Here is a 96,967-nt window from a genome sequence, read left to right as displayed (position 1 = left end):
CTTTATTCAGTTTTCACGGTGCAAATGTATATGTGAAACGGGTTCATGGTGGAATCCGTAACAACCAATTCATCAGGTACTCAATCCGCTAGTTTTCGGACAGTCTGCCCTAGTACATACAATACGTTATCATTTCTACTCACACGCCCCTCGCGGGGCGCGACAACGCTGTGGAGGTGGTAAGTCATGGCATGAATTATTTCTACTCACACGCCCCTCGCGGGGCGCGACGTCCAGGTCTATGAAAGATCCGGACGCCTACGAAATTTCTACTCACACGCCCCTCGCGGGGCGCGACGAGGACAGCAGCGAAAATTATGACAGGATGTTAGATTTCTACTCACACGCCCCTCGCGGGGCGCGACCGAAGAGGTTGATGCTTGAACCAACTGGATGATATTTCTACTCACACGCCCCTCGCGGGGCGCGACCAAGAGCTGCCCGCTGAACAAACTGTGAAGGAGATTTCTACTCACACGCCCCTCGCGGGGCGCGACCGGCTATATATTTCTTCTCCGGTGCCGCCATTCCATTTCTACTCACACGCCCCTCGCGGGGCGCGACCTCTCCGAGACGGTTCTTGCAGATTGCCTGAATCATTTCTACTCACACGCCCCTCGCGGGGCGCGACACTTGGAATCGAAACGCTGACACCGCGAGAATTGATTTCTACTCACACGCCCCTCGCGGGGCGCGACCTTCTCCGCTGCCGTCTTGTCCTTCATATCATCGATTTCTACTCACACGCCCCTCGCGGGGCGCGACTAGATACTCCTGCTTCACGGAACTTTTCTCGGAAATTTCTACTCACACGCCCCTCGCGGGGCGCGACGTCGATGGTTTCGCAGGTAAGCAGCATTAGCAGCATTTCTACTCACACGCCCCTCGCGGGGCGCGACCGTTTCCGTCCGGCTGCGTGATGTATGCCCGTACATTTCTACTCACACGCCCCTCGCGGGGCGCGACTTCCCCGTTTCCGTCTTTCCGATCGGCAATCTCGATTTCTACTCACACGCCCCTCGCGGGGCGCGACAATGCGTGTAGGTCCGGATCTTCATAAATTTGCTATTTCTACTCACACGCCCCTCGCGGGGCGCGACAAATCAACCTTGTAATTGACCTTTGGCTTGTCATTTCTACTCACACGCCCCTCGCGGGGCGCGACGACGGCAAAACAACCGTGTTCATCTGCCTGAACGATTTCTACTCACACGCCCCTCGCGGGGCGCGACCTGAACACACTGAATCCCGGATCCGACCTGACGGATTTCTACTCACACGCCCCTCGCGGGGCGCGACACTGACGGAAGAGCAGAGAAGGGCAGCGACAGAATTTCTACTCACACGCCCCTCGCGGGGCGCGACCCGACGCGATTCGCATGGATTGGTTGGACACAATTTCTACTCACACGCCCCTCGCGGGGCGCGACGAAATCAAACGGAGATCACATCTGGGTAACGGATTTCTACTCACACGCCCCTCGCGGGGCGCGACGCTACACATTGGCGGTCGACCGCAGATTCCACAAAATTTCTACTCACACGCCCCTCGCGGGGCGCGACGATCTCGTTCACAGTTCTGATACCGCCGTGAGAATTTCTACTCACACGCCCCTCGCGGGGCGCGACTACATCTGGCGCGATCGATCATGGCGCAACGGGATTTCTACTCACACGCCCCTCGCGGGGCGCGACGGGGTCAAGGTAGCCCAGTTCCAACTTGGATATATTTCTACTCACACGCCCCTCGCGGGGCGCGACGAAATCCGCGGACGCATCGGCAAGCAGCGCGGCAATTTCTACTCACACGCCCCTCGCGGGGCGCGACATACCGAGATTTTGTCGATATCCTGAATCAGCTGATTTCTACTCACACGCCCCTCGCGGGGCGCGACAATTAGAGAAATTTCATCGCCCCGGCCAATTTCATTTCTACTCACACGCCCCTCGCGGGGCGCGACAGAAGGCAAAAAGAAAGGTGAGTGAGTATGACAAATTTCTACTCACACGCCCCTCGCGGGGCGCGACGGCAGACACATAAATTCCATCCTTATAGATGTGATTTCTACTCACACGCCCCTCGCGGGGCGCGACGATGCAATAAAAAGGATAAAAAGGATTTTGGAAATTTCTACTCACACGCCCCTCGCGGGGCGCGACCATATACCGTTCCACATACACCACATTTGTACTATTTCTACTCACACGCCCCTCGCGGGGCGCGACAAAATCGTTCTTTGCTCTCTGAACAAATGTAACAGATTTCTACTCACACGCCCCTCGCGGGGCGCGACCCCAGCCTGCGGCTGATCGTTTCCAATGGGACACATTTCTACTCACACGCCCCTCGCGGGGCGCGACCGCAACATATTGGATTTTCATTGCAGTCATGCCCATATCTAGTGCAAGGAAGCGGAAAAAATTAAATTAAAAAACAAAAAGTCCTTATTTTGCGCTTTTTTTCTGGCGAACCTGTCTGCGTAGATCAAATCACACGAGGTTCGCCAGACATTTTAAGGACTATACAATAATTGGCCCCTCCGGATCATAACCTTTCTTTGCTCCATAATGCTCTACCTTTCTTTTCCAATGATTTCCCAGGTAATAAAATCGCATACTGTCAACGTTTTTATCTACAATTTTCAGCAAACTTTCTTTCAGCTTTAGGAAGGTTGAATAATCAAGATCTGCCTCAAATACGGAATTTTGTACACGCTGGGCATGCGATTCACATGCCTTTGCCACTTTACGAAGACGCTTTTTCCCCTCCGGTGTATCCGTTGAAACATCATAACTTATCACTACCATCATAGCCGAAATGAACTCTCCTATTTCGCAGTTTTCTTCAAAAGAAGTGGAATGTACTCCTCTGTCTCTCCTCGAATATACTTTGCCAGCAGATTGCTCTGAACATAAGGCAGCAGACCATACGGTATATTTTGTTTCAAAACAGGATGATAAATCGCTGTTCTTTTTTTCTCCTGCCACTTTGTAATGAACTTCTTTTTTCCTTCGCTATTGAGCAAAACAGCGCCGGTTAGTTGTCTGTCAAAGTCCTGGTTATCAATAATCTTCAAATTCAGAAGCGACAAAATAAATCTTTCTCCTATGCTCCGAAATTCTTCAACAAGATCGCATGCCAGTGATGCACGTCCGCTTCTCAATGTATGATAAAACCCGATGTAACTATCCAACCCCACAGTTTCCAATGCCGATGAGCAATCTACAGTCTCCAATGTGTACACAAACGATAATAAAGCATTCACCGGATCCAGTGGGGGCCTTTTGTTTCGATACTGAAAAGTTGCCGACAAATCACTTCCTGTGATCAATTTCGAAAAAACAGAAAAATATTTGCTCGCACAATTTCCCTCGATTCCAAGGAGAGTCTCAGCAGAATCACTTAATTCTGCATTTTTTATTCCTGTCTTGAGAGTATCAAGCGTCGTAACGATATCCTCGTCTTCTTTGTATTCCGGATGATCATGCAACGTCCGTCTGACAGTATAAACACAATTACTGAATTTTGCTGCCATTTCATTTCGAGAAAGCTCAAGCCCGTGTTCACGGAAACAGTCTATCTGCTTTATCCGGAGAAAAACATTTCCCTTCGTTTCACCGTATATCTTTGCAAGAAATCTACCTTCCGGCGTCATGAAATTAATGGGGATTCTCTTTTTCACACATTCTCCCATTAGGCCCGGTGAGCATCCCAAATAACTGAAACAGACAATGTTCTCCACATTATCAAGCGGAACCTTCAGTTTAACTTCTTTTTCAACAGTGCAGACAAGATTGTTGCTCTCAAGAGAAAGATATGCTTTTTCATTCGTCACGTAGATTGTATTCAGTAATTTTCTCATCACCGGCCTCTTATCTATAACTCAAACTCAATCCTCCTGTTCCACCATTTTCAGAAAGTTATCTCTTTTTTTATGCCCAACAACTTTAGGAATACATAAATCCTGAAATGAACATCCGCTGCATTTCTGATTGCGCCGGATTGGCGGTATCTCACCTCTTGCAGTATAATCCCGGATTTCTTCCAGCACCTTTTTCAGTTCTTGCAAATATGCTTCATATTCTTCATGAAAAGGTAACTTAATGCGTTTTTTCTCATCAGAATAATAAAGGACTCCTTCTGAATCGCAATGAAAGATTGAATCCACACACATTTTCTGCGCAAAAACCTGAAGAGCATCGTCATGATTGAAAAGCCTGTTCTCTGGCTTATGCGGCTTATACTCTACAATCGTCAACTTATAACATTCCGGAAGGTTTTGGATTTTTACACCGCTTCTGAATTTCGACAACTCTATACAATCTGTAATTCCATATATTCCGAGTGCGTCATTGTATACAGGCACAGATGTGATGACCTTCTTATTTCTTGACACATACGAATTGTCTGGATTGTGAACTCTTTCATGAATAATGTTTCCCTTTGTAACAAAATAATTTTCGGCCCAGGAACATTCGATGTTAATCAGTCCCCATCGATGAGGACAGTACAGATAATGCTGAATATTACGAATACTTACACTTATATCTTCCATTTCGCCACTGTCCCTACAGAGAACCTTCTGCTTGTAATTACGGAGTATAATACGACATTCTTTTGATCCGCGTAATCTCTGCCCCACATCTGGATCTCAGTGGATAATTGCAGAGGCTACGCTGATCCTTTATTCTTTAATACTGAAGCATTGTCACACCTTCCGGCATATCTGTATCAACCTTGACATCATAATCATCAAATTTTCTGGGAACAATAACTCCCTCTTTAAGAGTCACTGATATTTTTTTGTCAAGTTCCGGAAAACGTGCATTCCCAAGTACATTATCATGCTTGAAAACATATAATCCTCGCACTTCCATATCGCCTCTGGCAGCACTTCTATCCTCATCAAACATATTCACCAGAGCTTTCCAAAGCAACTCGACATCTTCCTCAGACAGCCCTGTCTGTTTATTGGCAAGAGCTGCTGATACATGACCGCTCATCCGATACAGACCATATGGTACCAGGCTCTTGTTTCCCATTTCCGTATCACCTTTCTCAGCTCGCTTCGAATCGGTTTTTGCCTGACGAGTAATGGTCACTGTATTTATGCTAATAGGCGAAATACTGTCTGCGAAGCTAAACTGTACAGGTCCCCGGACAATTCCGCATGAATTCTCTCCTGTCGACATTACAGCCCCAAATGTTCGCACATCGTAATAATTTCGGCACATAAACTGCTGAGCCTTCCACTCATTTGCAGGGTTTGTTCCTTTCTTTGTCTTGTCAGGTTCCAGTCCTTCAGCTTCATACGCAGCCCTGAATTTTTCATTCAGTGGCTTATCATTCTTGATCAGGATATTATATCCGGGTTCTCCATTTTTCACTAGATCAATATAATTCCTTACCTTTCTCTTAAGGCAGACATCCGTGACATACCCTATACCTGTCTCAGCATCCATTCTCGGCTCATTTCCGGCATCAGGATCTCCGTTCGGATTTCCATTAGTCACATCAAACAGATAAATAAAATCGTACTTGTTCTGAAGCATCACTCTTCCTCCTCTTTTTCAATATTGCTGCTATATTCGTTCTTTTCATTCTTTTTGAAAAAAGATTGATATCTCTGATAATAGCCGAGGATAAAACGCCCTTGGTCGTACAGATTAAGTGTCCCCGGAAACTGAGATCCAAGTTTGTTCATCGCATCCGCAAGAGCGATTTCATCGCTATTCGCCCATGCCGGATGATCCCTATGAAGTTTTTTCATATGGTAAGACGAAAGTTTTATCAATTTCGGCATTACGAATGCCGGGTTGCCGATTGCCGCGCTGAAATATGCATCTTTGATCGTCCGGTTAAGTTTAACCGGTGAAACAGAATCCTCCTGAATCTTTTGCAAGACCGCAAATAGAGCGCCGCATACATATGCGGGATTATCGTTTCCACTGTCATATGACATACTGATTTCCTCCTTATCATGTCTGATCAGGCACGCTTTGATAAAACCTGCTCGAATCGGATTCAGACGAATATATTGGTTATCGTCATCATCTGAATCCTTCTTTACTCTTGTAATCATCCTCTTCAGTCCCCAGACGGGATAGTCTGTCCCGTTGATAACTGCCTGAAAGATTGAATCAAATGGCGCATCATCCAACTCCGGATGCGTAGAAGCCGGAGCTGAAAACTCTCGTTTCAGTTTCCATAGCGGAACCGGCCTTTGCTCTTTCCTCATCTGCATCTCTCTCTGAAATCTGGCTACATTACCAAGCAGTTTTCCAAATCGCTGTCGGTACAGGAATTTCACCTGAATTCTGGAAGCATTTGGTGCAAATCCCACGATATAATAGTCTGCGTCCGGGGTTATCCTATGTTCAATATCATGCATTTTGAATGTCGTTACTGTTCCCTGCAGAGCATCCTTCATAAGATTTGTGAGTGCTGCATCCAGTTCGTCTCCTTTATATTGATCTGACTGCTGACTGAAAATCGCATGGAACAGAGAATCATTGTCTTCATTCCCGTCTTCAGACCAGCACACAATTGTCTGTCCATCCAGATAGGTATGATTTCTTGGTTCCTTCAGAAGATAATTCAATGCCTTCGTATAGCGCTTCATCGCCTCTACAGATATACACGCGTTCTCTCCCTGCTTGTGGTTATAGGAAAGAAAGGATTCCGGTTTGAAATTCACGAGACTGGGATTAATACCCGCATTGCGAATTCCTACTCCTCCTCCGCTTACAAGTGCATCGTGCACTTCCGCTACTGGCAGGTTCTGTCCGGTGACAGAACACTGACATATTTTCTTCCCGGTTATTTCACAATCTGCAGCACTCCGAAGCATCTTCCACTTATCTCCGACTTCTCTTTCATCCTGCAGATATGTTTCCGGATGGCCTTGTATACAGAAGACAAACTTGCATTTATTCAGATCTGCCTTTATGCCCAGAAGGAAAGGATTATGAATCTCGCTTTCCGGATTCCAGGTTCTTGCAAACGCCGTATATGCTTTTGCTATCGCTGAATTCATCATACAAAAATCACGTTCCACTTCCTCGCAGAAACTCTGATGCTGCAATTTCAGTTTTTCTTTCTGCTTATCTGTTCTGGAATTTAATACAACAGGAGACAAAATCCCTTCGCCGCTTCCTTTATCCACTCCATACTCAAGTCCGAATATATAACCAGGGCGGACCTCCACATAATTCGCGCTGACAGTTGTCGATCTCGGTCTTTCCGGAATACTGACCGTCCTTGGAGTCATAACGGTTTTCTTCTTCCCTTTTGCTTCTATTTCCTTCTCTTCTCTGCAATCCTGCAATCCCACAAGTTTTCCGTCCGGAGACAGCACCACAACGTAACTGACATCGCAGTTCTCATAACCGGGTGTCTGAAATTTATTTTTTGAAGAAAGAATATCGTAATACTGGTTCAATGCCGTGATCAGCACATGACCACCTCCCTGTAACTGGCCACATCAATAACGCCGTCCCGCATAACCGGACAATAAAACCGGCTCTCAGCTTCATCAGAGTAAATATTTATCTTCCAATCATCGTGAATCGGATGCCCTCCGTCCTTGAAGCACACCTTATATAGCATATAGCCGAGATCATGGATTCCCATATTCTCGTCACAGACCTTTTCCTGTGTGAAATCATCTGTGAGAACAATTTCCGCAGGAAATTCAGCGCATCCAAGGCACGGCTGTCTGAAATATTGCCCTTTTCTGCATCTTCTGACAAATTCCGCCTCATGTTTCTTCAACGGGTTGCATTCTTTATTTTCCCTCTCGCAGCGCAATCCTGTGAGCTCAACATGAAAAGCAACACCATACCGAACGTTCTTCAAGATCATGGACGCTCTCTGTGTATGCTCATTCCCGAAATTTGTGTATATACGCGGATCAGTTTTTATAGTTTTATCCGGATTTTCCCGAGCCTCCTCAGCTTCTTTCATCTGTGCTTTCATTTTGCTTCCCTTTACCTTGGACTTTACTTCGTTGCGCCGTACACTGGTGAACTCAATAGGATTAAACACAACAATCTGATCAATGACATACCGCATAGCCGGTTTCCAGTACACACTTTTCAGTAATCCTTCCAGCGCTCCCGGCGTCGGAACATCGTAACTGACCCGTTCTGCTTTCATCTCAGGTCTTGTAAAGCAGGCTCTCTGACCGCTCACAATCACTTTAATCGACATAGTAGTCTCCTCCTTCCGTCATGATTCCCATACATTTACTATAATAATCCATGGTTTTCAGTGCAAAAACACCGCCATGCGAAGAATCCCTGTGATTTCCTGATCCAACGATATTCTCTACTACTCCTTGTCTCAGCAGTTCTTCCATTGTTTTCTGTGGAACACTGCATGTATATTTCTGTAATGCACGAAGTACTTTTCCGGAACTTCCCCCATACTTTATCCGATTGATCAGATTCTCTGCCTCTTCACATTCCGGTACAATCAGCGTTTCATCTCTACTCAGAATCATCTGTCCATCGTAAGACGCAAATGGAATCGAACAGACAGAATCATTATTCAATGCATATCCCATTTTTTCCATCTGACTATGCATAGACTTTCCCTCAATTACAAACGAATCAGCAAGATACACCCGTCTGTAATATTCCCGAATACACTCTGCCGACGAGATATCGTGATATTCATCAAACAACCCCCTGGTAACGATTACTTTCGGATCGCGATCCACTCGCCTGCACTGGTTTTCCTCGGAAATTTCAAAAATACAGACCTCACCGTCAGCTCTCGCTCCTTCACGATTACATCTGCCTCCTGTCTGAAGGATGCTATCCAATCCTGTCATCTCCCGGAATGCCGTTTCAAAATCCAAATCCACTCCAGCTTCAATCAAAGACGTCGAAATAACGATTACAGGATTCTCATTTGCATCTTTATTCTTCTTCAGTTTCTGTTGAATCTCATTAATCGCATCCTGAAGATCCTTCTTGGTCATAAGAGTGGACAGATGATACAGATTTGTTCTTTTTTCTCCACCCATATGCTCAAATAACTGTCGTGCGTTTTTGCGGGAGTTAACTACCACAAGTGCTGATTTTCCACAATCAATCTTTTCGATCAGCGTCTCTTCCGAAATCACTCCAAGATTGCTGAAGGTACATTTTCGAAAAGCGTCAAACTCGGAACGATCCGGCACAAGATCTTTCACATGCAATCCAACAGGTACATAGGTGTCCAGCAATTCTCTGTAATCCGGCATAGTTGCTGTAAGAAATATTGCCTTGCTTCCAAGCTGCTTCGTTAATACAGCAACTGCTTCCAGACAGGGCTGCAGAAATCCGACCGGCATCAGATGCGCTTCATCAAAAATCAGCACACTGTTTGCCATATTATGCAGTTTACGCAATTTGCTTCTCCTGGATGAAAACAAGGATTCAAAGAACTGAACCTCAGTCGTGATAATAAAGTCAGCATCCCAATTTTCCGTTGCCTGAATGACTTGTAATTTATATACCTCATCCGCATCTTCATCATCTTCAATAGAGTAAGTTGACTGATGTCGCAGAATATGTACTTCGGGCATTCCATCATCGCTATTTTCGTTAAAAATTTTCTGAAATTCCTGTGCAGTCTGCGTGATGATACTGTTATAGGGAATCACATAGATGATCTGTTGTTTGTGCGTTTCTAATGCCTTCATCAGGGCGCATTTGGCACTGCAAAGTGTTTTTCCGCTTCCTGTCGGCATATTCATCAGGTATATATCCGCATCTTCATGTATATTTTGAAATGCCTGCTCCTGAATTCTGGACCTTGTTTTCTGAAGCCGGGTCTGATTCTTCACTTTCGCAAACTGTTCATATCGGCTATTCAGACGGCGAAGACACGTCTGATAATCTGCATGCAGCCTCTGCCGCAAAATACCACTGCAAAAATGTTCTGTATCAAGAGAATCGGCATCAACCAGACACGAATAACAATACCGGATCATATAGGACATCTCATCAATAAATAAATTTAGAGCCTTGCCCTTGTCGATCCTTTCAAGCGATCTAAGATCTTTAATCAGATATAATCCAAGTTCTTTATAATTAATCGTCTTCAGATCGATTTCTTTTTTATAGTCTTCATAAGGGTCGAATTCCGTGAGTTTCAGTCTGGAATACAACGAATAATGTCCTGCATAAACCTCCCCCGGCTGATCCTCCTTCCTTCCTCCATCCGGAAGTCCCGCGTGATGTCCTGCGATACAGTACTCCATAATAAGTGATGCCGGTGGCTGAATCTCTCTCTTTGCCTCTATTGCACCGCATGTCGAGTGATCTACACGGATGGATGCTCCTCTTATCCTTTTCTGAAATGAGCTTTGATATTTGCCCACGTCATGAAGAAGCCCGGAATTATAGGCTACTTCCTTCCATGGTGTAACTGCAAAGGATTCCGCAATTCTGGCAGTACCTTCCAGGTGCGAACGCAGCGACTGGGTTTCGTAATGCTGCTCCTGTTCCGTAGTTCCTGGAACATCCGGGATTTTTTTGTTGTTGACTTCCTTTATGTGTGCAATATATTCCATTTTTATCTGCGCCATACTTTTTGTATATTCAAAATTCAAATTCTAATCATTATTGAAAATGAAAAAACAATACATGATTACAGTTTACCACTTTCGCCAGGATGGAAAAAGAATATATTGTTATATTTTACAGCATTTTATCATGATAAGAAGATAAAATGGGCATATTGTACAATTTTTTCCTCATTGAAAAACTTAATTGCTTTCTTTGTCTTCAATATTTATTTCGTCACATAGCTGAAATTCTCATGCGCCTTCAAAATAATTCAAAAAATTCCTAACCATCATCTCCGATCATTTAACGCCGCATTAATTGTATTTGGTCTCCATCCTGTCTATAATATAGGCATTGCATATCAACTCTTCGAAAACGCAGACAGGGCTCGGCGCGCCCGAAACGCGCATCAGAGACTGGATGCGATTTCGAAGACAACCGGTATGATCATCGAAGTGCCGCGGCGAGTTATAAATATTCTGACACCCGTCCGCGGAACATTGTGCTTTAAAATTTCGGGATGGCTTATGTTCAGAAAAATTGACCTCAAAAAATCGTTATCCTTATGTCTGGAGGGAAAAGACAGAGCACTTGAGAGGTGTATTGTCATTAACTCCCTTGTCGCAATTCTGTCCTTCCTCTGGCTGATTCTGATGAATAAAGGAGTATTTACACTGTGCGGAGATTACAATGCGCAGGCAATTCCTTTCAGCGTCGGCATGCACAAGGCCATTCTGAACGGTCAGTCGTGGTCATGGGGAATCGACCTCGGAACGCAGACCGTCGGTGCGTACAGTTTTTACGGTCTCGGCAGCATTTCTTTCTGGATCACGATGCTGTTCCCGGTAAGCGCCACGCCGTGTGTGATGGGGTGGCTCTATATTCTGAAATATATTGCCGCGGGAACAACATCGTTCCTTTATATCCGCCAGTTCACCCGCGATGACAATTACGCCGTGATCGGATCGACGCTTTACGCGTTTTCCGGCTATCAGGCCGTAAATCTCGAATTTTACACCTTCCACGATGTCACAATCCTCTTTCCTCTGCTCCTTCTGGAATTTGACCGGATGATGAAATCGGGAAAATGCCGTCTTCGTGACGGAAAGCCTTTCATCCTTGTGACGGCACTTTCCTGCCTCAACAGCTATTTTTTCTTTGTCGGACAGGTCGTTTTTCTGCTTCTCTACTTCTTTCTGCGATACGGAGAAAGGAATCTGAGGCTTACCCTCAGGAATCTCCTCCTCTGCAGTATTGCCGGCCTCTGGGGCGTGATGATCGCCGGAATCCTGTTTTTCCCGAACATCCTGTTCATTTCCGGAAACAAGCGAAGCAGTATTCAGCTCCTGCTGTCACAGCTCTTCCCCGAGCCGAAAATGCTCCTGTATCTGCTCAAGGGCTTTCTGTTCCCGGGCGAGGCAATGTATGACAGCAGTGCCGTGTACAACCAGAGGTGGACATCCACCTCCGCTTACCTGCCTCTGATCGGCATGAGCGGCGTCCTTGCATACCTGCACCAAAAACGCAGAGACTGGCTCTCCAGAATGCTGCTCGTTCTCATAGCGGCTGCCTTTTCTCCCCTTCTGACCTCCGCGTTTCTTCTGTTCACAGAGGCCAACCAGCGCTGGTGGTATATGCTGATCCTGCTGATGGCGTCAGCATCTGCAGTTGTGCTGGAACAGCAAGCCAGAGGAAAAAACAACGACGCGCTGAAAAAGGCTGTTTTCGTCAATATAGCCATTCTTGTCGTCTATTATCTCGCGTTAAATCTCATGAAGTGGAGCGACTCCGAAAAGAGCCTGGTCTGCCACAGAGGATTCTTTTTTCTGATTTTTGCCGTGTCTCTGGCCGGCCTGCTCATTATTCGCAGTCTTTCGTCTGGCGCACGCCATTACTGCCTGTCCGTCACCGCCTGGACTGCTGTTTTTGCTCTTCTCACCACTGCGTATGTCCTTGGCTATTACCGGTTCGCAGACGGAATCCGCGAGACCTGCACGCAGAAGATACGTCTCTACAGTCAGCTTGAGCCGATCGATGACCAGTACCGCTACATCGACGAGAACATGATGCTTTATTCAGAGGGAGCATCCGGTCTGCGCATTTTCAGTTCTACGGTTTCGGATTCCATCGTGCATTTTGACAATCTGTTTGGCTTTTACAAGCAGGCGCGCAGACTGGACAAGACCTCCTATGCGGGCCTGGCCGAGCTGTTCGGCGGCAAATACGATGTAACAACGGACCCGGAGGGGAGAACGCCGCTCCGGACGTATCAGGTAAATGGAAAAAATTATTATGTTGTGGAGAGGAATGCCTGCCCGATCGGTTTTGCGGTCGATCAGGTGATCACAGAGCGTGATCTGAAGAAAATTGATGTGAGTGAAAGAGGCCTTGTTCTCCTGCGGGCAGCTGTGATTCAGCCCGATGACCGCAAGAGTGTAAGCGATCTGGCCCCCTGTGTTTCCTATCGTAATGCGCTGGACGCCATTCAGACAGATTTGGAGACAGCCCGGACCGCCTCCGCCGGAAACAGTCATTTAGATCCTTCCGATAATGCGGGGCTTGTCTTTGACAGCGATCAGGAGGGCTACAGTCCTTCCGGACGTGAGGCGGATAATCTCTCAAAGAGCAGTCCGGGAAAGAAGGTTGATCTGAACGACGACGAGCTTCAGGAAGTCGCTGCGGAACGTGTCGCCAGTGATTCCAGCCGCGCCGTGAAAAATTTCCGCAGAACCTCTGACGGATTTGTCTGTGACAGTGATTATTCCAGTGACAGTCTCGTCTATTTCTCTGTCCCGAACGACAGAGGATGGAAATCATTCATAGATGGACAGCAGACAGAGATCATCAATTCCGGCGGCATGATGCTGATCCGCGTCCCTGCCGGCGCACACAGGATCTCCTTCCGTTACACGACCCCGGGGCTTTCCGCCGGAACGGCCGTCAGTCTTATATCCCTGTGTGCACTGATTCTGTATGCCCTATCTGACTGGGAAAAGCGGAGAAGAGCAGCACTGCGCCGGTCTCATCATCTGAATTTTGCCTCCTGTAACCGGTAGAGTCTTTCGGCTGTGCTTCTTACAGCCGGCAGAATCTTCTGGCCTGGCCTTCAGCCGGAGATCCTCTTCCTGCAGCCGTCCTTCTTCCTGCTTCATATTACAGGATATACTCCAGCTGCCTTTCCTTGGTCTTCATTCCCATTTTTTCATAGAACTTCTCCGCGGAAGTATTGCCTGCCCATACATTCAGGGTCACCTCGTAGCAGCCCATTTTTTTGGCTTCCTGCTTCACATGCTCAAAAAGCGCCTCGCCCACGTGTCTGCCCCGCGCGCTCTGATCCACGCACAGATCATCGATGAACAGGGATGTAAAGGGAACCATATTGTTCGAGAACGGCTGCTCTCTCTTCTGACAGAATGCATAACCAACGCAGCGGTCCTGTCCGTCCGCCGCCACGTAAACCGGCTTTCTGTCATCCCTCAACATCTCTCTCAGCTCATCCACCGTGTACTTCGTCGTTCCCGGAATAAAAATATCCGGCCGGATACCGGCATGGATCTCCAGCACCTGGTTCAGCAGCCCCAGCAATGCCGGTATGTCCTTCTCCTCAGCTCTTCTGATCTTCACCATTGTGTAACTATTCATCTTCCCACTTTCTCCGGCCTCTGATGCTCCGGCTGCATACACTTCCGGACTTCTGAAAAAAATGACCACAGGCAGTACGACCGCCGCTGTCAAAACCGCATTGAACAAATTTATATTTCCGATCGGAGAATCATACAGAAAGTGGTCTGCCATAACGATGAGAATCCAGCCGATGCCCTTTCTTCTGTGGTTTCTTCCGCAGGCTCTGACAATCATATAAAGTCCGGCTGCGGTCACTGCGGCATAGCACCAGTGCGAGCCAAGCGCGCCGGAAATCCGGTCCAGTGCCGTCGGAAACGCGTCGTTTACATTTTTGAATCCGCTTTCTGTAATGTACGAGATATCTTCCTCGATCTGAAAGCCCATGCCCACGCACATTCCAATAAGAAGGTACTGTCTGAACGTTTTTCTGTTCCACACATACACCAGCAGTGCTGTTGTGCCCAGTTTCAGAAGTTCCTCTGCAATTCCCGCTTCGAGTGAACCCATCCACGCCTCAGAATAGGAATGGCCCATCATGGATTTCATCAGATTGTCAAAGCCGTCGTTCACTTCTCCGGCAAACGCGGCGGAAATAAATGCTCCACAGAAAACAGCAGCCAGCAGTTCCCGGCTGCTCATCTCTCCCTTTGCACCGATCTGTTTCACAAAAATCCCAAAGGGTACAATATAGATCAGAAGCGGAAGAAAAGCGCTGTATACCTCCAGATACTGAAGCACCTTCGTGTGACTGCTGCCCATGAAATCCGTTTCGTTGATGAGTATTCCCAACCCTGCCAGCAGAATCAGTACACCAGTCACAATCAGCTGCCGTCTCTGTTTCTTCTTATTCATTCAGTTCTCCTGTTCACCCGTCTCTGCAATCTCTGCCCGGAAGACCATGATGGTATCTGCGTCAGAGCAGCAGAATTCCGCGGTCCCCGCAGGCTGTCCGGGAATGCTTCCGCCGTAGCGGAGGATATCGATATAGGGGAAGGCACAGTGCATAGCCATCGGACAGATCCTCCCTCTGTCCTCATCAAAATCAAACACCTCACCCACATGATGTCCGCGATGACATCCCATCTTTCCCCGTCGGTCAATCACTGTGATCCTGATCTTCGGTCGTCTCTCTGCCATATCGTACCTCCCGGATAATTCATTCTGTGTCGGAGAATATCCTAACTCCTTTTAGACCAGAAATCCACCGGCTCGTAGTCCTGCAGCTTTGCCAGAAATCCGTGATCCGCGAGCTCCTTCTGGATAATATCCAGGGTCTCCTCGCTGTCCGCAGTCACGGTATGATAATGGTACCCGGATGTGATACCGGACAGCGGTGAACTTTTTCCTCCGGAAAGTTCCTCCTGATACTGTTTTACATCCAGACGCGAACGGATATGCATGGCGGCACGAATGATCCCGTACACCCTGTGATAAACGAAGACATCCTCGATTCTTCCACCACAGTCAACGATCAGATTCATCTCCTCGCACGCCTGCTCCGGCGTGTGACAAACCTTGAATACGCGGCTCAGCTTCGACTTTTCCTTCCGATCAAGGACATAGCCCCGCGCGGCAGAAAGAATCGGCTGTCCCTCTGCTCTGAGCAGAGCTATGTCCTGCACGATCACCTGCCTGCTCACAGAAAACTGTCTTGCAAGCGCACCTCCGGAAACCTGTCCTTCGTTTTTTTTCAAAATATCCAGAATAGCCTCACGGCGCTCTGTACCTGTCAACATGTTTCACCTGCCTTAACTGCCCATTGCATATGAGAGAATATATATCCTCTTCCATCGTATCTGAAAAAATATCCTGTTCCATTGCTTCTGAAAAAAAATTTTTTCGCTTCTCCACATATAAATTGCTTCTGATCCATTCTGAAATACAACTATCGGATCGCCGTTTCTGTACGTCAGAGCTTCAGACTGCATGCAGATGCCTTCAGCATGAAAAATTCCATCATCTTTGCATTTCTGTACGTCAGAACTTCAGACTGCATGCAGATGCTTCATGGAAATGTCCAGAATCGGAGCGGAGTGTGTCAGTGCGCCGCTCGATATGTAATTGACGCCGAGATCCGTCAGCGAAGCGATTTTCTCGCGGGTCACATTGCCTGAAACCTCAACCTCAGCTCTTCCGGCAATGATCTGCATTGCCTCAGCCATGAGATCGTGACTCATATTATCAAGCATAATAATATCAGCGCCGGCATCGACAGCCTCCCTGACCTGATCCAGATTCTCCACCTCAATCTCGATCTTCCGCACAAAAGGCGCATAGGCGCGGGCCATCTCAACAGCCTGTCTGACGCCGCCCGCTGCGCCGATATGATTATCCTTCAGAAGAACGCCATCCGACAGGTTATACCTGTGATTGTGACCTCCTCCCACGCGAACCGCGTATTTTTCGAAGATACGGTTGTTCGGCGTGGTTTTTCGTGTGTCGAGAAGCCAGATATCGGTGCCCTCAAGAAGTGCGGCAGTCTGACGGGTACAAGTCGCGATACCGCTCATTCTCTGAAGATAATTCAGGGCCGTCCGTTCGCCGGAAAGCAGCACACGGATATCTCCTCGCACCTTCGCCATCTGCATTCCGTCTTTTACCTCGTCCCCATCCTGAACGAAAAATTCCACCTCAGTCTTCGGGTCCAGAAGCGTGAACACCCGCTCAAAAACCGGGAGTCCGCAGATGATTCCCCTCTCCTTCGCAATCAGATCCACCTCTCCGATCTTTGCCTCCGGCATCACACAGTTGGTGCTGACATCCTCGCTTGTGATATCCTCTCTGAGCGCGCTCTCAATCAGCGGATCGACCTGCAGTTTCATTGTAATCGGATCCAACATTCCCTTTTCCTCCACTATTGACTGTCGCACAATAATGTCATATCCCCGTGTCGCACCGTTGTCGCTGTCGTATTATAGAATTTTACTCCATGCTCAATGCTTTTGCAATTTCATCCGCAGGATATGTATGTGCTTTTCACCTACGCATCTTTTCGTTGAATTGGCATCATCCGTATAAACGGTATACGACGCATCACCTGGTACGGCAATTATACGGCTTCCGCTCCAGGTTCCGCTGCGAACTTGTCACGATAAGCGATCCTGACGGAAGACGGGCCTCCCTCCGCCTCGATCTCCTTCCGGATCATGGCTGCGTAACGCCTCTCAACAGACAACGGATCCCTGTATTGCACAAGGGATACATCGGGCATGCTGTCACGGATTCCCTCGTAGTGATTCATCATGTCCCGCGCGGCCCGCTTTGCAAAGACAAGGGACTCCAGAAGAGAATTGGATGCCAGCCTGTTTTTTCCGTGAACTCCGTTGCAGGCACATTCTCCGACCGCATAGAGATGCGGCATACTCGTCCCGGATTCATGGTTCACCTTTACCCCGCCCATGAAATAATGCTGTGCCGGAACCACCGGTATGCATTCCTTCGTCACGTCATACCCGTTTTCCGCGCAATGCTGAACAATATTCGGAAAATGGCGGAGAAGCTCTTCATGAGGAATCGTCCTGAGATCCTCCCAGACAAACTTCGTCCCGTCTTTTTTCATCTGCTTCAGAATCTCCTGTGTAAGAAGATCCCGCGGAAGAAGCTCATTGGTAAACCGCTGCATATTCTTCCCATAGAGCTTCGCGCCCTCGCCGCGAACAGACTCAGAAATCAGGAAGCTCCGGTCCTCGTCGTGTCCCGAGTAGAAGGTTGTCGGATGTACCTGGATGTAGTTCACATGCTCTGTCTCAATGCCGTGCTTCAGTGCAATTGCAACCGCATCGCCGGTCAGCTGACGGAAATTCGTCGAATGACTGTAGAGTCCGCCGATGCCGCCCGTCGCAAGGATCGTGTAGTCTGCCTCAATGATTCCCAGTTTTCCGTCCGGATAGCGAACGACCGCGCCGCGGCATCTGCCCGCCGCGTCTTCCTTCTGATGCTTTGATGCTCCATGGGAATTCTCATCTGTCACAATATCCACCATGGTTGTATACTCCATCATCATTACATTGGGCAGGCGACGCACTGCCTCCATGAGATGGCTCGTGATTTCTTTTCCCGTGATATCCTCATGGAACAGGATACGCTTCCGGCTGTGAGCGCCCTCTCTCGTGAACGCCAGAGCTCCATTCTCGTCCCTGGCGAAACGGACGCCGTATCCGATCAGATCACGAATCACATCCTGAGATGAACGGATCATGATATCCACTGATACCGGATCGTTCTCGTTATGTCCCGCCCGCATCGTATCCTCAAAATACGACTGATAATCAGCCTCATCGCGCAGCATGCAGATTCCGCCCTGCGCCAGATAGGAATCGCTGCTTTCAAAATCCGCCTTTGTTATGAGCATTACCTTCCGGTTCTCCGGAACCTGCAGGGCAAAATACAGGGCTGCGCAGCCGCTGCCGACGATCAGTATGTCTGTCTTCTTCATAGTCTCTTCTTTCTGCGGCAGTCAGCCGCGATTCTCTGTCAAACCGTTCGCAGAGGAGTATAGCACTTGATATTACACGTGACAAGTCATATATTTACATATGTCTTGACACATTTTCAGATCGTGTTATACTTGCGGGCAGGAAACTTCCCTGACTTGTAACTTCAGAAAACTATAAAGCAAAGCTTAAAGCTTCAAGAAGGACTGTGGTGAGCAGGCTCCCCCGTGGGCCAAGAACATTGCGACTGGACTTATACAGAAAATGAGAAAGGATAGTTATCATGACAACGAGAGAAATGCAGGACAGGATTATAGAATTGAAGCGCGAAAAGGATGTCTGTATTCTGGCACACGCGTACCAGAGTCATGATATCTGGGAGGTAGCGGATTTCATCGGTGACTCCTATGGTCTGAGTGTGCAGGCAGCAAAAGCGCCGCAAAGCACTCTTCTGATGTGCGGAGTCCGTTTTATGGCAGAGACCTGTAAGATTCTTTCTCCAGACAAAAAAGTTCTACTGGCGAATCCGATGGCCGGCTGCCCCATGGCGATACAGATGAACCGGGACCAGGCTCTCCAGCTGAAAGCGGCGAATCCCGGGCTTCCTCTCGTAGCCTATATAAACACCACAGCCAGTCTGAAAACAGTCTGTGATGTCGTCGTCACCTCGTCTTCCGCCGTGAAGATCATCGGGCGCATGCCTGAAAAGGAAATGCTTTTCATTCCGGACTGCAACCTGGGCGGATGGATTGCCGAACAGCTCCCGGACAAAAAATTGCATATGATTCAGGGCGGCTGCCCGACTCACATGCGAATGACCAGACAGGATGTGCTGGCTGCCCGCGCCGCACACCCGAAGGCTCTGCTTCTGGTTCATCCCGAATGCCGGAAGGAGGTCGTGGATCTCGCCGACTACGTCGGCAGCACTACCGGCATCATGAAATATGCCGAATCTTCCGATGCCAATGAATTCATCATCGGTACAGAGAGCAGCATAGTCTCACACCTGCAGTTTTCCTGTCCCGAAAAGCGTTTCTATCTGCTCTCAAAGCAATGTGTCTGCCACAACATGAAGATGACCACTCTTCCGGATGTGCTCCATGCCGTCGAAGGAATCGGCGGTGACGAAATCACTCTCACTGATCAGACCATCCGCAACGCGCGGAAATGCATCGACCGCATGATCGAGCTGGGCGGCTGAAAAGGCGTGGAAACTTCATCATCGAGCCGGGCGGCTCAACAGGCGCGGAAACTTCATCCTCGATCCGGGCGGCTCAACAGGCGCGGAAATTTCATCCTCGATCCGGGCGGCTCAATCCGCCCGGACACATTATCTCCACACCAGCCCTCTGCAGCGACTGATTGCCTCCGCCAGTTCTTCCTTTCTGGGCTTCGCCATGTCTCCGGAAACCTGACCGTGTTCTCCATACATCCCGAAGCCTTCTTTCCGGAAGGTTTCTTCCCAGTCATTTACAAGCGAACGCACATTCACACGTCCGTTCATATCTCCTTTTGCCATCAGCAAAAATGTCCGGGCAAGGCACTCGCTCTGTTCCCGGTCCGCCAGCTGCTCCACCAGCCTCAGGTCCGTCTCCCCACGTCCGATCACAAAGCCTTCCATCCCGAGATTTTTATGTTTTACACGGCCTCTCTGCTCCTGGAAATCACTGCCCGGACGAGGAAAACGTCTGCTCTGATCCGGACGAAAAGCGGCGCCAGATCCACGATCCTTTTCTTCACGAGAAGAACCGGATGCTGTCTCCCTCTTACTCTCGGATGGAACAATTCTCCGCACCTTTTCTGTCACGTCCTTCGGCTCGTAGTGGTCCATCTGAATGATCGTGTCTGCACGACTGAAAAACGCGCCGGAGCTGCCCGCTACCAGAACCGTGCTGATGCCGGCATTCTCATACAGCGCACGCATCCTGTCAGAGAACGGTGTGATCGGCTCCTCGTCTGCCGAAACGATTCTCTGCATCAGTGCATCCCGCACCATAAAATTCGTCGCACAGGTATCCTCATCCATCAGCAGCGTTCTCGATCCGCACTCCATAGCCTCTACAACGGAAGCCGCCTGAGAAGTGCTTCCGCTGGCATTCTCGGTAAAAAATGCAGTCGTGTCCTTTTCATTCGGCAGCCGGTTAATAAACAGCGAGATGTCATCGCCGTTCACACAGCGCCCGTCCTCCGCCCGGATCTTAACCGCTGTTTCATCCGTCACAACATATTCCCGGCCGTCTCCCGCGATATGATTGTAAACGCCCCGCTCCAATGCCTTTAACAGCGTGGATTTTCCGTGGTAGCCCCCGCCAATGATAAGCGTGATCCCTCTCTTTACTGCCATGCCGCTGATTGTTCCATGATGGGGAAGATTCAGAGTGATCCTGTCCTCCTCCGGAGAACGAAAGGGAAGTGCATCCTTCAGCGGCTTCTGCGAGATTCCGCTCTCTCTGGGAAGAACGGCACCGTCTGCGACAAAGGCACACAGTGACAGTCTCTCAAGCTCGCTTCTGAGAAAAGCCTGATCTTCCGCAAGATTTATGACATCTCTGATTATCTTCTCCTGCCATGCGTCCGCAACGGCAGTATCCCGGACAATATCCGGAAGAAAGTGAAAAAGCATCTTCTCAAGCTCACCTGACAGCACTGTCCGCCCGGCGGCCGGAAATCCCGCATAAAAACGGAGCGTCACATCGCCATCTCCGCCAAGCTGGCATGCGCTTCTGTCCAGAATCTCCTGGCCAGGACGGCTGGCACTCATGTTTCCGCTTTTTCCCGATCCGCCTGCCTTTCCCGACACCTCGCGCAGCCTGGAACTGAAGCGCCGCAGAATCATATCCTGAAGAGCGACTCTCGTCTCATATCTGCTGCAGAATGCCGCCGGCCATTGCGCATCCCGCGCCTTCACCGTAACAGCCAGTTCAGACGGACTGGCAAAAGGATCTCCCTGCACATGGACGATATGCAGCACATAATTGCCGAAATCGTAGCTCCCTCTCAGTGACTTATACGCCGGATATCCCCGGTGATCAATGCTCCGCAATGCGCGAAGCAGTTCGTTTTTCGTTTGCATAATACAAATATTCCTTTCCTGTGCGTCCGTACAGACCGCGCTCATTATCCACGTTTCTCAGGATCCTGCTCTTACCACGCTCCGCCGCCTCCGCCTCCGGATCCTCCTCCGGAAAAGCCGCCTCCGCCGAAACCGCCGCCGGAGAAACCACCCGAACCGCCACCGCTCTCGGAAGGAGGGGCTGCGCTCAGCGCTGTCGATGATGCCTGCATCACATGACCGAAATCTTCCCGGAACGTTGTAAAAACGAAAGGATGATATCCGTAATACCACGTCGGCTCCGGAACCGGAATATTGTATTTTTCAAACTGCGAGATCCACTTATTCTCCAGGCCGAACACATATGCGTAAGCCAGCGTGAAATAAAAATACGAAGGATTTTCCTGGCTCAGCATCTTCAGCTGCGAAAGCTCCGCTTTCTCAATGAAATTCCGGTAGCCGAGCACATCGCCATAGTACTTCAGGTTTTCCTCTGTCCGGTACACCGCGCGGTCCGCCGCAAGAAAGTTCAGAAATCCTGCACACAGCATAATTAGTGCGGCAGGTACCGAATACAGCCGGCGGGTAAAGAGGAAAAGGCCGGCCAGAAACACTGTACTGCCAGCCATCACAGCCACACTCTTCTTGCGGTGCTCCTGGTATTTTCCCTTCTGGTACACAATAATCATGCCAAATACCATGACAGCCACAGCGATCATGCCGAACCATACGGCGCTGCCCATGTCATCCATATAGACCACATAGGCCGTGTAAACAGCCGGGCAGAGCGTCATCTCGACGAATGCGAGAAGATACATCAGTCCTCTCAAGTTCCTGCCGCGGATCTGCCTTGCAGCACTTTCTTTGTGCATTTCGCCGACCCTGTCCAGCGTCCTGTTGAACTTATATTCCAGATCATTGACAGAGGAGACCGTCCCGATTTCTCTCTTGCCTGGGAACATTCCCTCGAGAAACGCCCTCTCATCTTTTTTCAATGCCGTGAAATCATTATTCTGAAGCCTGAAGCGGACCTTACCTTTTTTCGGCTCCTCGATCGTGAAATAGCCCCGGTCAGCCAGATACGGAATCAGAGCCACCTTATGTTCCGTTGTGCCGTTCCATATTTCTTCGACATCCAGTGGATTCATACCCTTCGGCGGATAAAAATTCACAACCGGCACCGCGCGCCGTCCGCTGCGCTTCCAGTTCCACAGAACAGCAATCAGTGGAATCAGCAGCAGAATCACGATCGCGGTCCACGCCGCCGTTCTGTGCGAATGAAACACAAAATATCCCTCCGGGAGTTCACAGCGGATCGTAATTCCCTCGTAGGGATACAGTGCCGTATTATAGGAACCGCTGATCACAAGCCCGTTGACAGACGAGGTCAGCTGATCCGGATTATATCCTGCATTTCCGGAAGTTCCGACAGAATAGCCGATTTTTCCGGCATCAAAAGAAGACGGCATCGTGATCTTCCAGGAAACCGATTCGATCGGGCATGCCCATCCCGTACCGACAATATTATAGTACAGCTCATCGGCATCCTCCAGCGGGTCCGGACTCGTGATGCTGTAGGTATAGCTCATCACATAGGTGTGCTCTCCCGTGTAGGTCTCATCGGACGAACCGATATAATATGCGCCGTTCTCTTTGCTGACGTCGGTATTCGCGTCCGGACTTGTCACCTGAAAATCCGAAACGCGCGCAATCACATAACAGTTCGTTCCATCCGCATAATACCGGTAATGATTTTCCGGAATCTCCCTCACCGGGCCGTGATGCGGCTGTATAAAATCGTAGACACAAGTCTCTGTGACGTCAAAAACGTTGTCCTCCCGCACCGTGATATCCACAAACAGAGATTTGATATAATAGTCCGTCTCCTGCGCGATGATATCTTCCGACGCATCGGCAGACGCCGCGGATGTCTCCGCGGCATGATCCGATGATGCGGAGATATCTGCTGATGTTTCCTCCTCTGCATGAACCGGAACCGCCGGGACAAACAGCAAAGCAAAGACCGCCAGCATCACAGCCCAGGTATGTGCCCATTTTCTGATTGCAGGCAGAATACGCATAAATCTGACCCTCCTGTCATCTCATCTGACTGTCAAATATACATCGGACTGTCATGCAGCCGGACAAAACAGCCGAACCGCCATCCCGGCAAACCTGACATGCCACAGTAAGCAGGTTTCCGCACTGTCGTTCTGCCACAGTAAGCAGGCTGCCGCACTGTCGCGATGCCACAGTAAGCAGACTGCCTCACTGTCGCAATGCCACAGTAAGCAGACTGCCGCACTGTCGCGATGCCATATCAATCAGCGCCTCAGAAAGAAACCTTCACATTCTCACGCTCCGCGGTATCTCCTACCTCGTACATAGAAGCCTTCCGGAAACCGAACATTCCCGCTACAAGGTTGGACGGGAACATCATCGTCTTATCATTATAAAGCTTTACACATCCGTTATAATACTTGCGGGCGTTGGCGATATCCTCCTCCACCTGCCGGAGCTGCTGCTGAAGCTCCATAAAATTCGCATTGGCCTTAAGATCCGGATAATTCTCCGCGATAGCGAAAATACCGCGCAGACTCTGGCCCAGCGCTTCATTGCTTCGAATGACATCTGCCGCATCCTTCGCCCGTGCGGCTGTGTTTCTGGCCTGGATCACCTTTTCCAGCGTTGCCTTCTCATGCGCCGCATAGCCCTTGACCGTCTCAACGAGATTTGGAATCAGGTCATATCTCTTCTTCAGGTATACATCCATGGTGGAAAACGCTTCCTCCACCTGGTTTCTGCTCTTCACCAGCCCGTTATACGTGCCAATCAAAAAAAACACAATAATTAATACGATTAATACAATCACACCAGTGACAATCCAGGCAATCATGCAGTTTCCTCCCGTATTTTATTTTCACATCTGTCCTGTAGTTTTCTGCCGTCTTTAATTATATACGCCTACCTTCTGATTATAATGGAAAGCAGCAGAAAAAGACAACCTAAAATAACCCAATATCACTTTTTCCTGACACTCTGACCGATTCGGAGACGCAGGAAACTTCCGCAGACCGGAAAACCCTCCTATACTTCCACTGTCTTCCGGTTCACAAACCAGAAGCCGTTCTCCTCATAGTACAATTCAACTCTCTGTCCAAGAATCCGGCAGACATACCGGATCCCCGCGCCTCCCGCCTTGAGACTGGCACACCGGTCCACGCGGAGAATACTGTCAATATCGTATCTGTGACCGTCCTCCCATATGATGCGGAGCGGCTTCATTCTCCCGTCAGAGGAAAAATCCGCGATAACCTCAACGTATGCTTTGTATGGGCTGACGTCGGACGTTTCCTGCACATTTTCCGCAAGCGGCACGTCACAGCGCGCCTCCGGACGGTCCGAGCGCCCCGAATCATGATGATAATCATAAACACCCACTCTGATCACCTGCCTTCCGCAACAAGAACGGCCTCATATCCGGTCCGGTTCCCGTTCTCAAAATACGAATGCGGATGAATCATGTGGTCCTCTGCAGTCGCATCCAGTGAAGACAAATACCGGTCCTCGTGCATGATTCCCCGCTGCACCGCGGCATATCCATAGCGGCTGCGGATATCGGAGACCATGCGGTCCGCCCGCATCTGCCGCTCGCGGGATTTCTCGTTCACAAACAGAGAAAGCTGCCGCGGCCCGTTCTCCGGTTTCAGATCACCGACGCTGATTCCGATACTCCGGATCGGCTTCTCCCAGCGGTACAGGCGCTGGAAAACCAAAAAAGCCGCCTCCTCTATTTCGCCGGAGATATTGGTGGGCACCGCCAGCTTTTTCTGCTGATGGTATCCCCAGAGATCCTTATCCCGAACGTAAACGGAAACCACCTGTCCCTCAAAATGATTCTTCCGGAGCCGCTCCGATACGCTCTCCGATAACAGATACAGTACCAGCCGGACATCCTCATTATTCACGAGATCACGGGGCGTGGTTGTGCTGTTCCCGACGCTCTTGACCGGTGCCTCGATCCCGACATTGTTCACCGGCGTCTGATCCTGCCCCCGGGCAAATACGGAAAGCATTGCGCCGATCTTTCCAAACCAGTTCTGAAGATAATGCGGATCTGCTTCTGCAAGCTGTCCGATCGTGCGTATGCCATACTTTGCGAGCTTCTGACCGGTCCTTCTCCCGACATACAGGAGATCCGACACCGGGAGAGGATCGATCAGCTTCCTGTAATTATCACGGTTAAAAACCGTAATGGCATCCGGCTTCTTGTAGTCGCTGCCGAGCTTCGCGTAAATCTTGTTCCAGGAGACGCCGATGCTGACCGTAATGCCGAGTTCCCTGCGAATCCTTCTGCTTATCTCCTGAGCGATCCGGTATCCGTTTTCAATCGTCCTCGTGTGATCTCCCAGAATCGCACAGCTCTCTGTCAGATCGATCCAGCATTCATCCAGTCCAAAACTCTCCACCTTGTCGGAGTATTCCTGATAAATAGCTCTCGCCATCCGGGAAAAACGAAGATAGAGATACATTCTCGGCGGAACAAAGACAAGATTCGGGCAGCACTGCCTCGCCTGCCAGAGCGCCATGCCGGTCTTCACTCCCTGCCGCTTCGCAATGTAGTTTGCGGTAAGGACAATGCCGTGCCGCTCCTCCGGATCCCCTCCGACGGCCAGCGGCTTTCCGGCAAGCTCCGGATGATACAGCATCTCCACTGATGCGTAAAAACAATTGCAGTCCACATGCAGAATAATCCGATCTGACACCTTTTCTCACTCCCCCTGTCTTTTCCCGGTCCTATTACCGGGAAAGAAAACTACCGATCCGTATAATAGCATCGCTTTTTCTCTGTACATCCAATATAACGGCATACCTGTTGCCCTGCACAGCCAATATAGCACTATTTTGAGTGGAAATAAATGGTCGTTTCGGCCCGTTTTTCTTTTATGGATAGATTTTCGCTTGCTATTTGTGAGGAATGGTGATACTATGTAGACATAAGAAACAGACTGTCTGTCGGCAGTCTCCGCGATAAACTGAGAGATTTCAAAACCGGGAAAACAAAAGAAAGAGGTGTAACATGGAGAATATCGGCGCAATCATCACTTCCTACCGGAAGAAAGCGCACATGTCACAGATTGAACTTGCGGACAGACTTCAGGAAGACGGCATTGATGTCAGCTCCAAAAGTGTTTCCGCCTGGGAAACCGGAAGGAATGAGATCTCCGCGCGGATTTTCCTGCATGTGTGCCGGATCCTGAAGATTCCGGACTGTCTCGAGGAATACTTCGGCAGCAACCCGAATAACCCGCTGACCATGCTGAACGACGAGGGAAAGCAGAAGGCGCTCTCCTACATTGATCTTCTGACTCATCCGGTCAGCTACGCCAGGAAATCAAATGTAATACCGTACCCGCCGGCTCCTTCCGACAGCCCTTCCATGATCCGGCTGCGCCTCTACGACGCAAGGGTGTCCGCCGGTCGCGGAGATTTTCTCGATTCCGATTATTACACGACCATCGAGGTACCCGCCACGGAAGCGGGGGATGCCGACTTTGCCGTTACGATCCACGGGGATAGTATGGAACCGGTTTTCCATGATCACGACATGGTTTACGTGCACCGGCAGGAAACGTTGACGGATGGAGAAATCGGGATCTTCTCGCTGAACGACAATGCCTATATCAAGAAGCTGAAGAACGACGATGAAGGAACCTTCCTGATTTCCCTGAACCAGAAGTACGAGCCGATTCCGGTTCATCTTGACCGTGATTCCTTCCGCATCTTCGGAAGGGTCTGCCGTGCCATCCGGTAACTTGACACACCGAAAGGGGAAAAGCCGGGTCCGTTTCAGCATTCATCCGCATGCATGTGCCGCTTCACATGCTATGGACGCGGCACTCTGCCAAAAGGATAAATCCGTCAGAATTTCAAGTATGATGATAAATCCGTCAGAATTTCAAGAATGAGGTGTTGCATTATGCTCAAAAAACCGAACAACCTGTTGGAAGTCCGAAAATCCACCGGTCTTTCCCGAACCAGGGCCGCTGAGGATCTCCAGCTTGACCCGAAAACGCTCTACCGGTATGAAAACGGAACACAATGCCCGAATGTCTATGTGGCGATGCGTCTCTCGGACTATTATCAGCGGAGTGTAAAGGAGTTGTTTCCTATGGAATAGGGCCCGGACATGGAATAGAGCCCGGACAGCCTGCGCACCGCCGAAAATGGGAGCGCAGCAGCTGCCTTAAAATCCGCATATCTGTTTTCATGATCCTCGAATTCCGTCGGGCAGACAGATTTTTAAGTTGTCTCTTCTTTCTTAAAGACTCCCGAAATGATCCCCATGATTATGTATCCGGGAAGACTGAGACCAAACATCAGAAAGAACGGAAAGAGATATATCGGGAAAGATATCAGAAGCAGAACCAGACTGCTCACAAGAAACAAGATCAACAGACTCTGCGGCAAGTGATATACAGCCAGGACCATCCCATTCTTTAAGGTTGTTTTAAGGCTGCCTTCATATCTGGACAAACCGGCAAACGTATAGATAGAATGAAGGGAGATAAGACAAGCTGCAATCACGGCGGCAAGTCTGATTGTTCCCGTGCTGCCTGTCCGAAGACTCAGATAGAAGTTGAGTCCTAATATCAAAAAAAGAATCAGATAAAAAATCGTGAGCTGAATCCCCTGTTTGAGGTTGTTTTTAAATGATTTAATGAAATCCTGTAACAGATTGCCTTCTTCATTACGAACCAGTTTCAGGGAGCAGTAATCCATAGCTGACAGTGAAGAACCCGCTGTAAAAATCGGTAGAATACACAAAAGCGTCAGCAGATTCAAGCCTAAGAGATATGCAGCTTTCTCTGCTACCCTCAAAACGATATTTGGTTTTTTCTCATTTGGATTTTCCATGTGTTTTTACTCGTTTCTTAAAAAAGGCTGCCACATATAGAATTCCTATATATAGCAGCCCCTCAGTTATTGTTATTTCATCTTTGATCGGCAAGAAATTCTGCAAGTTCAGCATCGGTCATGGTAGTCATTCCCCGGATGAATTCTACAGGAAGGATGACATCATCTTCCGGCAGGATTTCACCGCGGATTTTGGCAAGAAGTGCCTCCACACCGCGTTTTGCCAGCTCATTGATAGGTTGTTTAATTGCTGTCAAAGTTGGAAAAGCCATGTCTCGGACCATACTTCCGTCATATGCAACGAACCGGATATCCTGCGGGATACGAATTCCATGCAGCATGACATAACGCATGTAATGCACGATGGATGGATCTGTGCCGAAGACGCCATCTACATCGGGATATTTCTCATAGCAGTCTCTCACGAGGTCCTGCAGATAACAATCCTCGAATTCATTCCATTTTACAATTACATTGATACATTCGATACCCGCTTCATTCATAACCCTTTCAAAAACTTCGTGGCGCTCAATAAACGGAAAATGTTCTATTGGCTTCCTGTCTCGAAACTGCAGAACTTTTCGACAGCCACAACGGATCAGTTCCCTGGCCGCAAGCTCACCGCCCTTCTTATGATCGACACGAATTCGGGTGATCTGACCGGGTACATGGATCGTGTCAAAGGAAACAATGGCTCCCTGAGCCTCCTGATATTTTGCGGTCTGAAGCGAATGGGTACAAGTCAGAATACCATCTACAAGATTCCTGCTCAGCATATCCAGATAGAGCTGCTCATTGGATTTATGGCCGTTCGTGGCACATATCAATGTCTTATAGCCCTGTGTTCTCAGTTCACGTTCACATGCAGCTATCAGCTGCGCAAAAAAGGGATTGGCTACTTCCGGAACCACCATGGCAACTGTCTGCGTCTTTTTATGCAGAAGATTACGAGCGACCTGATTAGGTCTGTAATTCAATTCTCTGACAGCTGCTTCCACTTTTTCCCGGGATTCCTCTGAAGCGTAACCGCTTTTATTGAGAACCCTGGAGACGGTTCCTATACTTACGCCAGCCCTTTTGGCGACATCCTGAATACCTGACATATCCCTTACCTCAGTGTCTAACCGGCAGATCATTCACTATTTGCCGGACCAGATGCACCGACGTTGAATTTACCCGGCGTCATCCCGCAAAAATCATCAGTCTCTGATGTTCAAAACGTTCTGCCCGTGATATTTCTCCTATCGCGACAGCTTTTATACAGTCGGAGATCAGATTATAGTTATCCTCTCTTCGTTGAGGGGCTAATCTCAAAACGTTGAACGATAACTATAATTTATCCTTTAATACCACTCGATGCAATACCCTCGACATAATACTTTTGCATGAAAATGTAGATGATCAGCATTGGAATAGAAGCGAGTGTCAGCGCTGCCATAATAGCACCGTAGTGAATCGGCTGTGTACCGAAGAACGTCTGCACAGCCAGCTGTACTGTTCTCTTTTCCGCTCCCGTTGTAATAAGGAATGGCCACATGAAATCGTTCCATCTCGCAACAAAATCCAGAATAAATACGGTTGCGAATACTGTCTTTGCAAGCGGAAGTACGGCCTGGAAGTAGGTTCTGATCGGGCCGCATCCATCTATGGCAGCCGCTTCGATCAGAGCATCCGGGATATCCAGGAAGTAGCTGTAGAACATGTAGATGGAAAAGCAGTTCATCATGAACGGAACTGCCAGTCCTTGAAGTGTATTCACCCATCCGATCTTAGCCATCTCAATGTAAAGCGGAAGAAGAATCGCCTCGATCGGCATGGACATCAACGCAATGACAATTGTCAGAAGCAACCCGCGGCCTTTAAATTTAAGCTTTGCCAATGCATAACCTGCCATGGAACCAAACAGCAGATCTCCGAAAAGGACAATTGCTATGTAACTAAAGGTATTGATAAGGATCTGAGGGATATTCAGCCGGTTAAATACTTCCAGATAATTGTTAACCGTAAAGTGCTGCGGAATAAAGGTTTTAATGGAGTTAATATTGGAGAAGATCTCCAGCTCCGGTTTAAAGGAAGCTGCGACCATCCACAGAAGTGGAGATACAAAGATCAGACCGATCAGAGTATTGCCAACATAAAAGAGGATATTTGTGATGGTCTTATTTTTTCTCATACTTTTACTCATCGTTTCCTCCTTAATTGGTCCTGGTAAGTTTCTTAACAATCATGGAAAGTGCTACAACAATAAAAAAGAAAATAGAAGCCACGGAACATGCGTATCCGAAGTTACCTTTCTGGAAACCCTGCTCATATATAAAGTAAACCAGTGTCTTTGTCTTATTCTGAGGGCCACCGTGAGTCATGATATATGGCTGAGTGAACAGCTTCATAGCCTGAATCATCGTGATCATCAGAACATATTTGATTGTGTTTTTCAGTCCCGGAAGTGTTACATAGAGAAACTGTTCCCACTTGTTTGCTCCATCGATAGATGCCGCTTCATATTGTTCACTGGGAATCTGATTGATTCCGGCAAGAAAAATCATCATCTGATAGCCGGCACCCTGCCAAGCTGACATGAAGATGATAGAATTCATAGCAGTTTTGGGATCATTCAGGAAATTGACCGGTCCAAGGCCAAACTTGCCAATAAACGCATTGATCAGTCCGGTGGAGGCGTTGGAGTTGTAAAGGATAACCCAGAGTATGGCGATAACTACCATAGAAGTAACCTGTGGACTGAAGTACATGGTGCGGAAAATCGAAACGCCTTTTTTCTTGGAGCTGACCAGCATAGCCAATGCCAGAGCAAGGATACACTGGAAAGGTACTACACAAACTGTAAAATAAAAGGTGTTCTTAAGTGCTGCCCAGAAATTCTCATCGGCAAAAAGTTTTGTATAGTTCTTGATGCCACTGAAAATGATTCTATCCGGTCGCATGACCTGATAGGTGAAAAAGGAATAGTAAATTGTCAGAAAAATCGGGACAATCAAGAACGCAGCCAAGAGAATAACTGCCGGTCCGGACAGGATATACCCGCCAAATAAATTGGAACGATTCTTTTTAGTCATACAATTCTCCTAAAGCAGTACGGGAACCGCAAAATGCGGCTCCCGATTTATGGTTTTCCTTCAGCTATTACTGTGCGTAATAGGTCTTATAATCTTCATCGAAATCAGAAGCTACCGTATCGAGCTCGGATTTTGCATCAGCACCTGCGAATACGTTAAGAGCTGCAGTTGCGAATCCCTGAGACAGAATAGAATATGACGGTGTTGTAGGACGAGCTGTTCCTGTGTTCTCAAGCTGCCACTTGAAGAGTTTTCTCGCGCCTTCATCCCAGCCGTCCATCTTATCATAAGCAGAAGTACGGGAAGCCGGTTTAGCGATTGCACTTGCATACGCAGCGATATTGTCTGTGTTCATGAGGTATTTCAGGACTTCCTGCGCGCCTTCAACATCATCGCAATCTTTTGTTATGGCTGCAGTCCAGTCACCTGTTGGGGACTTGGCAGTTCCATCGTTAGCTACAGGATAGAAGGAAACACCCCAGTTAAGATCGGATGCTTCAAGATCCGCGACGTTCCAGGAGCCACCAAGCATTGTAGCGCATTTGCCATTCAGGAACTCATCCTTAACAGGATCGATATTGGCAATGCCCTCCTGAATGAATTTGTTGAGATAGTTCAGGGTATCAACGGAAGCATCACTGTTTACATATCCTTCTGCTGAAGAGCCGTCTTCATTAACGAAGTTTGCTCCAGCCTCATAGAAGAATGGCTCCAGCGCGTAGATCAAACCTTCGCCCTTATCCATGATGATATTTGTTCCTACATAATCTGAGGTTGTTAATTTCTTTGCATTCTCATAGAACTGATCCCATGTCCACGCCTTGCTGATATCAGTATCTGACGGATACTCAATGCCTGCAGCATCCAGATAATCTTTGTTATAGTAGAGAGCTACGGAAGACTCTGTCGGACCGATCGCGTAGAGATGATTATCATAAGTATTCTGCTGAATGGAAGATGGCATGAAATCTTTCTTATCTTCTTCAGAATATACATCATCAATCGGAATGATTATGTCGTTTGCCGCGTAGTAGGAAACGGTCGGGCCATCAACATAGAGGATATCCGGCAGATCTCCGGAAGTAGTTGCTGTTGTGATCTTGTTCTCATATGCATAAGAGTCAGCACGGTCAATTGGCTGTCTTGCAATCTGAAGATCCGGATGATCCTTATTCCATGCTGTAATTCTGTCTACCCACCAGGATTCGATACCCGGTTCATCCGCAGGGCTCCAGATAACAATCTTAGCAGTAGATGCATCCCCCTGTCCCTTTGCGGCAGCTGTACTGTCATCCGCTTTAGAAGATGCAGATGTGGTACTTGCCTTCGAAGAAGAACTTGCTGCAGAAACAGAAGATCCAGAGCTCGTGGTTGCGGATGAACCACATCCGGCGATCATGGATGCTGCAGCTGTTACAGCTATAAGACTTGCTAATACCTTCTTTGTTTTCATACGTTTCCCTCCTCCTGTAAACCTTTTCACATTGTGTGAAAAAAATAACCTGTTTGCCGGGTATACAATGTTGTCCATTGTGTAAACCTTTACACATCCTGTGCAAAAAAAACGTACAGTAGGCGCCCGACGAAACTGTATGTTTTTTATAATTTTTATGATGTGTAAACCTTTACACTTGACGTTTTATACAATAGCATGTCCTGCGTATACTGTCAATGCAATGCAGTGCAAATAGTATCATTTCAGTAATTTTAGACAAGAAGGCAACATATGTTTTGGTTATAATGTAGAGACGTTCCCCGATTCATCTGATGCGCAGTATAGTTTCCTATGGAATAGAGCCCGGACAGCCTGTGCACCGCTGGAACCGGGGCACAGCAGCTGCCCGACAAAGCACTGTCAAAGAACGATTTCTACAGCTCATTCAGCAGCTGCGGAATGTTTTTCTTACCGAAGAGAATCTCCTCTCCAGCATTTATGACAAGGCAGGGGACGCTCATCACATTATATTTTTGCTTTAACTCTCCGAAGTGATTGAGATCATACACTTCGGCACTGACAAGCGGGTTAAGCGACGCGATCCTCTGCGCAGCAGTTACCAGCTCCGGGCACATGGTGCAGGAAAGAGACACCAGGATCTGCATGTGTATGTCGCGTTTTATCCCGGCGATCTTTTCCCGAAGCTCCGGATCGATCGCCTGTCCCGGCCCGGATGCGTTGTAGAGCCCGAGAACAAAAGAGGTGAACTCATGTCCGCCCGGCACGCCATGGAATGCAAGGCCGGTCGGGTAATGATCCTCCTGCAGAATCCGGACAAACGGGGGTGTCTTCTGATTTTTCATCCGATATGATCACCGACAGCTTATCCGTCTGACCTGCAAGCTCGTCCATATAGGATTTCAGCTCTTCAGAAACCGGACGATTGTCTGAATGGAGCTCCAGAACCTGTTGACTCCCAGGACAAGAACTCCGACACGGTGGGCAATACACCAGTGCACGATCGCTGTGCTGATCTTATGCAGAGAATCCCTGGTTTGACAGTCATGTTTTATGGACAGAAGATCCAGATGTTTAGACTGTGCGTGTTTCCAATATGTTCCTTTTGTGATGGAAGAAACAGCCGCGGCCCTCTTTTGGGCAAAAAGCTGGTTTCTGGATTTCACAACACCGCCCTTGAATACGACAGACGAGCCGTCTGTGCATGCTAAAGCCGCGATGTTGCCGGTCCCGAAATCGACGCCTGCCATTTCAGGTAGGTCGGGATAACAGGGAGGAGCCCCGTTTTCAAAAACATAAGTGAGGATGTATTTCCCGTAATAAGGCTTTACGGTGACCTGACGAAGATCTTCGTATGACGGGAGACCCGAGATCATCACCTTCTCCTGTTTGGAGATGCCCGGAAACTTGATGACAGCGGAAGAAGAGGTCGCTGAACTGCGATACAGAACGGCGTCCTGATTTGTTACTTCAAAGGATTTGCATGCGGATTTACAGTATTTTGGCATTCGCGGCTTTCCCAGATAGCGGGAAGGATTCTTCTTATAATCCTTTAAAGCCTTCAGCCAGCTGCGAAAGTCATCGCATGCTTTCCGGACAACAGCCTGTGCTGTTTGCATCGGAAGCCCTGAGAAGAAATCCGGATTGCCGGTAATCCGCATGATTTTTTCAAGGATTGTGTAAGACAAAACCCGTTTCACTTTCAATTTGGGATAAGCTTGTCTGACCGTCTCAATTTCCCTGAAGACTTCCTTTTCGTTGTCGGTACGGGAGGTTTTGTCCCATCCACAAAATACCTGACGGATCCGAAACAGCGCGGCGTTGTACAGATTTTTGGCAAGCGCAGTGTTTTTCTCCGCAAATTCATGAATTATTTTATGAGCACTACCATATGACACCAAAAGAATACAAAAAAGACCCCGGAAAGTAATTTTCTGCTTTCCGGGACCTCACCTGCTGTTATTCGATGCTTTCCATTTTCAGCACCCTCACATAGTTCGTCGCAATAAACAATCAATCTTCAATCATGCGAACCTTCACATGGTAGATTTTCTTCTCGCCCGGCTGCAGGAATTTCAGCATCCCGTTTTTTCTCATGACATCTCTGCCATCCGGATAACAATTTCCACATTCCAGTCCCAGCACGTAATCTCTGACGCCCATCATCTTCCACTCTACAAAGCCGTCAAGCTCCGATGCGTCAAAGCTGATGCGGAGTCCCGCATGCAATTTTGGCTGGTAGATTTCCGCGATTCCGTTCTCATCTGAAAATTTGTGATAATAACAGCGCTCCTGATACCCTGCTGTCGGCTTCTCCATATGCATCCAGTTTGCAATATCATCCGCTGCATGAGCGTCCCTCGGCTTCACTTCCACAGATGGAATCGTAATCACACTGTCCTCGTCCAGAAGCGGATAACCCATGTTCATATGATACAGAACTTCCATCGGCTCCACCCTGTCACCGGTATTTGTGATACTATCGCAGATCTCAAACTCATTCGTTTCCGTGGACACGCGGATCTCCCGTTCCAGTCTCAGTTTTCTGCCGAAAATCTGCTCATCCTTTGTCACCGTATGAACGATCAACTCTCCGCCCTTTTCAAAAAAATATGCCTGCTCACAGGGGGAATTCGCTATGGACCCGTGCAGAGGCAGTTCTTCTCCCTCGTCCGTACACGGGCTCCCTACTGCCTGCAGCCCGCAGGTGGTAAGAAATCCGGCGGTAAAAGAGGACAGCCAGTTACTGCCTGTACGGTCATAGTAGGCCGGTGCCACATAGCCGCACGGAGACATATAACTCATATTAATTCCTTTGAACCGGAGTCTTGTAATATCCCCATTTCGGTCAGGAGAAATGACAAGCTCCAGTCCCTTTCCGTTATTCACCTCAAACAGGCGCATTCCATCGCCCTTTCCGCCTGACAGACGGTGTTCTTCAATCCCATAGAGCTGGGAATCATGTCCGATATATGGATTCATTCTTATCCGCTCCTACATCAATGGTCTGACTGCATGATATACCTGTCGATATCTCTCATATATCTTCTGATATCTCTCATGCATCTCTTTTCTCGGTACATAAGTCACGGTTTCTTCTACCATGTGAGCAGCCGCATCCGCAAGATCAGAAAACAGGCCGATCGCCACTCCTGTCAGCATGGCGCTTCCAACCGTTCCCGCATCTGCAGTTTTCAATGCCGTCATCGGAAGGTTCAGCATATCCGCCTTCATCTGCATCCAGACAGCAGAGTGCGCGCCGCCGCCTGTCGCATGTAATTTCTGAAAATGAATTCCGGAATGCTTCAGTGCCTGCAGGTTCAGGTACATTTCATAAACCACGCCCTCCATACAGCCGCGGTAGATGTCTGCTGCGGTAGTGGCCGTTGTGAGCCCCAATACCGCGCCCTTTGAACCCGTGTCCATATATGGTGTCGCGGCTCCCGCAAAATGCGGCAGAACCAGCAATCCGCTCGGTTCCTCATGATGAAGGCCATCATACATTTTTTCCAGGTATTCATTTACAGAAATTCCCTGTTCCCCTGCCAGCTTCTTCTCCTCTTTCGCAATGGTCTCTACACACCACTGCATCAGCGCACCGCCGGTATACGAAAATGCATAAGCCACGTATTTTCCCGGTATGACATACGGTACAACGGAAAAATATCCCTCATACATCACATCAATGTCCGGCAGTTCATCGTAAATCGGAGTCAGACACTCCACCGTTCCGGCTCCGTCAACCGCAACCGTCCCGTCAAATGCTCCTGCTCCGACTGCCGCAGCCACCTGATCATGGCTGACGGATACGATTTTCGTATCCGTCGACAAGCCCGTCATCTGTGCGGATTTCTGTGTGATCACTCCTGCTATGGTGCCCGAAGGTACCGGTTCAGACATCAGATTGCTGTCAATGTCTGCCGCCTCAAATATATCCCTGCTCCAGCAAAGATTTTTTATATCGAAGGCCATCGTGCGGGTGGCAAGAGAATAGTCAATCTGCGCCTTTCCGGTCAGATGATAAACCACATAGTCTCCCATCAGGAGGATTCTCCTGGTTGAAGCATAAATCTCCGGACAGTGTTTTTTAATCCACATCATCTTCGAAATGCTATACATCTCATGGGGTCTCAGTCCTGTAATATGCGCAATATTATGCCCGCCGAGCTTCTCGATCAGTTCCTGACACTCTTCCTGCCCTCTTGGATCTGTATACAGCATTGCCGGATGAAGCGGATTTCCCGCCTCATCCACACAGACGAACGTCTCTCCAAAGCTTGTCACACCGATACCCGCAATATCCGGGTACTTTTCAGCCATCTCCCGAATGGATGCATACACGGCGTCCATAATGGCCGCAGCGTCAATCTCATGACCGGTGACCGCGCGCGTCACCGGGTAATCGCGACAGGCTTTCGCCAGATACTTTCCCTGATCATCGAATACCGTACACTTGCATCCGGTAGTTCCGATGTCTAATCCTGCTATCTTCATACTATTTCCTCAATCATACAAACCAATCCTGTATTCGTCCAATCGCAGCGTTTCCGGCACACGGGAAGACTGCCTGCCAGCGGGCGGGAAAATCACCGGCACGGCCGCTGCGAAACGGCTATCTTGATCTGCGGACTTATACATATTGTGGTGTCCCTCCAGCAAGGCATAGCTTTTACTGATCAATGTCAACCCACTCATAACCGAGATATGTAGTGAAAGCCTCTTTTAAAACCTCCTTCATATGGCCGACACCTACACAGGTATGGTGCTTGAAGCCGCCCTTCGCAAGCTTAATCATTTTATCCTGCATATTATCTATGGCACAGACGCCCGCACATCCGAAGTATGCATCCTCGATCGGATCATCGGTGAATTCTGCCTCTGTGGCGTAGATAACCACCTTTCCATCTACGGTTAAGCAGTTGGAAAGCGTTGTTTTCATCGGACGGATGCGTCCTTCATTTGTTCCCCATCCGGATCCCGGATCCCCTTTCGCAAACATCTTGTGCTCGGTAACCGTACCCTTCTTTACCATAAGGCTCTGGGCAGTCGAGCCGCAGTGGAACAGGATTACCTTGTTCTCATCATCTCCGTAGTTATTGTTCCAGTCAAGGACTGCCGCAGGCTGCTCACTTGCTAGAGCCATTGCCCGCATGGATATCGCGGAAGTCAGATCAATCTCACAGGAGGTCACAATGCCGCGGTCATTCAGCTCCGAAAGGAGTACACACGGACAAACACGAAGAATTGTCTCCATCTCATTCCAGCAGCGGATCGCCAGCGCATCCAGATGATACTCTTTGATGTATTCGTCAATGACAACCGATATCTTAGCCAGAGTATTCTTGTTTTTCTCCGGAACTTTGCTGAAGTCCGCATATTTCATCAGGCTTTCTTTCTTAGCCAGAACGGCAGCATCCGTATCGGATTTGTTATTTACTTTATATATCAGTTCTGAAAGATCAAAGCACTCTACGGTAATGCCGTTTTTCTGCAAACCGATCTCATCAAATCTGGTTGTCTTGAATGCAGTAGTTCTCGCCCCGATGCATCCGATCGTGAATCTTTTCATTCCATTCACCACACGGCAGATCGCGGCAAAGTCACGTAAATTCTCCTGAAATTTCTCAGAAAGCGGATGAACGACATGTGGCTTCAATACGGTAAACGGTACCTGATACTGTGTGAATACATCGGTAACTGAGAATTTTCCGCAGAACGCGTCTCTTCGGTGGGCAAAATCCATTTTCCCGATCTCATCCGGATATGCCTGCATTAAGATCGGCACTCCGGCATCCCGCAGCGCAGTGATTGCCCCGTTCTCATCCGCAAAGATCGGCATAGAGAAGATGACTCCATCGTATTCTCCCTCATGCTCCTTTAACCATTTTGCATAAAGCATTCCCTCGTCCCTTGTCTCGATTCCTCCGAACCGGGTAAGCCCCGCATCCATCGCGATATAGTCATAGCCTGCGTCTGTGACGGCCTTGATCATGTCCTCTCTTGCGCCGTAGATTAACTCTCCCGGCATGAAACCTCTGTTACAGAACGCCAGCGCAAATGTCATTTTTCTTCCCATCACTCTGTCCTCCATTAAATCCAAAAATTTTCAATACATGAATCCTTTAATCCATCAACGCAAACATTTTCATTGCTGCCTTTACGTTTTCTTTCATGGCATCCCGTCCTGCCATACTGATCGATGAGAAGAAAATCGGCTCATCGGATTTCAGTGTTTTCAGATAGGCCGCGGCCGCGCTTCCGCCTGATTTATCCATATATGTGAAATAATTCACTTTTCTTACGCCGGCTTTTACTGCCTTTCCGTAATCTTCCCTGCTCACCCCGGAGCCGCCGTGCATGACTACCGGAATGTTGTTCGTAAGAGCTCTGACATTTTTCACAACATCAAAGTCCAGCTTCGGCTCTGTCAGATAAATGCCGTGTGTGGTGCCGAAAGAGCATGCCAGCGCATCAATTCCGCTTTCCTCCACAAATATCTTCGCCTGTTCCGGGTCGGTATAAATCTTGGTTTCATCCGCTTCTCCTGTATCATCTCCTGCTCCGGACTCTCTTCTTCCCATGGAACCCAGCTCGGCTTCCACGGACGCGCCTGTCCTGGCTGCCATGGCTACTGCCTTTTTCGTATTTTTCAGATTTTCCTCATATGGAAGGGTTGAGCCGTCGTACATGATCGAAGAAAAGCCCAGATCAAGCGCCTGCTGCAGATATTCCAGAGTCTCACCATGATCCAGATGCACACACACCGGAACTTTGGATTTCTTCGCCACTTCTATCATAATCGGTCCGATCAGGTCTAATGGGATCCACGGTTCGTGGCACTGCGCGAACTGAATGATGACCGGGAGCTCCAGCTCCTCTGCTGCTTCTGTCACTGCCTGTAACGCCTCAAGATTCGGTGTATTAAAAGAGCCGACGGCAATTTCTTTTTCTTCTGCTATTTTCATTACGTCATTTAATGTTGCTAACATGAGAACCTCCTCCTGTAAACTTTTTCCTGTGGTTTATTATCCTCATCATAGCTTTTCCGGCTCCGGTTTTATATAGAAGTCTGTTCATTTTACTTTGAATTTGTTCGCTGATATAATAAAATAAGTTCGCCGATATCCAAAATATCCAATTGATAAATGATATCTGTTATTAAAAGCGAGGTTAAGGAAACCATGATTTCTACTTTCAATCGGACAAAGCTGAATTCCCTTCTCCAGGATTTTTACCGGCTCACGCCAATCCGTATTACTGTCTTCGATGATCAGTTTACAGAGCTGGCCTCCTACCCGGAGCACATTGCGCCGTTCTGCCAGATCGTCCGCACGGATAAAGAAGGATATGAGAACTGTAAAAAATGTGACAGACAAGCCTGCCTGCGCGCCGCGAAGCAACGATCCCCATACACCTACCGCTGCCATGCGGGCCTCACGGAGAGCATCACACCGCTATATCTCGGAAACATTATCATCGGCTACCTTCTGTTTGGTCATGTATTTGCTTATCCCTCCCATGAAACGGGATGGAAAATAATCGAAGAACAGTGCAGGAATTACAAGGTGGATAAAGAACTTCTGAAAAAAGAGTGCTTTTCCATGCCGCTTCACTCAGAGGCTTATATTACCTCTGCCTCCCACATTCTGGAGGCAGTTGCAAGTTACCTCTGTCTGGAGCGCATGGCGAGCCTGCGCAAGCAGGAGCTTCCCGTACAGATTGACGAATATATTCAGGCTCATTTTCTAGAAGACCTGACGGCTAAGGATATCGCTGAAAAATTTGGAATTGGCAGAACGCAATTATATGAGATCGCAAAACAGAATTATGGTACAGGGATTGCAGAACATATCCGGATCTTAAGAATAGAAAAGGCGAAACAGCTTCTGGAAGACAGAAGTCTTCCTCTGGCTGAAATCGCCTCTCAGTGTGGATACAAAGATTATAACTATTTCATTACTGTGTTCAAACGTACCGTGGGTGTATCACCCAGGAAATACCAGTCCGGCTTTACCAGTTAATGACACGAGGCAGGATTTAAAAACAGTGTTTATGTAACAGAATAAATCCCCAAGTGATAACCATACGCCCCGATTCGCTTTGAACCGGGGCGTATGGTTTGCTTAAGTATGTTTTGCTTAGATTTGCTTAGATTAGTTGATATCCAGATCCGCAGTGACCTGATAGTAATCGCTGGCGTGAGCGGTATAACCCGTCACATTGCTCTTGGAGATCATGTTCATTTGCAGAAAGGAGCAGAAGACAAATGCGTTGTCATCGAGAATCGCCTGCTGCAGGCGTACGGCCAGCTCACCCCGTTTGGCGGTGTCGAACTCGGTTGACAATTCTTCAATCATAGCACTGACTTCCTTGTTCTCATAGGCGCCAAAGTTGTAGCTCATACCGGGCATGCAGCTGGTGGTAAAGAAATACTGAGGATCACCGGACGGGGCGGTGACTAGAGCGGAGGCATAAATGTCCCAGCTGTTCATATCAGCAAGGAAATCCCGACGGTTGGCGGTACAGTTGATGTCCACATCCATGCCGATCTCCTTCAGGGTAGCCTGCACAGATTCGGCAAGCAGAGGCAGCTCCTGACGGCTGGGATAGGTCAGCCATCGAATGGACAGCTTCACGCCGTCCTTCTCCCGGATGCCGTCGCCGTCGGTGTCCACCCAGCCGGATTTTTCCAGAACTTCCTTTGCTCCTTCAGGATCGTAGTTTTCTGTAGTAACCTTCTCCCCGCCAAAATTTGAGAAGCCGTTGGGGAATGCGCCATTGGCGGGAACGCCGTGGCCATCCAGCATGGTCTTCACAAAGCCTTCCTTGTTGATGCCCATGGCAATGGCTTTCCGAACAGCCGCGTCCTGAATGATGGGGCTGGTCATGTTCATGGAGACGAAAAACGCCCGTGAGGTCTGAATGGAGGAGAACTGATAGTCGTCGTTTTCAAAATTGGGGTAAGCCTCGTATGCCATGCCGTAGGCGGCGTCAATGTCTCCAGCCTGTAAAGCGGCGGACAATGTATCGCCGTCGGACAGAGTGCGAATGGTCAGCTCGTCGATCTTGGGAGTGCCGTTCCAGTAGTTTTCGTTCTTGGTCAGTGTCAGGTGATCGTCCGTGACCATATCCTCCACCACATAGGGTCCGGTGCCGACAACGATCCCTTTATCAAAGTCGCTGGCATCCACATCGATGATGCAGCCGTAAGGATCGCCAAGATAGTTCATGAGCGCGGGGTTAGGCTCGCTGGTGGTAATGGTCAATACCTGACCGTCCGCCTTGATATCCGTGATCTTTGTGTCACTGGGGGCTCGGTCATGGTTCGCAAGCAAATGTTCAAGACACTGCTTCACCGCTTCACCGTCCATTTTCCGTCCGTTGGAGAAGGTAACGTTATCCTGCAAGGTTATGGTCCAGGTGCAGTTACCGTCATTTTCCCAGGACTTTGCCAGCCAGGGTTCCAGCTCCATGGTGTCGGTGTAATGCACCAGCGTCTCACCGATACCATAGCGGATGCAGGCCCAGCCGTTGTAGGTGCGATGAGGATCGACGGTTTCCTCCCAGTTTTCAGAGTTGAAGGTGGTGTCGCCGATGGTCATAACTTTCCTGTCTGCGGAGGCTTTCTGCCAGGAAGCATTGCTGCCACTGTCAGCATCAGGTGCCTGCGCCGGGGTGTTGCTGCCGCAGCCAGTCAGCAGAGAAACGACAAGACAGGCAGCCATAATCAGGGAAAACGGCTTTTTCATTTTATATTTCCTTTCTTCAAATGTAATATGTGGAAGCCAGTCACCTGGCCCGGCACCAATGAGTATTACAGAACGCTGTCGATCAAGCGCTGAGTGTACGCATTCCTGGGATGTTGAATGACTTCGCCGGGAGTACCCTCCTCCACAATGCCGCCGTGATACATCACCAGCACCCGGTCACAGAACTGCTGCACAAGAGAGATGTCGTGGCAGATGAACAGGATGGACAAGCTGTTTCCCTGTTGGGAACGAAGCTCATTCAGCAGTTCCAATATTTCCTTCTGAACAGTCACATCCAGCGCGGAGGTGGCTTCATCACAGATGAGAATCCCCGGCTTCACAGCAAGAGCCCGGGCGATGGCCGCTCTCTGGCATTGTCCTCCGCTGACCTGATGGGGATAGCGATCCGCAAAGTCAGCAGAAAGCCCGCACTTCCCCAGAAGCCGCTCCACTTCCTTGCGTGTTTCCTTACGGGACATTCCGATATTCCGCAGACTCTCCCCAATGCCGTCGCCCAGAGTCCGGCGAGGGTCAAAGGAATCTGTGGGAGTCTGGAACACCATCTGCATTTTCCGGTAGACCTTACGAAGTTCCTTGCCTTTCAGATGGGTAATCTCCGCACCCTCCAGCAGAATACTCCCTTCTGTGACATCCAGCAGCCTGGTGATCAAATTCACTGCAGTCGTCTTGCCGCTTCCGCTTTCACCGATAATACCTAAGCACTCACCAGGACGGAGGTCAAAGCAAATGCCGCTGACCGCGGTGAAATTCTCCTGCCCGCTGCGGGAAAAGATCTTTGTGAGATTTTCAACTTTTAAAATCGGTTCCATCTCCTTTCCTCCGTAGTCTCGGCACTGCGGAAAGAAGCTGTCGGGTATACTCTGCCTGTGGGCTCCCAAGTACCTGACGGGTGTCGCCATACTCTACGGCTTCCCCGTTCTTCATCACCAGTATCTTATCTGCCATGGCCCTGATAACCCCTATGTTGTGGGTCACCAAAATCATGGCCGTACCGTAAGTCTTTCTCACCAGCAGCATCTCGTCCAATACCTGTTTTTGCACCGTCACATCCAACGCGGAAGTCGGCTCGTCCGCGAACAATATGCCGGGATTTAAGAGCATTGCCGCCGCAATGCCCACCCGCTGCTGCATTCCGCCGGACAGCTCAAAGGGGAAGCTCTCCAGCACCCGTTCTCCGTCTCCGTCTTCAAAACCCAGCTTGCCCATCAGCTCTATGGCACGCCGGTGAAATTCTTGTTTTGAAATCTTTCCATGCTCGGTCATCGTCTCGTAGAGCTGTGCGCCGATGGTGCGAATGGGGCAGAAGGAGCTGCCCGCGCTCTGGAAGATCATGCCCAATTCCGGTCCGTTGAGTTTGCGAAGTTCTTTAGCGGGCAGATCAGGAAGATTTTTTCCCTTGTACCAGATGTCGCCCCGGGTCACCATTCCGGCATCGCCCAACAGACCCATGGCGGCTTTAATCAGGGTGGATTTTCCGCAGCCGCTTTCGCCTGCAATGCCAAGGATTTCACCGGGCTCCAGGGTGAAGCTCACATCCTTTACAGCCAGAAAGCCGTTATAGGAGATACCTACATGGTCATATCGCAACAATTCTGCCATACCGTTACCTCCCCTTGGGATCTGCGTAGTCCCGGATTGTGTCGCCCAGCAGGTTGAAGATCATAACAGAAAGGAAGATCGCGATGCCGGGAGAAAAGGTAATCCAGGGAGAGATGGTCATCAGGCTCCGGGTGTCGCTCATCATGCTTCCCCACTCCGCAATGGGCGGTTTCGCACCCAGCCCTAAGAAACTCAGTGCCGCCAGCTCCATCATCATGGTGCCAATATCCAGCACGGACGTCACCAGAATCGGACCGATGATGTTGGGTAGGATGTGCTTGAAAATGATCTTGCCCGTGCTGCTACCGGAGAGCTTTGCCGCCTTCATCCAGACTGTTTCCTTCCGGGCAAGGGTCTGACTCCGGGCGATCCGGGCATATTTGGGCCAGGAAATCACCGCCAGAGCGATAATGGCATTTTGTAATCCACCTCCCAGCACACCCGCTACCGCCAGTGCGAACACCAGTCCGGGGAAAGCAAGGAACAGATCGGAAATCCGCATAAGCACCGTATCCAATGCTTTGCCGTACCAGCCGCAGACCACGCCCACGGCGGTTCCGAAAGCGGTGATGATCGCAACCAGCAAAAGGGTGGAAAAAATACTGGTTCGGCTGCCCACTATAACCCGGGACAGCATATCCCGTCCGTAGCGGTCCGTGCCCAGAAGATGCTCCGCACAGGGTGGCTGTTTGGCGATGCTCAAATTCTGCAAATAAGGGTCATAGGGAGCGAGATACTCCGAGAAAAGGGAGCAGACAATTAACAGCGCAGCGAGTGTGCCGAAGACGATAAGACGTATTTTTACGCTGCCTTTTTTGATTTTCTGCTTCCGTATGGTAACTTCACGCATCCGCACGCATCCCCAGTCGAATTCTCGGATCAAGGGCATGGTAAAGCAGGTCTGTGATCAGATTGACCAATACGTAGATGATTGCCATCCAGACCACATAAGCCTGAATCATGGGATAGTCACGCATGGTGATGGCATCCACCGCCAGCTTCCCCACGCCATCCCACATAAAAATACTCTCAATAATCGCCGTACCGCCCAGAAGACTTCCGATGGACAGAGCCAGCAGCGTGATGATGGTGAGCATGGAGGATTTCAGCACGCTTTTCCAGAGGATAACGGAACTGCGGACACCTCTCGCCTTTGCGCCGATGACGTAATCCTTGTTCAGCTCCTCCAGCACCGCAGCCCGCACCTGCCGCATGTACTTGGCAGACATGGCAATGGCAAGAGTCAGGGTAGGCAGCATGGCGCCCTGGATACTCAATCCCTTGGAAATAACGGGAAGTATTCTCAGTTTGATGGAGAAAATCTGCATGAGAAGCAGCGCCACGAAGAAGTTGGGAAGGGAATTTCCCACGAAGCTGAAAAAACGCAGAACGTAGTCTGTTAGCTTATCATGGCGCACCGCCGTCAGAACCCCCAGCGGAATGGAAATGACCACCGTCATGGCTATAGACAGCGCGGTAAGGAGCAGCGTCGCCGGGAGCTTTGAAATAAACGTCTGAAATACATCCTTCCCGGATATATAGCTCACGCCCATATCGCCCCGCATCATACCGCCCACCCAGGCAAGGTACTGGACGAGAAAGGGCTTATCCAGACCTAGCTCCGCCCGCTTCGCGTCAATGATCTCCTGTGACACCGCACCCTTATCGCCATAAAGCTCGGTAATAGCATCGCTGCCCGCCGCGCGCATCATAGCAAAAGACAGAAAAGTGATGCCAATTAGGACAGGTATCAATTGTAAGAATCTGCGTAAAACGTATTTTTTCAAATTGCAGCCCCCACTTTACAGCCCTCCACCAGGAACATAGGTGTGGAGGCATTGTTGATCCGCTCTTCTCTCGTCCAGACCTGTTTCCAGATTTCCGTATCGGCATTTGCCTGCATTCCCATCCCCCGAAGCACATCCAGATCCCACGCAGGGCGATGAATCCTGGAAAGCGGGGTCTGACGGGCGATGGCTTCCATGGCATCCACATCCGTTCCGGCAGTTTCGTCCCGGACATCTGAATCCTGAAGGTTCTTCCTGTCCAGTGCGTGTGCTGCCTGGTCATTCTCGTCCCAGAGGTAGCGGTACCAGTTAGCGTCAAAATTCAGGAGCAGCCCGCCGGGTTTCAGCACCCGCATCCAATGGGCATAGGCTTTCTCCGGGTTTGGCAGATTCCATGTGACGTTCCGGGTCACCAGCACATCAAAGGAAGCCGCCCGGAAGGACAGTTCCTCGGCATTCATCTGCAGGAAATCGATCTTCTCCGCCAGCGCCCCTGCGTTGCGCTTCGATTCCTCCAGCATGGAGGCGGTATAGTCCACCGCTGTCACCTGATAGCCCAGCTCCGCCAGAATAATGGCGAAGAAACCCGGGCCGGTGCCTACATCCAACACGCGGATCCGCTTCGGGTTGGTATTGGGAAACCGGGCGGCAATGCGCCGGGAGATCAGCCCTCGCCATACCGTTTTCTGGCTGGTTGCCAGCTCCTCCTGATTGACCCCGGAGTAACCGGAAGCCCTGTTTGTCCAATAGTGGATATTTTCTTCTTCATAGGTTGCAAACTGTTTCATGGCAAAAGTGCCTCCGATTTCTTATTTCTGAGCTACAATCCCAAACATGGGGGCAGCAGTCAGATCCAGTTCTCCCAACAGACGCTGACCAACCTGTGTGTCCATCTGACATTTCACAAAGCCTGTTCTTGTCAAAAGCTGCGCATCCCACGCCGGTCGGGATTTCCCAATGTCCATCGAAAGCGTAATGTCGTCATTTTCCTTCTGTAAGACATCCGTCATGCCCACATGTCCGTACGGGCTGTCCGGGGCAACCTTTCGGTTCTGGATGCTGTGGCTGCGCACATGAGAAGCGTAGTCCGCATCAAAATTCAAAAGCACCCCGTCGGGTTTCAACACTCTAAACCACTCGGCATAGGCGCTGTCCGGATCAGGAAGCGTCCATGTAAGATTCCGGCTGATGACCACATCAAAAGAATCATTGGGATAATCCAAATTCTGAGCGTCCATTTCCCGGAAAGTGATATCGAGATTCCGCTGTTTTGCCAGAATCCGGGCTTCCTCCAGCATGGCAGGGGTAAGATCAATTCCCTCCACACGATGCCCCTGCTCCGCCAGAAGCACGGCGAAAAAACCAACGCCGGTGCCCACGTCCAGAATGTCCAGCTTTCTCCGCTCCGGCAGGAACCGTTCGATCTCATGGAGCCACCTTTGCCCCATTTCATTTCCCAGCTCGTTCTTACGCACGGTTCCAAAATCGTGGGAACGCTGTGTCCAGTATTTCTTCACACGTTCTTCCATTTTCACATCCATATTTCCATCCTTCCTCCGACAATTCACCATAAGCAATCATTGGCTTCCCCTTTTCATGCCTGATGAATTAACGGCCGGTATTATTGGTGTAACAAAAATTTTCCTTTTACAGAAGCCCCCTCGGGGGATGAAATTTTACGAGCCGACGGAACTGACCGATAAACTGAACCTCGTTGTGGGGCTGATACAGGACGGCACGGAAATCAGCCTTTACCATGCCTTCGGCCATATCCTTCCCGCTACCGGGTGGATTCCGGAATTTCACCGGTTAGAAACGTGCGCCGCCGGGCGCACCAAAATGGCGGGCTGTTTTCGAAAGATCTTTTGACCTCTTTCGAAAACAGCCCGCTTTTTCATTAAAGATTAAATGTCAGCAAAGTACAGGGTGACCGATTCTCCGCATCTTCACCGGATTTTTATTCTTCAAAAAATACTCTCTTTGAAATATCTTCCGGATCCTTGGGCCCCGGAAGTTCCGCAATACCACCGAAAGGCATCTGCGCAACCAGCTTATAGCTGTCCGGCAGATGGAACATCTCACGCACAGCATCATCAATAACCGGATTGTAATGCTGGAGTTTACATCTCTTCGATATATTTCTAGTGTTCCCTGTCAGCTGCATGGTTCTTAGCTGCTTTCTTTCCGGGAATTTCTGTGCGCACGAAAACAAATTCTGTATCCGACGAGCGGTCAGGATCAAAATGATAGCCGCTCCAGTTAAATGTTTTCATCTGCTCCGGGACTTCGGCATGGATGCCTGCCATAAATCGAACCATCTCGCCCCTGGCCATTTTAGCATATACGCCCTTCTGGACAATCTTGCCTCCCTCCGGCTCACCGAAAACACAGGTAATAAACCGGTCCTCAGGCTTCAGATATTTTTCCAGACACCTGGAATATTCCTTCGAAGCCAGATTAATGATGATCCCGCTCTCGTCCCGCACTTCCCGATAAAGACTGTCACCCCAGAAGTCATACAGATTCTTATATTGGTCAAATGATACCTTTGCCTGCATTTCCAAACGGTACGGTACCACACCGTCCAGAGGCTTTATGACACCATAAAAGCCGGACAGGATGCGCAGATGCTCCTGTACATACACATACTGACCATCTTCGAATACAGCAGGTGCCATATAAGTGTACTGAATCCCGTCATAAGCAAGAATCGCAGGCGTGAGATTCTGCCGCAGATCCATATGATGAAACCGCTCGGAGTTCTGAAGGGCGATCTTATCGTTACAGGCCCAGAGTATCTTCTGCTGCTCATAGGAAAGACCCCTGATCCAGACCATTAGTCTTTCTGTTTTCTCAAGAAACGGCGGAAGCTCTGTACACGTAAAGGAATCCGTGTCCACCCGCATCTGCTTCGCCGGAGAGATGATGATCCTCATGACAATTCATCCAGCATCTGTGCAGGATTGTCGGCAGCCTTCACCTTACCGAAGGCTTTCACAATGATGCCATTCTCATCGATCAGGTAGGTCGTCCGGACAACACCCATCGAGACCTTGCCGTAGTTCTTCTTCTCTTTCCAGACATCGTACGCCTGGATCACTTCTTTTTCGGGGTCCGAAAGCAGAGTGAACGGCAGGCCGTACTTCTCCTCAAATTTCTTATGCGAAGCAACACTGTCCTTGCTGACGCCGAGAACGACGGCGCCCTTCTCCCGAAACTGCGGATACAGCTCGCCAAACCCACAGGCCTGCCTGGTACAGCCTGCCGTCATGTCTTTCGGGTAAAAATACAGAATTACCTTCTCTCCACGATAGTCCGAAAGGCTGTGCATCTCTCCATTCTGGTCCGGCAGAGTAAAATCCGGTGCTTCTGTTCCAATATTCAACATCTTACATTCCTCCATAGTGCAGATCTGAGGCCGTCTGAATGAATACGGCCAGGTTTCTTATGCCCATTTTCACCCTCCACGATTTTCTTTATTTACTGCTTGACTTTTTATTAGCAGGCTATTGCATAATAAAGTCAGCCTACTGCTCCTGAAACTGCCTATCTGCCCTGGCCAGCCAGGAATCCACATGAAAGGAAAAATGATCCGGCATTAAAGCGTAATTCCAAGTTATCTGTCGCCTGTTCACCACTATATTTGCCGCTGAAAATCCCTCCGTTCTGATTCTTGGCGGAGGGATTTTCCATTACCCGAGTTCGCAGTCATTGACCGCCTGCGCATCTCGATGGTTACATAAGTAATCCCTTCGATTTCAAATCTGAAAAAATCAACTTATCAACCGGAGAAATCATATCTTGATCAGAACTGGTCAACCATCGCAGTTCTTCTATTTCTGAAGCTGCTTTTAATTCTCCCTTGAATTCTGCCGTGTAACAAGTCATGCGAACAACTACTCCCTCGGCATGTCCATGGGCCTGTGCTTCAAATACTCCGTAGAGTTTTGCTGTTTCAGGTTTGATGTTCACCGACAACTCTTCCTTGATTTCTCTAACCAACGTTTCTATATCCGTCTCGGTGCCCTCACGTTTTCCTCCCGGAATATACCATGTGTCCTTGCCCTTCGACCTTGAGCTTAAAATTTTTCCATCTGACAAATATAGATATGCGATCTTATCAATCATGTGAATTCCCCCATAACAATGTCCATTTCTCATGGATCTTATTGTATCATGAATTTCGCAAAACCTTCACTTGTAAAATCTGTAAAATATCTTCCGTTTCTATATCCATGGAATTCTCCGTACGTAAATGAAGTATACATGTAGCCGTCATCCTTTGTTGCCCGGATCATCTTCCGCACTACATCGCTCAGCTCTTTCTGCATATCTGTCAAATTACACTCCACCGTAATTCCGGTAGTTCTGTCATGAATTGAAGCATCCACATGATCGTCTGCCATCTGAGCAGACTAACCAGAGCGCGAACTGGAAGAAGGATGATTCGGAATATCAACAGAAATATGAACCCAATTATGCGAAATACCTTCATATCTGATTATGAGAGACCGAACGGGAAATACCGAACACTTTCGTGTCAGAATTTCTGACATGAAGGTTTTCATTGACCAATCCGGGATTATTACTCTCGCTTTGTGTCGCCAGATTATAAATCCATGCTGTCAGGATTCAACAGGAAGTCAAAAACACTCATCACCAACACACCTTCTTCATTGTAAAGCGGTGCTATGGCATCTTTTGTGATTATGATTTTCTTGAACCCATCGCCTGTATTGACCAGAGAACGTTGTTCCTGCTGCATTTTCTTTTCATCATGCATAGCAAATGCCGACTGAATATAGTAACGTTTGGAACCTTTATTGCAGACAAAATCAATCTCTAGTTGCTTTCTTATTTTTTTACCTGTCTGATCTGTTTCATTCATCACAACGACGCCTACATCGACGTTATATCCTCTGACTTTCAGTTCATTGAAAATGATATTCTCCATCGCGTGTGTTTCTTCGACCTGTCGGAAATTTAATCTTGCATTTCGAAGACCCAGGTCCGTGAAATAATACTTGGATGGTGTATCAATATATTTCTTACCTTTTATATCGTAGCGAATTGCACTGTCAATCAGGAAAGCGTCTTCAAGATAATCGATATAGCGTTTGATCGTCATCTTACTGATAGTCGTATGTTTTACGCTCTTAAAAGTTGCACACAGCTTGCTCGGATTCGTCAGAGAGCCGATGGAAGAGGACAGAATATTCAGAAGTTCTTCCAGCTCCACTTTATTTCTGACATTATTTCTCCCGATAATATCGGAGATATACGTCTCCTCGAACAGAGATTTCAGAAAATCGCCCTTCTGATCCGGCGTGGTAAATGTGAGTACTAACGGGATTCCTCCATAAAGCACATAATCACGCCATCCATCCGCTTTCTCACCCTCATACACAGACATAAACTCCGCAAATGTCAGCGGATACATATGCACTTCATCACCACGCCCGCGGAACTCTGTAATGATATCTTTGGAAAGAAATTTTGCGTTGCTGCCTGTCACATAGACATCAACGTTTTTCCTTCGCACCAGGCTATTCAGAATGGACTCAAAATCTCCGAGAAGCTGCACCTCGTCCAACAGCACATAGTATTGATCCTGGTCGTTAATTCGTTCGTTCAGATAAGGGAAGAATATTTCCGGATCCCGATACTTTTTATTCTCATAGGCATCAAAAGCCATCTCTATAATATGATCGTCCGGAACCTGGCTCTTCCTGAGATACTCTCTGAACAACTCAAAAAGCAGATACGATTTTCCGCATCTGCGAACCCCGGTAATGACCTTAATCAACCCATTATGACGCTTGGAAATCAGCTTGTTCAGATAGGTATTCCTGCGAATTTCCATTTTCATCATCCCTGTCTAATAATGATACAAAAATGCGGAATCCGCATTTTTGTCCATTTACATTGTAGCCCGCATCACACTGGTCGTCAACACTTCATGTGACATTTTTGCGGATTCCGCATTTTTGTCCATCTTATATGAATTGACGTTTGGTCGCTGATACTATATAGGAGCCAGGATGGCTTTTCAATATGAAATTGTAAAAAGCAACGTTGGTGAGGTGGGGCTATCTACCCACAATCATGCTCGAAGCCTCACTTTTTTGACCATATCTATAAAAAGCAGTACCAGTGGATTAGTATTATCTGCGCGGTAAGCATAAGATTTGGTTACCTTAAGAGTCGGTTCCAGAATATCTCGCATGGTAATTTCGTTTTCAAAACCTGAAACAGAAAACCCTTTTGCTTTTATGTAAATCGCATTTGTTTTCTGGAGTAAAAATGGAACAGTATCAATATTATCGGTCAAAATCACGCTATTAGGAGTAAATCCGCATACAGCAAGAGCTTCGTTATAGGAATGATTGGAAATGGGATCATCCCGCAGTTGAATACAGATTTCATTCTTCAGATCCTCTAAGGTGAGAACTTTTTTTGCTGCCAATGGGTGCTTTATAGACATCATCACATCCATACCTCCTTGTATAATGTCATAATACCGCAGGACTTCACTTCCCGGATAATTGCTTCTCGGTATTACGCAGATATCGATTTTTTCTTCCATCAATGCTTCAAATCCCTCATGAGGTTGAAATGAAAATCTCTTAATTTCTACATTCGGATATTTCTCTGTAAATTTTGGTATGATTGCACCGAAATCCTGCTGAATGGTGTAGTAGAGCATTCCGAGTTTCAATTTTCCGTTGACACCGTTCTGATATTCAGAGAGTTCTTGCGTCATATTATCGTATGTCTGTATTATTTTTCGGAATTGTTTGTACACCTTCAGACCGGCTTCTGTGAAAGACACAGAATGTTTATTGCGTTCTAAAAGCTTTACCCCAAGTTCTTTTTCCATTTCTGCAATGTGACGACTCAATGCCGGCTGTGTGATATATAGATTATGGGCTGTCTTTGAAAAATTACCATATTTATGAAATGCAATGAATTCACGCATATATTGTATCTGCATTGTTTTTCTCCTTATGCATATAACGTATAACCAGTATAATATCATTATAAGCATTATTCATAACAAATGCTATAATGAAAATAGCAAAAATTGGGAATCCAATTATTAGGAGGAATTAATTATGAGCACTACACTGACACCCGACGTAAAGATAACCCCACTGATTCCGTGTAAGATCCCTAAAAACAAAGTGTTTGTGTGTCCGGAAAGTTCCTGGACAGCTGATACTGACGGAAAGTGGCAGCTTCATCCGTTTGCATTCGACCGCTGGGATGTAGAAGAAATGGCATATTATGACGGATGTTCACTTCACGTAGGACTCAATCCTTTCAATGTTTACAAAGTACATGGAAAGGATTATTTGAAACTCTTAACGTGCTGTACGGTTAATACTTTTAAAACTTTCCCGATTGGAAAAGCACGCCATGTCATCTTCTGTGATAATGGTGGAAAGGTTCTTGTTGATGGTATCTGCATTCGCACAGGAGAAGAAGATTACCTGGCATTCAATCTGGTTGATCCGAATTTCCTGAATATGCAGATGGGAAATCCATTCCGCTTTGAGTGTGAAAATCTACGTGAAAACTATGCTGTTCTTCAGCTTTGTGGTATTCATTCTCTCGAGGTTGTTGAACAGGTCTGCCATCAGGATCTTCATGATCTGAGATTCATGTATTCCTGTGAAGCTAAGATCGATGGAAAAGCAGTACGTATTCTTCGTGCCGGTATGGCAGGAACACTTGCATATGAGATCCACACCACAGCAAAAGATGCACCATATGTATATCAGAAACTTCTTGATATGGATAAAAAGTACGGTGTTCAGGAAATCGGCCGTATCTGCTATGTAAATCAGCACTGTGAAGGGTCTATCTTCCAGCTTGCAGAACATTACAACATTCGATTTGAGATGGAGGGTGATAAGTTCATTCTTTCCGGTAGCCTTCCGAGAGAAAGTGAGCTTCAGTATCATAGCCCGTATGATTGCGGATGGGGAAATCTTGTTCGTTTTGATCATGACTTTATGGGAAAGGAAGCGCTTCTCGCAGAGTCTCAGCGTAAGCATAACACAGCTGTTCATCTCATTTGGAATAAGGAAGATATCCTTAAGGTTCAGGCTGCAGTAATGGATCCTGAAAAACGTGTTGATTATATGGACATGGTTGGCGATTATGATTTCAAGAACAATTGCTCCACCATCCATATGGATGCAGTTTATGATGGTGATAAACTGATCGGTGCATCATCTGACCGTATGCTTTCTGCAAAGACACGAGAGATGATTTCCATTTGTACAATTGATGAGGATTATGCTGTAGAAGGTAAGGAAGTTGAAGTTCTTTGGGGTAATCCGGGAACCTGTCAGATGAGAATTCGTGCAAAAGTTACGTTGTTCCCATATATCAAAGAAGATAGAAACAATAATATCGATATCGAGAAGATTCCGCATCCTGTATTTGACTAATCAGGTGTGATAACCCCGGAATGGTTGACTGTGAATTCAGTTGCCGTTCCGGGGATTTCTTTTTCATGCGCAGTGAGAATGCCTGTATCCAAACGTCTTCTTCATTTTCTTATCCCTTCTTGTGCTTCATGATCGTTGTTTTGTTCCTGGTATTTATATCGTACCGTATTTCAAATCCATATCAAGTACGCAGATTTTTCTGACATAGCATCTTGCGTGATACCTTGACACTCCACACTAAAGTCGTGGGATTCTTGCTTCAACCACTACTTCGTTCCTAACAAGTTACCTTGTTGGCTCGTCTTACACAGTGTCCACAAACGTAAATTCCCGTATGCCCTACGGTATTTTATTCGAGCCATGGAGGTGGTGAACAACGATCTGATCTACGCATAAGGTATCGGCGGCGGGGAGCAATCCCCGCCTTCCTTTCATATCCAGTCAAAATATATTTGGGATAACAATTGGCATTTCACGATATCGTGATATGATATAAGTGACCACAAACAGGAGGTTTCAGTAATACCGGTATTGTCCAGATTCTACGGGATCATTATTCGTATGTATTTTCAGCAGTCGGAACATAACCCGCCTCATATCCATGCCCTTTACGGCGAAGATATGGCCGCCATTGATATTCAAACAGACGAGCTGCTGGAGTGGCATCTGCCGCCCAAGGCGCTTGCTATGGTACGGGAATGGTCTGCTATCCACAAAGACGATCTTCTGCATATGTGGGAGACGCAGGAGTTTAAGTCCCTTTCTCCCCTTGAGTAAGGAGTTGATATTATGTTCCATAAGGTGAAAGCGGTCAACGCTCTGCCGGACTATCGCCTAAGCGTACAGTTTGCGGAGGGCGTGACCAAGATTTATGATGTAAAGCCCCTGTTTTCAAAATGGGCACCGTTCAAAACGCTGGAACATGACCCGGCATTGTTCTCCAACGTGGAGGCCGATGTGGGCGGCTGCGGGGTCATCTGGAACGATGATCTCGATCTGTCCTGCGACGAGCTCTTTGAAAACGGTGTGACTGTCAAGACGCCCTTTGACGGACTCATGGCCTTTACCGACGCCACCCAGCTTTGGGGACTGAACGAAAGCACGCTGCGCAAGGCGATTGCCTACGGGAAGCTGGTCAACGGCGTGGATGCCTGCAAATACGGCAAGCAGTGGGTAATATCTATGGAGGCTATGAAGCGGGAATACGGAGAGCCCCGAGCTTCACTGTGATGGATGGGAGGAGCGTTGTCTCAAACCTCTCATAGTTCCGATCCGTCCAAGGAGGAAACCGAATGCCAAATATGAAAGAAACCTTTGCAAAGCAGCTTATAGAGCTATTGGAAAAAGAGCCTCTGGAAAAAATCAGCGTAAAAGACCTGATTTCAGCCTGCGGTGTATCCCGACAGTCTTTTTACTACTATTTCAGCGATATTTACGATATTGTCGAATGGATCTTTACGGAAGAAGCGGACAAGGTACTCAGAGATTACAGCGATATAGAGAGCTGGGAATTTGGCTATGTGCTCATGATGAAGTGGGTACTTAACCACCGCGCCCTGGTGCAAAACACCTACAATTCCATCCGCCGCGGTTATGTGGAATTCTTCATGAATCGCGTCCTGTATTCCTATATCATCAAGGTGGTGGAGGACGCCGCGGTGGGAATGAATGTAACAAACGACCAAAAAGAGTTTATTGCCAAATTCTATACGCTGGCGATCAATGCCATTTCACTGGAATGGATCCGGGAGGGCTTGAAAGAGGAGCCGGAGGCAATTGCGAGAAAGGTAAATCTTCTGATCAAAGGAGATTTTCATAAAGCCCTTCGCAGCTTTGAGCAGGAAAACAGCAAGACGTAATCTTTTTACACTTTGAGCCGGATGTCAAGCGACGCTTGACATCCGGCTTTTCTGTCTATTTTGAAAAAAAAGCTTCTGCCTTATACTCAAGTCACAAATCAAGGAAAGGAGCCTTTACCATGTATTACACGAATGGAAATTACGCAGCATTTTCAAAGCAAGAAAGCCTATGGATGTAGCAGAACGGAAGGCCTATATCGTCGGAAGCGGACTTGCCGGTCTTTCGGCGGCGGTGTTTCTGATCCGTGACGGACAGATGCCGGGAGAGAACATTACGATTTTTGAAGAACTCCCTCTGCCGGGCGGGGGCTGCGACGGTATCAAAGATGAGCGGCTGGGCTATATCATTCGCGGGGGCCGAGAAATGGAAAACCATTTTGAGTGCCTTTGGGATTTGTACCGTTCTATACCGTCACTCAAAAATCCCGGTCAGTCCGTTCTTGACGAGTTCTACTATCTCAATATGGATGACCCCAGCAGTTCGCCGGTACGAGTTACCTTTGAACAGGGAAAGGACGCGCATACGCTCCACAAATTCACGCTGTCGGATGCAGCGGCACTGGAGATGACAAAGCTTGTCATGACGCCGGAAAGGGATTTGCAGGACAAGAAAATCACAGACGTATTCTCGAAGGACTTCTTTGAGTCGAATTTCTGGCTGTTCTGGAGAAGCATGTTCGCCTTTGAGGACTGGCACAGCGCCATTGAGATGCGGCGTTATGTGACGCGCTTTATCCATCATACGCACAACCTTACAGATCTCTCCTGCCTGAAATTCACATCATACAATCAGTACGAATCCTTGATTCAGCCTTTGATCAGCTATCTCATGGAGCATAATGTTCGGTTTGAATATGACACAGTGGTCAATAACGTCGTGTTCCGCAGAGGCAGCGGAAAGCAAATCGCTTCACAGATCGTTATTACGCAGAGCGGCGAACGGAAAGTGATCTATACCGATGAGCGTGATCTGGTTTTCGTGACGCTGGGCTCAAATACCGAAAATTCTGCATACGGGGATCAAAACACCGTGCCCGTTATCCCGGACAGCATTGGCCCGGCATGGGAACTGTGGGAGAATATTGCGGCTCAGGACGCCTCTTTTGGCAATCCAAAGAAATTCTATGGAGATATTGCCGGTTCAAACTGGGAATCCGCAACAATTACCTGCATTGACGAGAAAATACCCGCATATATTGCCAAGCTGACCGGCCGGGACCCATACAATGGCAAAATCGTTACCGGTGGTCCCATCACCGCCAAGGATTCTTCCTGGCTCATGAGCTGGACAGTGAGCCGCCAGCCACATTTCGCTGTGCAGAAAGCCAATGAGATCGTTGCCTGGGTCTATGGCCTGTTCTCCGATGAGCCCGGTGACTATATCAAAAAGCCAATGAAGGAATGTACAGGTGAAGAGATCACTATGGAATGGCTGTATCATATCGGTGTGCCTGTCTCAGAGATCGAAAATCTGGCAAAGAACCACGCTGTATCGATCCCGTGCATGATGCCCTATGTAACTTCCTACTTTATGGCGCGTAAGGATGGGGACAGTCCCCTCGTGGTTCCTGAATGTTCAAAAAACTTTGCCTTTATCGGTGAGTTTGTTGAAACGCCTGCCGACTGCGTGTTTACCACCGAATATGCTGTAAGAACGGGTATGGAGGCCGTTTACACGCTATTGGAGCTGGATCGCGGTGTTCCCGAAGTATTTGCTTCTGCTTATGATGTTCGTGTACTGCTCCAGGCGACTGCTGCCCTGCTGGATGGCAGGAAGCTGACGGATGTAAAGCTTCCTGTAGTACAGAAAATTGCATTGAACAAGGTCCTGAAAATGATGTCCGGCACAGTCGTTGAGGATATGCTGAAGGAGAATCATCTGATTTAAAAACACAATATTGACGCCCTGCAAGCCCAAACTTGCAGGGCGTTTCTATGTACGCACCGCAGGGGCTTCCTGCGGTGTCTTTTTTACGCGAACAGTGAGCCGCAGCCGAATGCGAAGTATTCGTGTGCGGCGAGCGTCGCGATAGCGAGATAAAACTCGCGCAGCGTGTTTTATCTCGTTCTGTCTTAGCGTCCTCTGTCATAATCGTGGCTGCGAGGGCGGGTCTGCTGACGCCTTGTGTCGTTCCGGCGCTTGGCCTCCGCTTCCTTGCCTCATGCTTCTTCAGGGCTTCCGTATACAGACGTTTCTTTTCCTGGCGAAGCTGCTTGCTCTTCAAATGTGAAGCGACACCGACGCCTCCGGCAGCAAGTGCTGCCACAGGAGCAGCAAGCACAAACACGCCTGCCACCATTCCTCCGCCTACAACAGATCCGGCTACATTGCTTCGTGATCAACCCATGCATGAACAGCGCCACCGGGATATTCGCCATCGACTTCAACTACTGCCCCTGCCGGAACCACTTTATCTACAGAATCATCAAGGACTTCAAAAACGGTTCTTGTAGCCTCCCCATTCTTATCCAGGGCTTTCGACGGATATCTCTTCTCAAAATAATAAAGAATCTCCATCTGTCTGGCATCGAGGTAGTTTATCGCACTGTCAATAATACCTTCCGGAACACCGAAATACGCTTCTGCAACAGCGCCGGCCATTGCAGCAATTGTATCGCTGTCTCCACCGACTGAGATTGCATTCCTTATGGCATCTTCAAAATCTACTGCCTCAAAAAAGGCTTCAAGCGCTACCGGGACAGAGCCCTGGCATGAGACATCAAACTTATAGGATTTTCTGATCTGATCAAGTGAAAACCCGATTTCATAATAGTTTGAAGTAATATAATTTCTGATTTCTTCCTTGCTCTTACCGTTTCTTGCAAGATAAACTGCCACTGCAATAGCCTCGGCGCCTTTCATCCCTTCCGGATGATTATGACTTATCTCTGTAACCTTTGCAGATAGCAGCCTTGCCTCATCCAGATTTTTTGCAGCAAACCCACACGGTCCTACTCTCATGGCAGAGCCGTTTCCAAAGCTGTTATACGGCTGAGGATCTTCAGCCCAGAGCCACTTAATAAAGGTACCACCATAACCGGCATTCTTATAAATCCTGCCCAGTTCCTGCATGGCAGATATTGCCGTTTTACCTAAAGAATCTACATCCTCCGCACAATCAAGAATGGCCTTTGCCACAGCAAGAGACATCACGCTGTCATCTGTCGGCCGGCATTTTTTATCGAACAGCTCAAACTCCTTCGATTTGTGATTTATTCTTTCATACCTTGAACCGGCAATATCGCCTATGATTGCTCCGATCATATCTTGATCACTCCTTAAAAACCGAGGTCATCAGTTGTTCTCTACTACGTAATCTAGAAACCTTCTCATTTCTGAAAGCGGATGATATGGGAATAATCCATCGTACTTTTCATCATCGGCCCAGTTCATGAGAAACCCTTTGTCACGATTTGAATCATACGGATCCCTATCCCAGGTTTCCGCTTCAAGCTGCAACTCACTGCAAGTTTCAGAATCTGTTGCGAAGGGATCATGTAGCCACCACCTAATTTACATTTTTGCTTATAATTGTACAAATTATAAGCAAGAATGTAAATTCTATTTTCACTCGATCTCCACACCCCCTCTACTAATTGCGCCTATCTAATTACGCAACACTCACGATTGATAATCGTTACTTTTTTAAGTAATAGGAAATCTCTGAAGCTTATGCATTTCACCTTTTGTTTTTTGTCACTTACCTCAAATGTCAGGACAGAGCTTTCGATATATTGTATGATTACATCATCAAAGAGAAAGGAAACCGGGGCATGAAGATAAGTGTTGATATTTCTGCTGAATATAAAGAACCATATGCAGTGATCTACACTGACAAGGTGACACATCAGATACAGCGAATGCTTGATCTATTCAGCACAAACGAAACTCCCATAACTGCTCTGCAGAATGAAGAGGATATTATCGTTCTGCAGCCTAAGGAAATATACATGGTCAGAGTAGAGGATGGAGATACGATTATTTATGGTGAAAAACAAAAATATCGTTCACGGAAAAGGCTCTATGAGATTGGCCAGCAGTTAGGAAAACAGTTCATGCAGATATCTAAATCCACACTGATCAATCTGTCTTATATGGACAGTATTGAGCCGGGCTTCAGCGGGACACTTTTGCTGAAGCTGAAGAATGGATGCAAGGATTACGTTTCGAGAACATATCTGCCGGAGTTCAAAAAATATCTTGGATTATAGGAGGCGAAAGCAATGAAAGAGACAATAAAAGATTTAGCAAAGAGCACGGTAATCAGTATTGGAATGGCAATGGCTATTTTCTGTCTGGGTGGAATTGTATTTGATGTAAGATACAAAGGGAATTTCAGCCTTGAGAATTACAGGTTTACAAAGATGGTTGTCGGTTGCGTTTTGGTTGGCCTTGGATTTGGAGTTCCGACCATTGTGTACAGGAAGGAAAATCTTCCAATGCCGATTAGAGTGTTGATACACATGGGTATTGGCTGCGTGATTTATACAATCGTTGCTTATGCAGTCGGATGGATAGGTGGGTCTGCAACCATCGGTCAGGAAATTATAATTACGGCGATTCAGCTGGCTGTTGCGTTTCTTATCTGGTTCCTTTTCATGAGATATTATCGTGCAGAAGCAAAAAAGATGAATGATAAGATACAGGCAATGAAGTAAGAAGTAGTAAAACATAGTTTTTGAGAACATCGGTCAGAAATGATCGGTGTTTTCTTTTACCCCAAATCAGGAAGGAGGGAGATGGATGGCTGGACGGCTGGACGGATGGACGGATCTAGGGTATCACCGTTGAGATTGGCGGCGATACTACCAAACTACAGACAGCCCTTAAGGGCGTAAATACAAAGATCAGAAATTATTGAGGATCGAGTTTTATCTCGCTATCGCGACGCTCGCCGCACACGAATACTTCGCATTCGGCTGCGGCTCACTGTTCGCGTAAATAAAGAAGGCAGGTACTCCGACAAAAGTACCTGCCCTCTTTTATAGTCAAACTGGCGTATTAAATTCGATATATCACCAGATCCGCATAACATGCTGCATGCCAAGGCTGACAAGCGTAATTCCCGCCCAGCAGGCCGCGCCGATGACGATCGGCTTCCCGCCGGTCCGGATCAGTTTCACGATGTCGCTGTTCAAACCGATCGCAGCCATCGCCATGACGATGAAAAACTTCGACAGGTTCTTGAGTGGTACGAACACCTCCGTGCTGACGCCCGCCTGTACACAGACCGTCGTGATCACCGAAGCCAAAACAAAATACAGGATAAACACGGGAAACGCCCTGCGCAGGCTGAAAGCTTCACTATTCGGGGCAGTGCTGTTTTTCTCCGACTGTTTTGCACGAACGATCGAAAGAACCAGCGTAATCGGGATGATGGCCAGAGTACGTGTCAGCTTAACCGTGACCGCTTTATCCAGCGTCTGGTTCCCGAGGCCCCACATGCTGTCCCAAGTGGATGCCGCTGCGGTCACCGAAGAAGTATCATTAACGGCCGTCCCGGCAAAGATTCCGAAGGCGTCTCCGCTGGTAGTATCAAAGCCGATGGCACGCCCCAGGATCGGGAAGAAAACCGCCGCAAGGACGTTGAAAAAGAAGATTACAGAGATTGCCTGCGCCACCTCATCGTCATCCGCACCAATGACCGGAGCGGTCGCTGCAATCGCAGAACCTCCGCAAATCGAGGAACCTACACCTACCAGTGTGGAGATGTTCCCCGGGACATGCATCAGCTGGTGCAGCAGCCATGCGATGATCAGCGAAGTGCTGATTGTACAAATGATGATCGGCAGGGACTGCTTTCCGGTTTCGGCGATCACCCCGAGGTCCATCCCGAATCCAAGCAGAACCACGGCTGTCTGCAGGATATATTTAGAAGTCCATCGGATCCCGCCTTCCGCAGGTCCTTTGTTTTTCCAGAACACAGTTACGGCCATTCCCGCCAGAATACCGATGACGGCTCCGCCGACAACCGGGAAGCGCTGTCCGATGATCCATGACGGAATGGCAATTGCAAGACACAGAAGAATTCCCGCGCCGTTTTTTCTTATAAATGACATGATAGATATGTCCTCCCTCTGTTTAATTTCATTGACAGGGATCATCATAGAATGGTAAATTCAAAATGTAAAATTATTTATTTCTTGTTTACGATATTATTTTTTTATTGATAAGTGTGTCTTATGCTGGACTTTCGAATCAATACGTTTCTGTGCGTCTGCCAGACCATGAATTACACCAAAGCCGCTGCGCAGCTGAACATTACGCAGCCGGCGGTATCTTCCCATATCCATTATCTGGAGGATTATTACGGCACATCGCTTTTTCTATACCGGAATAAAAAACTGTATCTGACCCGGCAGGGGGAAATTCTTAAGGAACGCCTGCAGGCCATGCAGAATGACGAGGTACAGCTCAAACAGGAACTTCGTCCGGAGGACACCGGGATAAAATGTCTGTCCTTCGGCGTTACCATGACTGTCGGTGAATATGCGGTTGTAAATCCGCTGGCCGGGTTTCTGAAACGGCATCCGGATATGAATATACACCTGAAATTCGGAAATACCGAGCAGTTGATCCATCTGCTCGAAGATGGCAAGATCCACCTAGCACTTGTAGAAGGATATTATCCCGGGGATCAGTATGAGAATCTGACTTACAACACAGAGGATTACATCGCGGTATGTGCAGCCGAGCATGTTTTCAGGAATGGGACGCCGGCCTGTCTGAGAGATCTTCAGGGGGAGAGGCTACTGATCCGGGAAAAGGGTTCCGGTACCAGAGAAATCATGGAGCGCAGCCTGTCCGCCCGGGGCATCCGGCTGCATGACTTCTCTCATTTCATCGAAGTGGAGAATATGCATACGATCACAGCCCTGCTGAAAGAGGACTGCGGGATTTCATTTCTGTATAAAATTGCCGTTAAGGAAGAGCTCCAAAACGGCAGGCTGCGCGAAATAAAGCTCCGGGATTTTTCCATGCAGCATGATCTCGACTTTATCTGGGAAAAAGGCAGTATCTATGCCGGTCAATACCGGAGGATCTGCGAGGAGCTGATCAAGGAAAAATGATGCGAACCATCACACTGAAAGAGCAGCGGCAGCGTGTGAACCTGTCACGAAAGTTGCACATGTCTCGTACAAGAAGAAACTTTAGTGCCAAGTTCAAATCTGATCTCGTCCTTGAGGTTCTGAAGGGGGAAAAGGAACCTATTCCGTGCTGATGGTTATCGTAACATCTCCTTGTGAAAGAAGATCTGCCATCTCTGCCTCATCCTTATCAGATATATGACCGAGCCTTGTGTATGACCAGCTGTTGGAGCCATAGAACACTACCATCTGATTGCCCGAATAAAGTGCAATGTCACCTGAACTCGTTGTTGTCTGTTTGTCATCTCGTGGCAAGCTCTGTCCTATGGAACCCACCTGTTCAAAACCGCCATACATTGACATCTGAATGGTAATATCACCATCTTTAGCCATATCCCGCAGTCTTTCTACAGCCTGATTGTCTTCCCACTCCACATTAACTTTTGTACCATCAATCATCATTATCATAGTACTATCTCCAACAGCTTCATCATCTGCTGAGTCATCTTTTTCTGCCAGCTGATACATAGCAGTTCCCTCCGACATGACATTCTCTTCTGAGCTTTCTGTTTCAACATTTTCTGATGTTGATATTTCAGTTACTGCATTCTGATTATCACCGGAGTTTATTGTATTTCCTGAACAGGCGCTCATACAAAACATGATTGTCATACAGAATGCTATCAAAATCATTTTTTCTTTCAAATCAAGCATCCTTTATCTTAAAGACTTTCCAAACTCGAAAGCCTCCTTTAACTCTTCTGTTTTCCCGGATGCCTCACCCATATCACCTATGCCACCACAGAATAAGGAACCTGAAAACTGAGCCTTTTCGAAGCAATCAACCCATCCTTGAAGTCCACTTTCTGCCTTTTTAGGCACAAACTCTTCATCCTCAGCTGCTACAGATAGCATATATACATTTCTAAATTTATAATCTGAAGGATATAGAGGATTGAGCCTGTCCAAAAGAGTCTTCATCTGACCACTCATCTCATAGTAATAAATCGGAGTGACGAATACCAATGTATCTACGTTCTTTACTTTGTCAGCAATCGTGGCAGCATCATCCTTAATGACACATTTCTGAGTATTCTGACATGCCAGACATCCTATACAAAAGCCTATGCTCTTCCCTTTAAGACTTATATGCTCCACATCATGACCTGATGCTTTTGCTCCTTCTATAAGCTTTTCAGTAAGTATATCTGAATTGCTATTTGCACGAAGGCTTGTTGAAATTACTAATACTTTGCTCATATCATCTCATCCTTTTATTTCAAATTCTCCTTAAAGAAGCTCTCCAGCTTGTCATAAGGAATATAATCCTTATCTCCACCATCATATAGATCTGTATGCACCGCATCAGGGATTATCATAAGTTCTTTATTATCAGCATACTTGCTGTCTTTGATCATATCTGCATAAGCATCCTTTGAGAAATAACATGAGTGTGCCTTTTCTCCATGGACAAGTAAAACTGCACTTCTGATCTCGTTGCTGTATTTAAGTATTGGCTGATTAACAAAGGATTCACAGCCGATTACATTCCAGCCACCATTAGAATTAAGGCTTCTCTTGTGATAACCTCTGTCAGTCTTGTAGTAATCATAATAGTCTTTCACAAAGAAAGGTGCATCCTCCGGAAGTGGATCTACTACACCGCCGCCAAGCTTATACTCACCTGCCTTAAGGTCTTCAAGTCTCTGAGCGCACATGGCAGCCCTCTTCTGATACCTTGCTTCCTCGCTGTCCTCGGAGTCAAAATATCCCTTTGCATTTACTCTTGTCATGTCATACATTGTCATTGCAGCTGTAGCTTTGATCCTTGTATCAAGAGCTGCTGTATTTACAGCCATGCCGCCCCATCCACAGATACCGATGATTCCAATCCTGTCAGGATCTACTTTTTCATTAAGTGAAAGGAAATCAACTGCAGCCATGAAATCTTCTGTGTTGATATCAGGAGATGCCATATATCTTACGTTCCCACCGGACTCTCCTGTAAATGATGGGTCAAATGCTATTGTTAAGAATCCTCTCTCTGCCATTGTCTGAGCATAAAGACCTGAGCACTGCTCTTTAACTGCACCGAATGGCCCGCATACAGCAATTGCAGGGAGCTTACCATCTGCATTCTTTGGAACATACATATCCGCTGCAAGAGTGATTCCATATCTGTTTACAAATGTGACTTTGCTGTGGTCTACTTTATCACTTTTCTTAAAGGTTTTATCCCATTCCGTTACAAGGTTCAGTTCTTCTTTTCTGATCATTTTACATTCCTCCGTTTTAATTACTTTTCTTTTTGGATCTGTCTTATCAAAAAATCCATGTTATCAACTTTCTTCTGACTGTCATGAAGTTCGTCCATCAGATGGCACCGGCATTTTCTAAGATCTCGTAAAAGCGTATCGGTATCACCTTCTTCATATATTTTCTTCATGAAGTATATTTGTTTATCGTCACAGCCCATATCTGAAAGGTTTTCAAGAATCTTTACCGTATCCATCTTATTTCTCCTTCCAGTTTTTATATTAAAACCTTGACCGGATTTTCGCTAATGAATAAAATAAATATCATGATATTCGTTTTTTGAATAACGCTTAAATAGTCAGCTTTATGGAGGATTTCATGGAAATAAAAAATCTCAGATATTTCCTTGCAGTTGCAAGGGAAGAAAATATGTCAAAGGCTGCTGAGCAGCTTCATGTATCACAGCCTACTCTTTCAAAGACATTAAAATCATTAGAGGAAGAACTTGGGAAGAAACTGTTTATCAGGCACAGCTTCAGTATTTCACTCACTGATGAAGGGATGCTCCTGCGTGACCGCGCACAGGATCTTGTGGCTATGTCAGATAAGATTGAACAGGAATTTAATTCCCTGGATGATATAACAGGTGGGGATATTTATTTTGGACTGGCCGAGAGCTATCAGATAAGATATCTTGCCAGAGAGATCTATAAGTTAAAAGAAAAATATCCCAACTTCACTTATCATATAACCAGCGGAGATACTGAACAGGTTACTGAAAAACTTGATAAGGGCATTTTAGACTTTGCTGTACTATGTGAAACACCTGACAGCAATAAATATGAATATATTAAGTTTCCGGAAGCCGATGTATGGGGAGCAATCATATCTTCATCTCATCCCCTTGCAAAGAAAAAATCCATCCATGTCTCTGACCTGATAGGACAGCCTCTGTTTGTCTCTGAGCAAAGCTGGAACAATGAAATCAAAACATGGGCTAAAGAAAGATTTCCTAAGCTAAAGCTTGAAGGCTCTTTCAGACTGTCCTATAACGGCTCTGTATTTGCAAGGGAAAACCTTGGAATACTTCTTACATTTAAAGATCTGATAAATACCGAAGGAACTGACATGGTATTCAGACCACTTTCACCTGAACTGAAGTCAGAACTATATCTCATATGGAATAAATATCAGACCTTTACTCCTATTGCTGAAAAGTTTCTGGAGCAGATAAAAAAGACTTTCAAGTAATTTTCAAGAAGGTCACAGCATAATAAAGCAATTCCTACATTTTTATTATGCAACAAACAAGATTAGACTTAGGGAGAGAAAAGTACAATGGCATTGTACTTTTGGGCAAAAGAAAAAGACGTATAAACCATATCAATATGGTCTATACGCCTAATAACTTTATTAAAACAATGCGCATACCAAAACTGTCAGGGCAAAGATTGCTGGAAAGACAGTCAAAACAATTCCGCTGTACGATTATCTGATAATATATGCATCTACAATCTGTCCTATGTATGCCGTATGAGCATCACGGTTAGCCATTGGATTAGATCCATCAACATCCTGTGGATACATTTGTTTTCTGATGTTTTCAGGAATTGCTGACAAATCTTGCTTCTGTGAATAAAGCACTTTGCATTCCAGTGTTATTGGATATTCCTTCACTCCCGGTGTTGTGATTATTTCAGCATCCTCAAGAGTAAGCCCCGCTTCTTTTACCTTATCAACATTGTTACCAGACAAACTTCCACATACCTTTACAATTTCTGGAACAGGCTTATCCAAAGGAATACTGATTGTAAATTCCTTTGTCTTATCAAGCTGAGCCTTTGTGTATCTGTGCTCTCTTACATATACAGTAAATGTTGGAACACTCCAACATGTTCCCAATGCACCCCAACCGATTACCATGGAATTAAACTTATCTCCATTGGTATTTAAAAGAATCCCCTTCGGAAGGGCTTCTGTTATTCTCTGTGCATATTCTGTTATATTTATTTTCTCTTTCATTTAAACAATCCTTTTTAATCAACATAATGAACTCTTGTTTCATCAAATCTGGCCTGCTGTGGTCTGTCTTCCGCAGGATATCCAAATGGAACAAGTGCAAAAGGTACAAGTGTTTCCGGTGTTCCTAAAACATCTGTCACCTTTTCTATTCTATCTTCTATAGGTGCTACTGCAAGCCATACCCCGCCAAGTCCAAGAGATGTGATTTCAAGTAATGCATTCTCAGTAGCAATAGCAAGATCAATCTTGTCAAATTCAGGGAACATAAGCCCTTTAGTCCTATAACACGGAACAAGTACCGCAGGTGCACCTGCAGCACACCCTGAGTACGGACTACACTGGGATAATGCCTTTATCTTATCTTTATCAGTAACAACATAAAATTCCCATGGCTGCTGATTTCCAGCTGATGGAGCAGCCATCGCAGCTCTTAGTATCTTTTCTATTTTTTCTTTTTCAACGGCTTTCTCTTCGTATTTTCTAATACTGATTCTCTTAAATATTTCTTCCATAGGATCACCTTTTCCTTTCAGAATCATGCCCACTCACATTACCAAATATATTATAAGCGGTCTTCATTTTTGCTTCATACAATTTTGTATTCTTTTCCCATGACCCAGCATCGGCCAATTACATTTCCTGTACTTATATATTGAGCACTTTGAAATTCAAACAGGACCGGAGCCGCCTTTTCATAATCAATCTTTCCTTTTTCATTCAGGCATTCTTCCTGTACATAGGTATGAATTGGTTTAAGGATATAATTTGTAAATACTCCAACTTCGATTGAATCTATAACTTCACAAGCCATTGAGACCGGAGCTTCATCAATGATTGGGGCATTTTCAAGATCTTCAAAATGATGTGAAAAGACCTTCGACTTATCAGTTTCTGCGCCTTTTGCAATCCCACAGTAGTCTGCTGCAACAAGCATACTCTGATTAACGAGGCTCACAGACATCTGTCTATTTTTCTTAATGATAGCATCCGTATATGCATGTGCCTTATCTATACTTACAAGAAGATGTCCATGGTCTACAACTCCAACATGTGCGATCACAAGAAAGTTTACCTTATCATCACCTTTAACTCCAACTATTGTTACTGGTGTGGGATACAATCCCATTACTGAACCTATATCTTTCTGCATGTTTTTTCCCTTTCATAATTTTACTTGAAATATTCTCTGTTTCGTGATAAAAATAGCACAAACAATATCGAAAGGTAAGTACGCACTTTTTAGGTATATAGTTGCTTTTTAGAAACCATAGGAGATTACTGATGTCAAAAGAAAAGATTATAAAAGAAAAACCATTTCATTGCCCAGTGGAAGCAACTTTCAGTCAAATCGGGGGAAAGTATAAAATGATCATTCTCTATCATTTGTTAGAGGATGGAACCCTGCGTTATAACCAGATACAAAAATATATTCCCCAAGCCACTGCCAAAATGCTTGCGCAGCAGCTAAGGGAACTTGAAAACGATGGTCTTGTACACAGAGAAGTTTACCCTGTTGTGCCACCTAAAACTGAATATTCACTTACAGAACGTGGTATTTCGCTAAAGCCTGTTATCGACTCAGTCTGTGAGTGGGGACGAACATACATGAAAGGAACATTCTGATTTCTATAATGCATGATTGACTCTCTAATCACACATATCATAGAAGCCCATTATTAAAACAGTGTACATATCCATGCTGCCAAAGCAGAAGCCGCAGGGAATATAATCAACAGTTTTATCAGCTGACTCTTTATGTTGTATCCGTACTTCCTACCTTGTGTCACGCTCTCTATTTCCGGAAAATAGAATTGGAAGAAGTGATACGTCATAAGCAGGAAATACTCAAAACAGATCATATCGTAAAGCTTATAGACCGTGAATATCAGTATAAAGCGTGTAAAGAACTGCCAAAAGGAATACTCACTCCTAAGTCCATCCCAAATAGAGATTACTCCCACACCAAGGATAAGAAGGAAGCTGAATACAATTAATGTCCATTCTATCACTTTTGTCCCATAAAATATTTCTTTATCCCGTGGTACTATTGCTTCCTGAAACTCCTTTGGAGCTGATGAAAACAACTTCTTGTCCTGAATAAATGCAACTGCAGCAAACATCATAATCGATATTGCCACACATAATACAATTGCCAAAAATATCGTTAGTAGGCAAGCGGTAAACCGCCAGTACCTGTTGTACCTAGCTAACCTTTACGATAATGGAGTCGAATAAATCTAAGGTTTTTTCGACTTCTCCAAAGAAGGCTTGGTATTGATGGACAAGATCACACGACGTTCGCCGTCAACAATGGCTTGATATCATTCAGGCCTGTAATGCCAGTGGTCTTACAAAAAAGGCCTGGTGTAAACAGAATGATATCAACATTATTCATCACCGCCTCCCTCCGGAACTGTTTTCTCCGCTTTTTTACGCGGCTCCGCTACTCTCAACACTTTCAATTTCTCAAGCACAGATCCTTGAGTGTAATTCCTCTTTGCCGGAATCTGCGAGGGATTGCTGTGCTTCATCAGAGCAGCCACCTGTTCGTCATAATGCAGATATCTAGATCGTCTTGCCATTTGCTCTCCTCCCCTTCCCTTGGCATAAAAAATGACCGACGCCTTTCTTGTTGAAAAGCAATCGGTCTAAAGTAATTGGCATCTGTTCAGTTACATGCACAAACTCTGTTTTGTCATCAAAGGTACTTACTCATCGTTACTTGCAAGTTTCTTCAACAGCCATTTTACACTCTTTACTGTCTCCTCAAACGACACGTCTGCCGCATAGGAATATTTTTTCTGATAGGATTCCCATAGTTTCTTGAGAGCAGCGCTGCTTTCAATATTTGAAAGAATCCCATCTGCATCCGCATACAGCAATTCTGTCCCTCTTTTCCGACAGGTGGCTGTAAATGCTGCTATTAAGGTCTCACGATCAATTCTGTTTCCATTTAATTGTGCTGACGTAAGCGGCATTACAGCAGTACCTCCATATATTGCCTGATCATTTTGTCCACATGGAATGATTGTGCATAAGACATCAGCTTGTTTAGATCCTTATCCTTCCTTTGAGCATACGTCTTTAATGCCGTATTGAACTCCTGAATTTCAATATTTCTGCGGCTTCGTACGATGTCACAAATCGTCCGTTCCGCATCATAAACCGGGATTTCATTTTCATAAGTATCCTTTACCATGACCTTCCCTACATCCAGCGGATCTTTTTTCACCGTATAAACTTTGCATCCGCTATCAACCAGTCGTTTTGTGTTATACCCCGTATAAATGGTCAGTGTATGCTGTATTGGTTCGCGATCTGTAAGGTTGTGATAATACAGTGCTTCCTCATGAGAAAAAACTGCCGCTGGGCAGCGCTTGTGAAGAACAAAAAGTTCATCGGGCCATGCATCTTCCCTGATATAGATCCCATGACCAATTCGCTCCAGATTATTCTCTTTTACATATTGATAAAAAGCACCTTTTTCAAAGCCGTTCTTTGCCGCATCTGATGCCGTAATGATCCCTGTATCAGTAAAAAGGTCTTCAATCGCGTGCACAAGTATCACTTCCTTTGTTCTAATATTGATTTATATTAGCACGTTAGTTGTGATATTTACCAGCAACCGGCAGCCTTCCCAGTGGGAGGAATTCTTCGATGGAAAGGATGACCTTCTGGCAACTCTGGACAGAATTTTCGATAAAGCCAGGGTGTTCATGATTAAAGGTGAAAGTTACCGCGGCAGGGAATGCCAGACACTGGCTGTAGAAGCAGGAATTGCAAACGAAAATGTAAAGTAACCGGATAATGAGATCCGGATCATTGATGCGTTGGCTGATTTAATGCGACCGTTTTTTGGCTGGAATAACCCGACCCAAAATGGCTGAAATCACCCGGCGCTAACATAATCAATGTTTAATGTTCTACATCTACGATCATTTTGCTGTGTGGAGGGAGCTCTAGAGAAGGTCAAAGATGCTCATCTGTCTGTCAATCCAGGACGCCTGTTTGGCAGTGTGTACAATATCCTGCTCTGTGAGATGTCCGATTAACAGCGGAGACGAAGGATCATGCTGACTCATATTATGGAGAACAGCGGATTGGTCGTAGTTGGCATAGCAATAAAGGCAGCCGTGTCCGCAGGTGTTGTACTCGCCAATATCAGCGCCAAGGAGACAGGAACACCCCTGCCGTGCAGGGGAATGGGTTGGCACGAGAAGTCTCTTTCCTATGGCATTTTCAATGACCTTCTTAGAAAAACACCCTTCTGCATCCACATGGCTTCTGACAAGGGATCTGTCTTCCAGACACAGGTGAATCTGCATACCCAGCCTTTCGGCGGTCATATTGAAAGAATCGATCAGCTCATTCTGTACGGACATCGGAACTGCCGATGCCTCTGGAAAATTGCGCTTTGTCTTTTCATACAGATCAAGGAAGCTCACTACACACTGATCGGTATAGGGCTTTAATTTCCCAGCCATCTCAGCGAATGTCCGTTTGTGGAAATCAACCGTATATTTTCCGAAAATAAAGACCGGATCGTACCTCCAGATGACACTCCTTCGGCCGGCGTAACGGGAAAGAGCTGCAAAGGCCTTCATAACCTTCTTCTTTTCCGGAACATGCGGCTCTATCTCCGTCCCGTAAGGAGTGATGGTCACCATGAAGAAAGTGCGGAATGCGTCCAGTTCATGGATCCTGTTCAGCATAGGAATTGGATTTTTTGTGCAAAAAGAGATGGCATCCACAACTGACGGGTCCAACCTGTATTTTGTCACGGAGACCGGATTGTATGGGTTCCTGACAAGGGCATATCTCTCGCGAATGCGGTTATAAAACCAGTCCGAAAAGAAGGCTGGGATATCCGTTCGGCTTCCTGTGTTGATAATCATTGCATACCTCTGAAATCCACTGTGCACATACCATTTCAATTCTGCACAACTTATCTGCAATCTGCTGATTTTCGAGACAACTGAACGGATAAAGGCATCAGAAATCATATTCCCGCACTTGCGCATTGCGGATACCGAATGAAGCGAACTCCTCGTTCGTCATGTCATGAAAATATGACTCGATAATTCTGGAAATGCCGTTGTGTGCAACGAGCAGATATGTCTTCTCCGGATCCCTTTTCAGATCATCGATCAGATTGTAGATGCGCTGTGCCATTCGCATCATGGATTCGCCGCCGTCAAAGCTGTCACAGAAGTTCTGCTTTGCTCTGGCAAACTCTTTTCCGTCTCGGGCGGTTCCCTCCCATTTGCCGAAATTCTGTTCAATGAGCCTTTGCTCGATCCGCATCGGCACACCGGTCATCACAGAAATTTCCTTTGCCGTGTCATAGGCACGGCTGAGCGGTGATGTCAGGATTTCATCGATGGTGATTTCTCCGGCATCCATCTTCAGCTTCAGGATTCTTCCTGTCTCTCTGGCCTGCTCATGCCCCAGCTCTGTCAGGGGACTGTCTGTTGCGCCGCAGATCTTATTTTCAACGTTCCATACTGTCTGGCCGTGCCGGACGAAGTAAAATTTACCCATAGTTGTGTTTAAGGCTCCCTTGATAAAATAATATTGAGAATAATCCTTGAATGCATGATCAATCTTGAAGAGCCGGATATACTGCATTCAGCAAAGAATCAGAATATGTAATCGAGAATGAACATTTTTATTCTCCATAACTCTTTATTCATTATCTGTTGATGCATTCTTTGCTTTCAGATAAGTGATATATTCATTCCCCCATTTTTCGATCGACTGCAATACTGTTCTGAATTTCTCTCCGATCGGTGTCAGCTCATATTCCATTTCTGCATATCTCCTTCACTGTCGGAATAAAGTAAATTTGAGCAGTGTAGAAAACGCTCCACTTGATTGTCCGTTGCTCTCAGATGCGTATTGCTGGCATGTATATTCGAGAGAATATTTTTATTTTCGAAACATTTTATAAAAACATAGAAAATTCTTAAATCAGAAGAGGTCCAGCGTGTTATCCAGATAGAGTTCTTCCCGCACAGCGATCTGGTATTCCGGTTTTGTCATGTAATAAAGAATGAATTCCAAGAGAAGAGCACTGCCAAGTCCGCGTCCCTCGATCTTGAAATTGGAAAAGCCCATTGGAAGGTAAATTTGTTGGATGCCCTCTATGCTGATGAAAGCAGGATTTTTCATTGCCGCAAAGAACCGGTAGCCTTTTTCTGCCTCCGGTGCATTGCAGTGAAAGGCAGAATAGTCCTCTCCTGGATGGGCATCTTCTCCAAGATTCCTAAAGCTTACGGCTTCGTAACAGCGCTTTCTGTCTTTGCATCCAATCCAGCAGCACTCATTGCAGAGGAATTCAACCTTATTCTTTTCGGTCTGTGACAGCGCTGCCAGTCTGGAAAATGCCTTATTGAGCCGAAAATCAGGAACGACATAAAGGAATTCCTTTCGATCCAATTCTTTTTTCAGCGCTTCAAATTCTGTCAGAACTTTTGTTGTAGAGGAGACATAATAAAAATCCGGATACTCCTTCGTCATATAGGAGAGGAGGAGATCCGAAGTAATGATGATGCCATTTCCAGGTTTGTGAAAGAGCCGGCTTAGCGCGTTGCATCTGTGATCGGACAGATGTTCCTCCCGGAGCAGTGCATTACTGAAAGTAAGTCGTGCAGAAATGCCATACTGCCTCGTCAGTGTCAGCACCTTCTGAGGATCCGTGCCGCTCTCTTCCACTCGACCGCCGGCCCAAAGACAGTCTGATGGCGCCCCGTATATGGATCCAATTTCACACCAGTTATAAAACCAATCTCTGTGATGGAGATACAGCGGCAGGAATTGACGATAGAATTCGTAAAACTCGAAGAGACCAGGCAGATGATAAAAAGCCGTCATACGTTTTCCTTCCTGAGCTGTACTGTTTTTGTTCTGTAAGATTCCGGCAGGGCATCCAAATCTACCTGGACCATTTCTTTTGTCATCCTCATTGTTGATTCACCACATTGTGACCGGCGCGCTGGTGACTGCGCGCCGGTCACGGTGTCATTCGATCTCATCGAAGTAGGAGCTGTCCTTGTGACAGATCGGACACTCAGCCGGTGGATTGACGTCCTCGCAGATATAACCACAAATGCGGCACTTCCACTTCTTAACAGGATCGAAGTTGGAGCTGTCCATATGACAAATCGGACACTCAGCCGGTGGATTATCTCCTTCATAGATATAACCGCAGACACGACATTTCCATTTTCGTGTTGCAGATCCGGGCGTTGTCACTTCCTCATAATCGCCGGTGCGTTCTGACCTTGCATTTTTGCCTGTTTCTTCTCCGAAAAAGGCTGCTGCACCGTTTTTCGCTTCTGCTCCATCTACGTCAAATGTCAGTAGTGTCTTATATTTTCCGGCATCTTCACCGAGCAGCCCACTCCTGTCCGTGTAGGATGTATGGAGCATTTCTTCAGCGATCGGCGAGAGAGGCTTTCTGTAAAACTCTTCGTACAGCTGCTTCAGCTCTGGATTCTCATGACTCTTTCGCAGCTTCATCTGCGCATCCCGCTTGTAAAGACTTTCAATACGGGAATCCACCATAGTTCTGCGCTCTTCCACATCGGCTTTCGGCTGTCCTCCGCCGCCAATGCATCCTCCCGGACAGGTCATGACCTCAATAAAATCATAATGTTTTCCGGATTCCTTTGCCATGGAAAGGAATCTGCGGACATTCGATGTGCCATAGATCACGGCCAGCTGAAGGCGCAGTGTTCCGATTTCTACGGCCGCTTCACGGATTTCCTGCATGCCGCGGACGGGCTCGAGTGTGTACAGTTCCTGTGGAGCAGGTTCATGTGTGACAAATTCGTAGGCAGTGCGGACGGCAGCCTCCATGACGCCGCCTGTGTTGCCGAAGATTACGCCTGCGCCGGAGGCCTCTCCCATCAGCTTGTCGAATTTTGAATCCTCCAGCGTTGAAAAATCAATGTCAGCCTTTTTCGCCCAGTCTGCGAGCTCACGCGTTGTGATGACATGATCCATATCTCTGAGACCGGGAAGATCCAGATACCTGGCGGAAGCATTCATTTCTCCGCGGCGGATCTCGAATTTCTTAGCGGTACAGGGCGTCAGCGCCACATTTACAATTTTCTTTGGATCTATCCCCATTTTCTTTGCAAAATAGGTCTTGATCGTAGGGCCCTGCATCCCTATAGGGCTCTTTGCGGACGAAATATTCGGCAAAAGCTCGGGGTAATAGATCTCGGCAAACTTCACCCAGGCCGGACAGCAGGATGTGAACTGAGGAAGTGGCTTATTGTGCGTTGTAAGCCTCTCCACAAGTTCGCTGGCCTCCTCCACAATCGTCATATCTGCCGCGAAATTTGTGTCGAGCACATAATCTGCGCCCAGTTTCCGGAGGAGTGCAATCATCTTTCCTTCGACAAAGCTTCCTCTTTGCATTCCGAAAGCTTCGCCCAGGGAAACCCTGACGGATGGTGATGTACTGACGATAAGAACCTTATCCGGATCCTTTGCTGCGGCTATTACGGCGTCCATCTCCGGTGTCTCTGTTATCGAGCTGACCGGACAGACATTCGCGCACTGGCCGCAATGGATACAGACGGCAGTGTCGTTGGTCTTTGACAGGTCATAATAGCCGAGCACGCTGATATAATCCCGGCAGATGTCTCTGCACTGACCACACTTAATACAGAGATTTTCTATGCGACGGATGGCAGGATTGTCTGCCTCAATTGGAACACGGATGCTCTCTGATAAATGTTTTCCCACTGCGCGCCTCCTTTTTTTATTGAAACTTACGCCTTTTCTTGTTCTGTCATCCTTCCGGGTCAGCTCATCAGAAAATGGCTGCAGGAAAGATCGATCCTGCAACCATTATACACCTGCCTGTGTTTCCCCGCCTTAAAAATTACACCGACCGAACTTTTTCAAATATCAGAGACCGATTTTTCCCCAGGCGGTAATTTTCAGGTGACTTGGTCACCAAAAAAATCCTGCGGACATTCAAGAGCCGTTTCCCCAGAGGAAAAAATGCCGGCCTGGCAAATGTATATTTTTTTATCTGTTTTTTCAGTTTACCATGATACCGGAGACGACAAAAGACCCGGAAAGCATTTGCACAATCGCATCGGCCTCCCGGGTCTTTCTGATCTGTATAATTCTTCCGGTCACATTCATCCAGTCTATTTTTTGCCCTTATCTGAATTTCACATTATGATCTTGTTCAGATACTGCTCTCTCGGATACATGCGCTGTTACCTCATAATATTTTTGCGGATATCCGCACTTTTTTCACGTATATTATACCGTTTATCCTGCCGCACCATCAAGATCATTCATGATATTTTTGCGGATATCCGCATTTTTTTAATATATCTCTAAAGAAAAACTGATTAAAGAGGCTGTGAAAAAAGCATAGCCTGAAAAACAAAGAAGGATCAAGGGTTATCAAAACCCAAGATCCTTCTTTTGTGTTAGAATTATACTTGCAATGAACAAATCTAACACACTTAATTCTACCTCAAAACAGGCAGTTTTGCCAATGCTTATTCAGGATTATCTGGACATTTGTGATCCGGTACTGACATTTGACCGATTCATGGGAGGAATCGATCTGGAGAAATATCTGAAAAACATCCAGAAGCACTATACTGGAAGACTCAGATATAACCCGGTCAGCATGCTGAAAACAGTACTGTTCGGATTTATGACGAATGGCTACATTTCCTTACGGGAACTGGAGGACCAGTGCAGGGTTAATCTCCGGTTCATGTATCTTATGGAGCACGAGAGACCTTCCTATCGTACCTTTGGCTACTTCATCAATGAAGTACTTGGAGATTCCATCGAAGAAATATTCAATGACATCAATCATAAAATCTTCGAAACAGAACATGTGGATCTTCAGCATCTGTACATCGACGGTTCCAAGTTCGAAGCCAATGCAAACAAGTATACGTGGGTATGGAAGAAGGCAACGGAAAAATCAAGATACCGCTTGTTTGACAAGATCACGGCACTCTTCCAGGAAATCAATGAGGAACTGGCTTATACGGGCATGAAACTCTGCATCAATACCGAGTATGCGCCAGAGTATATCCGGGAAGCCGCAGAAAAATATGTGGAAGTCTGGCAGCTTGATGAAACTCAGTTCAAACACGGCAGGGGCCATCATAAGACAGTCCAGCAGCGCCATTATGAGAAGCTAATGGAGTATGCACAAAAGCTGGAGGAATACGTTGAAAAGATCCGTATCTGTGGAGAAGGACGTAACAGCTACTCAAAAACAGACCATTCTGCCACTTTCATGCGGATCAAAACCGACTACATGGGGAATGATCAACTGCTTCCCGCGTATAATGTTCAGGTTGGTGTTGCTGACGAATATATCGCTGTGATCGATGTGAACCAGTACCGGTCAGATATGGACTGCTTTATTCCGCTTATGAATAAGTTCCGGGATATCTACGGCTTTTATCCGAAGTACCCGGTCGCAGATGCCGGATACGGTTCTTACAACAACTACATCTTTTGTGAACAAAACGGTATGGAAAAATACATGAAGTTCACCATGTTCAAGAAGGAAACAACTGACCGGAAATACCATGAGGATCCGTTTCGGGCCGTTAACTTCCCGATCGGGGCAGACGGAGTCATGAGATGTCCTAACGGAAAGGCGTTTCATCTTGAGTACCGCCGCCATGTAAGGGGGAACAACTATGGCCGGCAGGAGGAAATATATCGATGCGAGGATTGCTCTGGATGTCCTTATGCAGAAAGATGCAAAAAGGGCGATCAGAACCGGACTGTGAGAATCAACCATGAGCTTACCGCCATGCATCAGGAAGTGATAGACAACCTGGAGAGCATCCACGGAGCGCTCTTGAGAATGAATCGATCCATACAGGCAGAAGGTACCTTTGGGATCATGAAGAATGATCGCTGATACAAACGGATAGTGCGAAGAGGTATAAATTCGGTACGGCTCGAAGTATTTCTCGTTTCTATCGGGCACAATCTCTATAAATATCACAACAAACAGATGAAATCCAAGAAAGCCGCATAAGATACCAAAGTCGCTATCTTATGGGGTAAGGGGGATTATGCTCAATTTCAACTGAAATGGCCACGCTTTCCCTAAAATAAAAAGAGCGTGTGAAAAAACGAAAGTTCTTTCACACGTATAGGCTGTTATATAGTCTCATCGGTTGGGAAAGTTTTATTTATAATTTCCCCTATTTTTTGTAAAATCCCAAGATTCATATATCACCCACAAAATAGTTAAGATTAAAATTGCAAAGAAAGCAATTGAAGGCTCCCAAAAATCAAAAGGAATTATTAGGAATAATACTATACCTAGAGTGAACATCCTCTTTCCAATAATATAACAAACTTTGTGAGGATCTAAATCAGAATAATCTCCTGAAATAAACATAATCACTGTACTTGAGTGCTTTGTTTTTTTTAAAAATATTCCCAATAAAAGCATTATGCAACCATAAATCATATTAAAAATCAATAATTCTATACTGTTATTCATGAATTTCCACCTCGTTTAAAAATAGTGATGATCTGGTCTGTAACCTCTTATATTTGGTTCACCACTTTTAACATTTCAACATCATCTAAATCCATACAATAATTATCAGCACTTTCATTATAGCAATGAAGGAATTTAAAATTACATTTCTGAGTAATATCAAACATAATATTTTCCGGGCCCACAAATTCTCCATATTGATTTTGTACTGATTTGCTTGTTAAATCCACTTCCATAATAACTTCCTCTCGATTCAAATATTAGAAACCATCTGTTATCTTTGTGAAATCTGCATATATATCTTCTGTTTTTCTTACTTATATTGTGTGTTTAGTATACTTCCACTCTGCGTTATTTGAAATATTTTTTACATATATATTATCAAAATTGTAAACTGGCAAGCAGTGTCCTTTTGTACAAAAAAGGACTCCGCTTGTTGGTGGGCATCCCCCCAATCCCCCGAGAACTGTCCTGCGGACAGGCTGCGCACCAGACAGGTCTGGCACTTCTTCGCATAGTTGATGAGCTGCATTTTGTGTTTTGCAATATCACGGAGCCTTGCTTCCTTCTCCTTGATGGCATCGGAAAGCGCGTGAAACTTCACTGCACTCGACTTCGCCTTTTTCTCCAAATCCTCATAGTCGCGGATATCATGCTCCTGCAGATAGAGCAGTACCTTGGACATCTGCTTTACGTTGAAGATCTTCGCCCAGCGCTCGTATCCTCTGCCCTTTCCTTCCTGCATCTTCCGGTTGATATCGATCAGAAGGTCAAAGTCCTTCCCGTCCGCCCCATAAGGTCCATATCGCTCAGCGCCATGACTTTTGTTTTCTCCGGCGGCATCTGCAGTTGCATCACCGATTCTGTCGGATGCGTCACCAGCGCGTTCTGAGAATAGATCTACATTTGAATGTAATCCAGATCGATCTCCTTACTCGTAAACATGTCCGGATCATGCTCACGCATGCTGTAGATATTCCCATTCTGTCCGTCGATCACCACATGATCGACAACATTCATATCCATGAGTTTTGCCGCCTCGACCAGGCGCTTTGTGAGCTGCAGGTCCTCCCGGCTCGGTTCATTATCGCCGGAGGGATGATTGTGCATCAGCATGATGTTGCTGCAGTTCGAGAGGATACCGCTCTTCAAAATGTTCTGGATCGGCGCAAGCGACTGATTGATGCTGCCGATGGAGACGATGTTGAAGTTCACTGGTTTTAAGTGATTCTCCATATTGACAACGCACACCCACTCCCGGTCAAGCTCCTTCAGCACATCCCGCATGACTGCCGCTGCGCCTCCCGGACTTGTGAGCGGCGTCTGGCTGTAGTAGGATGGCCCCTCCATCAGTTTCAACCGGATATCCACCTGCTTCAGTCGGTAATCATCCATGGAATACTGACCGGCTGTCTCCTTCTTCCGCGGCATCAGGTGCCCTCCTTTCCCCTCCTACCTCAATTTCCATGTGGATCTGCACATCCTCTCCGCATTCGCCAAGATATCGGATCAGATCCTCAATTGTCGTAAACACAAGTTCTTCCTTATCCATTGCTGCCTCCCTTTGGGTCTGCTTTTCCCGCATTCTTATGTGACTCCGCTGCTCCCAGCATTTTCAGTTTCTCTATCACGGATCCGCGGGTGTGGCTCCTGTCCGCCGGAATCTGCGAAAGATTGCCGCGCTTCATCAGCGCAGTCATTTGTTCGTCATAGTGCAGATATCTTGATCGTCTTGCCATTTGCCTTCCTCCTTCTCATGGCATAAAAAATGACCGACGCCTTTCTTCTCGAAAAGCAATCGGTCTAAAGTAATTGGCATCTGTCTTGCCAACTTCATGTGTAGTTGTGGTTCATTGCCGGAAATTCCGGCAACTAAAAAATGGAAGCACAATTTGCACTGGCTTCCAGCTGGTAATTACTGTTCATTTATTCAGGCACATACAAACTGGGATTTATCGATCTGACTTTAATAATGCGTAGATGCTCACATCGCAGACACCTTGATTATTAACTGCCGCGCTTCTCAAGGTACCTTCATATTTCATTCCGCACTTTTTCATAACCAGTCCTGAATGAGGATTATTTACATCGTGTTTTGCCTGGACGCGATTCGCGCCGACCTGATCGAGCATAAAATTTATTACTGCACTCAACGCTTCCGAGGTTATTCCCTGATTCCACCACGGCCTGCCAATGCAGTAACCGATTTCTGCCATCTGCGTTTTTTCATTGGTTGATACGACAGAAATTGAACCAATCGGTTCATTGATATCTTTCGGCACAATTGCCCACTGATAAAAGTCCGGCTTTTCATAGGACGTAGTCCATTCATTCAATATATGGATTGCGGTATCCAAACTGGTATAAACAGGCCATGTCAGAAACTTTGTAACCTCTTTATCGGATGCCCAATTCCGAAACATAGCATCTGCATCTTCTATTACGAATTTTCTTAACAGTAATCTTTTTGTTTCTATCATGCGGGTTCCACAATGGTTCATGCTTACCCTCCAAATTCTGACTTATCTTTCTCTTCTATGTCTTTCGATCAGTAAAAGGATAAACATGCCTGACCATATGACCCATGCGATCAATGTTCCCTTTATAGGAAAAATGAAGTCAATAGCAACTCCAATGAAAAAGGGAATCGACCATAGCATCATATGCTTTCCGTAATCCTTACACATTTTCTTCTCATCATATTTTTTGCGTTCTTCAGCGGACTTCATATTAAAGCCTGTTAAGAAGTTCGCTGCTTTCCCGTTTGATCTGTAAAACAAGAACCCAATCAAAAAGAAAATAGCAGCCATTACCAGGTCCAGGATTATGCATGATTCCTTTAACGACATATTCATTTACCCCCTGATTCTCCATTCACTTACACTGACTATATATCATGTACCACGCTCGTGATCACTGCTCTTGCAATCTCTCAAAGCTTGAGGTTGCAATTTGCGGCCTCAAGCGATTTCGTCTACAAGTCAAACATACCATAAAGCGCCCAGGGAGGACAATGAATACTTCTCACTTTGCCTTTTCTCAAAGAGAAGGATCTTCTGCTTTCAAGGCTTTTCCTGCTGTCTGCACGCAAAAAGGCACTCCCTCTCAGATTGATTCTGAAAAGGAGTGCCTTGAAGGTTTTTTGCCTATGATTTTCCCCGGATCAATACAGCTTTGCGCCGGCCGGGATATGGTTGTCCACCATCAGAAGATGAAGTTCTTCGTCTTCGCTGTCCTTCTTGTTGTTCACAGCGGAGAGAAGCATTCCGCAGGAGTCGATGCCCATCATCTTTCTCGGCGGGAGATTGGTGATGGCGATCAGGGTCTTTCCGACCAGCTCTTCCGGCTCATAGTAAGCATGGATACCGGAAAGAATAATCCGGTCTGTGCCTGTTCCATCATCCAGAGTGAACTGAAGGAGCTTCTTGGACTTCTTTACTGCCTCGCAAGCCTTTACCTTCACCGCCCGGAAATCGGATTTGCTGAAGGTGTCGAAATCGACCTGCTCCTCAAAGAGCGGCTCAATCTTCACGTTTGAAAAATCGATGCTGTCGTTCGGTGTGAAGAATCCGCTCTTGTCTTCAGAAGCGGCCTTCTCTCCGGCTGCTTCTCCATCGGCACCTTCTCCGCTCTCTGCCTTCGCAGATGATGAAGATGCTCCGTTTTCAGCCGAAGCCGCTGAGGTTCCGCTGCGGAGTGTCGGGAATCCATTTCAGATAATTTTTTGATGATCTATTTCCACTTGTTATCGCAGGTTTCGTCCCGGTGCTGCCTGAAACCGCCTGTCTGTCACCATGGTTTATTGTTTATCTCCTGCCATGTGCCTGTTGTCAAATTGTTGTACATCGAATCTTTTGTTGCAGAGAATTGTACTTCCCAGTTCTGCCTCCTGCCAGAATCAATCACCGCATCTGACGGAATCGTTCAACGCACGTCGTTCTGCTATTGACACATTTCTATTCCGTATTATGCCTTGCGACGATTTGCTCTCCTTCATTTCTGATTATATGAGGCTGAACGGAAAATACCGAATACTTTCGTGTCAGAATTTCTGACATCACCAAAGTTTGCCTATTTTTCTCAAATTTCTATACGTGTGTCGTATGAAAGCTGTAAAAACGACGAGATTAGTCGACCATGCCGATTCGATAACAGCTGTCTTATATTGGTTGCCTTTTCATCCGTCTTGTTTGCTCTGAATTTCTGAAAACGAATAGTGTTTCCACAAGACTGGGCATCCTCCATAACAGTATGGATAGTAGGTACATATTGTACATTTATCTGAAGGTAAGCGCTGTAGATTACGGATCTCTTCTTGATATTGTACATGTGATCGCCATGTAAGAAACTCTTTAAATGTATGAAAATCCGTGCCCATCCGACCAAGGCTTTTATTCATAAACATATCGCAGGAAAGCAGATCCATTGATGGGCTAAATGTAATGGCATCCTGTGTGTGTACCTGACACGGGGCAGCAAGCTTACCATGTAGCTCTTTAAGCTGCTCTGTTGTATATGTACAAAGCGGAAAACTATATTCTATCCACCAATCAGGAGTGATGGCATCAAGCCGATCTTTATATGTCAGAAATTTTGATATTAATTTCTGCGGGTTATGAGACATACTATATTCCACAACATCGGTTTGAGTGCTGTCATTATCAATTATAAATGTAAATGAAAATTGCCGTCCACCATTTTTCAGAGCCACCTGCACAGCGTCACATACATGTTGGACATTTTCCATCGTAACAACCATAGAACACGTAAAATCCACCGGTAGTGTTGATACTTTTTTAATTGCCAACATTTGCCTATCGTAACCATCATACCCTGTAGTATTCTTCCATTCTTCTACATTAGATCCCTTCAATGAAATATCAATATATGTAATGCCATATTTCACTAACTCCTCAGCGAATCCATCATCCGCAAGTTGGATGCCACTGGTTGCGATAGTAGGTTTCATGGGATATCCCTTACTCTGAATATATTTAAGGATATCTATCAAATATGGATACAGAAGGGGTTCACCTCCACTAAGAAAAAGATACTCAACCCCAGCATCATTGCAAAAATCTACCAGCTTTTTCAAGTTCTCAAAGCTAATCGTTTTCTCTACGTGGTATCCCCATTCTTTTTCAAAGCAAAAATTGCATCGCAGACTGCAAGCTTGTGTTAAAACAATTTCCGCCTGCTTGAATTTCAATTGTTTCGCACTCATCAGGCTTCCTCCAGATTATACAGTCCATAAATGGAGGCCGCCGGATCAGAAAACACCTTTCTAGCGGTTCCCTGCGCCACGACTCGACCACCGGCTGTACCGCCGTAGATTCCAAAATCGATTATATAATCCGCACATTTTGCAATAAAAGGAATATTGTGTTCAATAATGAGAATAGTATCTCCATGACTACGTAATGTTTCAATCACTGAGATGAAACGTTCAATATCAGCATCATTGAGTCCAGATGTCGGTTCGTCCAGAATATAAAGGCTTTCTGATCTCGATGGCGTTCCCAGTGCTCTTGCCAGCTTTATCCTTTGCGCTTCACCTCCTGACAGATTCATAGACATCTGTCCAAGTCGTAGATATCCCAGGCCTAATGAAATCATGCTTCGCAGAACAGGTTCTATTTTCTTCGTACCAGTAAACACATCGAGAACTTGCTCGATAGGTGTCTCAAGTATGTCCCTTATATTTTTGTCGTTGTAATGAATTTTCAACACTTCTTCATGGAAGCGACTGCCCCCACATTCTGGGCACGTAATAAATGTATCAGGTAAATAGTTAAGTTCTATCTTTTTTAGACCTGTTCCCTGACAGCACTCGCATCGTCCACCTTTAAGATTCATACTAAACATACTGGCTGACATCTTGTTCTTTCTTGCTTCGGGTGTTGACGCAAACAAAGTCCTAATTTCATCATAGATGCCAAGATAAGAAACAATCGTTGAGCGTGGTGTTTTACCTATCGGAGCCTGATCGACACGAATTACTCTGTGAATTGAATCCATTCCGATAGCTGCCTTACATATTCCAGATTCCTGTCCAGCACAACATTTTGCAATAACATACGCAAGGCTTGTCTTTCCTGAACCTGACACTCCTGTAATGCATGTAATTCCACCAATTGGAAATTCAATGTTTTGATTTTGAATATTATGATACTTTATACTATGCAATGACACATAGTCATGAAATTTGGATTCCGGACGAAAAGCCAATGAAGGCATTTTCTGTGAAATACCATCCGACTCATTAATTAAATATCCACCCTTTGGACCACCAACAGGGCCAAGCTCTACCACGTGATCGGCTGCAGCAATATACCTAGGGCTATGTTCGATAGCGATTACAGTATTGCCTCTTGAAATTAATGATTCGGTTGAAGTAACCAGTTTAGAAATATCTCTTTCGTGCAAACCTTTACAAGGCTCATCAAGAATATAAATCAAACCTTTAAGAGAACATGTCAGCTGAGCAGCAATCCTCACTCTCTGTCGTTCCCCTCCCGAAAGAGTGGGAATAGGACGATTCAAGCTTAAATATCCAACATCTAGTAAAATTAACGAATTTATTCTATGACGAATGCTCGTGACAATCTGAACAGCGATTGACTGCTTTCCATCACCTGCCCATCCAGGTTCAAATTTACTGAGCCAATCATTCAGCTCTGAAAGTTCCATTTTTTCTATATCAGCATAATTTTTATCTCCGACATGATACAGGAGTACATCTGGTGACAATTTCGCTCCGTGGCAAATATGGCAAGGCACTTCACTCATATACTGAGCATATGGTCCTCCATCATCACTAATTTCCCCCATCGCTGATCTCTGATTCAAAATTGAGGGTATAGCACCGTTCAAATCAACATAATGTTTCTTTCTTCGTCTTCCCTCTTTGTACGATAACATATATCTTATATTTTCGTCGGCATAGAGTAACTGATGCAACTGTGCAGAAGATAGATTTCTGATCTTTGTGTCTATATCAATATCATACTGATCACACAAAGCTTCCAAATATTTCTGTTCCTTACTTTCTGGTGCGCCTTTAAAGAACAATATACCTCCTTCACGCAGTGTCTTGTCCTTATCAGGGATCAATAAATCTTCAGAAACCACGCGTTCAACACCCAGTCCGGAACAATTAGGGCAAAACGACTTTGGATTATTTGCTGAAAATATGCTTTCAGAAACGATGTGATTCGTCGTGCTGTTGCATAACGCAAAAAGGGATCGCATATAATAGGATATCTCCGAAACGGTCCCGACAGTTGATCTTGGGTTAACATTGTAATAATTTTGTGAAATATTTAGCGCCGGCCGAAGATTTTCAATACTACCAACCTTGGGCTTATTCATTAATTTTTGTCCATAAATATTTCCAGTAATTCCTTCAAGCAGTCCTCGCTGGCTCTCAGCATAAATTGTGTCAAAAACAAGGGAGGACTTTCCACATCCAGAACAACCAGTTACACATGTGAACGCTTCCAATGGTATTTCCAAGTTCAAATGCTTAAGATTGTGTTCATATGCATCTCTGATTTGTATCTTCTCTTTCATTCTCATTACCCCTTGTCCGTTTTGCCTGACATTGATCAACTACATAATGAATAGCTTTTGCGGTTTCACAAAAATAGGTATTAATACGAAACGGATCACCATCAGAATTTTCATTTGAATTACTCATCATGCAAACAGTACAATACTCTTTATCTTCGCAATTTATGCATTTAGGGAACTTGTTCCATTGAATCTGCCGTAAAGCACTTATTTTCTCGGAGTTCAGCCATATCTCGCGCAAGGATTTGTGATCAAGAGTATTAATCTCATTTGTCTGCCACCCAACGCATGGATAAACAACTCCTGTAGCAGAAACGCACAGTAAATAACGGCAAATAGAGCAAACTGGATCTTTAGGCCGTCTGCTAATAACTTCTTTTGAATTCGGAATCCACTGATCGCCGTATCCACTTTCCAACATTTTTTGCACCACCTCAGAAATCTCATAGGCTGAAAGACGATGTGTTAAATTTCGTCCCGTATGATCATATTGTGCAAAAATCTGTGGTTGTATTGCTGTGCCAATATTATTATGATCTCCCCATTTCACTACATCGAGAAAAGTATCTTTATTCTCTTTCATAACTGGACAGGATATCTGGACCGGTATGCCGGCTAATATAAGATCTTGAACTGCTCTTTTGGTCTTTTTGAGGCTTCCGTGAATACCAGTAATTTCGTCATGTACATGAGGATTCATGGAATATATTGATGTCTGCACTGAAAGCAGTGGATTCTTACGCATTTCATCAATAATATTGTCATCTAGCAGAAGCAAATTTGACAGTACATTTACGGACAAATCCATATCATGACAGTACTTCAGAAAAGGTATCATATCAGGATGTAATAATGGCTCCCCTCCCGATAGTGTCACATGGATTATATTCATTCTTCTGCCATCTTCTACAATGCGATAAAACAAATCCGGTTTTATCAACGTTAATTTTTCCTCATGAGGAATATAGCAGTGTATGCATCTTTCATTGCATTCGCTCGCCACTTCAATATGAATTGCCCTCAAAAAGTCAGATTGCCGGATCTGTGCTCCAGAATATGCATCAGATAAGGTCACTTCTTTTGAACTAGTATTACTTTCTCTTCGAATACAGCAGTCAGCAGAAACCCCAGAATCAAGAAATCCCTCTGCAACTAGACCATCATAGAATTCTTCTGTATCACGTTTTAGCTCTTCAATATCCACATCTTCGAAAATTTGGAGAAGTTCAGATATTATCTCTTCTATAGCTCTGGGTTTCCTTGACAACATAGAAAGCATCACAGAACCACTCTCAGACACATATTTTTCACCAGGATCTCGATAGTCATTTCTCAGAAAGCGATACCCATACTCAGAATTATCAGCGAGATAACCATAGCCATTGTATGGTCGGAATAAAACTCGATCGCTGATCTTGTAATACATATTAAATCCCCCTTATGGCAAACAAAAAGACGCAGCCTTGTATAAGCACTGCGTCCAAATAATCTCCGAGTATTCCCTTTCAGGCTTTTTTATCGCAGGGCCTTCCACAAGGTCCATCACCACATTTCGCAGCCTCTACTTTTTCGGGTTTTATGACTACTGGTTTTGTATACTTCATATTAACCTCCCATAAGAAATCAAGTGCAAATATCTGTGCGCAATGGCATAACATTCACGCCATACACGATACGCCCTATTTTTTTAATTATACATCAGCGGTAATCTGCGTCAATGACTTTCACTTAAATTCAATTCATTTCCTTTGCTATACATTACTATTCTTCATCGCAACTTCTCTCAAATAAGGCACCTTATCCCAATAAAAATTATCAGGTATGCAGAACATACCTGATTTCCACTATATATTCACGCAATAGTATCTATTGCCAAATGAATTTCTTCCGTCTTGTACTTAAAACAACTCATCAAGCTTCGCCGCGAGATTTTCAAAGGTTTCTTCCTTCTTCCGATCCGTCGCTTCCGCATATACGTCCATCGTAGTCTCGATGTTCTTGTGTCCCATGATGGATTGGATTACCTTGAGATTGCTCTCCACCTCGCAGAGCCGGGTCGCAAAGGTATGCCGGAGATGATGGCAGGAAAATTCCGGAAGCAGCAATGGCTCGCGGCCTTCCCGTGCAGCACTGAGACGCTCATCGGCGTTATAGCTGTTCACAATCCGCTTAATCGTGCGGTTGACACTGGCGGGATTCGGCAGGGTACCGAACCGGTTCTGAAAAATGAAACCGGAGTATCCATCCACTTCCTGTTCATTACTTCCGTTCGAGTCCTCCTCTTCCCGCAGGATATCCAACGCATCCCGAACAGAATCCAGAAGCGGAATCGTGCGGATGCCGGCATCGATCTTGGGCTTGTGAATATGAAACTCCGTCGTCCGATCCTCGGAGGTCGGGTAATAGGTTAGGCTGTGGTTGATGCTGATGAGACTTTTCTCAAAGTCGATGTCCTCCCATCGTAATCCCAGCCCTTCCCCAATGCGGCATCCCGTTCCAAGCAAAATGGTAAAAAGCGGCCACCAGTGCACATAGACCGGGTGATTGGCGATATAATCCATGAATGCTTTCTGCTGTTCCACCGTCAGAGCGTGCCGGACGCCCCTGTGAATTCCGCTTTTCTTCGTAATTTCCGTCATAACACCATCCGTCGGATTCTTCCGGATAATGTCGTCTCTGACTGCCATCTGAAAAGTTGGATGCAGGAGCGTGTGAATGTTGTCCACCGTGGCGATGGCAAGCTTCTCGTCATTGATGAGATGAAGGTAATACTGCAGGATATCCGAATACTTGATATCGATGAGCTTTTTCTTTCCGAAATCATTCCGCACGAAGCGATTATACATGTAGATATAATTGCTCCGAGTGCTGTCGCGGAGATTTGGCTTCATCTTGATGTACCGGTCAAAGGTATCGTTAATCGTCGCTTTTCCGGCGGCGTACAGATTCAGCCCATCCAGTTGATCTCTCGTCAGCTTTTTCTCCCTCTCCCGCAGTTCCATGAGACCGGAAGCATAGATGTATTTTCTTCTTCCAAGCGGATCGGTGTAGGTGTACAGATACCGGTTGTCAGATTTTCTCTGCACCTCTCCGGGCTTTAGCACCCGTCCCCGGTTGTCTTTCCTTGCTTTTGCCATGTTTAATTTCCTCCTGACAAACTGGAAACGGTCATGAAATGCATGACGTTCTATGTTAGATTATTTGACGTTTTGGTTCTGATTCGATTATACGTTACTGCAAAGCTTTGCTGATTAACTTTCGTGTCAGAATTTCTGACATGAAGAACATTCCAGACGCTTAGTTCAGTATCACGGTTCCTCCGCAAAGGTCTCCAGATACTTTTCAAATTTTTCAATGCTCACCAGAACCAGTTTATCCACTTTGTAGGTTGCCTTTGCCTCATGCGCCATCTGCTGGAACTTGGAAAGTCCCATGCTGTAGAGTTCAGCGCCTTCCTTATACCGCACGAACTTTTTCTTTGCCGTCGATTTGGTTTCCCGGATTTTTGCTTTTCTATCTGTCATCTGTCTTTCTTCCATGTCTGCCTCCCATATTTACTTTGTAATGTTTTCTCTGCCGTATCTCTGACCTGCCTGCGGATCCTGTAGATCTTCGTGTAAAACGACGGATTAAAATAATCCTGTCCCTTAATCATCTCCGCATTCATCTTGCAGGCGTAATAATTCTCCAAAAGATGCGCCTTCTCACAGGGCAGTATCTTCATGCATGCCTTCACTACGAGATAGTCCTCTTTCATTCTGGCGATTGTCACAGCTTCCATCCGGTATTCCTCCGGACACTCCGTGTTTTTTACCTCCTGATCAAGGTTCCCGGTCTCAATCGCATCCAGCAGCATGATTCTCTCGACCGCTGTGTCCGCGGTTGGATCCGCATATCCGGATTTCCGGATCCTGACACCTGGATCTCCGAGTTCCCGCCTTCTGCGCTGCATCTTGTCTGCTTCAATATTGATGCATAAAAGCTCCCTGAGCCCCTGCAGCATCTCCTCAAACCCCGGATAGTAATTCAGGATGATGTCGATTTTCCCCCGGAGTGACGCATTCCGGTACCTGGTTGTAATTGTCTCTTCATCCACCATGGATTCCTCCTGTCGGTACTTTGTCTATGCAGCGCTGCTTGTCTTGTCCTGACATCATTCAGGATAAAGTATCCTGCTCTGTTATTCGTTACCCGAACTGACAACATTCGCGCAAAAGGTTGTCAGTGTGACAACTCCATCTCCAGCGTCCCTCTGAAACTCCTGCCTGGCAGGCAGACACTAATCTGTACCAAAGGTCAAAGATCGTCTTTTCCGAATTAAGGCAACAGGTTCCGCTCCATATCAGCAAGTGCTCTGATCTGCAGAAGAGCCGCCTTCCTTGCCGCATCGCTTCGCAAAGACAGCATCACTTCCATCATCTCCTGCATCTCCGGATCGACCTCACGGATGTTCCGCTCTGGATATTTCCCGCAGAGAAGATAATCTGTTGTCGTCTGAAAGATCTCCGCGAGCCGGATGACCACATCAGAGGGTACAGTTCTCCGATCCGTCTCATAGGAAGAGATTGTTCCCTTGTTTTCAAAATGCAAAAGAAGTGCAAGCTGTTCCTGGCTCATCCCATCTCTGTTTCTTAAGTTTCTGATACGGCTCCCGATTGTCCCGCTCTCTTTTCCTCTCCCATTCTGCTCCATGCTCTTTCCTTTCCGGCACCGTACAAGACGGAAGCCGGAGACATGAGGCCTGTTTTTCTGAATGAGAAGTTCCCTCGCAGGTCAATGGATTTCTTTCCATGAACGCAACCATGAACGCAAAAAAGAAGCCTGCAAAACAAGACTGTGATCGTAACAGCGGTTGGACACACATTTTGCGTCTCAAACTGCTGATCCAGCTTCCGTTTTGCAGGCTCCTCTTATCCATTTTCAAGCGCGCTGTCTCGTGGCCACTTCTTCTGTATGAGGGATCGTCCCTCCAGGCTGGCCGCGCGCCGATAAGTTCAGCTCTATAGGCAAACTCCTGATATCCCGTGTTTCACCCCTTCGTCTTTCCTTGAACGCTGGCGGACTGTTGAAGCTGCAGATTCCTGCCTCTTCCGACATCCTTCAGACAGCAGGCATCTGCTGTGACAGCCCCGCGACCGATCCGGCTACAAATCGACGGAATATCTCATCCATATTCGATTTTCACGTGATTTTGATTCCTGCAGCCGGTAGATTGGCCGGTTCTGTCAGGGGAAGCTCTCTGTCTTCCTATGCCCGCGGCGTCTTCCGGTTCACAAACCAGAAGCCATTTTCCTCATAAAACAGTTCGACTCTCTGTCCGAGAATCCGGCAGACATACCGGATCCCGGCGCCTCCTGCCTTGAGGCTGGCACACCGGTCCACGCGGAGGATCTGATCAATATCGTATTTCCGCCCGTCCTCCCAGACGAGGCGGAGCGGTTTCATCCTCCCGTCAGAGGAAAAATCCGCGACCACCTCGACATAGGCCTTGTAAGGGCTGACCGTCAGCGTCTTCTGCGCGTGTTCACTAAGCGGTGCGTCACTGCGCACCTCCGGACGGTCCGAGCGCCCGGAATCATGATGATAGTCGTAAACGCCCATGCGGCTCACCTTCCTCCCCGAATATCACTCGTTTTCTCTGCATACCCTTCCACGCTCCTTCCCTGAATGCCGCTCGTTTTCTGTGCATACACAGTCATCTGCCTTCCGCACAGAGCGATGCCTCACATCCGCTCCGGTTTCCATGCTCCAGATACGAATGCGGATGGATCATGTGGTCTTCCGCCGTTGCATTTAATGAGGAAAGATACCGGTCCTCGTGCATGATGCCCCGCTGCACCGCCGCATATCCATATCGACTGCGGATCAGCGTCACCATCCGGTCCGCCCGCATCTGCCGCTCACGGTACTGCTCATTCAGGAACAGCGAGAGCTGCCTCGGCTGCCCCTCCGGTTTCAGGTCTCCGACGCTGATCCCGATGCTCCGGATCGGCTTCTCCCAGCGATACAGCTTTTGAAAAATGTCAAATGCCGTTTTCTCAATCTCTCCGGAAATATTCGTCGGCGCCGAAATCTTTTTCTGCTGATGAAATCCCCAGAGATCCGAGTTTCTCACATACACAGAAACCACCTGTCCCTCAAAGTGATTCTTCCGGAGGCGCTCCGATACGCTCTCTGCAAGGAGATAGAGGACAAGCCGCACATCCTCGTCATTTACCAGATCCCGCGGCGTGGTCGTGCTGTTTCCGACACTCTTGACCGGTGCCTCCACGCCGAGGTCATTCACCGGTGTCTGATCCTCACCTCTTGCAAAGACCGACAGCATCAACCCGATCTTGCCAAACCAGTTCTGAAGGTAATGCGGATCCGCTTCCGCGAGCTCCCCGATGGTGCGGATCCCGTATTTCTCCAGCTTCTTCTCCGTCCTCCTCCCGACATACAGAAGGTCCGACACCGGAAGCGGATAGATCATCTGCTTATAGTTGCTTCTATCAAAGACCGTGATCGCATCGGGCTTCTTATAATCGCTCCCGAGTTTTGCGTAGATCTTGTTCCAGGAGACGCCGATGCTGACCGTGATGCCAAGCTCCCGGCGGATCCTTGCACTGATCTCCTGCGCAATCCGATAACCGTTTTCGATGGTCCGCGTGTGATCGCCAAGGAGCGCACAGCTCTCCGTGAGATCGATCCAACATTCATCCAGGCCGAAGCTCTCCACCTGTTCGGAATACTCCTGATAAATGGCTCTTGCCATACGGGAGAACCGCAGATACAGGTACATCCTCGGCGGAACAAAGACAAGATCCGGGCAGCACTGCCTCGCCTGCCAGAGCGCCATGCCGGTCTTCACTCCCCGGCGCTTCGCGATGTAATTGGCCGTGAGGACAATCCCGTGCCGCTCTTCCGGATCCCCGCCGACCGCAAGCGGCTTTCCGACAAGCTCCGGGTGATGCAGCATTTCCACCGACGCATAAAAACAGTTGCAGTCCACATGCAGTATGATCCGATCGGACATCCTTCTCACCTCCCAGCTCTTCCTGCCTTACGGGACTTCATATTCTCAATTCCGGGTATCTCTGCCAGTTCATAAATCGTGATTCTCCCTCCCCGGATGACTGCTTTCTTATCTGTTCCGCACTGCGGGCAGTGAATCACTGCTTCTCCTTTGGACAGGACCATGAGGAACTGTCCGCACTGCGGGCAGTGTACACGATATCCTTTACTCCCCTTCTGCATAACTGATTTCATTTTCATCATCATTAACACACTCTCTTTCATTCTCACTGTCTCATTCCGGAAAGGGAAACGAACCGATGATGAGAACGCCTTCCGCCGGATACTTCCCGGCGGCTGTTCTGCTCCCTGCTGATCACAGGGTCTGCAAAGAGAACCTTGGCATCGTGGTTTCTCTCTGTATGGCCAGTATAGCGCTATTTATCGTAGTTGAAAATGGACGATTTAGCCCGTTTTTACTTTTGTTGATAGTATTTCTCTTGACTTTGCCGTACAGAGTGCTATTCTGTAGGGGAGAGGATAAGACCTGCACGCGGCGGGATATCCGCTGTGGAACGAAATCAGAAATGTCAGAAAGAGGTGTTCTATGGAAAATATCGGTGCAATCATCACAGCTTACCGGAAGAAGGCACACATATCCCAGACCGAACTTGCAGAGAAGCTTCTTGAAGAAGGTATCGAGGTCAGCCAGAAGAGCGTTTCCGCCTGGGAGACCGGGAGAAATGAGGTTTCCGCGCGGATTTTCCTGCATATCTGCCGGATTCTGGAGATCCCGGACTGCCTGGAGGAATACTTCGGAAGCAACCCAAAGGACCCCCTGTCCATGCTGAATGACGAAGGGAAGCAGAAAGTGCTCTCTTACATTGATCTTTTGATCCATCCAGTGAGCTACGTCAAGGAGACGAACGTGATCCCGTATCTGGCAGCTCCCGCGGAGACTCCTTCCATGACCCGAATCCGGCTCTACGACGCAAGAGTATCTGCCGGGCATGGAGATTTTCTCGATTCTGATTATTACACGACCATCGAAGTGCCCACCAGAGACGCACAAGACGCGGATTTTGCCGTTACGGTAAGCGGAGACAGTATGGAACCGGCATTTCATGATCACGACATGGTTTATGTGCACCAGCAGGAAACGCTGGACGACGGGGAAATCGGGATTTTCTCGCTAAACGACAACGCGTATATCAAGAAGCTGAAAAATGACAGCGACGGGACATTTCTCATTTCCCTGAATCAGAAATACGCGCCGATTCCGGTGCATCTTGACCGCGATGACTTCCGCGTTTTCGGGAAGGTGTGCAGAGCAGTCCGGTAAAGATCGCAATATGTCAGTCAAAATCTTATAGGGGAGGTGATGCAGCTTGGAAGAAAGACCAAACAATCTGCTGGAGGCCCGAAAGTCCGCCGGGCTTTCCCGGAACAAAGCCGCTGAGGATCTGAAAGTCGATCCGAAAACGCTTTATCGATATGAAAACGGGACGCAATGTCCGAATGTCTATGTGGCGATCCGGCTCTCCGAATACTATCACCGGACCGTAAAAGAATTGTTTCCGCCAAGAAGCGGGATCTGAAGAGAAAGGAGGCGCTCATGCCACTCTGGAATCCATGGCACGGCTGCACCAAATGCAGTCCCGGATGCCGAAACTGCTATGTTTACCGGCGTGATGCCGAGTTCGGCAAGGACGCCTCTATCGTAAAGAAAACCGCCTCTTTCAACCTTCCGGTGAAAAAGGACCGGCATGGAGACTATAAGCTGAAGCCGGAGGACGGCACCGTCATGACCTGCTTCACTTCTGACTTCTTTCATCCGGACGCCGATGCATGGCGGCCCGAAGCCTGGCAGATGATGAAGATCCGCCCGGATCTGCAGTTCTATTTTGTCACTAAGCGCCCGGAGCGGTTCTACGAAGGCCTTCCCGCGGACTGGGGCAATGGATATGAGAACGTCCACATCTGCTGCACCTGTGAGAACCAGTACCAGACAGACCGGCGCCTTCCGGTCTTCCTGAATCTTCCGATCCGGCACAAGGAAATCATCCACGAACCGATGCTGCAGGAAATCCATATTGAAAAATATCTGGAACAGTACCACGATCAAATCGAATGTGTCTCCTGCGGAGGAGAATCCGGGGAAGATGCGAGGCTCTGCGACTATGGATGGATCATCATCACCAAGATGCAGTGCGTTGAATATGGCGTTCCATTCCACTTCCATCAGACCGGCAGCCTCTTTAAGCGCGGAAGCCGGATTTATCACATCGACCGCAAGGAACAGGAAGAACAGGCAAGGAAATCAGGGATTGACACGCCGTGTTCTCCGATTTGATGATTGGTCTCACTCTACTGGTCAGCTGCGCTCAGTTCCAACACTCCAGCCCTTCCGGGTCTCCGAATAATCGGTTGTGAAAGTTTTATTTATAATTTCCCCTATTTTTTGTAAAATCCCAAGATTCATATATCACCCACAAAATAGTTAAGATTAAAATTGCAAAGAAAGCAATTGAAGGCTCCCAAAAATCAAAAGGAATTATTAGGAATAATGCTATACCTAGAGTGAACATCCTCTTTCCAATAATATAACAAACTTTGTGAGGATCTAAATCAGAATAATCTCCTGAAATAAACATAATCACTGTACTTGAGTGCTTTGTTTTTTTTAAAAATATTCCTAATAAAAGCATTATGCAACCATAAACTGCTGGTGAAATCGTCAGCCAGGACAGCGACACGGAACAAGCGTACTTGGCGTTTATCTGCAAACGGCTCAAGCTGAATTTTAGGTAGCTGTCAGTAGAAGAACGGAAGTGGCTGAAAAAGATTGCGGAAAAATCCGACTTGCTGAAGAATCCAAAACCGCAGAGAGGACGAAGATAAAAAATGCCTGAACGGCGGT

The 96,967-nt window shown here is 46.9% G+C and carries 98 protein-coding genes, 6 pseudogenes and 1 CRISPR repeat array; of the genes and pseudogenes, 24 read left to right on the top strand and 80 right to left on the bottom strand.

What is annotated here, in order from left to right; translation table 11 throughout:
- Positions 1-131: 131 nt before the first annotated feature.
- Positions 132-2,361: a CRISPR direct-repeat array (repeat unit 33 nt; unit sequence ATTTCTACTCACACGCCCCTCGCGGGGCGCGAC).
- Between the two features lie 159 nt (positions 2,362-2,520).
- The 7 genes from cas2 to cas3 form a co-directional block, all read right to left on the bottom strand.
- A complete protein-coding gene (gene cas2, locus ACTQ1O_RS11060; RefSeq protein ID WP_441487295.1) occupies positions 2,521-2,811 on the bottom strand; it encodes a CRISPR-associated endonuclease Cas2 in 291 nt (96 codons plus the stop codon).
- A 17-nt stretch (positions 2,812-2,828) separates the two neighbouring features.
- Positions 2,829-3,863 (bottom strand): type I-C CRISPR-associated endonuclease Cas1c, encoded by a 1,035-nt coding sequence (cas1c, locus tag ACTQ1O_RS11055; protein WP_441487294.1) that lies wholly within the window; start codon positions 3,861-3,863, stop codon positions 2,829-2,831.
- Between the two features lie 27 nt (positions 3,864-3,890).
- Entirely contained in the window at positions 3,891-4,556 is a 666-nt protein-coding gene (gene cas4 / locus ACTQ1O_RS11050; RefSeq protein WP_441487293.1) for a CRISPR-associated protein Cas4, read from the bottom strand.
- Between the two features lie 136 nt (positions 4,557-4,692).
- Positions 4,693-5,553: a type I-C CRISPR-associated protein Cas7/Csd2 gene (cas7c, locus tag ACTQ1O_RS11045; RefSeq protein ID WP_441487292.1), complete on the bottom strand. Its 861-nt coding sequence runs from the start codon at positions 5,551-5,553 to the stop codon at positions 4,693-4,695.
- Entirely contained in the window at positions 5,553-7,457 is a 1,905-nt protein-coding gene (cas8c, locus tag ACTQ1O_RS11040) for a type I-C CRISPR-associated protein Cas8c/Csd1 (RefSeq protein WP_441487291.1), read from the bottom strand. Before cas8c ends, cas7c begins: the two co-directional genes overlap by 1 nt.
- Positions 7,451-8,212, bottom strand: a complete 762-nt coding sequence (gene cas5c, locus ACTQ1O_RS11035) for a type I-C CRISPR-associated protein Cas5c (RefSeq protein ID WP_441487290.1) — start codon at positions 8,210-8,212, stop codon at positions 7,451-7,453. Before cas5c ends, cas8c begins: the two co-directional genes overlap by 7 nt.
- The gene (gene cas3 / locus ACTQ1O_RS11030) at positions 8,202-10,565 is read right to left on the bottom strand and encodes a CRISPR-associated helicase Cas3' (protein WP_441487289.1); all 2,364 of its coding nucleotides are present in this window, start codon (positions 10,563-10,565) and stop codon (positions 8,202-8,204) included. Before cas3 ends, cas5c begins: the two co-directional genes overlap by 11 nt.
- Positions 10,566-11,087: 522 nt before the next feature.
- Here cas3 and ACTQ1O_RS11025 point away from each other — a divergent pair.
- Positions 11,088-13,616, top strand: a complete 2,529-nt coding sequence (locus tag ACTQ1O_RS11025) for a YfhO family protein (RefSeq protein WP_441487288.1) — start codon at positions 11,088-11,090, stop codon at positions 13,614-13,616.
- 97 nt (positions 13,617-13,713) lie between these two features.
- Here the strand turns inward: ACTQ1O_RS11025 and ACTQ1O_RS11020 are convergent, their stop codons facing one another.
- The 6 genes and pseudogenes from ACTQ1O_RS11020 to ACTQ1O_RS10995 form a co-directional block, all read right to left on the bottom strand.
- Entirely contained in the window at positions 13,714-14,184 is a 471-nt protein-coding gene (locus tag ACTQ1O_RS11020) for a GNAT family N-acetyltransferase (protein ID WP_441487297.1), read from the bottom strand.
- 90 nt (positions 14,185-14,274) lie between these two features.
- Positions 14,275-14,823, bottom strand: a pseudogene (locus tag ACTQ1O_RS11015) (PrsW family glutamic-type intramembrane protease); the annotation flags it as partial.
- 213 nt (positions 14,824-15,036) lie between these two features.
- A complete protein-coding gene (locus ACTQ1O_RS11010) occupies positions 15,037-15,321 on the bottom strand; it encodes a TIGR04076 family protein (protein ID WP_441487287.1) in 285 nt (94 codons plus the stop codon).
- A 41-nt stretch (positions 15,322-15,362) separates the two neighbouring features.
- Positions 15,363-15,920 (bottom strand): transcription repressor NadR, encoded by a 558-nt coding sequence (locus ACTQ1O_RS11005; RefSeq protein ID WP_441487286.1) that lies wholly within the window; start codon positions 15,918-15,920, stop codon positions 15,363-15,365.
- A gap of 249 nt (positions 15,921-16,169) precedes the next feature.
- The gene (nadC, locus tag ACTQ1O_RS11000; protein ID WP_441487296.1) at positions 16,170-17,021 is read right to left on the bottom strand and encodes a carboxylating nicotinate-nucleotide diphosphorylase; all 852 of its coding nucleotides are present in this window, start codon (positions 17,019-17,021) and stop codon (positions 16,170-16,172) included.
- Between the two features lie 212 nt (positions 17,022-17,233).
- Positions 17,234-18,619, bottom strand: coding sequence for an L-aspartate oxidase (locus tag ACTQ1O_RS10995; RefSeq protein WP_441487285.1), 1,386 nt, complete (start codon positions 18,617-18,619; stop codon positions 17,234-17,236).
- Between the two features lie 281 nt (positions 18,620-18,900).
- Between ACTQ1O_RS10995 and nadA the strand changes: the two genes are divergently transcribed.
- The gene (gene nadA / locus ACTQ1O_RS10990) at positions 18,901-19,818 is read left to right on the top strand and encodes a quinolinate synthase NadA (protein WP_441487284.1); all 918 of its coding nucleotides are present in this window, start codon (positions 18,901-18,903) and stop codon (positions 19,816-19,818) included.
- Between the two features lie 129 nt (positions 19,819-19,947).
- On the opposite strand, the gene ACTQ1O_RS10985 is transcribed toward nadA, so the two are convergent.
- The 5 genes from ACTQ1O_RS10985 to dinB (ACTQ1O_RS10965) all read right to left on the bottom strand — a co-directional run bounded on the left by ACTQ1O_RS10985 (position 19,948) and on the right by dinB (ACTQ1O_RS10965) (position 26,435).
- A complete protein-coding gene (locus ACTQ1O_RS10985; RefSeq protein ID WP_441487283.1) occupies positions 19,948-21,690 on the bottom strand; it encodes an ABC-ATPase domain-containing protein in 1,743 nt (580 codons plus the stop codon).
- 71 nt (positions 21,691-21,761) lie between these two features.
- Positions 21,762-23,750, bottom strand: coding sequence for a DUF2207 domain-containing protein (locus tag ACTQ1O_RS10980; protein WP_441487282.1), 1,989 nt, complete (start codon positions 23,748-23,750; stop codon positions 21,762-21,764).
- A gap of 251 nt (positions 23,751-24,001) precedes the next feature.
- A complete protein-coding gene (locus tag ACTQ1O_RS10975) occupies positions 24,002-24,565 on the bottom strand; it encodes a LemA family protein (protein ID WP_441487281.1) in 564 nt (187 codons plus the stop codon).
- 191 nt (positions 24,566-24,756) lie between these two features.
- On the bottom strand, positions 24,757-25,110 hold the full coding sequence (locus ACTQ1O_RS10970; RefSeq protein ID WP_441487280.1) for a hypothetical protein: 354 nt from the start codon (positions 25,108-25,110) through the stop codon (positions 24,757-24,759).
- 5 nt (positions 25,111-25,115) lie between these two features.
- Entirely contained in the window at positions 25,116-26,435 is a 1,320-nt protein-coding gene (gene dinB, locus ACTQ1O_RS10965; RefSeq protein ID WP_441487279.1) for a DNA polymerase IV, read from the bottom strand.
- A gap of 314 nt (positions 26,436-26,749) precedes the next feature.
- On the opposite strand from dinB (ACTQ1O_RS10965), the gene ACTQ1O_RS10960 reads away from it, so the two are divergent.
- Complete coding sequence (locus ACTQ1O_RS10960) at positions 26,750-27,484, top strand: XRE family transcriptional regulator (protein WP_441487278.1); 735 nt, start codon at positions 26,750-26,752, stop codon at positions 27,482-27,484.
- Between the two features lie 165 nt (positions 27,485-27,649).
- Positions 27,650-27,850, top strand: a complete 201-nt coding sequence (locus ACTQ1O_RS10955; RefSeq protein ID WP_441487277.1) for a helix-turn-helix transcriptional regulator — start codon at positions 27,650-27,652, stop codon at positions 27,848-27,850.
- A gap of 122 nt (positions 27,851-27,972) precedes the next feature.
- On the opposite strand, the gene ACTQ1O_RS10950 is transcribed toward ACTQ1O_RS10955, so the two are convergent.
- From ACTQ1O_RS10950 to ACTQ1O_RS10900, 11 genes are all read right to left on the bottom strand, one after another.
- A complete protein-coding gene (locus tag ACTQ1O_RS10950; protein ID WP_441487276.1) occupies positions 27,973-28,587 on the bottom strand; it encodes a YesL family protein in 615 nt (204 codons plus the stop codon).
- A gap of 77 nt (positions 28,588-28,664) precedes the next feature.
- Positions 28,665-29,690: a LacI family DNA-binding transcriptional regulator gene (locus ACTQ1O_RS10945; RefSeq protein ID WP_441487275.1), complete on the bottom strand. Its 1,026-nt coding sequence runs from the start codon at positions 29,688-29,690 to the stop codon at positions 28,665-28,667.
- 233 nt (positions 29,691-29,923) lie between these two features.
- A complete protein-coding gene (locus ACTQ1O_RS10940) occupies positions 29,924-30,772 on the bottom strand; it encodes a carbohydrate ABC transporter permease (protein ID WP_441487274.1) in 849 nt (282 codons plus the stop codon).
- A gap of 10 nt (positions 30,773-30,782) precedes the next feature.
- Complete coding sequence (locus ACTQ1O_RS10935; RefSeq protein ID WP_441487273.1) at positions 30,783-31,661, bottom strand: carbohydrate ABC transporter permease; 879 nt, start codon at positions 31,659-31,661, stop codon at positions 30,783-30,785.
- A gap of 67 nt (positions 31,662-31,728) precedes the next feature.
- Positions 31,729-33,114 (bottom strand): ABC transporter substrate-binding protein, encoded by a 1,386-nt coding sequence (locus tag ACTQ1O_RS10930; RefSeq protein WP_441487272.1) that lies wholly within the window; start codon positions 33,112-33,114, stop codon positions 31,729-31,731.
- 416 nt (positions 33,115-33,530) lie between these two features.
- Complete coding sequence (locus tag ACTQ1O_RS10925) at positions 33,531-33,959, bottom strand: thioredoxin family protein (RefSeq protein WP_441487271.1); 429 nt, start codon at positions 33,957-33,959, stop codon at positions 33,531-33,533.
- A 57-nt stretch (positions 33,960-34,016) separates the two neighbouring features.
- Positions 34,017-34,802, bottom strand: coding sequence for a transposase (locus ACTQ1O_RS10920; RefSeq protein WP_441487270.1), 786 nt, complete (start codon positions 34,800-34,802; stop codon positions 34,017-34,019).
- 325 nt (positions 34,803-35,127) lie between these two features.
- Entirely contained in the window at positions 35,128-36,096 is a 969-nt protein-coding gene (locus tag ACTQ1O_RS10915) for an aldose 1-epimerase family protein (RefSeq protein ID WP_441487269.1), read from the bottom strand.
- 12 nt (positions 36,097-36,108) lie between these two features.
- The gene (locus ACTQ1O_RS10910) at positions 36,109-37,608 is read right to left on the bottom strand and encodes an FGGY-family carbohydrate kinase (protein WP_441487268.1); all 1,500 of its coding nucleotides are present in this window, start codon (positions 37,606-37,608) and stop codon (positions 36,109-36,111) included.
- A 175-nt stretch (positions 37,609-37,783) separates the two neighbouring features.
- Positions 37,784-39,190, bottom strand: coding sequence for an L-fucose/L-arabinose isomerase family protein (locus tag ACTQ1O_RS10905; protein ID WP_441487267.1), 1,407 nt, complete (start codon positions 39,188-39,190; stop codon positions 37,784-37,786).
- Between the two features lie 46 nt (positions 39,191-39,236).
- Positions 39,237-40,103, bottom strand: a complete 867-nt coding sequence (locus ACTQ1O_RS10900; protein WP_441487266.1) for a class II fructose-bisphosphate aldolase — start codon at positions 40,101-40,103, stop codon at positions 39,237-39,239.
- 192 nt (positions 40,104-40,295) lie between these two features.
- Here ACTQ1O_RS10900 and ACTQ1O_RS10895 point away from each other — a divergent pair, with 192 nt between their 5' ends.
- Positions 40,296-41,135: a PocR ligand-binding domain-containing protein gene (locus ACTQ1O_RS10895; RefSeq protein WP_441487265.1), complete on the top strand. Its 840-nt coding sequence runs from the start codon at positions 40,296-40,298 to the stop codon at positions 41,133-41,135.
- A 132-nt stretch (positions 41,136-41,267) separates the two neighbouring features.
- Here the strand turns inward: ACTQ1O_RS10895 and ACTQ1O_RS10890 are convergent, their stop codons facing one another.
- The 7 genes from ACTQ1O_RS10890 to ACTQ1O_RS10860 all read right to left on the bottom strand — a co-directional run bounded on the left by ACTQ1O_RS10890 (position 41,268) and on the right by ACTQ1O_RS10860 (position 47,811).
- Entirely contained in the window at positions 41,268-42,863 is a 1,596-nt protein-coding gene (locus ACTQ1O_RS10890) for an ABC transporter substrate-binding protein (RefSeq protein ID WP_441487264.1), read from the bottom strand.
- Between the two features lie 65 nt (positions 42,864-42,928).
- Complete coding sequence (locus ACTQ1O_RS10885) at positions 42,929-43,693, bottom strand: ABC transporter ATP-binding protein (protein ID WP_441487263.1); 765 nt, start codon at positions 43,691-43,693, stop codon at positions 42,929-42,931.
- A complete protein-coding gene (locus ACTQ1O_RS10880; protein WP_441487262.1) occupies positions 43,671-44,483 on the bottom strand; it encodes an ABC transporter ATP-binding protein in 813 nt (270 codons plus the stop codon). The genes ACTQ1O_RS10885 and ACTQ1O_RS10880 overlap by 23 nt, the downstream gene beginning before the upstream one ends.
- Positions 44,484-44,487: 4 nt before the next feature.
- Positions 44,488-45,333: a nickel transporter permease gene (gene nikC / locus ACTQ1O_RS10875; protein WP_441487261.1), complete on the bottom strand. Its 846-nt coding sequence runs from the start codon at positions 45,331-45,333 to the stop codon at positions 44,488-44,490.
- Complete coding sequence (locus ACTQ1O_RS10870; RefSeq protein ID WP_441487260.1) at positions 45,326-46,270, bottom strand: ABC transporter permease; 945 nt, start codon at positions 46,268-46,270, stop codon at positions 45,326-45,328. The genes nikC and ACTQ1O_RS10870 overlap by 8 nt, the downstream gene beginning before the upstream one ends.
- Positions 46,267-47,058 carry a class I SAM-dependent methyltransferase gene (locus ACTQ1O_RS10865; protein ID WP_441487259.1) on the bottom strand — a complete coding sequence of 264 codons (792 nt, stop codon included), beginning with the start codon at positions 47,056-47,058 and terminating at the stop codon, positions 46,267-46,269. The genes ACTQ1O_RS10870 and ACTQ1O_RS10865 overlap by 4 nt, the downstream gene beginning before the upstream one ends.
- 21 nt (positions 47,059-47,079) lie before the next feature.
- Positions 47,080-47,811 carry a class I SAM-dependent methyltransferase gene (locus tag ACTQ1O_RS10860; protein WP_441487258.1) on the bottom strand — a complete coding sequence of 244 codons (732 nt, stop codon included), beginning with the start codon at positions 47,809-47,811 and terminating at the stop codon, positions 47,080-47,082.
- A 127-nt stretch (positions 47,812-47,938) separates the two neighbouring features.
- Here ACTQ1O_RS10860 and ACTQ1O_RS10855 point away from each other — a divergent pair, with 127 nt between their 5' ends.
- The gene (locus ACTQ1O_RS10855) at positions 47,939-48,139 is read left to right on the top strand and encodes a hypothetical protein (protein ID WP_441487257.1); all 201 of its coding nucleotides are present in this window, start codon (positions 47,939-47,941) and stop codon (positions 48,137-48,139) included.
- An 88-nt stretch (positions 48,140-48,227) separates the two neighbouring features.
- On the opposite strand, the gene ACTQ1O_RS10850 is transcribed toward ACTQ1O_RS10855, so the two are convergent.
- From ACTQ1O_RS10850 to ACTQ1O_RS10820, 7 genes are all read right to left on the bottom strand, one after another.
- The gene (locus tag ACTQ1O_RS10850; protein WP_441487256.1) at positions 48,228-48,434 is read right to left on the bottom strand and encodes a hypothetical protein; all 207 of its coding nucleotides are present in this window, start codon (positions 48,432-48,434) and stop codon (positions 48,228-48,230) included.
- Entirely contained in the window at positions 48,412-49,206 is a 795-nt protein-coding gene (gene yaaA, locus ACTQ1O_RS10845; RefSeq protein WP_441487255.1) for a peroxide stress protein YaaA, read from the bottom strand. The genes ACTQ1O_RS10850 and yaaA overlap by 23 nt, the downstream gene beginning before the upstream one ends.
- Entirely contained in the window at positions 49,203-49,658 is a 456-nt protein-coding gene (gene bcp, locus ACTQ1O_RS10840; RefSeq protein WP_279198689.1) for a thioredoxin-dependent thiol peroxidase, read from the bottom strand. The genes yaaA and bcp overlap by 4 nt, the downstream gene beginning before the upstream one ends.
- A 347-nt stretch (positions 49,659-50,005) precedes the next feature.
- Positions 50,006-50,398 carry an NUDIX hydrolase gene (locus ACTQ1O_RS10835; protein ID WP_441487254.1) on the bottom strand — a complete coding sequence of 131 codons (393 nt, stop codon included), beginning with the start codon at positions 50,396-50,398 and terminating at the stop codon, positions 50,006-50,008.
- Positions 50,399-50,436: 38 nt separating this feature from the next.
- The gene (locus ACTQ1O_RS10830) at positions 50,437-50,661 is read right to left on the bottom strand and encodes a hypothetical protein (protein ID WP_441487253.1); all 225 of its coding nucleotides are present in this window, start codon (positions 50,659-50,661) and stop codon (positions 50,437-50,439) included.
- Positions 50,662-50,879: 218 nt separating this feature from the next.
- A complete protein-coding gene (locus tag ACTQ1O_RS10825) occupies positions 50,880-52,133 on the bottom strand; it encodes an ATP-binding protein (RefSeq protein WP_441487252.1) in 1,254 nt (417 codons plus the stop codon).
- A gap of 240 nt (positions 52,134-52,373) precedes the next feature.
- Complete coding sequence (locus tag ACTQ1O_RS10820; RefSeq protein WP_441487251.1) at positions 52,374-53,264, bottom strand: LysR family transcriptional regulator; 891 nt, start codon at positions 53,262-53,264, stop codon at positions 52,374-52,376.
- A 121-nt stretch (positions 53,265-53,385) separates the two neighbouring features.
- Here ACTQ1O_RS10820 and ACTQ1O_RS10815 point away from each other — a divergent pair, with 121 nt between their 5' ends.
- The 5 genes from ACTQ1O_RS10815 (at position 53,386) to ACTQ1O_RS10795 (ending at position 58,476) form a co-directional block, all read left to right on the top strand.
- Positions 53,386-54,729: a hypothetical protein gene (locus ACTQ1O_RS10815; protein ID WP_441487250.1), complete on the top strand. Its 1,344-nt coding sequence runs from the start codon at positions 53,386-53,388 to the stop codon at positions 54,727-54,729.
- A gap of 531 nt (positions 54,730-55,260) precedes the next feature.
- Positions 55,261-55,506: a DUF4160 domain-containing protein gene (locus ACTQ1O_RS10810; protein ID WP_441487249.1), complete on the top strand. Its 246-nt coding sequence runs from the start codon at positions 55,261-55,263 to the stop codon at positions 55,504-55,506.
- 12 nt (positions 55,507-55,518) lie between these two features.
- Positions 55,519-55,959 (top strand): DUF2442 domain-containing protein, encoded by a 441-nt coding sequence (locus tag ACTQ1O_RS10805; protein ID WP_441487248.1) that lies wholly within the window; start codon positions 55,519-55,521, stop codon positions 55,957-55,959.
- Between the two features lie 62 nt (positions 55,960-56,021).
- Positions 56,022-56,588: a TetR/AcrR family transcriptional regulator gene (locus ACTQ1O_RS10800; RefSeq protein ID WP_441487247.1), complete on the top strand. Its 567-nt coding sequence runs from the start codon at positions 56,022-56,024 to the stop codon at positions 56,586-56,588.
- 169 nt (positions 56,589-56,757) lie between these two features.
- The gene (locus ACTQ1O_RS10795; protein WP_441487246.1) at positions 56,758-58,476 is read left to right on the top strand and encodes an oleate hydratase; all 1,719 of its coding nucleotides are present in this window, start codon (positions 56,758-56,760) and stop codon (positions 58,474-58,476) included.
- A 435-nt stretch (positions 58,477-58,911) separates the two neighbouring features.
- On the opposite strand, the gene ACTQ1O_RS10790 is transcribed toward ACTQ1O_RS10795, so the two are convergent.
- The gene (locus tag ACTQ1O_RS10790; RefSeq protein WP_441487245.1) at positions 58,912-59,853 is read right to left on the bottom strand and encodes an ADP-ribosylglycohydrolase family protein; all 942 of its coding nucleotides are present in this window, start codon (positions 59,851-59,853) and stop codon (positions 58,912-58,914) included.
- Positions 59,854-60,362: 509 nt separating this feature from the next.
- Here ACTQ1O_RS10790 and ACTQ1O_RS10785 point away from each other — a divergent pair.
- From ACTQ1O_RS10785 to ACTQ1O_RS10775, 3 genes and pseudogenes are all read left to right on the top strand, one after another.
- Positions 60,363-60,800, top strand: coding sequence for a LytTR family DNA-binding domain-containing protein (locus tag ACTQ1O_RS10785; protein ID WP_279198561.1), 438 nt, complete (start codon positions 60,363-60,365; stop codon positions 60,798-60,800).
- 12 nt (positions 60,801-60,812) lie between these two features.
- Positions 60,813-61,247, top strand: coding sequence for a DUF3021 domain-containing protein (locus ACTQ1O_RS10780; RefSeq protein ID WP_441487244.1), 435 nt, complete (start codon positions 60,813-60,815; stop codon positions 61,245-61,247).
- A gap of 122 nt (positions 61,248-61,369) precedes the next feature.
- Positions 61,370-61,444: pseudogene (locus tag ACTQ1O_RS10775) on the top strand (phage tail tape measure protein); the annotation flags it as partial.
- 160 nt (positions 61,445-61,604) lie between these two features.
- Here ACTQ1O_RS10775 and ACTQ1O_RS10770 read toward each other — a convergent pair.
- A complete protein-coding gene (locus tag ACTQ1O_RS10770; protein ID WP_279198559.1) occupies positions 61,605-62,648 on the bottom strand; it encodes a YeiH family protein in 1,044 nt (347 codons plus the stop codon).
- A 123-nt stretch (positions 62,649-62,771) separates the two neighbouring features.
- On the opposite strand from ACTQ1O_RS10770, the gene ACTQ1O_RS10765 reads away from it, so the two are divergent.
- Positions 62,772-63,659: a LysR family transcriptional regulator gene (locus tag ACTQ1O_RS10765; protein ID WP_279198558.1), complete on the top strand. Its 888-nt coding sequence runs from the start codon at positions 62,772-62,774 to the stop codon at positions 63,657-63,659.
- A gap of 138 nt (positions 63,660-63,797) precedes the next feature.
- Here the strand turns inward: ACTQ1O_RS10765 and ACTQ1O_RS10760 are convergent, their stop codons facing one another.
- From ACTQ1O_RS10760 to ACTQ1O_RS10745, 4 genes are read right to left on the bottom strand one after another with little or no spacing between them, the layout of a single operon-like run.
- Positions 63,798-64,382, bottom strand: a complete 585-nt coding sequence (locus tag ACTQ1O_RS10760; RefSeq protein WP_441487243.1) for a cyclophilin-like fold protein — start codon at positions 64,380-64,382, stop codon at positions 63,798-63,800.
- A gap of 12 nt (positions 64,383-64,394) precedes the next feature.
- Complete coding sequence (locus ACTQ1O_RS10755; RefSeq protein ID WP_441487242.1) at positions 64,395-64,937, bottom strand: flavodoxin family protein; 543 nt, start codon at positions 64,935-64,937, stop codon at positions 64,395-64,397.
- Positions 64,938-64,951: 14 nt separating this feature from the next.
- Complete coding sequence (locus ACTQ1O_RS10750) at positions 64,952-65,953, bottom strand: alpha/beta hydrolase (protein ID WP_441487241.1); 1,002 nt, start codon at positions 65,951-65,953, stop codon at positions 64,952-64,954.
- A 20-nt stretch (positions 65,954-65,973) separates the two neighbouring features.
- The gene (locus ACTQ1O_RS10745) at positions 65,974-66,189 is read right to left on the bottom strand and encodes a hypothetical protein (protein ID WP_441487240.1); all 216 of its coding nucleotides are present in this window, start codon (positions 66,187-66,189) and stop codon (positions 65,974-65,976) included.
- Positions 66,190-66,311: 122 nt separating this feature from the next.
- On the opposite strand from ACTQ1O_RS10745, the gene ACTQ1O_RS10740 reads away from it, so the two are divergent.
- Positions 66,312-67,184 (top strand): LysR family transcriptional regulator, encoded by an 873-nt coding sequence (locus tag ACTQ1O_RS10740; RefSeq protein WP_441487239.1) that lies wholly within the window; start codon positions 66,312-66,314, stop codon positions 67,182-67,184.
- Positions 67,185-67,421: 237 nt separating this feature from the next.
- On the opposite strand, the gene ACTQ1O_RS10735 is transcribed toward ACTQ1O_RS10740, so the two are convergent.
- From ACTQ1O_RS10735 to ACTQ1O_RS10725, 3 genes are all read right to left on the bottom strand, one after another.
- On the bottom strand, positions 67,422-67,955 hold the full coding sequence (locus tag ACTQ1O_RS10735) for a flavin reductase (protein WP_441487238.1): 534 nt from the start codon (positions 67,953-67,955) through the stop codon (positions 67,422-67,424).
- Between the two features lie 14 nt (positions 67,956-67,969).
- A complete protein-coding gene (locus tag ACTQ1O_RS10730; protein WP_441487237.1) occupies positions 67,970-68,467 on the bottom strand; it encodes a nitroreductase family protein in 498 nt (165 codons plus the stop codon).
- A gap of 74 nt (positions 68,468-68,541) precedes the next feature.
- The gene (locus ACTQ1O_RS10725) at positions 68,542-69,105 is read right to left on the bottom strand and encodes a flavin reductase family protein (protein ID WP_441487236.1); all 564 of its coding nucleotides are present in this window, start codon (positions 69,103-69,105) and stop codon (positions 68,542-68,544) included.
- A 131-nt stretch (positions 69,106-69,236) separates the two neighbouring features.
- Between ACTQ1O_RS10725 and ACTQ1O_RS10720 the strand changes: the two genes are divergently transcribed.
- Positions 69,237-69,578, top strand: coding sequence for a winged helix-turn-helix transcriptional regulator (locus ACTQ1O_RS10720; RefSeq protein ID WP_441487235.1), 342 nt, complete (start codon positions 69,237-69,239; stop codon positions 69,576-69,578).
- A gap of 53 nt (positions 69,579-69,631) precedes the next feature.
- Here the strand turns inward: ACTQ1O_RS10720 and ACTQ1O_RS10715 are convergent, their stop codons facing one another.
- Entirely contained in the window at positions 69,632-70,093 is a 462-nt protein-coding gene (locus ACTQ1O_RS10715; protein WP_441487234.1) for a hypothetical protein, read from the bottom strand.
- Between the two features lie 173 nt (positions 70,094-70,266).
- On the opposite strand from ACTQ1O_RS10715, the pseudogene ACTQ1O_RS10710 reads away from it, so the two are divergent.
- A pseudogene (locus ACTQ1O_RS10710) lies at positions 70,267-70,329 on the top strand (IS66 family insertion sequence element accessory protein TnpA); the annotation flags it as partial.
- Positions 70,330-70,342: 13 nt separating this feature from the next.
- Here ACTQ1O_RS10710 and ACTQ1O_RS10705 read toward each other — a convergent pair.
- From ACTQ1O_RS10705 to ACTQ1O_RS10695, 3 genes are all read right to left on the bottom strand, one after another.
- Positions 70,343-70,537, bottom strand: a complete 195-nt coding sequence (locus ACTQ1O_RS10705; protein ID WP_441487233.1) for a hypothetical protein — start codon at positions 70,535-70,537, stop codon at positions 70,343-70,345.
- Positions 70,538-70,663: 126 nt separating this feature from the next.
- Positions 70,664-70,933, bottom strand: a complete 270-nt coding sequence (locus ACTQ1O_RS10700) for a hypothetical protein (RefSeq protein WP_441487232.1) — start codon at positions 70,931-70,933, stop codon at positions 70,664-70,666.
- Positions 70,933-71,514, bottom strand: coding sequence for a type IV toxin-antitoxin system AbiEi family antitoxin domain-containing protein (locus tag ACTQ1O_RS10695; RefSeq protein WP_441487231.1), 582 nt, complete (start codon positions 71,512-71,514; stop codon positions 70,933-70,935). The genes ACTQ1O_RS10700 and ACTQ1O_RS10695 overlap by 1 nt, the downstream gene beginning before the upstream one ends.
- A 49-nt stretch (positions 71,515-71,563) precedes the next feature.
- On the opposite strand from ACTQ1O_RS10695, the gene ACTQ1O_RS10690 reads away from it, so the two are divergent.
- The gene (locus tag ACTQ1O_RS10690) at positions 71,564-71,755 is read left to right on the top strand and encodes an ATP-binding protein (protein ID WP_441487230.1); all 192 of its coding nucleotides are present in this window, start codon (positions 71,564-71,566) and stop codon (positions 71,753-71,755) included.
- Between the two features lie 159 nt (positions 71,756-71,914).
- On the opposite strand, the gene ACTQ1O_RS10685 is transcribed toward ACTQ1O_RS10690, so the two are convergent.
- From ACTQ1O_RS10685 to ACTQ1O_RS10665, 5 genes are all read right to left on the bottom strand, one after another.
- Entirely contained in the window at positions 71,915-72,850 is a 936-nt protein-coding gene (locus tag ACTQ1O_RS10685; protein ID WP_441487229.1) for a DUF1848 domain-containing protein, read from the bottom strand.
- A gap of 97 nt (positions 72,851-72,947) precedes the next feature.
- On the bottom strand, positions 72,948-73,496 hold the full coding sequence (locus ACTQ1O_RS10680; RefSeq protein ID WP_410043469.1) for a histidine phosphatase family protein: 549 nt from the start codon (positions 73,494-73,496) through the stop codon (positions 72,948-72,950).
- A 144-nt stretch (positions 73,497-73,640) separates the two neighbouring features.
- On the bottom strand, positions 73,641-73,763 hold the full coding sequence (locus tag ACTQ1O_RS10675) for a winged helix-turn-helix transcriptional regulator (RefSeq protein WP_441487228.1): 123 nt from the start codon (positions 73,761-73,763) through the stop codon (positions 73,641-73,643).
- A 162-nt stretch (positions 73,764-73,925) separates the two neighbouring features.
- The gene (locus ACTQ1O_RS10670; RefSeq protein WP_441474204.1) at positions 73,926-74,828 is read right to left on the bottom strand and encodes a hypothetical protein; all 903 of its coding nucleotides are present in this window, start codon (positions 74,826-74,828) and stop codon (positions 73,926-73,928) included.
- A 147-nt stretch (positions 74,829-74,975) separates the two neighbouring features.
- Positions 74,976-76,712 (bottom strand): [FeFe] hydrogenase, group A, encoded by a 1,737-nt coding sequence (locus tag ACTQ1O_RS10665; RefSeq protein ID WP_441487227.1) that lies wholly within the window; start codon positions 76,710-76,712, stop codon positions 74,976-74,978.
- 721 nt (positions 76,713-77,433) lie between these two features.
- On the opposite strand from ACTQ1O_RS10665, the pseudogene ACTQ1O_RS10660 reads away from it, so the two are divergent.
- Positions 77,434-79,008, top strand: a pseudogene (locus ACTQ1O_RS10660) (IS1182 family transposase).
- Between the two features lie 153 nt (positions 79,009-79,161).
- On the opposite strand, the gene ACTQ1O_RS10655 reads toward ACTQ1O_RS10660, so the two are convergent.
- From ACTQ1O_RS10655 to ACTQ1O_RS10565, 19 genes and pseudogenes are all read right to left on the bottom strand, one after another.
- Entirely contained in the window at positions 79,162-79,482 is a 321-nt protein-coding gene (locus tag ACTQ1O_RS10655; protein WP_441487226.1) for a hypothetical protein, read from the bottom strand.
- Positions 79,483-79,529: 47 nt separating this feature from the next.
- Positions 79,530-79,718 carry a hypothetical protein gene (locus ACTQ1O_RS10650; protein ID WP_441487225.1) on the bottom strand — a complete coding sequence of 63 codons (189 nt, stop codon included), beginning with the start codon at positions 79,716-79,718 and terminating at the stop codon, positions 79,530-79,532.
- 131 nt (positions 79,719-79,849) lie between these two features.
- Positions 79,850-80,227 (bottom strand): hypothetical protein, encoded by a 378-nt coding sequence (locus tag ACTQ1O_RS10645; RefSeq protein ID WP_441487224.1) that lies wholly within the window; start codon positions 80,225-80,227, stop codon positions 79,850-79,852.
- A gap of 155 nt (positions 80,228-80,382) precedes the next feature.
- A complete protein-coding gene (locus tag ACTQ1O_RS10640; protein ID WP_441487223.1) occupies positions 80,383-80,913 on the bottom strand; it encodes a JAB domain-containing protein in 531 nt (176 codons plus the stop codon).
- On the bottom strand, positions 80,870-81,034 hold the full coding sequence (locus tag ACTQ1O_RS10635) for a hypothetical protein (protein WP_441487222.1): 165 nt from the start codon (positions 81,032-81,034) through the stop codon (positions 80,870-80,872). Before ACTQ1O_RS10635 ends, ACTQ1O_RS10640 begins: the two co-directional genes overlap by 44 nt.
- A complete protein-coding gene (locus tag ACTQ1O_RS10630; RefSeq protein WP_441487221.1) occupies positions 81,027-81,221 on the bottom strand; it encodes a hypothetical protein in 195 nt (64 codons plus the stop codon). The genes ACTQ1O_RS10635 and ACTQ1O_RS10630 overlap by 8 nt, the downstream gene beginning before the upstream one ends.
- 213 nt (positions 81,222-81,434) lie before the next feature.
- Positions 81,435-81,983 (bottom strand): GNAT family N-acetyltransferase, encoded by a 549-nt coding sequence (locus ACTQ1O_RS10625; protein ID WP_441487220.1) that lies wholly within the window; start codon positions 81,981-81,983, stop codon positions 81,435-81,437.
- Between the two features lie 21 nt (positions 81,984-82,004).
- Positions 82,005-82,331 (bottom strand): DUF3784 domain-containing protein, encoded by a 327-nt coding sequence (locus tag ACTQ1O_RS10620; protein ID WP_441487219.1) that lies wholly within the window; start codon positions 82,329-82,331, stop codon positions 82,005-82,007.
- A 314-nt stretch (positions 82,332-82,645) separates the two neighbouring features.
- Positions 82,646-83,056: pseudogene (locus ACTQ1O_RS10615) on the bottom strand (lysine--tRNA ligase); the annotation flags it as partial.
- A gap of 603 nt (positions 83,057-83,659) precedes the next feature.
- Positions 83,660-84,706, bottom strand: a complete 1,047-nt coding sequence (locus tag ACTQ1O_RS10610) for a radical SAM/SPASM domain-containing protein (protein ID WP_441487218.1) — start codon at positions 84,704-84,706, stop codon at positions 83,660-83,662.
- On the bottom strand, positions 84,706-87,054 hold the full coding sequence (locus ACTQ1O_RS10605; RefSeq protein WP_441487217.1) for an ATP-binding cassette domain-containing protein: 2,349 nt from the start codon (positions 87,052-87,054) through the stop codon (positions 84,706-84,708). Before ACTQ1O_RS10605 ends, ACTQ1O_RS10610 begins: the two co-directional genes overlap by 1 nt.
- A complete protein-coding gene (locus ACTQ1O_RS10600) occupies positions 87,020-88,480 on the bottom strand; it encodes a PqqD family peptide modification chaperone (RefSeq protein WP_441487216.1) in 1,461 nt (486 codons plus the stop codon). Before ACTQ1O_RS10600 ends, ACTQ1O_RS10605 begins: the two co-directional genes overlap by 35 nt.
- A 472-nt stretch (positions 88,481-88,952) precedes the next feature.
- Positions 88,953-90,191 carry a tyrosine-type recombinase/integrase gene (locus ACTQ1O_RS10595; protein ID WP_441487215.1) on the bottom strand — a complete coding sequence of 413 codons (1,239 nt, stop codon included), beginning with the start codon at positions 90,189-90,191 and terminating at the stop codon, positions 88,953-88,955.
- Between the two features lie 171 nt (positions 90,192-90,362).
- Positions 90,363-90,578 carry a DUF6462 family protein gene (locus ACTQ1O_RS10590; protein ID WP_106613194.1) on the bottom strand — a complete coding sequence of 72 codons (216 nt, stop codon included), beginning with the start codon at positions 90,576-90,578 and terminating at the stop codon, positions 90,363-90,365.
- Complete coding sequence (locus ACTQ1O_RS10585; RefSeq protein WP_441487214.1) at positions 90,575-91,153, bottom strand: hypothetical protein; 579 nt, start codon at positions 91,151-91,153, stop codon at positions 90,575-90,577. The genes ACTQ1O_RS10590 and ACTQ1O_RS10585 overlap by 4 nt, the downstream gene beginning before the upstream one ends.
- A 218-nt stretch (positions 91,154-91,371) precedes the next feature.
- On the bottom strand, positions 91,372-91,746 hold the full coding sequence (locus ACTQ1O_RS10580) for a helix-turn-helix domain-containing protein (protein ID WP_270441903.1): 375 nt from the start codon (positions 91,744-91,746) through the stop codon (positions 91,372-91,374).
- Positions 91,747-92,301: 555 nt separating this feature from the next.
- Positions 92,302-92,655, bottom strand: a complete 354-nt coding sequence (locus ACTQ1O_RS10575) for a hypothetical protein (RefSeq protein ID WP_441487213.1) — start codon at positions 92,653-92,655, stop codon at positions 92,302-92,304.
- A 94-nt stretch (positions 92,656-92,749) separates the two neighbouring features.
- Entirely contained in the window at positions 92,750-94,069 is a 1,320-nt protein-coding gene (gene dinB / locus ACTQ1O_RS10570; RefSeq protein ID WP_441487212.1) for a DNA polymerase IV, read from the bottom strand.
- A 5-nt stretch (positions 94,070-94,074) separates the two neighbouring features.
- Positions 94,075-94,314: a hypothetical protein gene (locus ACTQ1O_RS10565; protein ID WP_441487211.1), complete on the bottom strand. Its 240-nt coding sequence runs from the start codon at positions 94,312-94,314 to the stop codon at positions 94,075-94,077.
- A 340-nt stretch (positions 94,315-94,654) separates the two neighbouring features.
- Between ACTQ1O_RS10565 and ACTQ1O_RS10560 the strand changes: the two genes are divergently transcribed.
- The 4 genes and pseudogenes from ACTQ1O_RS10560 to ACTQ1O_RS10545 all read left to right on the top strand — a co-directional run.
- Positions 94,655-95,389, top strand: a complete 735-nt coding sequence (locus ACTQ1O_RS10560) for a S24 family peptidase (RefSeq protein WP_441487210.1) — start codon at positions 94,655-94,657, stop codon at positions 95,387-95,389.
- A 46-nt stretch (positions 95,390-95,435) separates the two neighbouring features.
- The gene (locus ACTQ1O_RS10555; protein WP_106613187.1) at positions 95,436-95,645 is read left to right on the top strand and encodes a helix-turn-helix transcriptional regulator; all 210 of its coding nucleotides are present in this window, start codon (positions 95,436-95,438) and stop codon (positions 95,643-95,645) included.
- Positions 95,646-95,662: 17 nt separating this feature from the next.
- Positions 95,663-96,400, top strand: a complete 738-nt coding sequence (locus tag ACTQ1O_RS10550; protein ID WP_441487209.1) for a DUF5131 family protein — start codon at positions 95,663-95,665, stop codon at positions 96,398-96,400.
- Positions 96,401-96,768: 368 nt separating this feature from the next.
- A pseudogene (locus tag ACTQ1O_RS10545) lies at positions 96,769-96,948 on the top strand (helix-turn-helix domain-containing protein); the annotation flags it as partial.
- Positions 96,949-96,967 lie beyond the last annotated feature (19 nt).

The sequence above is a fragment of the Bilifractor sp. LCP21S3_A7 genome (genome assembly GCF_052118825.1).
Lineage (GTDB): Bacteria > Bacillota > Clostridia > Lachnospirales > Lachnospiraceae > Bilifractor.
Note: the sequence above shows the minus strand (reverse complement) of the source record. Positions and strands in the feature narration are given on the sequence as shown.

What these genes read in the sequence shown, in the direction of transcription:
- cas2 (WP_441487295.1), bottom strand. Translation starts at nt 2,811, where the DNA reads ATGATGGTAGTGATAAGTTATGATGTTTCAACGGATACACCGGAGGGG.
- cas1c (WP_441487294.1), bottom strand. Translation starts at nt 3,863, where the DNA reads ATGAGAAAATTACTGAATACAATCTACGTGACGAATGAAAAAGCATAT.
- cas4 (WP_441487293.1), bottom strand. Translation starts at nt 4,556, where the DNA reads ATGGAAGATATAAGTGTAAGTATTCGTAATATTCAGCATTATCTGTAC.
- cas7c (WP_441487292.1), bottom strand. Translation starts at nt 5,553, where the DNA reads ATGCTTCAGAACAAGTACGATTTTATTTATCTGTTTGATGTGACTAAT.
- cas5c (WP_441487290.1), bottom strand. Translation starts at nt 8,212, where the DNA reads ATGTCGATTAAAGTGATTGTGAGCGGTCAGAGAGCCTGCTTTACAAGA.
- cas3 (WP_441487289.1), bottom strand. Translation starts at nt 10,565, where the DNA reads ATGGAATATATTGCACACATAAAGGAAGTCAACAACAAAAAAATCCCG.
- ACTQ1O_RS11025 (WP_441487288.1), top strand. Translation starts at nt 11,088, where the DNA reads ATGTTCAGAAAAATTGACCTCAAAAAATCGTTATCCTTATGTCTGGAG.
- ACTQ1O_RS11010 (WP_441487287.1), bottom strand. Translation starts at nt 15,321, where the DNA reads ATGGCAGAGAGACGACCGAAGATCAGGATCACAGTGATTGACCGACGG.
- ACTQ1O_RS11005 (WP_441487286.1), bottom strand. Translation starts at nt 15,920, where the DNA reads ATGTTGACAGGTACAGAGCGCCGTGAGGCTATTCTGGATATTTTGAAA.
- ACTQ1O_RS10995 (WP_441487285.1), bottom strand. Translation starts at nt 18,619, where the DNA reads ATGAAGAAGACAGACATACTGATCGTCGGCAGCGGCTGCGCAGCCCTG.
- nadA (WP_441487284.1), top strand. Translation starts at nt 18,901, where the DNA reads ATGACAACGAGAGAAATGCAGGACAGGATTATAGAATTGAAGCGCGAA.
- ACTQ1O_RS10985 (WP_441487283.1), bottom strand. Translation starts at nt 21,690, where the DNA reads ATGCAAACGAAAAACGAACTGCTTCGCGCATTGCGGAGCATTGATCAC.
- ACTQ1O_RS10980 (WP_441487282.1), bottom strand. Translation starts at nt 23,750, where the DNA reads ATGCGTATTCTGCCTGCAATCAGAAAATGGGCACATACCTGGGCTGTG.
- ACTQ1O_RS10975 (WP_441487281.1), bottom strand. Translation starts at nt 24,565, where the DNA reads ATGATTGCCTGGATTGTCACTGGTGTGATTGTATTAATCGTATTAATT.
- ACTQ1O_RS10960 (WP_441487278.1), top strand. Translation starts at nt 26,750, where the DNA reads ATGGAGAATATCGGCGCAATCATCACTTCCTACCGGAAGAAAGCGCAC.
- ACTQ1O_RS10955 (WP_441487277.1), top strand. Translation starts at nt 27,650, where the DNA reads ATGCTCAAAAAACCGAACAACCTGTTGGAAGTCCGAAAATCCACCGGT.
- ACTQ1O_RS10950 (WP_441487276.1), bottom strand. Translation starts at nt 28,587, where the DNA reads ATGGAAAATCCAAATGAGAAAAAACCAAATATCGTTTTGAGGGTAGCA.
- ACTQ1O_RS10945 (WP_441487275.1), bottom strand. Translation starts at nt 29,690, where the DNA reads ATGTCAGGTATTCAGGATGTCGCCAAAAGGGCTGGCGTAAGTATAGGA.
- ACTQ1O_RS10940 (WP_441487274.1), bottom strand. Translation starts at nt 30,772, where the DNA reads ATGAGTAAAAGTATGAGAAAAAATAAGACCATCACAAATATCCTCTTT.
- ACTQ1O_RS10935 (WP_441487273.1), bottom strand. Translation starts at nt 31,661, where the DNA reads ATGACTAAAAAGAATCGTTCCAATTTATTTGGCGGGTATATCCTGTCC.
- ACTQ1O_RS10930 (WP_441487272.1), bottom strand. Translation starts at nt 33,114, where the DNA reads ATGAAAACAAAGAAGGTATTAGCAAGTCTTATAGCTGTAACAGCTGCA.
- ACTQ1O_RS10925 (WP_441487271.1), bottom strand. Translation starts at nt 33,959, where the DNA reads ATGAAAAATCAGAAGACACCCCCGTTTGTCCGGATTCTGCAGGAGGAT.
- ACTQ1O_RS10915 (WP_441487269.1), bottom strand. Translation starts at nt 36,096, where the DNA reads ATGAATCCATATATCGGACATGATTCCCAGCTCTATGGGATTGAAGAA.
- ACTQ1O_RS10910 (WP_441487268.1), bottom strand. Translation starts at nt 37,608, where the DNA reads ATGAAGATAGCAGGATTAGACATCGGAACTACCGGATGCAAGTGTACG.
- ACTQ1O_RS10905 (WP_441487267.1), bottom strand. Translation starts at nt 39,190, where the DNA reads ATGGGAAGAAAAATGACATTTGCGCTGGCGTTCTGTAACAGAGGTTTC.
- ACTQ1O_RS10900 (WP_441487266.1), bottom strand. Translation starts at nt 40,103, where the DNA reads ATGTTAGCAACATTAAATGACGTAATGAAAATAGCAGAAGAAAAAGAA.
- ACTQ1O_RS10895 (WP_441487265.1), top strand. Translation starts at nt 40,296, where the DNA reads ATGATTTCTACTTTCAATCGGACAAAGCTGAATTCCCTTCTCCAGGAT.
- ACTQ1O_RS10890 (WP_441487264.1), bottom strand. Translation starts at nt 42,863, where the DNA reads ATGAAAAAGCCGTTTTCCCTGATTATGGCTGCCTGTCTTGTCGTTTCT.
- ACTQ1O_RS10885 (WP_441487263.1), bottom strand. Translation starts at nt 43,693, where the DNA reads ATGGAACCGATTTTAAAAGTTGAAAATCTCACAAAGATCTTTTCCCGC.
- ACTQ1O_RS10880 (WP_441487262.1), bottom strand. Translation starts at nt 44,483, where the DNA reads ATGGCAGAATTGTTGCGATATGACCATGTAGGTATCTCCTATAACGGC.
- nikC (WP_441487261.1), bottom strand. Translation starts at nt 45,333, where the DNA reads ATGCGTGAAGTTACCATACGGAAGCAGAAAATCAAAAAAGGCAGCGTA.
- ACTQ1O_RS10865 (WP_441487259.1), bottom strand. Translation starts at nt 47,058, where the DNA reads ATGAAACAGTTTGCAACCTATGAAGAAGAAAATATCCACTATTGGACA.
- ACTQ1O_RS10860 (WP_441487258.1), bottom strand. Translation starts at nt 47,811, where the DNA reads ATGGATGTGAAAATGGAAGAACGTGTGAAGAAATACTGGACACAGCGT.
- ACTQ1O_RS10855 (WP_441487257.1), top strand. Translation starts at nt 47,939, where the DNA reads ATGAAATTTTACGAGCCGACGGAACTGACCGATAAACTGAACCTCGTT.
- ACTQ1O_RS10850 (WP_441487256.1), bottom strand. Translation starts at nt 48,434, where the DNA reads ATGCAGCTGACAGGGAACACTAGAAATATATCGAAGAGATGTAAACTC.
- yaaA (WP_441487255.1), bottom strand. Translation starts at nt 49,206, where the DNA reads ATGAGGATCATCATCTCTCCGGCGAAGCAGATGCGGGTGGACACGGAT.
- bcp (WP_279198689.1), bottom strand. Translation starts at nt 49,658, where the DNA reads ATGTTGAATATTGGAACAGAAGCACCGGATTTTACTCTGCCGGACCAG.
- ACTQ1O_RS10835 (WP_441487254.1), bottom strand. Translation starts at nt 50,398, where the DNA reads ATGATTGATAAGATCGCATATCTATATTTGTCAGATGGAAAAATTTTA.
- ACTQ1O_RS10825 (WP_441487252.1), bottom strand. Translation starts at nt 52,133, where the DNA reads ATGGAAATTCGCAGGAATACCTATCTGAACAAGCTGATTTCCAAGCGT.
- ACTQ1O_RS10820 (WP_441487251.1), bottom strand. Translation starts at nt 53,264, where the DNA reads ATGCAGATACAATATATGCGTGAATTCATTGCATTTCATAAATATGGT.
- ACTQ1O_RS10815 (WP_441487250.1), top strand. Translation starts at nt 53,386, where the DNA reads ATGAGCACTACACTGACACCCGACGTAAAGATAACCCCACTGATTCCG.
- ACTQ1O_RS10805 (WP_441487248.1), top strand. Translation starts at nt 55,519, where the DNA reads ATGTTCCATAAGGTGAAAGCGGTCAACGCTCTGCCGGACTATCGCCTA.
- ACTQ1O_RS10800 (WP_441487247.1), top strand. Translation starts at nt 56,022, where the DNA reads ATGCCAAATATGAAAGAAACCTTTGCAAAGCAGCTTATAGAGCTATTG.
- ACTQ1O_RS10795 (WP_441487246.1), top strand. Translation starts at nt 56,758, where the DNA reads ATGGATGTAGCAGAACGGAAGGCCTATATCGTCGGAAGCGGACTTGCC.
- ACTQ1O_RS10790 (WP_441487245.1), bottom strand. Translation starts at nt 59,853, where the DNA reads ATGATCGGAGCAATCATAGGCGATATTGCCGGTTCAAGGTATGAAAGA.
- ACTQ1O_RS10785 (WP_279198561.1), top strand. Translation starts at nt 60,363, where the DNA reads ATGAAGATAAGTGTTGATATTTCTGCTGAATATAAAGAACCATATGCA.
- ACTQ1O_RS10780 (WP_441487244.1), top strand. Translation starts at nt 60,813, where the DNA reads ATGAAAGAGACAATAAAAGATTTAGCAAAGAGCACGGTAATCAGTATT.
- ACTQ1O_RS10770 (WP_279198559.1), bottom strand. Translation starts at nt 62,648, where the DNA reads ATGTCATTTATAAGAAAAAACGGCGCGGGAATTCTTCTGTGTCTTGCA.
- ACTQ1O_RS10765 (WP_279198558.1), top strand. Translation starts at nt 62,772, where the DNA reads ATGCTGGACTTTCGAATCAATACGTTTCTGTGCGTCTGCCAGACCATG.
- ACTQ1O_RS10755 (WP_441487242.1), bottom strand. Translation starts at nt 64,937, where the DNA reads ATGAGCAAAGTATTAGTAATTTCAACAAGCCTTCGTGCAAATAGCAAT.
- ACTQ1O_RS10750 (WP_441487241.1), bottom strand. Translation starts at nt 65,953, where the DNA reads ATGATCAGAAAAGAAGAACTGAACCTTGTAACGGAATGGGATAAAACC.
- ACTQ1O_RS10745 (WP_441487240.1), bottom strand. Translation starts at nt 66,189, where the DNA reads ATGGATACGGTAAAGATTCTTGAAAACCTTTCAGATATGGGCTGTGAC.
- ACTQ1O_RS10740 (WP_441487239.1), top strand. Translation starts at nt 66,312, where the DNA reads ATGGAAATAAAAAATCTCAGATATTTCCTTGCAGTTGCAAGGGAAGAA.
- ACTQ1O_RS10735 (WP_441487238.1), bottom strand. Translation starts at nt 67,955, where the DNA reads ATGAAAGAGAAAATAAATATAACAGAATATGCACAGAGAATAACAGAA.
- ACTQ1O_RS10730 (WP_441487237.1), bottom strand. Translation starts at nt 68,467, where the DNA reads ATGGAAGAAATATTTAAGAGAATCAGTATTAGAAAATACGAAGAGAAA.
- ACTQ1O_RS10725 (WP_441487236.1), bottom strand. Translation starts at nt 69,105, where the DNA reads ATGCAGAAAGATATAGGTTCAGTAATGGGATTGTATCCCACACCAGTA.
- ACTQ1O_RS10720 (WP_441487235.1), top strand. Translation starts at nt 69,237, where the DNA reads ATGTCAAAAGAAAAGATTATAAAAGAAAAACCATTTCATTGCCCAGTG.
- ACTQ1O_RS10705 (WP_441487233.1), bottom strand. Translation starts at nt 70,537, where the DNA reads ATGGCAAGACGATCTAGATATCTGCATTATGACGAACAGGTGGCTGCT.
- ACTQ1O_RS10700 (WP_441487232.1), bottom strand. Translation starts at nt 70,933, where the DNA reads ATGCCGCTTACGTCAGCACAATTAAATGGAAACAGAATTGATCGTGAG.
- ACTQ1O_RS10685 (WP_441487229.1), bottom strand. Translation starts at nt 72,850, where the DNA reads ATGATTATCAACACAGGAAGCCGAACGGATATCCCAGCCTTCTTTTCG.
- ACTQ1O_RS10680 (WP_410043469.1), bottom strand. Translation starts at nt 73,496, where the DNA reads ATGGGTAAATTTTACTTCGTCCGGCACGGCCAGACAGTATGGAACGTT.
- ACTQ1O_RS10675 (WP_441487228.1), bottom strand. Translation starts at nt 73,763, where the DNA reads ATGGAATATGAGCTGACACCGATCGGAGAGAAATTCAGAACAGTATTG.
- ACTQ1O_RS10670 (WP_441474204.1), bottom strand. Translation starts at nt 74,828, where the DNA reads ATGACGGCTTTTTATCATCTGCCTGGTCTCTTCGAGTTTTACGAATTC.
- ACTQ1O_RS10655 (WP_441487226.1), bottom strand. Translation starts at nt 79,482, where the DNA reads ATGAATAACAGTATAGAATTATTGATTTTTAATATGATTTATGGTTGC.
- ACTQ1O_RS10650 (WP_441487225.1), bottom strand. Translation starts at nt 79,718, where the DNA reads ATGGAAGTGGATTTAACAAGCAAATCAGTACAAAATCAATATGGAGAA.
- ACTQ1O_RS10645 (WP_441487224.1), bottom strand. Translation starts at nt 80,227, where the DNA reads ATGCAGGAAGGAAAGGGCAGAGGATACGAGCGCTGGGCGAAGATCTTC.
- ACTQ1O_RS10640 (WP_441487223.1), bottom strand. Translation starts at nt 80,913, where the DNA reads ATGCCGCGGAAGAAGGAGACAGCCGGTCAGTATTCCATGGATGATTAC.
- ACTQ1O_RS10635 (WP_441487222.1), bottom strand. Translation starts at nt 81,034, where the DNA reads ATGGATAAGGAAGAACTTGTGTTTACGACAATTGAGGATCTGATCCGA.
- ACTQ1O_RS10630 (WP_441487221.1), bottom strand. Translation starts at nt 81,221, where the DNA reads ATGGCAAGACGATCAAGATATCTGCACTATGACGAACAAATGACTGCG.
- ACTQ1O_RS10625 (WP_441487220.1), bottom strand. Translation starts at nt 81,983, where the DNA reads ATGAACCATTGTGGAACCCGCATGATAGAAACAAAAAGATTACTGTTA.
- ACTQ1O_RS10620 (WP_441487219.1), bottom strand. Translation starts at nt 82,331, where the DNA reads ATGTCGTTAAAGGAATCATGCATAATCCTGGACCTGGTAATGGCTGCT.
- ACTQ1O_RS10610 (WP_441487218.1), bottom strand. Translation starts at nt 84,706, where the DNA reads ATGAGTGCGAAACAATTGAAATTCAAGCAGGCGGAAATTGTTTTAACA.
- ACTQ1O_RS10605 (WP_441487217.1), bottom strand. Translation starts at nt 87,054, where the DNA reads ATGAAAGAGAAGATACAAATCAGAGATGCATATGAACACAATCTTAAG.
- ACTQ1O_RS10600 (WP_441487216.1), bottom strand. Translation starts at nt 88,480, where the DNA reads ATGTATTACAAGATCAGCGATCGAGTTTTATTCCGACCATACAATGGC.
- ACTQ1O_RS10595 (WP_441487215.1), bottom strand. Translation starts at nt 90,191, where the DNA reads ATGGCAAAAGCAAGGAAAGACAACCGGGGACGGGTGCTAAAGCCCGGA.
- ACTQ1O_RS10590 (WP_106613194.1), bottom strand. Translation starts at nt 90,578, where the DNA reads ATGACAGATAGAAAAGCAAAAATCCGGGAAACCAAATCGACGGCAAAG.
- ACTQ1O_RS10585 (WP_441487214.1), bottom strand. Translation starts at nt 91,153, where the DNA reads ATGGTGGATGAAGAGACAATTACAACCAGGTACCGGAATGCGTCACTC.
- ACTQ1O_RS10580 (WP_270441903.1), bottom strand. Translation starts at nt 91,746, where the DNA reads ATGGAGCAGAATGGGAGAGGAAAAGAGAGCGGGACAATCGGGAGCCGT.
- ACTQ1O_RS10575 (WP_441487213.1), bottom strand. Translation starts at nt 92,655, where the DNA reads ATGGGCGTTTACGACTATCATCATGATTCCGGGCGCTCGGACCGTCCG.
- dinB (WP_441487212.1), bottom strand. Translation starts at nt 94,069, where the DNA reads ATGTCCGATCGGATCATACTGCATGTGGACTGCAACTGTTTTTATGCG.
- ACTQ1O_RS10565 (WP_441487211.1), bottom strand. Translation starts at nt 94,314, where the DNA reads ATGATGATGAAAATGAAATCAGTTATGCAGAAGGGGAGTAAAGGATAT.
- ACTQ1O_RS10560 (WP_441487210.1), top strand. Translation starts at nt 94,655, where the DNA reads ATGGAAAATATCGGTGCAATCATCACAGCTTACCGGAAGAAGGCACAC.
- ACTQ1O_RS10550 (WP_441487209.1), top strand. Translation starts at nt 95,663, where the DNA reads ATGCCACTCTGGAATCCATGGCACGGCTGCACCAAATGCAGTCCCGGA.